The sequence below is a fragment of the Pseudomaricurvus albidus genome (assembly GCF_018863235.1).
In the GTDB taxonomy this organism is placed as follows: domain Bacteria; phylum Pseudomonadota; class Gammaproteobacteria; order Pseudomonadales; family Cellvibrionaceae; genus Pseudomaricurvus; species Pseudomaricurvus albidus.
Map to the genome: position 1 here is coordinate 342,148 of NZ_JAHKRS010000002.1, position 115,343 is coordinate 457,490.

Consider the following 115,343-nt stretch of genomic DNA (forward strand, 5'->3'; position numbering starts at 1 on the left):
GTCGCGGTCTATTTGTTATTCCGTTTCAGTTTCGGTGTGTTCGGCATTGAACTGACCGAATCCATTCTGCCGTTGCATGAGGTCTTTATCGGTCTGGGGTTGGCCGGTGTTTTTGCCGCCTCTCTGGTGGCGGTTTTCCAGCAAAATATCAAGCGGCTGTTTGCCTATTCCAGTGTGGCGCAAATTGGTTACATGATTGTCGGCTACGGATTGGACAGCGTCGCAGGCAGCATGGCAAGCCTGTTACATCTGTTTAATCACGCATTAATGAAAGCGTCGTTGTTTATGGCTCTGGCAGCGGTGGTTTATCGTTTGGGCAGTGTACAGCTCAAAGATCTGGCAGGATTGGCCAGTGTCATGCCCTGGACTGCCGCTGCCATTGTCATTGGCGGCCTGAGTCTGGTGGGTGTGCCTCTGACGGTAGGGTTTGTCAGTAAGTGGTATCTGGTCCTTGCCGCACTGGAACAGGATTTGTGGTGGGTGGCGTTGCTGCTGGTGGTTGGTTCGTTGCTGGCCATTGTGTACGTGTGGCGCATTGTGGAACAAATGTACTTTGCACCTTCAACATCGGGCGATCAGTCTGATGGAACTCGAGAGGCACCTATAGGATTGCTGACCGCTTTGTGGATTCTGGTTATCGCCAATATCTATTTTGGAATAGACACACGGTTGCCCGTGGGCGTTGCTGAGCTGGCTGCGGAACATATATTTGGGGGGCGGCTGTAATGGAACTCTCGACTCTGCTCCATGCGACCATGTTCCTGCCGCTGGTGGCGGTGGTCGGTATTCTTTTGTGTCGCCATCAGCCCAACATTCGTGACGGTATTTCATTGTTGGCCGGTGTCTTGGTGTTTGCCTGTGTGCTGGCTATTCATCGTCAGTTTATGTCTGGCGGAGACGTTGACATAACCTGGGTGGAAATACTTCCGGGTTTGAGTTTGAGCTTTTCTCTCGAGTCATTGGGCTTATTGTTTGCATTGATTGCAGGTTTCCTGTGGCCGGTGACGACGCTCTATGCCATCGGTTATATGCGTGGGCATCACGAAAAGAATCAAACACGATTTTATGTCTTCTTTGCCATTGCCATCGCCACGGTGTTTGCCATCGCGTTTTCGGCAAATCTTTTCACCCTGTTTGTCTTTTACGAAGTACTGACCCTCTGTACTTATCCTCTGGTCACCCATGCCGGAACCGACAAGGCGAAGCAGGGCGGACGGGTCTATCTCGGAATCTTGCTCAGCACATCGATTCTGATGTTCCTGCTGGCCATGATCACCACCTGGGCCATTGCCGGGACGTTGACCTTCACTTCCGGCGGAATCTTCCCGGAAGGCACGCCGGCGTGGTTGCTGTCGATACTGTTGGCGCTGTATGTATTCGGTATCGGCAAGGCGGCCATTATGCCGTTTCATCGATGGTTGCCCGCGGCGATGGTGGCACCGACTCCGGTCAGTGCCTTGCTGCATGCGGTGGCAGTGGTCAAGGCCGGTGTATTTACCTTGTTGAAAGTGTGTGTCTTTGTGTTCGGGCTGGAAGTGTTGCCCAGCCTGCCCGCCACACAATGGCTGATCTATCTGGCGGGCTTGACCATCGTGTTGGCATCGCTGGTCGCCATGCGAAAAGATAATCTGAAAGCCCGTCTGGCCTATTCCACGATAGGTCAGTTGGCGTACATCACCCTTGGCGCTCTGGTGGCAACTGAGCTCGCTATTGTCGGCAGTGCAATGCATATCGCCATGCATGCCTTTGGCAAGATCACTCTGTTCTTCTGCGCAGGCGCGATTATGGTGGCTTGTCATAAAACCGAAGTCAGTCAAATGGCGGGGCTGGGAAAGGCTATGCCGGTAACGATGACGGCTTTTCTGGTTGCCAGTGTCAGCATTATTGGTTTGCCTCCTGGCGGTGGCACCTGGAGTAAATGGTATTTGATCTGGGGCAGCCTGGAAGCCGGTCAGCAACTGATGGTGGTTGCCTTGCTGGTGAGCTCTCTTTTGAATATTGCCTATTTGTTACCGATTCCTCTGCAAGCTTTTTGGGGCAGTAGTGACACTAATGTGGAGAGCAGTTCGCAATTAAAAGAGGCACCGATGCCATCGTTGATTGCGTTGGTGGTAACAGCCTTTATGACTCTGGTGCTGTTTGTGTACCCGAACGGTGTTTATGATCTGGCGAACAGGATTAACGGTTGATGATGAATTCAGATTCCCCCGGTTTTTTTGATAAGCCTGCCAACGTCAAGCGGGTGCTGCGCGTGTTTTATGCATGCTGTGCCCTCTTGCTCATTATGGATGTGGTCATACATCGACATGTTGTTCATCCCTGGGAAACACTGATTGGCTTTTACCCCCTGTACGGGTTTTTGGGCTGTGTGGTGTTGGTGCTTCTCGCCAAGGTTATGCGCAAGGTATTAATGCGTGATGAAGACTTTTACGATCACCAGCCACGGGTAGTGGATTTGGTAACAGATAAAAAAGACGGTGCAGAATCGGAGGCTTCTGATGTGGATCGCTGAGCTGCCCTCATTTATTTACTTTTATCTGGGAGCGTTATTGCTGCCACTGCTGCGTGGCTGGGGTCGCAATCTTGTATTGTTGGCAATTCCGTTGGTAAGTGGCTTCTTTTTATGGCAATTGCCCGAGGGTGAGCATTGGCAAGTGACTCTGCTGGGATTTGAGCTGACGCCTTTTTACACCGACAGACTCAGCGTCCTGTTCGGCTATGTTTTTCATATAGCCGCATTTATTGCCATCGTGTATGCATTGCATGTGCGTGATCTGCTTCAGCAGGTTGCCAGCCTCATGTACGCCGGTAGCGCGCTTGGGGCTGTGTTCAGTGGCGATCTCATCAGTTTGTTTGTGTTCTGGGAGATGCTGGCTGTTACCTCGGTGTTTCTGGTCTTTGCCCGTCGAACGGAGAGAGCCTACCGGTCCGGAATGCGTTATCTGATGATTCAGGTCATGTCCGGGCTGCTGTTGTTAGTGGGAGTCATTCTGTATGTACAGGCCAGTGGCAGCTTGCGTTTTGATTTTATCGGTCTGGAGCATGTCGGAACGGCGGGGCTTGCCAGCTGGTTGATTTTTATCGCTATTGGAATCAAGTGTGCCTTCCCTTTTCTGCACACCTGGCTCACGGACGCTTATCCCGAATCGACCCCAACCGGTACGATCTTTCTGAGCGCCTTTACCACCAAAGTGGCCGTTTATGCTTTGGCGAGAGGTTACCCCGGCACCGAGCTGCTGATCTATATTGGCGCGGTCATGACGTGCTTTCCGATCTTTTACGCCGTTATTGAAAATGACTTGCGCAGGGTGCTGGCATACAGCCTGATCAACCAGGTGGGCTTTATGGTGGTCGGGATCGGCATAGGTACGGCCCTGGCGGTTAACGGTGCGGTGGCACACGCCTTTAACGATGTGATTTTTAAAGGCCTGTTGTTTATGTCTATGGGTGCTGTGCTGCATATGACCGGCAAGATCAATGGATCGGAATTGGGAGGGCTTTACAAGTCCATGCCGAAAACCACGATCCTTTGTATTGTGGGGGCTGCATCCATTTCGGCGTTTCCTCTGTTCAGCGGGTTTGTCAGTAAATCCATGGTCATGACTGCTGCCCTGAACAATGGTTATAACGTCATCTGGTTGATGTTGTTATTTGCTTCTGCGGGTGTGTTCCATCACGCGGGTATCAAGATCCCGTATTTCGCCTTTTTTGCCCATGATTCGGGTATTCGTACAAGCGAGCCGCCAACCAATATGTTGATTGCCATGACTATCGCTGCCGTGCTCTGTGTGGCAATCGGTGTCTACCCCGAGATGGTTTACTCCTTGCTGCCTCATGATGTCGATTACACGCCCTATGACACTACTCACGTGCTGGCGCAGCTGCAATTGCTGTTCTTTTCAGCGTTGGCGTTTGTATGGCTTAATCAACGGGGTTTGTACCCTCCAGAATTGCCGTCGGTAAATCTGGATGTGGAGTGGTTTTATCGTCGCCTGCTGCCGCGCCTGTTCGAATTCATCATGGGCCTTTTCTGGTCGTTGAACGAAGTGTTGCGTCAAACGATCAAGAGGTTTCTGTCGGCACTGGGCAATCACATCCATACCCATTCCGGGCCACAGGGAATTCTGGCCAAGACCTGGCCTACTGGACGCGTGGTGTTTTGGGTGGCGATGATTCTCGCGGCGTTTTTGATCTTAAGTCTCTATTGAATTATTTCTAAATAGCAGATCGCAATATGGACGTGCTGTTAGCCATGTTCAGTCTTCCATAGTTTCATGGCATTCCGTCAATAAAAGTATTTAATGATGCGAGCCAGCATGTTTTGACCTATATAACTACAACAGTCGATTGCAAGAAAATCGACTTCTCCATACGTTTACCATCAATGCCTCACTGGATGGTGTGTTGCATAACAGTGCCAATAACCTCTATTCCAGGCTGGATCGATTTAGGGAGAAAAGAATAATGATCAGAAAAACTCTGCCATTGGTCGCTGCAATCGCTATTGCCATGGCGCCCGTGGCTCACTCAGAAAATATGTTCAGCGGTAAAGCCAAGCCCAACAGTTTTTGGTGGCCTAACCAATTGGATTTAGGACCACTGCGTGATAACGATGAACGCTCCAGCCCCTACAGCGACGACTTCGACTATGCAGCAGCCTTTGCGACAGTTGATCTGAAAGAGCTGAAAGCGGATATCGAGAAAGTACTGACCACGTCACAGGATTGGTGGCCCGCCGACTGGGGTCATTATGGCGGGTTGATGATTCGAATGGCGTGGCACAGTGCAGGTACCTACCGTATCCACGATGGTCGCGGTGGAGCCGAGGGGGCTCAGCAGCGATTTGAACCGTTGGGTAGTTGGCCTGACAATGTCAGTCTCGATAAGGCTCGTCGATTATTGTGGCCTGTGAAGCAGAAATACGGACGCAATGTGTCCTGGGCCGATCTGATTATTTTGGCCGGTAATGTCTCTCTGGAATCCATGGGGTTCGAGACGTTGGGGTTTGCCGGCGGACGTGTAGATGACTGGGAAGCCGATCTGGTGTACTGGGGCCCGGAAACCAAAATGATGGGCAATGACAAACGCTTTGACAAAGATGGCAACCTCGAAAAACCCATAGCCGCACTGCATATGGGGCTTATTTATGTGAATCCTGAAGGCCGCAACGGCAATCTGGATCCTGTAATGGCAGCCGAAGATATTCGTAAATCCTTTTCTCGCATGGCAATGAATGATGAAGAAACGGTTGCTTTAATTGCCGGTGGTCACACCCTCGGTAAGGTACACGGCGGCAGTAAACCGGATTGCGTCGGACCGGAACCGGCTGCAGCTCCTACAGAACAGCAGGGACTCGGCTGGAAAAACAAATGCGGCAAAGGTCACTCGGAAGATACCATGACCAGTGGTTTGGAAGGGGCATGGACACAGACGCCGACCGCCTGGTCCATTCTCTATCTCGATAATCTGTTTCGTTTCGACTGGAAAAAGCACGAATCACCTGGCGGTGGCACGGTGTGGATTCCTACCGATGAATCGATGATGCAAAGTGTTCCCGACGCTCATGTTAAAGGCAAGCGCAATCCGCCCATTATGCTGACAACGGATCTGTCTCTGAAAGAAGATCCGGGGTTTCGGAAAATCGCCGAGCGATTCTGGAAAAACCCCAAAGAGTTCGACAAGGCTTTTGCCAAAGCCTGGTTCAAACTGACCCATCGCGACCTGGGGCCGCGTGCCCGTTATGTGGGAAGCGAAGTGCCTGAAGAAGTGTTCATCTGGCAGGATCCGGTTCCGGAAGGTAAAACCATCAGTGACCGTGAGGCTGGGAAACTCAAGTCCAGCATTCTCAAGTCGGGTTTAACGGTTCCCGAACTGGTACGCACTGCCTGGGCATCGGCGTCGACCTATCGCTATTCTGACATGCGCGGTGGCGCAAACGGCGCCCGCATCCGTCTTGCGCCACAAAAAGACTGGCCGGCCAACAATCCACAGGAACTGGCCAAGGTGCTGAAAAAACTGGATGAGATACGCCAGGATTCAGGCAGCAAGATTTCGATGGCTGATATGATTGTCCTGGGTGGCGCTGCTGCCATTGAAAAAGCCGCCAAAGACGCCGGTCATAAAGTCACGGTACCGTTTGTATCAGGACGTGGCGATGCGACTGCGGAAATGACCGATGCCGAAGCCTTCGACGTACTGGAGCCGAAAGCCGATGCTTTCCGTAACTACTACGCTGAAGGTGCCTATTATCCGCCCAAGGAAATGATGGTCGAGAAGGCTGACCTGCTGGCGTTAACCGCACCGGAAATGACCGCGCTGGTTGGTGGAATGCGTGTTCTGGGAGCCAATGCCGACGGCAGTAATCATGGTGTACTAACCGACAACCCCGGACAGCTGAGCAATGACTTCTTTGTCAATTTGCTCGATATGTCTACCGAGTGGAAGCCAGGTGCTGCCAAAGGTTTGTACGAAGGCCATGATCGCTCTTCTGGCAAACTGAAATGGACTGCGACATCTGTAGATCTGGTGTTTGGTTCCAATTCCGAATTGCGAGCGCTGTCTGAAGCCTATGCGGCTGAGGGCGGAGAAAAGATATTTATAGACGACTTTGTCAAAGCCTGGACTCAGGTCATGACTCAGGATCGATTTGATCTCTGATTCTCTGATCACCAGCCAGGTTACAGCCCTGTGTGATGAGCACCGGGCTGTTTTTTTGTTCTTGATGACTCTGTATAGTGACCTTGGTGTGTTTGATCGCTGTTGGCTTAACTGGTTTATAGAGCAGATCAGGTCTACTGGCCTTGTATTGTTTCTCTTAAGCGTTTGGTGAGCGCGGTTAACTGATGGATCAGTGTTTCATTTACCAGCATGCCTCGGTCAACATCAAAGTTTTCATTAAAACTGGGGACTGAGAGTGTGCCAATGACCGTGCCTGAGAAATAGGGTATTGCGTTTTCTGCCATCGTTAAAACTCTACCGCCACCCCCCTGACCTGGCGAGGTGGACAGCAATAACATGGGTTTGTTTTGATAGATGTTGCGATCCAGACGAGAACACCAATCCAGTATGTTTTTATAGGCTACGGTATAGTTGCCGTTGTGTTCAGCGAAACTGATCAACAGGGCATCGGCCTGTGCAATGGCATGAACAAACTGCTTGGCCAAATCCGGAATGCCGGATTCATGCTCCCGATCAATGGAGTAAATGGGCATTTCATAATCGTTGAGATCCAAATGCTCAATGTCGAAATCGGAGAACAGGCTTTCGGTGTAATTCAGTAATTTTCGGTTAATGGAGTGACGGCTGTTGCTCGCCGCAAAGGATAAAATTTTCATTGAGTCAACCCCTGTTCAATATCCGGAATTAAGACGGTAGTATGTTTGAATACAGTAAGTGTAGTCGTATGCTTCTGAGTTTGTCACAGCAGTCTGTATGTATGCTCTGGTGTCGTTCTTAGGTTTCTTGGTGCACCCGAATTCAAATCGGAGCATTCCTGCTACAGATTGACGGAGTTCGTTTTATGAAAGCAATACTGATTTTAGTGTGGGCCTGTTGGTCGTTGCAAGGACTGGCGGCTGACGCTAATTCTAATAGTGGTCATCCACACTATCGATTTGAAACGGTTGTCGAAGACATCGGTGTCCCGTGGGGGATGGTGTGGCTGGACAATGGCGATATGCTGGTCAGCAGTCGCAACGGCAAAATGCATCGGATTGATTCCGAAGGTAAGAAAACACTCATCAAGGGCGTACCCAAAGTACATGTTAACGGGCAGGGCGGCCTGCTGGATCTTGAACGACATCCCCAATACGACCTGAATGGATGGCTGTATCTCTCTTATTCCAGCCGGGACGGTGAAGGGAAGGGCAGCCATACGGCGATTATGCGAGCCAGGCTGGACGGCGATCGTCTGACTGACCAGCAGGTGATCTATAAAGCCGGGCCCAATACCACCAGTGGCCGCCATTACGGCAGTCGTATTGAATTTGATCGCGAAGGTTATCTGTACTTCTCCATCGGTGATCGCGGAGACCGGGATAATCTTCCGCAGGATCTGAGTCGCGATGGCGGTAAAATTTATCGTCTGACCGATTTGGGGCGTGTACCCAGTGATAATCCTTTTGTCGGCCAGGACGGTGCAAACCCTGCCATATATTCATTGGGCCATCGCAACCCTCAGGGCATGGCCATGCATCCTCTCAGTGGCGATATCTGGATTCACGAACACGGTCCGCGGGGCGGGGACGAAGTGAATCTGATCAAGGCCGGCGCCAACTATGGCTGGCCCATACTCAGCTACGGTATCAACTACAGTGGCAGTGAATTCGCTGAAGCGGAAACCCGCGAGGGTTACGAGTCGCCGGTACACTACTGGGATCCCTCCATCGCTCCGTCGGGCATGACGTTTGTCACCAGCCCTCGCTATCCGGAATGGCGCGGTGATTTGCTGGTTGGTTCGTTGAAGTTTCGTTACCTAGTGTTCTGCGAAGTGGCTGGCGACAGCATCATGTCCACTCGTATCATGTTTGAAGACATAGGTCGTGTGCGTACTTTGCGAGAGGGTCCGGATGGTTATCTCTATGTGGCGACAGAAGATAACGGTATTATCAGAATCGTTCCAAAAGACTAAAAGGTTTTCTATGCGTGCTGAGCCAGCATCCGTTGATTTCCTAAGGGATGTTTAAGAGGAAGGCGAAGGCCGCCTTCCTCCGAAGGTTAAAAGTTGTATCGTGCCTGAATTTCAAATGAACGCGGCGGATCGATTTGCATGTGGTAGGTTTCGGCAAAGCCAAGGCTGCCAAACGGCACGTCATTGCCCCAGGCCAGGACCTTTTCGTCGGTCAGGTTCTTGCCCAGCAAAGCCAGCATCCAGTGGCCGTCACTGGAATGCAAGGCCACGCGCGCATCCATTTTCCAATAGCTGCCAACACGCAGATTTTCATCCAGATCATTGGCTACCTCGTAATCGTCCATGAAGTTAGCTGTGGCATTGACTTGCAAATCCCAGAATTCTGTCAGGCTGCGGGTGTATTCTGCACTGAAACTGGCAGACCACTCAGGAGCAAACTGCAACGGGGCTCCGGATAAATCCTGACGACATGGACCATTTTCTGACCAGCTGGCTTCTTGTTCAGCGTTGCAGGCTGCGTTGGGAAAGCTGGTGTACTCTGCATCCAGATACGAAAACGCGGCGTTTACTGTAATGCTATCCGTCCAGGCAAATTCCAGATCCCCTTCAGCACCCTGTACCCGTGATTCCGACGCGTTGCCAACAACAAAACTGCTGTTGCCGTCGAAGGTGCTGACCTGCATGTTGTCATACTCGCTGTAAAATGCGGCGAGGTTCAGACGCAGGCGACGGTCGAGCAGATCGGCTTTCAAGCCGATTTCGAGGGATTCCACGGTCTCATCATCGAACTCTTCATTCTCGACACTGGCCAGACGGTTGCTTTCATCATAGCCGCCTCCCTTGTAACCATTGGACAGGTTGAGATAAGCCATCATGGATGAGTCGAAATCATACTGGAGGGCGATACTGCCGCTGGTGTGCTGTTCGGTACGGCGGTTATCAAAGTTGGGCGTGTTTTCGTCAAAGGTGAAGCATTTGATAAAACCCAGTGCATCCGAATAGACCTGACAGAGGAATGCGTCCGGTTCGGTGGGGTTTTGAAATTCACCCATAAATGTGGTGTTGGTCATGACTTTTTCATCGTAGGATTGTCGAATACCCACAATGGTGCGGAACTGTTCGCTGACATTCCAGGTGAATTCCGCAAACGCTGACCAGCTTTCCCCTTCCTGGGTGAAGGTATGGTTACTGGAACCATCCAGAGGTGGGATTGGCAAGCCCGCCGCGCCCAGGTTGCTTAAAGATATATCCACTTCCTCGTGGTGTTCGAGGTCAGTGTCTTGAAAAAAGAGACCGAACTTGTACTCCAGTGTCTGACCGGTTGGTGATAACAGAACGAACTCCTGGCTCAACTGTTTGTGTTCTTCACGGCGTGTCTGAGCGGTAATCTCCAGAGGACTGTAGTCGGCGTCTTTAAACAGTTCAAAGGAATAGTCTGTGTAGGCGGTGACCGAACGCAGCGTGTGGTCATCCAGTTGATAATCGATCGTGAGCTGGTAAATGTTGGAATCCGTCTCGTCGTACTCCCCTTGCCGGCTGCCAGGGCCCTGCAGGTTTGCCATGCTCCGCTCAAAGTTGAAGTCGGGATCAAAGTCCGGGTAAGCGGTGCGGTACAAACTGATCGCTGTGTCAGATGCCTTGCCTATCATTTGAGGGCGTCCCACCACATCAAACTCGCCTTTTTCAACCTTTAGCGTTAGAGACAGATCCGGGGTGGCGTGCCAAAGGAGTGAGCCGCGTGCGGCCCAGGTATCCATTTGCGGTCCATCTTCACCAATGTATGTGTTTTCGACGTAACCGTTATCTTCATAAGATTTTGCCACCAGACGACCAAATACCGTTTCGGACAATGGCCCGGTGATCATGCCAGTCAACTCACGCCCTTCCAGTTCGGTGTTGTAGTTGGCCTGTACATAACTTTCAAAGTTTTCTTTGGGGGTTGCCGTCGTGATGTTGATCGCACCGGCAATGGTGTTTTTTCCGAATAATGTTGATTGGGGGCCTTTCAGTACCTCGACCCGTTCAACATCCAGAAAGGCAAAGCGTGCGTTACGGCCGCGGCCGTAGTATACGTTGTCGATGAATGTCCCTACGGACTGTTCAAAACCAAAGTTGACCCCAGAGCCAATGCCGCGAATGAACACCTGATCGCCATCGGTTGCTTCGGTAATGTGCACCGCCGGCATATGGCTGGACATGTCGTCCAGTCCGACGATACCGCTCTGGCTCAGTTGCTCGCTGTTCATTACCGACATGGCAATGGGGATATCCTGCAGCCCTTGTTCCCGTTTGGTAGCGGTTACGATGACCTCTTCCAGTGTCTGGGCCTGAAGCTGGGGGGATAGAATTGTGGCGGCAAGGCAAAGTGATAATACCAGTGGCGATTGGGCGAAGGGTAAGTTTGAGGGTAAGGCTTTTGGGATGGTGTGTTGCTTTATCATTATTATGACCTCAATGGATATATGGCTAATCGCTGGATATAATTCCGGCCGATGATTTAACCGGTATGCGTTCTGAAACTGTAAACTCCGTCCTGAGAGGCATTGGGAGGGGCCAGTCCCAGCAGCGTTAGGCTAGCTTTCATCCACGAAGGGAAAAACAACATTTGTTGCTTATTGAACATTCTGTCGGGGGGGTGAAGAACTTTATTGCTCAACCGTGCTCTGCTGGAGAGAGATTATGCATAACCTGGGTGTTTATAATGACTGGATTTCGATGTTGCCTGTCGATGTGCAAGAAGAGGTCCGACGTCGTGGTCGTCGTATTGTTTTCCCTGCAGGCAAGACCGTTTACCGGCTTGGAGAGCAAGCCGAATCCACGTATCAAATCATCAGCGGTGAAATCAATATCAATATTTACGGCAAGGGTGATACCGAAATTCTGATGACGGCCCTTTATCCAAACGATTGCTTTGGCCTGATGTCCATGCTCGACGGTCTCCAACGCAGCAATACCGCGGTTGCGGTGACAGACTGCGAGCTATTTTGTCTCAGCGCTCCGGATTTCAAGGAGTTGTTTGAGCAGTATGGCGAGATCGCTCGCAGGATGTGCGCGCTGCTGAGTCGACGAACACGCTTTCTTATGTCAATGGTGAATGAAGTCACCATGTTGTCCCTGCGACAGCGAATCGGACGCTTGTTGTACCGCCTTGTCCCCATGCGAGGTACACGGGTGGATGATTCGGTGGAACTGCATGATGTCACTCACGAGCTGATTGCCAGTGTATTGGGATCCAGTCGTCAAAGTATTGGTCGGGAGATTCGTGCGTTAGAAAAAAATGGCTGGATCACTCTCCATTACCGAAAAATTACCATTCATAATGTGCAGGAATTCAAAGAAACGTTTTACACGTTGTTGTCCGAGGATGGGCAAGACGCCGACCATTTATTGATCTAAATGAACCTCGCCCAGCTTAAAATCACGTAATGGAAATAATTGTTGCAGTCATTACCGTGACTTCTTTGTAGATTGGCCGTTCTGAGATGCGTAGTGACGCATTAAATTAACAGACGGCAGGATCTAATAATGAAAAAACTCCATCGTTTTCACTCCTCTTACAGGCTGCAAGGTCTACTTAAGTGGTCGGCACCTGTGGCAATGAGCCTGGTTATGGCCTCTGCAGCTGTGCAGGCCGCTTCCCCTAAAAATTATTTACTGGTCGAAAGTGCGGACTCCCACGATGTACAGGTGGTGGATACCCAACTGCGTAAGGTTGTTAAAAACCTTCCCATTCAGGGGAATACCGATGACGTGATGGGCTCTCCGGATGGCAGCAAGTTTTATGTTTCGGTGCAGGGGATGTCCAACAGCCCGTTCGGGCATCAAGCCAATGAGTCGGGGATGGTCGTTGCTTACGACACAGACTCAAAAGAACAGCTGTGGTCACTGTCTATTGATGGCTCGCCACATCATCTGGCGGGTTCGCCCGATGGCAAGCGGCTCTACGTGCCTATGTATAACCGTAACTGGATTCTGGAGCTGGACGCGGAAAATGGCACCATCCTTTCCTGGTGGCCGTCCATTCTGGGGAATCATACCCTGGAGACATCACGGGATGGCAAGCGTCTGTTTGCCGGTAATATCATGACCGGGGCGGTGTATGTTTACGATACCAGTAACGGCAGTTTGCTGATGGCAATCGACAGCAAAGGGCAAGAGGGTATCCGTCCAATTGTCATTGATGACGACCGCAATTTGTTCTACATGCAGCTGTCAAAATTACACGGTTTTGAAGTCCGTAAGATTGATTCTGGCGAGTATGTGAAAACCATTAAGCTGCCTCCGCTGAAGAGTAAGCCCGGCAGCGGTGGTGCGCGCAACCCAGATGATCTGCAGGTGAACAAACTGCCGACGTCATTTCCATACACCTACAATCACGGTTTGGCCATGACGGCCGATGGCAAAACTCTGTTGGCTGTTGCCACCGTAGCCAATTATGTTGCCGTCTATTCGTTGCCCGACTACAAGCTCAAGGGAACCATCCCCGTAGGTGAAAACCCTAACTGGGTGGTGTGTGACGAAGAGGGACGTTTTGCCTATGTGTCCAATCCTGGTGATAACACGGTCTCTGTGATTGATTTGCACAAGCTGGAAGAAGTTGAACAGATTCCAGTGGGCACCGTACCGCGACGCATTGCGTTCAGTACTGAGTGATTGGCGATGCGCAGACGCGATCTGATCTTGGCAATGGGCGCACTGCCGCTCATTGCCAGTGATACACACAGTCAAACATCACGGCAATTTCGTGTGTCGATTGAAGGGCTATCTCCTGGTGGTGTCAAACGGGTTGTCGCACCCGGCCGGAAAATAGTTCACATCGTGCGTCGACCTCATGAGACCCAGAATGCAGCTGTCTGGGATACCAATGCAGAGTGGCTGGTGGTTTTGGCTTCCTGTACTCATCAGGGATGTGAGCCTCGCCCCGGTGTTCTGGCCGACGGCGGTTGGCGTTGCCTTTGCCACGGTTCGGAGTTTGACCTCGCGGGCCATGTGATTAAAGGACCGGCGACAGAGGATTTGATGAGATTGCCTTATTCTCTAAAGGAACAATGGATGACCATTCATTTTCATGATTGAACGCTCTGCCTTATGAGGTGGCGCACTATCACGAGAGTGTGGAGTGGTTCCATTAAATAAAACAAACCTGATTGCGTCCGCTATCTTTGCTTTGATACAAGGCAATATCTACACGTTTTAACAGGGTGTGGCGCTCATCGCCGGCTTTAAATAGCGCAGCACCAATGCTGGCGGTAAGTTGACGTTCGGGAATGATCGTGGAAGTTTCTATCGTGCGTCTTATGTGTTCAGCGGCCTCTAACAGAGTGTTCTGATCTTCTATGTCAGGAAAAATTACCGCAAATTCTTCACCGCCTATACGATAGGCATTGTTGCGAATTTGTGTGTTTTTCTTCAGCAGTTCACCGATGGAAATCAGTGCGCGGTCGCCGACACTATGGCCAAACTGATCGTTGATTGCTTTGAAGAAGTCAATGTCCAAAAAAATCAGGCCGTGCTGAGATTCGCTGTTGGATTTTAACAAATGAGCGAGATTGCTTTCAAAGCTGCGGCGATTATGCAGGTTGGTTAAGGGGTCTGTTCGGGATAAGCGTTTCAGTTCTTTCTCGGCGGTGATGTCGATCACGATACCGGTAAAACCTTGAATGGCACCATCGTATTCAATGGGAGTGTAAACTGCACGATAATAATGTGGGTTGCCATCTCGTTTGGTAAAGAACGATTCGTATTCGATGGTTTCTCCCTCAAGTGCTTTCTTGTAGCGTGGAAGATTAGACAAAAACCCTTCTTGGCCAATAACCTGTTCAATCGTTTTTCCAAGAGCTTCCTGTAAGGAAACTCCATGAACCTTGGAGAAAAAAGGGTTTACGTAGGTGTAGCGAAGGTCGCAATCCACAGAGAAACAAAGAATTGGAGCGGAGTCGGTCAGCTGTTTATAGGTTTGAATTCGATTCTGCATGTATCACCATTGGTTCTTTGTCGGCGGTTTTTATTCTCCAGTGTGGAGTTTTCGCCTTTGTTATTCTTGAACGGTATCACAGTTCCGATTTTATTGGCAGTAGATGTTTCTAGTTACAATCTCGATTGGCCGAATGTTGAGGGGCGGTTAAATCAATGAAAGCGGGGTGAGATTGTTGGTTGTTATGGTGTCAAGTGCATTGACTGTTTTTTTGTGTTTTTCGTTTTGCACATATCTACTTGCTGTTCGGCTTGTCACAAAAGATTAAATGCGGTGTCGTCGATTTGCAATGCCTGAGCCAAAGAATTGATATAAACCGTTGTAGTTCATCACTAAGTTTAGAATGCATGCCGCGGTTGATCAAATGGGCTCGCTTAATTACGAGAGAGGTCTTCTTTCTGGCAAATCAGAGGCTGCAGGAAGATGTGAGAGGTTGTTGGGTCGGACTGAAAGTTTTGATGCGGGCAAGCTGTAACGGAGGGTGATGTAATGAAAATTCATATCACCGAGACGTATCTGTTAGCGAGAAAGGCCGGTTGGTGTAATTGCACCGGCCTTTCTCTCCATCCTCTAAAAACGCAGATTGACGGAGGCGGTGGCAGTCGTGGGCGCACCGTAATAACCTTGACCCCAATACAAACTGGTTAAGTACTTCTCATTGGTGATGTTTTTCACGTTCAGGCTTACGTTGACCTGCTCCGTCAAGTCGTAACTGGCAAACAAATCAATCAAGGCATAACTGTCCTGTTGCACTTCAAAGCCGCTGTCGACCCGGGATGTGTCATCCTGCCACTTGAGGCTGGCGCCCACTTTCAGATCTGGCAGGCTTTGCAGGCGGTAGCTGGATGACAGGCGCAGGGTTTGGCTTGGTGTAAACAGTAAAACATTTTTGTCTTGTTGGTCATTCGCATCCATATCCAAATTGGTATAGCCGAGGCTCATTTCCAGACCTTCTGTCACCTGACCGGCCAGCTCAATCTCAAAGCCTTCACTGGAAATTCCGTCCGAAGCGATGTAATAGCTGGTGCCGGTTACTGGGCTGTTATCGGGGCCGGAAATCGCCAGGTTGGTTTGCTCGATATCAAAAGCCGCCAGGGTGAATAACAGCTTTCCATCAGCCAGTTGGGCTTTAATGCCGGCTTCATGGCTGCGGCCTTCCAGAGGATCCAGGCGGCTACCGTTAATATCTTCAGCAGTTTGTTGAGTGAAGATGTCGGTATAGCTGGAATAGAAAGAGACCGTGTCGGTGATGGAGTAGACAATGCCAGCGTATGGGGTAGTTACGCCAGAATATTTGGATTCCTTGGAGACGGAGTACGAACTTCCGGTGGTTTTCCAATCGCTGACACGAGCGCCTAGCAGGATTTTCAAATCGTCAGTGAGGTTCAGACGAGTAGCCGCGTAGATGGATTCTTGCTCATCCTTATAATCCGCGCCGCCACGCACTGAGCGACGAAGGTTCAGATCAACACCGCCACCGTTCCAGGTTCTGAAATCTTCAGGCAACGGTGGGAATGAGTCGTCGTAGTACGAGAAATTATCGACAGTGCTTTCGGACCAGCTGTACCCCAGTACCAGCTCGTGTTCGCGACCTGCCAGTTGGAAGGTACCGCTGGCATACAGGTCGAACAGATCCATGCCATTATCTTCCGTATAATCACTTCCGTAGGCCCGTCCTCCCAGGCCTGTAATCTTGTCGGGTGTGCCGAAGTAATACAGCATCTCGCTGTCTTCTTCGTGGTCAATATAGGTATAGGTTCCTTTTACTTCCCAGCCACTGTCAAACGTGTGTGCTATTTCTGCAAAGGCCTGTACTTCCGTGGAGTTCCAAAATGCCCAGTCCGGAGCGGTGCTGGTCGAGCGTTTGAAATCTGTTTGTGTCCCGTCGGTGTACAGCAGTGGAGCCGCTCCCCATAAAGGACTGTCTGCTTTATTTTCCTGCCAGGTGTAGCCTGCAGTAAACAAAGTGGAATCAGTCAAAGCGATATCGATAACGCCGTAAGCGACTTTCTTGTCGTGACCATAACGATCCAGATAGGAACCGTTGTCTTCAGTGGCAACTACCAGACGTCCACGGACCCGATCGCTGAGACGGCCCGAAACATCACCTTCCAAACGGTATTCATCGTAGGAGCCGGCACTGGCGCCCACTTGGCCGATGAACTCATCGGTAGGACGTTTGCGCACCATATTGATGGTTGCAGAAGGGTTTCCGGCACCGGCCATGAGCCCGTTGGGGCCGCGAACGACTTCCACGCGGTCGTAGACGTAGGTATCGATATCGCCGCTGATGTTGCCATCGGGGACTTGCAAGCCCATGCCGTCGTACTGAAAGTTGGTAATGTCAAAACCGCGGGCGGTGTAATAGATGCGATCTGTTTCCACCTCTTCGGCGTTGATACCGGTGGTGTTCATCAGCACATCATTCAGGCTGTTCAGATTAAAATCCTGGATCTGAGCCGCAGTGACTACCGAGACAGACTGAGGGGTTTCAAACGCAGACAGCCCAAACTTTGTGGCTGTGCTCATGGATTCCACAATATAGCTGCCTTGCAGGTCATGGCCGGTGACTTCGACCACTTCCAATGAACCTTGTCTGGAGGTTGAAGCCGTTTCGGCAGCATGACCGCCGGTGCTGATCAGGGCAATTGCCGCAGCCAGCAAGTGGCGGCGGTTGAATGAATTTGGCGATATTTTCATCAGTGATACTCCCAGGCAAAATCGGCAGCCCTCAATGTGCTGCTCGTCATTGGGAGGGTATGATATAGGAATGGGAATTATTATCAATATCGTTCACGAATTTGTGCCTGGTGGATCTTTTTGATGTCACTTATTGGTGTCTCAATGTTTATGGCTGGCGTCTAAACCTACCTGTTTTGAGTTTTGTTTAACCATTCGAGAGTGGCTGTGCCATCTGGTGGCACAGGTTGCCAGAACTGATTTCACTTCGTTTTTAACCTGTTTAGGCTTTTTCCATCGAGTGAGTGATTACTCCGATAGAAAACAGCAGTGAGTTTTCCTGTGAGTGGGTGTCTGTGTTGCAGCGGGCGCCATCGACTCAAGTAACTCAATCTGCATCAGAACAATAATGACGAGAGAGATAATGATGAACCCCATGAAACTTTTTTCACGTTTGGCCTGTGTCGGCTTGTTCGGTATGGCGGCTGCCAGTGTACAGGCTGAGACTCAGGTCGTTATGCTCGGTACAGGAACGCCAGTACCGGATGCCGATCATTCCGGCCCCGCTACTGCGGTAGTCTATAACGGTCAGGCCTATGTTTTCGATATTGGCCCCGGGGCCGTCCGCAGCGCCATCATTGCCGCGCAAAAGAAAGGCGTGGAGGCGTTATACCCGACAAAGATCAAACATCTTTTTCTGACTCACTTGCACAGTGACCATATCCTGGATTACCCGGAGCTGGCCTCTACCTACTGGTGGCGTCGCAGCGACAAGATCAGTGTCTGGGGACCAACGGGCCTGAACGAGATGACTCAGGGTTATTACGCCATGGTGAAGCGCGATACTGACCTGCGGGTGAACAGTCGCAGTCCGATCAAGGATCCTACCGGCTATCAGTACCTGACCCACGAGTACGCTCAGGGTGGCTGGACCGTCAAGGACGGAGATGTGACCATCGAGGCGTTTGACATCGAGCACGGCAAGATTACCCCCGCCTTCGGCTATCGTATAACGACCCCGGATAAAACCATTGTGATCTCCGGTGATACCTCGTACAGCGAGAAACTGGTAGAGATGGCTAAGGGCGCCGACATCCTGGTGCATGAAGTAATTTGCGATGAAGGTCTGGCTGGCTTGTCAGAGGGCTGGCAGGCATATCACTCCGCGGCGCACACCAGATCCAGTGTGCTGGGACGTATTGCCAACGAAACCAAACCCGGTCTGCTGGTTCTGACTCACGTATTGCACTATGGCGCGCCTCGCGAAAAGACCCTCGAAGAAGTCAAGGCGGTGTTCAACGGCAACGTCGTTCTGGCCGAAGATCTGGATATCTATTGATTCCTGCCTCGCCGCCTGTAGTTGAGTAGTGCATAGGTAGTTGAGCAGTACGCAGGTGGTTGAGCAGAGAACAGACTTCCACGATAACAATAAAGATGTATAAAGGTTGCCCAGATGAAATACCGTCATGAGTTATGCCTGGCTGTTGCGCTGTTATCAGTCTTGAGCTGCAAGGCGCAGGCCGACTCTTTTCACGAGGCCCTGATTGGTGGCAAGATCAGTGGTGAAGTTCGCAACACCTACGTCGGTGGCTCGCAGTCAGATGCAAGAAACGGAGCTGCAGCCCTTAATAATTCCAATGTGCTGGGTTCGGCCTTGTCGTTAACCTACGAAACCGGTGCCTATCAAGGCTTGAAGGCTGTAGTAGGTCTGCAGAGTGGCCACGATTGGGGAATGCAGGATGACGAGCAGGCTACCATCGCCGGTGGTGAGGACGACAGTCGCGTCTCGATCAGTTCGACCGATCTTCTGGTTGCCTACCTGGAGTATGCGGTTGATAAATCTCTGACCGATACCCGCGTGCGCATTGGCCGACAGAAAATCGTGACGCCATTGCTGATGAGCAGCGGTGAGTTTCCTATGCAGGATTCTTTCGACGCGGTTGTTATTGAAAATCATGATCTTCCCGGCACCCAGCTGCGGATGATGGCAGTGAATCGCTGGAACAAGCGTTACGGCGAAGACTCCAATGACACATTCGTTGAGGATGACCTGCAGTACCATAATCCTGTCTACTCTCTCTACCTGACCAACAACAGTATTTCCGGCCTTACCGTCGAAGCTCAATGGTTGTCGAACAGGAATGATGATCCAGTCGGTGACCCACCCGCAGCGGTGCGAACTGCCGACAAGTACGATAGCGGCTTTCTCGGGTTGACTTACAAGATTCCCGATTCCAGCTGGATCCTTGGAGCCAAGGCGTTAACGGCAAATTACGATAAGTTACCGGATACCGGTTATTGGGGCGTTAAGGCTCAAACCACGGTCAAAGGGGTGTTATTGCACCTGGGATACACATCGATGGATGATGATGGCAATTTCCCTGGCTCAATAGGGCATGTCCCCATGTTTCGCAGTTACAAAACCGGTTTTATCGATGAAATCTTTGCCGGCTTGGAAACCACCTCGCTGCGTGTCGGTTACGGATTTGGCCTTCCGGGAGCAAACTTTAATCTCATCTATTCCGGTTGGCGGCAAAGTGACAAAGGCATTGCCGTCAGCGGTCGGAATCTGGATGGTGGGTACGAGGCCGGCGTTGATCTTCAGTACCAATTCCAGCGTATTAAAGGTCTGAAAGGTCGTCTGCGCACTTCATATATGGATTTTGACCGTCCAGACGTGGACAAGGATGATTTCCTCTACACCCGTGTACTCCTGAACTATTCGTTCTAAAATGAAGGCGAGAGCAGGGGCTGGTTTCTGCCCCTGTATCTGAAACTAACCTTCAGGCGGAGTGGCCCGGCTGTGTCCGAATCCCCAACCAATCGTTCATTAGTGCGTGGCATTCAGCTGCTCAAACTGATCGATCGCCTGAACGGAGCCACGCTCAGTCAATTGGCCCGTGAAGCCGCACTTCCCAAATCCACCGTGCGCCGCTTGTTGCTGACGTTGCAGGAGCAACGACTGATTCGCAAAAGTCTGGCGGACGGTCTCTTTCGCACCAATATCTTTCTGCCACTGGAAACCGATAATGAATTGTCACCACTCAGCTGGCGGCTGTGTGAGGCCGCCATGCCGGTGATGGTGGAGCTGGTGGAAAAAGTCCGCTGGCCCTCTGATCTGTTTGTGCGTGAAGGTTGCAGTATGCGCATCGTCGAAAGCAATCGCGCCAATACACCCATTTCGCTCTACCGTGGTTATATCAACGTTAATGTCAAAATGCTTTACTCTGCCGCCGGGCGTACCTATCTGGCTTACTGCCCCGAAGCCGAGCGGCAGCAATTAATCGAAGAGACAAGGCATGATCGACCGCGAAATATGACCGACGCAGGCCTTGAACGGCTGCTCGAGCGTATCCGTCAGGCCGGCTACAGTACCCGTCATCCCGGATACACTGGTGAGACTCGACCCGATGATGGCCTGAACGCAATAGCCGTTCCGGTGATGCATGAGCAGCGAGTGCTAGGCTGTATCAATTTGATGTGCGTACGCGATTACATGACGGAAGAACAATTTGCAGAAAAGCATCTCTCCAGCCTTCAGGCTGCAGCGAAACAGATTGCACAACGCTATTCTCAGCCTGCCCACCAGTCCTGATGGGCTGCCGTGCTAAACACTGCGGAACGCATAGGTTTGGGCCCTTAGGGTTTGAAGCCGGCACTGCCTGCGACATGGCATCTCATAGTGAATAGGCTATATTGAGGTCGCGCCCGTCATTTATTCGTACTATCGCCCCTCATGATGTGTGGGGCTTGTCAGCCGTCAGAAAGGAACGTGCATGCCGACACCTCCCAAGCCCAACGATGAACCCACACCCAAGAAGGACGTTCAACAATTGCATCGCGATCCCTGGTTTATCTGGCTGCTGCCCATTGTGTTTTTGTTCTATTACAGCCTCAGCCACTTGGATCGCAGTGAGGTTAAAGTCATCCCCTACAGTGAGTTTATTCAGGCTCTGGGACAGGATCAGATCAAGAGCGTGGATATTCGAGGCTTGACCTTGAAGGGGAGTTATCAAGGTGGCGGTCAATCATCCCGATTCAGTACCCAATTGCCAGATTTTATTGGTGACGACTTTCTTAAACACCTTGAGAAACGCGCTGTCGAAATTCGTGTTCAGCCCAACCAGAATCCAGTCTGGGTGCAGTTGTTGGCGGGCTTTATTCCCTGGCTGATCATTATTGCGCTGTTTGTGCTTTTTTCCCGTTCGTTGCAATCGCGTATGGGCGGGGGAGTCCTGAACTTTTCCAAATCAAAAGCCCGGCGTTTCGAAAAAACCGAAGGTGGTCCAACCTATGACGATGTGGCCGGGCTTGAAGGGGCCAAGCGTGACCTGAGTGATATTATCGATTACATGAAGGATCCCCAGCGGTTCCAGGCTTTGGGGGCGCAAATTCCAAAAGGTGTATTGATGATGGGGGCGCCCGGTACCGGTAAAACTCTGCTGGCAAAGGCCACCGCAGCAGAGGCCGGAGTCCCTTTTTTTTCCATCACCGGTTCAGAATTTATCGAACTGTATGTGGGGGTGGGGGCCTCTCGGGTTCGTGACATGTTTCAGACGGCTCGCAAAGACGCACCCGCGCTGATTTTTATTGATGAAATTGACTCAGTCGGACGGGCACGGGGTACGGGGCTGGGGGGTGGTAACGACGAAAGAGAGCAAACCCTCAATCAGATCCTGGCAGAGATGGACGGCTTTGAGCCTGAAGATGTGGTGGTCGTTCTGGCGGCCACCAACCGACCGGACGTGCTTGACCCGGCACTGCTAAGACCGGGGCGTTTCGATCGCAAAGTGGTGCTGGATCTGCCCGACAAAGCAGCAAGAGTCAGTATCTTTAAGGTTCATACCCGCAAGACCCCGCTGGCCGAAGAGGTCGATCTGCAGGAGCTGGCCGCCATGAGTGTCGGCTTTTCCGGTGCAGACATTCACAATCTGGTTAACGAGGCCAGTTTGCGGGCAGCAAGAGATCGGCGCGCCGAAGTCACCCGCGAAGACTTTCAGATCGCCAGGGATAAAGTCCTTATGGGCGAAGAGCGTCCAAACCTGCTAAATCCGAATGAGCGCAGTCGCATAGCCTGTCACGAAGCCGGGCATGGATTGGTGACCTACTATTCCGAATATACCGATCCCCTGCAAAAGATCAGTATTGTTCCCAGAGGACGTGCGTTGGGCGTAACCGAACAGCGACCCAGCGAAGACCGCCACAACCTCGACGAGAGCTACCTGCGTGATCGGTTGCGTATCTTTATGGGTGGCCGCTGTGCCGAAAAATTGCTTTACAACACCGCCAGCTCAGGAGCCGCCGATGATTTGAAACAGGCCACCAAACTGGCGCGCCAAATGGTTGTTAACTGGGGAATGAGTTCTGCTATTGGGCCTCTGGGGTTTAGTGAAGGCGAAAACCACCCGTTTTTAGGACGTGAACTCACCGAGCCCAAGCCTTACAGCGAGGCTCTTGCCGAAAAGGTGGATGCAGAAGTACAGCGGCTGCTGATTAAAGCCGAACAGGAAGCCAGCAGTCTGTTGCAGCAGCACCGTTCACAGCTGGATACACTGATTGCCGCATTGCTGGAGCACGAGTCTTTGGAAAAAGATGCCATAGAACACTGTTTGAAATCGAATCGCTGATCGCGGGCGACAAAACAGTCAGCATTGCCATTAACGGGTTTCAATCATTTTTTTGCACAGCGGGCAGGCAACTTTATTGATAATGCACAAGTACATTCTTTGCCAGCTTGCAAAGCCTAACAGCAATGCAATCAGACGGAAATGATTGCGGAGGAGTTTGTAAATCCACAGCGCGCGCTGTTTTTGTTGAGCGCTTGTAACTCAGGATATTGATTCATACTTCAAGCTATCATCTTGCCCTCCCGAAATTTCTTTCCAACAGTGTGTTTCAGTCGGCATATACAGTGCATTAAGCGTTATATGTTGTTTTGAAAATTAATTTCAGTTTTGTTAAATCGTATTTTTACGAGTCTTTAAAACAGAATTTTAATTACCACATGCAAGCGTATTCTGCTGATTTCTTCATGGTGATCCAAACACTCAAGTCGTACGTACACTGGAAAATGAGCGGTTTTTCGACCATAGTTGCGTATGAGCTCAGATATACGCCTTCATTCACAGTCTATCCGCTCAGGGAGAGTAGCCCATGATACTAACAACGAATGGATGGGTTCGCCGTCTATTACTGACTTGTCTGCTGTTTACTTCAATACCTGCTTATGCTGCCACTGAGGCAGAGCTCCAAAAGCGCATTCAACAACTGCAAGCTGAATTGCAGGCCGCCAACACCGAACTGAAAGCCGTTCAGGCGCAAAATAAAACACTCACGGAATCCAATGCAAAGCTCAGCAAGGCTGATGCTCCCATTCAGATAGGTAATCTGAAAATAGGGGGCGCCATACGTGCCAATTACACGGTGGGTGACTATCCCGCCTCCGGCGGCGGTGGCGCCAGCCGTGCCTGGGAGGAGGATGGCAACTTCAATCTGGATACCTTCCGTGTCAATCTGGATTACAGCAATGGGCCTTACTCCGCCAAGCTCGAGTACCGGTGGTACAACGGCTATAACTTCCTGCACACCGGGTGGGTGGGTTATACCTTTGAGGATGACAGCCAGCTGCAGGTGGGGGTGAACCGTGTACCGTTTGGTCCCGGTGCTTACGGTGTGTCTCAAAGCTGGTTGTTTGATCAGCACTACTATCTTGGCCTCTCAGACGATATGGATCTGGGGGTCAAATACACCATGACATCGGGTAACTGGACCTGGGATATGGCCTACTACTTCAGTGATGAAGGACAGTACACCGGTGCCACTCGTGACAGCGCCCGTTATTCCTACGACATAGTCAATGAGTCTGGTGACGGCTACGAAGAGCGCAACCAGTTTAACCTGCGTGGCATCTACTCGCTGGCGGCCTCTGAGGGTGGCATGTCCACCGATCTGGGGTTCTCAGTGCAGGTGGGTGAGCTGGAAAGCGAAGGACCCCAGTCCGACGGCGATCACTACGCGGCTTCCGTGCACATGATCAATCAATGGGGCAATCTGAAACTGGCTTCTCAGGTGACCCGCTATGAGTACGACGTCGATGATGACCAGCCGTTGGGAACCGACACACTGGTGCAGTACGGCGCTTATGACTTTCCCAGTACTGCTGCGGCCGAAGGCTGGGTCCCTGCGATATCTCTTAGCTATACCTACGCCACCGACAATATTGACTGGCTGGATTACGTCGTGCCTTACATGGAGTACAGCTCTATCGTGAAGGATGAGAGCGACTTCAATGACAGTGAAATGTTTATTATCGGTTTGGCACTGGCGCGCAACGGCTGGTACATCTACAACGATCTCGCCTTTTCCAACGGTAACGAATTTGTCGGCGGTGATTCCGCTTTCGGTGACCGTCTGGGGGCGAACGCCGATGACGAGTGGATCACTCGCTACAACATCAATTTCGGTTATTACTTCTGATTTTGAATTCTTCTGCTGCCGGGCTTTTCCGAGCCCGGTGGTGGCATGGATTTCTGCATCTGTTAGGCTGGAATACTCAGTTAAACAACAGTCTGCAATATGACCTGACAAGTCGTCTGAAAAGCATTAATGATATTTACTCAAGGAGAACGCCGTGGACAACAAGCCCGATAACTCCGCTGACACCGAATCACTAGGTGTTCCTGCACCCGATGGTGCAGCCAATTTAATCGATACCGATTATCAGATCGGACAGGATAACTATCGAGCCAAGCATATGGGCATCACCATTGACATTCATGGTGCGGTGTTTATCTTCTCATCCATTGTGGTGATGGCTTTTGTATTTCTGTCACTGGCTTTGCCGGAACAGTCGACCAACCTCTTTGAGGCGGGCAAGAACTGGATCAATACCCACATGACGTGGTTCTTTATGTTCTCTGCCAATATTTTTGTGCTCGTTTGTCTGGGCTTGATTCTTTCACCACTCGGTCGTATTCGCATTGGCGGTGCAGATGCCAAACCAGATTTCTCCAGACCCTCCTGGTTTGCCATGTTATTTGCTGCCGGGATGGGGATCGGTCTCGTGTTCTATGGTGTGTCTGAGCCGCTTTCCCACTATGGTTCTTCCCTGGGAGGAGTTTCGGTCGGAGATGACGGTTTAAGAACCGACTGGGCACCACTGGGTGGTGCAGAAGGTGATCAAAAAGCCGCTTTGGATCTCGGCATGGCCGCTACCATTTATCACTGGGGGCTTCACCCCTGGGCCATCTATGCCATTGTGGCTCTGTCGTTGTCGATATTTTCCTTTAACAAGGGATTGCCACTGACGATTCGTTCTATTTTCTACCCCATCCTGGGCGAGAGAGTCTGGGGCTGGCCTGGCCATGTTATTGATATTCTGGCGGTGTTTGCCACGCTCTTTGGGCTTGCTACCTCTCTGGGAATTGGCGCACAACAGGCTGCTTCCGGTCTGGATCATCTATTTGGTATTGGGGATGGTGATATCACGCTGGTTCTGTTGATCACCGGCATCAGTGCCATTGCGATTATCTCCATTGTCGCCGGTGTAGAAAAAGGCGTTAAACGCTTATCTGAAATCAATATGCTATTGGCCTTCGCCCTGTTGTTGTTTGTGGTGTTTGTTGGACCCACCATGTTGATCGCCACAGGGTTTTTCAACAATCTCGCCAGTTACGTCACCGAGCTGCCGGCACTCGCCAATCCCTTTAATCGCGATGACGCCAACTTCAGTCAGGGGTGGACTACTTTTTACTGGGCCTGGTGGATCAGCTGGTCACCTTTTGTCGGCATGTTTATCGCCCGCGTCAGCCGCGGTCGAAGTGTGCGTGAGTTTTTGGTCTCGGTCTTGCTGATTCCATCCGTGGTTTCTGTCTTTTGGATGACGGCTTTTGGTACTACCGCCATTCACCAGTTGCAGCAAGGTTTTGAAGGGGCGGCAAACGCCGATCTGCCGCTGAAGCTGTTTATGATGCTGGAGCATCTGCCGCTGTCCGAAATCACTTCGTTTATCGGTATTGTGTTGGTGATCGTGTTCTTCGTAACTTCCTCGGATTCCGGTTCTCTGGTGATCGATACCATTACCGCCGGTGGCAAACTTGACGCCCCCAAACCCCAGCGTATTTTCTGGGGCGCGACAGAAGGTGCCATTGCCATTGCGTTGTTGTTGGGTGGTGGTCTTGGCGCGTTGCAAGCTGCTGCCATCTCTGCCGGTTTGCCGTTTACCGCCGTGCTGCTGGTGGGGTGCTATGCCATCATCCGCGGTTTGATGAGTGAGCCACGCCCCGTCGCGAAGAGTTAGGCATTAACCAAGACTCAACGTAAAACCCTCAATCCCACAACTGCCCAATCGGCGTTGTGGGATCATAATGTCTGGCCACCTGCGCCGAGAACAATTCCGCCGTGGCCATGGCATCCACCTTGGCGTGGTGTGAAGAATACACGGGTAAGCCATACCGCTGGCGACTGTCATTCAAGCGAATCGAGGCCGGTTGACCTCCGAATAACTGTTTGAGTCTCTGCTTCCAGCCGCGGCGTTCCCAGCGCGCCTCAATAGCCATGGTGTCCACCAGCGGAAACAGACAGCGTTCCCGCCACAACTGACGACAGGCCAGATCCAGAAAGGGTCTCTCGATCTCCCGATAATGAACCACCACCATTCGGCCGCGAAGCTGGTCGACCAGTTCGTTCAGGACTTTTTCCAGAGGAGGGGCCTGGTCCACCTGTGAGTGGGTTATTCGGTGAAAGGCGATCGACTCTTCTGTCAATGTCCGTGTCGGCTTGACCACCTGATAATATCCCTCGGCCGGTAAGATACCCTGTAGCGTAAAAGGCACCATGCCGATGCTCACAATCTCGTTACGCCGTGGATCCAGACCGGTGGTCTCAAAATCCAGCGCTACAAACGATACCCGTGACAAAGGAGTATCTGCTGCGGGCAGGGGTGTTTGATAAAAACGCTGCAATACCGGGTGGTTGCAGACGCTCGCCTGCTTCTCGTGGTAGCGTTGCCATTCATCAATAACGCTTTGCTGTGGTCGTTGTACAAACATTTATTGTGCCGAACCTGTGTAGCGAAAGCGCAAAAAGTTCTGAGCATTGCTTAACACCTGAAACGCTTCCTTCAGATTGTGTCGCTCAGTGTTGTCAATATTTTCAGGCTCGATGGCGTTGTCCACCGGCTGATCATTCTGCAATTCGAAAGCCTGATGACGCATGCGAACCTGGGAAATAAACTCCAGCGCATAACGCAGTTTATCCACTTGGCCGGCGGGTAAAATGTTGGCTTTATCAATATCCTGCAGGCGTTCAATACTGTTTTGTGCGCTCGAGCCTGCCGCCAATGCGTGTACGCGGATAACATCTGTCATGGGAGCCACGCCCCGGCTTTTGATGTTGATGATCTTGTGCTGGCGGCCATCGGTTTCCATCACAAAGGTCCGGAAAAACCCCAGTGGCGGTGTGCGGCTCAGGCAGTTGCGGGCCATGGCCGCGAGAAATTGAGGATTCTTGGGGGCCTGTTTGACGATGAGATCCTGCAAAATTTCCACAAATCGTTCTTCACCGTGCACCGCATCCAGGTCGAAAAAAATACAACTGTGTAACAAGCGCTTGGGATCCGGATCGGCGATCCAGGCTTCAAAATATTCTTTCCATTTCGACAGCGGCTGACGCCATTCATCATTGGTGGCCATGATGCCGCCCTTGCAATAGGCGTAACCGCAGGCATCCAGACCATCGCTGACTTTTTGCGCGAGGGTTTTGAAGTACTCGTCGTGCTGCGCAGGATCAAAGCTGTCATGCAGGACGATGGCATTGTCCTGATCGGTAATGACAGACTGTGCCTGACGGGCCAAAGAGCCATGAACCATAAAACAATAGGGTATCGGCGGAGGACCCAACTCATCTTCTGCCAGTTCAATGAGTCGTCGCATCAGGCTGCGACCAATGCTGGACATGGCATCGCCGATCATCTGCGAGGTAGAGCCGGCTTCCACAAGCCGGATAAACGCCGCTCTGATTTCCGGCACCAGACGGGACAGATCCCGCACCGAACTGCGGCTGAAAATATTGCTGACCAGATAAAGGCTGCTGTTGGTTTCATAGCGCACAATATCCGACAGGTGTATAACGCCCACTGGGCGACGTCGGTACAAAACCGGCAGCCGCTGGATGTGATTGCGCAACATGATCAGCATGGCTTCGTTGACCGACTCATCAAACTGAATGGTGATCAACGGTTGATTGTCGAGATCGCCCACCGGCATATCCGGCTTGATGCCAGCGGCCACGACCTGAATGCGCAGATCTTCATCCGTCACCATCCCCGCCAGTCGCCACAAGCGGCCCTCGTCATCCCGAAAGACGCCGTCGCTGTCCTCGTCATCGGCCGGTTCGATCAGCAAGACCGACGATACGGCGTTGTCTGTCATCAGGGCGGCGACTTCCTGTACCGACAGCGTGGTTTCCACCATCACAGGCAAGCGGTTGATCAGCTTGCGGACTCTTGTGGTCATCAGGTCATTTTCTTTCAGACTCTGATCGACGGTGCTTTTCAAACGTGAGCCGGACAGCTCGACAAAATCGGCAAAGTTGTCATCGTCACACAGACGCTCAAAAAAAGTATCGGGGATACGATAGAGCAACGTGTCTTCAATGGCCTTGACCGGAAAGCGAACCCGGCGCTGACGCAGCAGACCAAACTGCCCAAAGATGTCACCTTCTTCGAGGCGATTGTAGAGGTCGCCGTTGGAGTGATAGACCTCCACCGCACCACTGCGGATATAGGGCAGGGCGTGTATCGGCTGCCCCTGTTCCAGAATCATGGTGCCGGCCTTGAAATACGCAATCTCGACAGCTGCTGCGACGTCGTCCAGCAGCTCTGATGGCAGGCTGTCAAACGGTGGGAATTGATTCAGATGATCACGAATTTCCCGAATTTCTGCTTCCATGAGTGCCCCTGACCCCGTAGCAATAAAAAGATGAAACCCATGGTGGAAAACCGCCACAGGTCAGATTACCTACAGCTTAGGGGGCAGCCTGTAACTTGGCAATCGTATCGGCGAATGACGAAACAAAAATGCTGGGGGGGAGCTCTCTTAGAGATACTGTGCATGTGAGAAAAGGTGAAACTTTTGAGTTCGTCTAACGATCAATGAAAACACGGAACAGGACGGGGCAGAGAATCTTAAGAAAAACCAGGACAGAAACTTCAGTCACTTTCAGGGTCAAAGATACTGAACCCGTTCTTGCCCGCGTTCTTGGTCCTGTAGAGCGCGTGATCGGCGCAGTGAATCAGTGTATCAATGTCGCTGCCGTGTTCCGGTGCAAAGGCAATGCCGATACTGATATACACAGGGACCTGAATGTCGCCAAGGTCTATGGGTTGCTGATTCACCTCGATGATTTTCTCGGCCAGGTGGATGACATCATCTGGCAGGGTAAGAGCGTCCTGAACCAGAATGGCAAATTCATCGCCGCCCAGCCGCGCCACCTTGTCGGTTTTTCGGGTGGCTTTTGTCAGCCGGCGGGCAACTTCCACCAGAACCTTGTCGCCATTCAGGTGACCCAGACTGTCATTGATCTGCTTGAAGTTGTCCAGATCGATCATCATCAGCACCAGCGACTTGCCTGAGCGTTCCACCAGATCCAGAGCCGTTTCCGCTGCGCGTAAAAAAGCAAAGCGGTTGTCAATCTGGGTCACGGTATCCGTGAGCGCCAGCTCCCGATAGCGGGCTTCAATCTTCTTGCGTTCTGTGATGTCCAGAATCACGCCAACCAGGCCGGAGATGGCGTCGTCGATGGCATCAAAAGTCGCTTTGTGAAACATCACATCGCGAATGGAGTCGTCGGCATACTTTACCTTGGCCTCATAGATTTGTTCGCCTTCAGCCTCAAACAGGGCGCAATCCGCTTCGTGATAGACCTGTGCCAGTTCGGGATCGAACAGCTCAAACACGGTTTTACCCACCAGCTCGTCTCGTGAAAGACCAATATACTCCTCAAAAGCCTTGTTGCAGCCCAGATAGCGCCCATCCGTACTTTTAAAGAAAATAGGCGCAGGTACGGCATTGATGACTGCCTGCAGGACGGTTTTCTCGCTGCGAACGGATGGAAGGGCTTTAAAGTCCTGATAATCTGACATGCGGTGATACCGAAACGAGGTAGTTTGTGGTTTTGTGTGACAGTTTGAATATTTTATACGGCAGTATAAGGCAAAAGTTGAGATATTGTGGATCGGGTCATCCCGCTTCCGGTCGGGCCTCAAGTTCAAGTCAGTAGACTGGGCGCCTGCGTCATTTGTGCACTATGGTAAATTAAGCCGGCACAGCCTCGGAGATTGATTATCTGATATCGGCATAATGGGGCAAGTTGCCGAATACTGGCGATGCGCGAGTACCAGGAGCAGTGATTATGACCATCAGCGTTACTCCCACGAAAGGTGCCTGTGGCGCCTTTATTGACGGTCTTGACCTTCGGCAGCCGTTATCCCCCGATACCGTCGATGCGATCCGTCAGGCCTGGTTGCAGCATCATGTGGTGGTGTTTCGCGATCAGCAAATCGATGACGACGACCTTGAGCGCTTCAGCCGTTATTTCGGTGACTTTGCCGGTGATCCCTATATCGCTCCGATGGCCGGGCGCGAAAACGTGATTGAACTGCGTCGCGCGGCCGATGAAACCACGCCCATCTTTGCGGATGCCTGGCACACCGACTGGAGCTTTGGTGCCACGCCACCCGCGGCCACCGTACTCCACGGCATCACCATCCCGCCCCACGGCGGCAACACCGACTTTATCAATCAGCACGAGGTGCTGGCACAGATGCCCGCTGAGCTTCGTCAGCGGTTGCAGGGCAAGATGGCCCGGCACTCTGCACGTCTGGCCTATGCTCCGGACGGTATGTACGGCCAACAGGATAAAGACCGGGGTCGCGGCTTTACCATCCTCACCGATGAGAGTGCCTACAACGAGCAGCTCCACCCGCTGATTCGGCAGCACCCCGAAACCGGAGAGGAAGCCATCTTCGGCTGCTTTGGTTATATCGTTGGCATCGCGGATGTCAGTGCCGAAGAAGAGCAGCAACTGCTCACCGACCTCTACCAGTGGCAAACCCGGGAAGAGTTCCAATACCATCACCAGTGGCAACCCGGCATGCTGGTGATGTGGGACAACCGCTCAGTGCTGCACAAGGCCAATGGTGGTTACGAAGGTTACGAGCGGGTGCTGCACCGAACAGTGATTGCCTAGTGTTTGTGCCGTTTCTCGTTGAGACAGATATAATCCTGCAAACATTCATTCTGACAATCGTGTAGATATGGTGTGCTCGCGATAGCGAGAGTTGTTGTCTCGGCCAGGTTATTTTGATGGGGAACCACAGAGGTCCTTCGGATAACGGTTGAGGAGTTGTAAGTTCATTGTTTAAGGAAGTTTATTAATATGTCGGCAAAGAATGTCAGCACGTTTCGAAAGTATCATCGTCTTCTGGGATTTTTCCTGGCCGGAGTGATGATGATTTATGCCAGCAGTGGAGTGTTGCTGATTTTCCGTACGACCGATTTCCTGAAGTACGAACAGACCACAGAACAACAACTGGCCCCGGGTTTGTCGAAGGAGCAGCTGGGCAAGCAATTGCGTCTCAAAAACTTCCGCGTAAAGGAAGAGAGCAGTGAGTTTATTTTGTTTGAGCAGGGGCGTTATGCCAAAAACGACGGCACTGCCATCGTCACCGCAAAAAAGTATCCGCCAGCGGTTCAAAAGCTGGTGGACTTGCACAAAGCGACTCCCAATAGCCCGTTGTTCTTTATGAACGTCTTTTTCGGATTGGGCTTGTTGTTTCTGGCGGTGTCTTCCTTCTTCATGTTTTTGCGCAAGGCGCCTACCTATAAAACCGGGTTGAAGTTTGCGTTGGCAGGCTTTGTGGTGGCTGTGGTGATGGTGTTGACGGCATAACGCTTTTAAGGGGTTCTAAGCCGCGAGGCAGACGACCGAAAAGGAAGGGGGCGAAAGTTATCCCCCTCCTTTTAAGACTGTGGATTGTGATTCTTGAGTTCGTTATTGAATCAAGAAAAGAATATCTGAAACAGCCCAACCAATATAAAGGCCAGAGCGGCAATCAAGTGAGCCATCTTCATCGGTATTTTCCTCATTATATAATCACCGGCAAACACCACTGGTACATTGGCGAGCAGCATGCCTAACGTGGTGCCGATCGTCACCAGAATCACCGCATCAAATTGAGCGCCCAGCAGTACTGTGGCGACCTGAGTTTTATCGCCAATTTCCGCCAGGAAAAACAGAACCGTAGAAGCAGCGAAAGCGCCATACTTCTGCAGTGAAGACTCCTCGCTGTCATCTTTGTCAGGAACCAGCAGCCACAAACCCAGCAGAATAAAACTGCCTCCCAATAGCCGTTGCCCAAGGTCACTCTGAAGATATTATGCGATCCATACGCCCAGCCACGTCGATGCTGCGTGATTGATGAGGGTGGGCACTGGAATGCCAAGCACGATAGCCCACTTGTTGCGGAACTTGGTGGCAAGAAAGAGGGGGAGAAACTGAGTTTTGTCACCGATTTCGGCCAGCGCCACAGCAACAAGAGAGATAGAGAGAAGCTCCATATTAATACTCCGGTGGGATAGCGAAAACAAAAGGCAAACGTCAGCCTCCCACCATAGGAACTGTCATTTGCCTTAAGTCTTGCCAATACCGCGAACGGCACGAACCGACCATGAGCCATGTGGGCTCAAGTATGTTGACCGGCTCTCACCTGGAGAAGGCTACTCCCTTAAAGGAAGTGCGACACTAACGAAGTGATTGCGTAATCTCAAGTACAGCCGATGAATCACAAAAAGGTTCAGAGTAAGCGTAAGAGGTTTCTGTAGATCGATGGAGGCTATTAAATGGTCGGCATCGTGTTTCTGGTCCAAGGACGAGGAATTGTCAGTGTCCAATCACCCATGCGGCGTCGGTTGATTTGTATCCGGTGTTGGAATCGCTTATAGGAAGTCTAACGTGGGGAAAAATATCAGGCTCTTATTTGTCTGATTAAAAACTGATCGTCTTGGTTTGTCTTCGCACTAACAGTAGAGGCAATAGGAATTGATGAATTTATTACGTGAAGTAGAGCCCTCTATCTTGCTTTAGAATCTGTTGGTGTTATTATTTGTGACTTTTTTCACATTAATAATATGGGTAAAGGTGTTAGGGATGAAGTTGCGCGTTGTTTCCTCTTCTGGACAGATTAGCTATACCGAAATCAATGGGTCTCTTTCTGTGGTCGCAGAGCCCGGAGCAACTTATGCGGTTGTAGATGAAAATCTGCAGGTTGTTGATGATGTTGTCCTGACTCGTGATGGGGATGCATTAGCCGTTACAGTTGATGGCGAGGTCGTGGCACAGGTTGACGAGTTTTATGCAGAAAACAGTACCGCAGCTTTTGATACGGGTACTGTTGGTACTTCTGGTGAAACTGTAGTGATTACCCCTTCTGCGATTGCCGAAGGTGTTGTCTGGGAGGCTGCTGGCAGTTCATCCCTAAACACGGCGCTGCTGGGGTGGTTGGAGCTGCGGCGATTGCTGATAACCAGTCGGGAGGTGGTGGCGGTGGCTCAGAAACTGAAAGCCCTGCGCAGACCGCTGCCCCGACTCTGACCATCACCGATGACGTTGCAGGTACAGCTACCGGTGATGTGACCTATACCTTTACCTTTGATAAAGCTGTGACCGGTTTTGATACGAGCGATATCGTTGTAACCGGTGGTACCAAGGGCACCTTTACCGCAGTCAGTGACACCGAATATACGCTAGTCGTTACCCCTGACAGCAACAGTACGACAGACATCACAGTCGATGTGGCTGCAGATGTTGCAGACGCGTCTTCAGGCAAGGGTAATCTGGCTGCGACCCAGTCAGTACAGGCAGTCGATACGGTACTTCCTGCTGTCACTATTACAGATGATACTGCGGGTACGGCCACCGGCGATGTCACCTACACCTTTACTTTCGATGAGGCCGTCACCGGCTTCGCGGCGAGTGACATTACCGTCACCGGCGGAACCAAGGGCACTTTCACAGCGGTCAGTGCCACCGAATATACCCTAGTCGTTACCCCTGACAGCAACAGCACCACTAATATCACGGTTGATGTCGCAGCTGATGTGGCGACTGATGCGGCGGGTAATGGTAATACTGCGGCAAGCCAGTCAGTACAGGCAGTCGATACGGTACTTCCGGCTGTCACCATTACCGATGATACTGCAGGCACGGCCACTGGAGATGTCACCTACACCTTTACCTTCGATGAAGCCGTTACCGGCTTCGCGGCGAGCGACATTACGGTCACCGGCGGTACCAAGGGTGCCTTCTCCGCCGTCAGTGCCACTGAATATACGTTGGTTGTGACACCCGACAGCAACAGCATCACCAATATCACGGTTGATGTGGCAGTGGATGTGGCGACCGATGCGGCGGGCAATGGTAATACTGCGGCAAGCCAGTCAGTGCAGGTCGTCGATACGGTACTTCCGGCTGTCACTATTACCGATGATACTGCGGGAACGGCCACTGGCGATGTCACCTACACCTTTACCTTCGATGAGGCCGTCACTGGCTTCGCTGCGAGCGACATTGCGGTCACCGGCGGTACCAAGGGTACCTTCACCGCAGTCAGTGCCACCGAATATACCCTAGTCGTTACCCCCGACAGCAACAGCACCACCAATGTCACCGTTGATGTGGCCGCGGATGTGGCGACCGATGCGGCGGGCAATGGTAATACTGCGGCAACCCAGTCAGTACAGGCAGTCGATACGGTACTTCCTGCTGTCACTATTACAGATGATACTGCGGGTACGGCCACCGGCGATGTCACCTACACCTTTACCTTCGATGAGGCCGTCACCGGCTTCGCGGCGAGTGACATTGCGGTCACCGGCGGTACCAAGGGCACTTTCACTGCGGTCAGTGCCACCGAATATACCTTAGTCGTTACCCCCGACAGCAACAGCACCACCAATATCACCGTCGATGTGGCAGCGGATGTGGCGACCGATGCGGCGGGCAATGGTAATACCGCGGCTGCTCAGTCTGTCCAAGAGGTTGACACTACTCCTTCGGATACTGTCCCACCTAGTCTTACGATCACTGATGACACGGCAGGCACAGCCGATCAAAGTGTGACATTTACCTTTACGTTTGATGAAGACGTAACCGGTTTTGATGCTTCGGATATTACGGTCACCGGAGGCACCAAGAGTACTTTCACTGCAGTCAGCGCCAGCGAATATACCCTCGTGGTAACTCCTTTCAGTGACAGTACTGCAAACATAACCGTCGATGTGGCGGCTGATGTGGCGACCGATGGGGCTGGGAATGGCAATAATGCAGCAACCCAGGCTGTGCAGGCTGTTGATACGCCAACCTATGTGGTGTTCGATTTTGTGGATGGGGTCAGCTCTGATTACACCGCTGACGCAACACAGAATGCCTTTGTCGCCGGAGAGGACTATAGAATTTTCTTGCATGTCGATAGCCACGGAGGTTATCTGAATACCTCACCTCAAGGAGGCGCAGCTGCAGGTGCTAGCTGGAATAACTGGAGCGGTTGGGAAAATCTTGACAGTGGTGATCAAATTATTGTGGTGGGTACAGATGCTGCGACGGGCGTGATAGGTAATAACGGCAACCCTGTGACTTCGGTTGGGCTTTACTATCCTGGCGCGGTGGTGTGGAGGACTGATACGAATGTCACTGGGCCTGGTGGTGGTGCAGATTACCTCTTCTATGGTGGTTCGGTAGCCTTTGGTAGGCAGTATTCAACCATGTCGTCTTTCTATACGTTTGTTTCCGGTGGAAGCTATGGCAATGTAGGGTCGTTGGTTTCTCATGGTTATTTGCCGGTTTTCTCCGGTGCGACATTGACCTCTCAAGGTTTGGTCTAAGCGTATTAATGGGGGTGAGCTTTTCGCCCCCTTCACATTTTCATCTCTCAGAGCAATAAATCTAATTGCAGATTGGTCAGGTTAAGGCGATGAAGTATTTACAGGAATGTCGCCAGCTGGCCGACCGACAGCAGTATGAGCTTTTGCGTCACAACGCTGAGCACTATTTTCATGAAACTGGTGATGGGGCTTTGCTGGCCTTGTTGGCCATGGCCTGTGCCCACTTGGGCGATCGGGATGGTGCTGAACGTGCACTGATAGAATTGCACGACAATCGTGTTGTGCTCGATCTCGCCGGTCATGTGGATCTGGCTGCTGCCCAGTTGCTCACTGGCCGGCTGCAGCTGGCCAGTGAGCGCTTGGAAATGGTGCTTAACGAGCAGCCGGATAATGCGCTGGCGCTGGCGAGACTGGCGTTTTGCCGGATGCATAATGGCGACTTGGAACAGGCTCGGATCCTCTATCAGCGGTCAGTCGAACTCCATCCCCACCGGTTGCCGGCCTGGGTGTCGCTGACCAAACTGTATCTCTTAGCACATCAGCCCGAGCATGCTGAACAGACTTTGCAGCAAGCCATGATGTGGCTGGAACAATTGCGCCCGCAGTTACCTGATTCCGTGGTGCAGATTCAGCAGGTGCAGCTGCAAAATTTGCAGTTGGAAGTCTGGGTTGCCTGCGATCAGCTGGCGACAGCCGAGGCCTGGCTGGAACGGCAGCAGGGAGTCGTTCAGGAAGAGGATTGGGTTGCGTGTGTCACAACTTTCAGTCAGATCTTGTCGGGGGTTGATCGTCACGATACCGCTGAAGAGGCGTTGCGTAATGCACTGAAAGTCTATCCGAAAAACCTGTCTCTGATCACAGCGGTGGTTGAGCTGCTGCAGCTGGCAGGAAGAACTCAGCAGGCCATCGTGTTGTTGCGTCGGGGTATTGCACTGATCCGACAGGGCGAGGCCGGTGGGCCGGAGATGGAGGTTGTGTTCTGGGCTCGGATGTCGACCATTTGTTTGCATCAGCGGCATAAGCAGGCTCGCAAGGCAGCAGAAAAAGCCTGTGAGCTTGCAACCGGTTTGGAACGTAGTGACAACCTGCCCGAACTGCGGGTCTGGCAGATACAGGCGCAGGCCAAAAATGCTCAGGCGCAAGTCGAAAGCCAGGCGCAGAACTACGATGTATCAGAACGTTTGTTTAAGGAACTGCTGGAGCAGAATCCATGGTTCCTGCCATCGCTGCAGGGGCTTGGCCAGCAGTATATGCAACTCGGCCGTATTGACGAAGCCGTTGAACTGTTTAACAGGATCAGAGAGATTGATCCGACGAAAGGCTTTTCCGCACTGATCAGCGCACGCCAGTTCCCGGAAGATGAACAGACACTTGAGCGGATAGAAAAGGCGGCGCGTCTGCCGAGTCTTGAGGGCTCGATGGCGTCGGGAGTGCTGTTCCAGTTGGCCAGTGCCAGGGAAAAGCGCAAGGATTACGATCGGGCATTTACATTGGCCGCTGATGCCAATAACGGCTCCAAAAAGTTTTTGCAATACGACCCCGAGGCTCACCGTCAGCGTTGTGCCCGTATTCGTCATGCTTTTTCGCGCGAGTTATTCGAGGCCCGACAGGGCTGCGGTTACCGGGGGGAGGATGAGTCCCTGCCGGTCTTTGTGTTGGGCATGCCTCGTTCCGGAACCACTCTGGTAGAGCAAATACTCGGCAGTCACAGTGAAATATTTGGTGCCGGTGAACTCGGTGTTATCCCCCAGCGTATTGCGGGTTTGGATCGCTGGGAGCGTCATGTGGGGTCGGGCCGACAGTACCCTGATTGCGTAGATGATCTAACTCCACCGGTAACGCAGGGAATTGCCCGCGGCATTCTCGAAGAGCTGAAAGGTCTGGCAAGTAATGATAAGTCGGGAGCCCGGTTTATTGTTGACAAGTTGCCGCACAATTTCGAAAACATTGGTCTGATCAAGTTTTTATTTCCTAAGGCGAAGATCATCTCCGTGCGCCGCGATCCGCGGGATATTGCGCTGTCCAACTATTTTACCGACTATCAGGCCAAACATGGCGGGATGGGCTTTGCGTATGACATGGAGTGGATAGGTCAACAGCTCGCAGATCACAACTTGTTGATGCATCACTGGATGAAAGTTTTTCCTGGTGAGCTGCTGGAAATACAGTACGAAGACCTTATCGAGAATACGGAATTCCAGACTCGACGAATGCTGAAGTACATCGGTGTTGAATGGGAGCCACAGGTGCTCAGCTTCAATGAGCTTGACCGGCCGGTCAAGACCGCGTCGGTGTGGCAAGTACGACAACCCATATACAAAACCTCCACGGCAAAGTGGGAGCGTTACAAGTCACATCTTGCTCAATTGATTAAAGGGACCAATGCCAAAATTGAGTGGGAGCCCATCGAGATGGAGCGCTTTCCGGTACCAGGAATGTTTACGGGAGGCGTCGCTCTGTATAAGGAGGAGCGACTCGATGAAGCCGAGTACGAGTTTAAAAAAGTCCTGCATCATTTCCCGGAGCACGGTGGCGCCCATTTTATGGTGGGGCTGATTTACGTGCGCAAGGGTCACTTAAAAGACGGCATTGCGATGATGGAAAAGGGGTTGGCCGTGTGTCCCTGGAATCGCAACTGGCGCAAGGACCTGATCCAGGCCTGTGAAATGGCGGGTGATACACAGCGGGTGAGTGAACTGACCCGAGTGCCATCCTCCACTGACACACCTGATCTGGAAGCGGCCAATGAAGGCGAAAGACAATACAGTACGTCGGTGAATGCAGCGACCGACGCCTGTCACGAACACTAAAGAGACATTATGAGAACACAGAATACGAATAAACTGCTTCAGCGCTTGGGTACTTCTGCTCTGGTTTGGTTTGCCTGCGGGTTGATCAGTCTGCCGACGCACGCGGGAGATGACTTTACTGCTGCCCTGCAATCGGCTTTGACCCTCAACCCGGCGATCAGGGGGAAGATTGCTGAGGTGGAAGCACAGGATTTCAATCTGCAGTCGGCCAAGTCAAAACGCCTGCCGTCTCTCAGTACAGAAATTAACGATGTGGATGATAACTACCAGAAGGGTATTTTCCGGGCCGATCAGCCGCTGTGGACCTTTGGTAAAATTACTTCCGGTATTGCCCTGGCGGAATCTGAAGCCCAGAGTGAGCGATATGCCCTGTTGCAGGTGCAGCGCACGCTGATAGAAAGAACGGCACTGGCTTATGTGGATGTGTTGGGGCTACGTAAGCAGCTTGAGATTTCACAAGAGAATATCCGTGAACACGAAGCACTCAAGGAGCATATTGAACGCCGGTTCGCCGGTAAGTTGGCATCTGAGGCGGATGTGATTTTAGGTGAGTCGCGCTTGATTCTGGCGCGCTCACAATACATGCAGATTGAGTCGGAACTGCGTAAAGCATTGGTGACCTTGCACGCACTCACGGTCAGGAATGTACCCGCAGTTGCCGATGTGCCGGAGCGGTGGTTCCAGGTGCCAGAGGGTGGGCGCGAACTGGAGCGGATGATTCAATCCAGTGCTGATGTGCAGTACAAGCTGTCCCGGATACAGGATGCCAAACTGCAGATTGACAAGGATAAGTCGGATCTGATGCCTGACATCAAGCTGCGTGCCGAATACGATTTTCTGGATGATCCATTAGACGGATCCGACAGCAACCGGATTGGTCTGGTGTTGACCAGCAGCGTTGAAGGCTTGGGTCAGGTGATAAGCGGTCAGGTTCGAGCCAGTCGTTCTCGTTATCAGGCTGCAGTTGAAGATATGTCGGTTACACGTATTGAAGTGCAGCGGCAGCTCGACTCCCTGGTCAGCGACGAGAAATTTCTGGTCAATGTTATCGCCTCCAAGCAGGAGGCCGTGGCGGCCGTGAAAAAGACGCTGGAGTCCTACTTCAGGCAGTATAAGTCCGGTTACAAATCCTGGATTGATGTATTGAATATCCAGCGAGAACTGACTGAGCAGCGACTTGACTTGCAGAGGGTCATGGTTAGTTACGAGCAGACCCGCTTGCAGCTATCAAACCTGAGTGGTGGTCTTGATAACGCAGCAGGTATCGTGCGATGAACACCGCCTTACCGCCTGAAGTCGACATCGACGAATCTGCCGAGTCTCTGCCCGGTGTTTTGTTGCAACAGATTTTTTCCGACCTGAATATTTCGGTGGAAACCGGTGCGTTAAAGAGTTCGCTTCACAAAACGGTAGCCGCGGGATTGCTCAATGACCCGCTCGCACAACTGAGGTTTGTGATAAAAGACCTACAGCTGAAAAATGTGGCGATGGCAAGGTTGCGCTGGGCGCGTTTTGATTTACGTCGTCTGCCGGCGCTGGTGGTATTCCGGCAGAAGTGGTATCTGGTGAAGCCCGGTAATGACCCGGACCATGTACTGGTTACCGACAGTGACCTGAATCAAACGATGCAGCATATAGACAGTTTTGTCGGTGGAGAGGTGATCTGGCTCCGACGGCGTGAGGCGGAGCCGGTGTCGGCCAGGCTTTTTACCAACAATCCCGCTGGCGATATGGTGCGCAAGGCGCTCTTCCGCGAAAAACGCTGGATTTTTGATGTGGTGTTGGCCACGCTGATCGTGAATCTGTTGGCAATTTGCACCTCGATTTTTGCAATGCAGACCTACGACCGCGTCGTGCCGACGCTGGCTTACGCGACTTTGACTACGCTGGTCGTTGGCATGTTCATTGTTGTGGCGTTGGACTGGCTGCTCAAAGTCATACGCGCGAAAATACTGGATCAAGTTTCCTGCGAGGTGGATAAGGCACTTTCCCAGCAGGTGTTTGACCACGTTATGCACTTGCAGCTCGACAAGCGTCCCCGAAGCCTCGGTACTCTCTCAGCACAAGTGACCGGGCTCGATTCCGTCAGGCAGTTTTTAAGTTCGGCGGTGATCTTCTCGCTGGTCGACTTCCCCTTTGCCCTGCTGTTTATTGTCTTTATCTATATCCTCGGTGGGCCAGTCGCACTAGTGTACATGACCCTTTTCCCGTTGGTTATTGTGATGGGTTGGCTGACCCAAAAAAAATTGAAACGACTGTCGCGCGAGCAGATGATTCGCAGCAATGAGCGGCAGGGGGTGTTGGTTGACTGCTTGCGGGGTACGGAAACCATCCGTTCTGCCAACGCCAACTGGCGCTTTTCCGAGATCTGGCAGAGCATCACAGAAACCCTGAACCGTTACAGTTTGCAGCAAAAAACCATCAACAGTTTGTCCATGACAACCACCGGGAGCCTGTCGACGGTTGCCTACGTCAGTGCCATTGTTGTGGGTGTCACACAAATTGAAGCCGGTAGTCTGACGATGGGCGGCCTGATTGCCTGCAGTATTCTCGGTGGCCGGGTGATCGGGCCTGTTGCTCGTGTTGCACAGCAATTGGCGCAATGGCAGCAGGTGGAACAGGCGTTGTACATGGTCAATCAGGTTTTGAACATCAAGACCGAGCGATCAGACGAGCAAAATCTGGTGTTTCCCAATAAGGCTCCTGATTCAATCAGTCTCGAAGAGGTCCGCTTCAGTTATGGTGAGTCACCGATTGTCCAGCTGAATATTCCGCAGCTCAACTTCAAGGCTGGCGAGCGGGTAGCCCTGTTTGGTCCCATTGGTTCTGGTAAATCAACACTGCTCAAGGTCATTGCCGGTTTGTACAGACCAACTGAAGGACGTGTGAAAATTGGCGGTGTTGACCTGTGGGAACTGGACCCGGCGAAATTATCCGAATCGGTATCTTACCTGCCTCAGAATGTCAGTCTGTTCAAAGGGACTCTTCGTAGTAACCTGGCCTTGTCGGGCGCTGTTTCGGATGATCATCTGGTTGAGGTGGCGGCAAAGCTGGGTGTTAATCGGATTGCCGAGAGCAGCCCGCAGCACATGAACATGGAAATCTTCGAAGGCGGTGATGGTCTTTCAGAGGGGCAGCGACAACTAGTGGGACTGGCGCGGGTGTTTCTGGCCCGCCCAAAGATCTGGCTGCTGGATGAGCCTACCGCATCACTGGATCAGATGACCGAAACTCAGGTGATTGAAGCAATAAGCGAGCACGTCGGTGAGAAGGATATTCTGCTGGTTTCTACTCACCGGCCGATGATTGCCAATAAGCTCGCTAACCGGATATTGCTTGTTCAGCAGGGTAAGGTCGTCGAAGACGGCAAGCCCAATGTGATTTTGCCCCGCCTGCTGGGTGGCAGGCAGCCTGTACGGCATATGAATCAAGGAGCTCCTTATAAAGGGCCAGGTAATATCGATGTCATTTAGCACACTGTTCAACCGGGTATTCACTGATCGTTTATCGAGCAGCTATGGTTATTCTTCGGTTATTCTTGTGATTGGTGGAGGCCTGATTGTTCTGAGCATCTGGGCAATGGTTTTTCGCATCGATCAGGTGGCCCGAGCTTCCGGGGAGGTTATCGCCAGTTCGCGGGTACAGGTGATTCAGTCTGTCGATGGAGGCGTTATTTCCGAACTGCTGGTGCGCGAGGGTGATCGGGTGCAGAAGGGGCAGGTCATTGCCCAACTGGATCAGGTGCGTATTGGTGCGGCGGTCAAAGAGATCGAAGCTCGACTGTCGGCACTGAAGGCCAAGGCGATACGTCTACGTGCCGAAGTCACCGAATCGGATCAGCTGATTTTTCCGGACGATGTCAAAGCCTACCCAGAGCAGGTTACAGTGGAAACGGCGTTATTTAACCAGCGCCGGGCCGGTTATATTGAAGAGCAGAAAATATTTGCTCAGGCGGTGAATATTGCCAAAGAAGAAGTGGGCTTGATTTCTCACCTGACCCGCGCTGGCGATGCCAACCGGACCGAAATGATTCGTGCCAAGCGCACCCTCAATGATGCCGAAGCCAAACTCGCCGATCACCGCAACCGCTATTTTGAGCAGGCGCGGATCGAGCTGACCAAGACCGAGGATGAGATTGCCCAGAACGAACAAATATTGACCCAGCGTCGCCAGCAGCTGGAGGACAGTGTTTTTGTTGCAAGTCGTGCAGGGATTGTGAAAAACATCAGCGTCACTACCGTCGGCGGTGTACTGCGAGCAGGGGATGAGCTGATGCAGATCGTCCCCTTGGACGACGACTTGATAATGGAGGCCAAAGTCAGTCCGGTTGATGTATCTATGGTGCGAGTGGGGCAGCAGGCCAATATCCGCTTCGATCCATTCGACTACACCATTTTTGGCAGTGTAGAAGGCAGGGTGACCTACGTCAGTGCAGATACCCTGAAAAATGATACTGCCAAAGGGGAAGAAATTTTCTATCGTGTCCATATCGCAGTGAGTACCAACCCGGTGACCACAACTTCTGGTAATCTGCTGGAGATTCTACCGGGCATGACAGCACAAGTGGACATCCGCTCCGGTGATCGCACACTGATGGATTACCTGCTTAAACCTCTCAGAAGGACTTTGTCCGAGTCATTTGGCGAACGCTAGACGCTTTTTCTATCAGCTTCTCTCCATTCAGTTCCCTTCTCAGCGAGCAGGGAGCTGCTGAACACATTCCATCAAGCCAGCCTGCCATTCTGCCCAAGCACAATAGTCACTCTTCAGAGCGCAGTGTTGTTCAAACGCTCGAGACTGGGTCTTGGATTGGGAATGTTGGAACTCTGGTGCAGGAACACCGAGCTAAAACACTCGGCATCGAGTGTCAGAGTGTCGATCACGGTATCCGGATATGCGGCATCGGCTGCTGGAGCGAGGACGTCGGGTCTTTTTGCGAGGATAACGGGTCTTTTTTTGAAGATGTCGGGGGTCTGTAAAGGAACATCGAGTTGTTTTTCTCCGTGATCGACCTTTGGATACCCGAGAACGGTGATCTGAGTGTCGACATCGGAGATTCGGACAGGCCGATTGGGTGTTTCAGGAGGGCGGTCGGGTGTTATATCTCCGACACCGGCCTTCGGGTATCCGGCATCGGGGATAAACAATAGGAGATCGATGATTAAAAACAGGCAAGCGGGGGTGAGGTATGGGCTAGCCTATTCAGCGTATAGGATGGGGGGTATCAACAATGGGGGAGGGGGATACGACGTATCCCCCTCGGGGTATCGGACTACCCCCTGCTTATGATGTTACAGACCTTCGACTACTTCGCTGGGGGTTGATGAGCGGGGGGCGCTGGGAAAGCGTTTTGCCAGGTCGTCGCGAATAGTTTTGGCATCCGGCAGACCAGAATCGGCGGCCATTTTGACACTGCGATAGAGGATCAATGCTGCCTGATAAGCCTCACTGCCCGCCAGCAGCAGAGTGTCGTCCAAATTTGCCAGCAGCGGCTGTAACTCCCGCTGCATGGCTTGCAGAATATCCACGTTTTTCAGATCTTCTTCAAACAATTCCATGCTCAAAAAGCCGGGTACGATGCTTGGGTACTTCACCCCGTACTCCCGCGCCTTGGTCACAAAGTCCACCGTGCGGGCGCCCATCTTCGGCAACCCGCGGCGTTCATCACTGGACAGGCTCTTCAGGTGGGGTTGCAACGTCGCCCGCAGAGCCGCAATCGCATCCTTAACGATTGTCAGCTCATCGTTGGAGAGAGTCAGTTGATATTGGTTGGCTTGGGCCATGATGGATATCCTTATCGTTTGTTTTTAATGAGAAGTAAACAGGTGGTGGGGATGGTACGTAGGGGGTACATTTGCTACAAATAAATTGGTATCTGCCCCAGATTATTCATTATGGTCTTACCCTATGGAACATAAAACCTCACTCAGTTATCACTTCAAACATTCACACATCTGGTTTGATATGGCGCTGCTGGGGGGGCGTGGTTGCAGCCTATGTACCACAGATTAAGACTGTGCCATTAATTACCTCGATCATGACAGCGAGGGCATTGAATCCCGACAACATAGATTTGGTGGCGATGCGTTGAAACTAAGTTCTTTTTCAGAAAGATTTTATAATTTTATATTATGGTTATGGCGCCTGCTCAGACGCCATATTGGATTTTTCGAACCATAAAAATGGTTAGTCGATAATTGGTTGACTAAGCTAGTCTTCGTACATTTCTATGATTTCTTTTTCATATTTTTCCAGTACCGACTGGCGTTTTAATTTCATGGTGTTAGTGAGGTATCCGCTCTCTAAAGTGAATTCATTGTATAGAATGTGATGTTTTTTTATTTGCTCAACGCGAGACAACTTCTCATTAACATTCTTTACATGGGAGGAGATTTTGCTTTCTATGTTTATTTTGTGTTGATCTGAATTTTCATCGTTAGACAATTCAGTCTTATCTATGTTTAGATCTAAAATCGCAGTGAGGTATTTTCTGCCGTCTCCAATAACTACAGCGTAATTTACAAGATCAGACTCACACAGGTAGTTCTCGATTTTGGTAGGGGTAATATTCTTTCCGCCAGAAGTAATAATAATGTCTTTCTTTCTGCCGGTTACCCAGAGATGTCCATCTTCGTCCAGGCGTCCTAAATCTCCTGAGCGCAGCCAACCATCTTTAAAGGTTTGTTTGGTTAATTCGGGTTCTTTGAAATAGCCAGGAGAAACATTGTTTCCATGCACAAGGATCTCTCCATCATCAGCTATCTTTATCTTTACAAGTGGAAAGGGTTTGCCGCAGGAACCAGCTTTAAATTCGCTGTTAGTGGCAAGGCTGGTGGTGCCGTAGCCCTCTGACTGCCCATATACCTGTAACAATCTAAGTCCGATAGAGGAGAAGAAATTTTCTATTTCTGGGCGGCTCGGAGCTCCGCCGGTGATGGATATAACAACCCGTTCGAGACCTAGTGAAGTTAATAACGGTGTAATTACTAGATGTTGAGCTAGCTTGTGTTTAAGCCGTAAAATTGACGATATGCCAGTTTTATCCTGGGCAGTTCGGTTGAATTGACTTCCTGTCTTTATGGCCCAGTTAAATATATTTTTCTTCAACCTCGGCCAATCGTTAACTTGATCTTTTACCCCTTCGAAAATTTTCTCCCATATTCTTGGAACGCCCATCCACATGGTAGGATGGACTTGTTTGACGGCATCCATGATTCGCGCCATGTCGGATACTATATAAACGCTTCTTCCTTCCAGAAGTGGGGTGAACATGCTGGTAACTCGTTCAGCTACATGAGACAGGGGTAAGTAACTGCAGGATATTTTTTCGTTGTTCTGCCACTCAGGCTTCAGGCGTAGATAAACATTTTTGCAAGCCGCGACGGTGTTTTGGTGGGTTAACATCACTGCTTTTGGTTGGCCTGTCGTTCCGGATGTATAAATGAATGCTGCCACAGTAGAGGGCTGGATGGATTGGCGTGCATTATCTAGGATAGCGGAGGGCAAGTTGTCGTTGTTGGCGATAAAATTAACTTGTGATTTTATCAGGTCGGATTCATCGACGGTTCCAGTTTGAATGACTATGGATTCTAAACTGGGAGTGTCCTCAATGATGGGAAGAATCCGATCAAGATACGAACTATTTTCTGAAAATAGAATTTTTGCAGAAGAATGCTTAATAATGTAGCGTATTTGATCACTGCTACTGGTTTCGTAGATCGGCACAGAGACAAGGCCTGCGGTCATAATGCCCATGTCAGAGATAAACCAGTCTAGGCTGTTTCGACCGATGATTGCTACTTTGTCTCCTTGATTGAGTCCTTTTCCAAGTAAAGCTTTTGCGACAGCATCAATTCTATTGCTGTACTCTTTCCAGGAAATATTTTTCCAATGGTCATTTACAGAGTAGTACAGGGCTGTATTGTCAGGCGTGGTATTCACTCTATCAGTGAGGAGGTCGTATATTGTTCTGGCCTCTGATGAGGTTGCCAATGGTGCATTCATGAAGGCAGATCTCTCCACATTTGGATGATTATTTAGGTTGCTATATAAGCGAAAGTCAAGGTGATTTCGAAGATAGGGTGTTAGATATCAGCTGAGATTAATGATAAAACACCCTTTTTTAAAGCGATTACTTCTGTTTACTTCGGTTTTCGGAACTTGGGGAGTGTGATTTCTTCTGTGACTTTGTCAAACACGACTTCGACTTCCATGTCACATTTAATCTCGTCGAAATCAGTCTCGATTATGTTGGTCATCATTTTGTACCCCTCGTCCATTTCTACGATCGCCAAAACATATGGTGTATCTTCGGAAAATTCTGAAGGAGCTGCTGCATGAGTGATCGTGAAAGTGAATAGTCTTCCTTTTCCCTTAGATTGTTTCCATTCTATGTTGTGGCTCAAACACCCTGGGCAAATGCTCTGAGGAAAGAAAATTACCTGACCACAGTCTAAGCATTGTTGATAAAGTAATTTCCCACTCCTACAACCATCGTAAAATACTTTGCTTGTGGGGGTTATCAGTGGAAGCGGTTTCTTGTAATTGCTCATCGTTACACCTCTGTTCCTAATACACCAACGTGCATATCCATACCAACACCGCCAGTTGCCGTTTCAACAGCGTATTTTATGTTCGGTACTTGTCGATCACCGGCTTTTCCCATGACCTGACGTGCTGCCTCTACGAGAATAGCGATCCCTCCGCCTGCGCCTGTATGCCCTTGCGCCATCATGGCACCATTGGTTGAGCAGGGCAGTTTTCCTCCGGGCGCAATATTGCCGTCTTCGACAAACTTACCCGCGGTTCCAGGCTTGCAAATTCCTAGTATCTCTAAGGATATCAGTATGAATACAGGGAAAGCGTCGTAAATTTGGGCCACATCAATATCTTTTGGGGTGATCCCGGCCATTGCGTAAGCTTCTTCTGCTGCAGGTCGCCACGCGCTAACCAGATCGCTAGGTTGCTGGGTAGTGGTGAAATTTGTGCACTTTGAGCCCATACCTAGAATATAGGCTGGCTGATCTGTAAGGTCGCGAGCACGCTCCGGTGAAGTGACAATGTATGCGGCAGCTCCATCTGCAAGAACATTCATCATCCTTTTTCTGACGGGTGTAGAAATCATGGGGGATTCGAGAATTTCGTCTACCGTTCGAGGCGTTCTCATCATTGCATTGGGGTTTAGAGCTGCCCACTTGCGCAATGACTCGACGACGGCGGCAATCTGACGTTCGGTAGCGCCAGTATCATGCATGTAGCGTTGTTGCATCATGCCTCCCAGACCAAGTTGACTCCAACCATAAGGCGTTTCATACTCGGGGCTTACAGATACTTTTGAAAAAGTGCTTATCGCAGTTTCCAGGTCGAGCTGTGTTCCCATCTGATCGCAGTGAACAACGAGTACAGCTTTCGACAAACCCGTAGCCACAAGTGCCGATGCAACTTTCAAAGAGCTGGCTGAACTGGAACCACCGGACATGACCTGGAAGTTACTTTTGGCATGACTGCCTAGGCCTAGTGCTTCGATCATCTGAGAACAAACAATATTGCCATTGTTGATTGAATTACTTACAACACCAATTGGAATGACGGTATCGATTTCGCTTTTATTTATATTGGCATCCTTAATGGCCATCTCCGCAACTGTCAAAGCTGCATCCGCGAAGGTTCTTTCGGGGTAGTGTCCGGTTGGGACCTCTCCGATACCTACAATAGCAGCTTTACCTCTCATATCCATCATGTGCATACTCTCTCTTGTTAAGGAAGTTCATGCGCCCGTAAAGTGATATACGAGCTTATCAAGTAGTCGTACAAGGGTTTAATTCGCTTATCGATCCGTTAGCATGCGGCCGATAATAGTCCGCTGCATCTGTGAAGTTCCTCCTCCAATGGTGCCCATTTTACTCATCCATAGATTGCGTCCAATTGAGTACTCCTTCATACAGCCGTTCCCACCAAATATTTGAACGGCTTTTTGTGAGCTCCGTTCTGCAGCTTCGGTAATGAAGGTTTTGGCAATCGCCGCATCCATTGATATGTCTTTTCCTTGATCTTTTTTCCAGGCCAGTTTGTAAGTGAGCAAAAGTGCAGCTTCAAGATCCATTTTCATTTCAGACAACATGGCTTGTACGAGCTGGAAATTACAAATTGGTTGGCCGAACTGTAATCGGTTCTTGGAATATTCGATGCTATCCTTGAGGTTGGAAGCCAACATTCCAACGTATGGAGCGAAGGCTAGTCGTTCCCATGAGAGTGCCTGCAACATGTATTGAAATCCTTTGCGTTCTTCGCCAAGTAAATTCTTTGCAGGAATTCTGCAGTTGTCGAAGAAGACCTCTCCGGTTGGCCAGCTATCGGCTTCCCGCTTTTTTAACGGTTTTCCTGTAACTAATCCTTGAAAATTCCTCTCAACGATAAACATGGTCAAGCCGTTAGCTCTGGCGCCTTTATCAACTGTGGCTACAACAACAAACACGTCTGCGATTGGGGCATTTGAAATGAAAGTCTTGCTACCATTTAGTATATAGTGGTCGCCGTCACGCACTGCGTGAGTAGAAAGGCTGGTTGCATCTGACCCGGCGCCAGGCTCTGTCAAGGCTAGCGCGCCGATGAGGTCGCCTGACGCCATGCGCGGTAGGTATTCATTTTTCTGTTCTGGGTTTCCGAGATCTGCAATTGGCATAGATGCAAGAAGCATATGAGTTGCCCATAGGCCAGTCAGAGAAAAATCTTTACCAGCTTCAGCAAGCGCAATTAGGGCGGTGACAGCATCAACTGCGGATGCACCACCACCTCCGTATTGTGTAGGAATAACTAATCCGGGGAGTCCGTATTCGCATAGTTTTTTCCACGCTTCAGGGCAGAACTCTCCCCGTTCTTCACGCTGATCTACACCAGGAGCAATTTCTTTTTGTGCAAATCGTTTTACAGCATCTTCGAAAGCGCGCTGCTCATCATTTAGTTGAAAATCCACTTTAATTCTCCTGCAAGGTGAGTTCTATATCGGCTTCGCCTGCGAGTACGCGTCTGCCGTCTTGAGTTATTACAGAAAGGTCAAAGCTCAGAAGTGATCGGCTGTTGTGGATTTCTTTACTTTTTAATGCCGCATGACAGCTAAGTTCATCGTTTGGCCAGACTGTGTCAATGAATCGAATTTTGTAGCGTTTGACGGAGGTAGGGCCTGCCCAGTCTGTGAGAACTTTGGTCAAGAATCCGCCGTGAAGTAATCCCATTGCAAATATTGATGGAAGTCCAACAGATTTTGCGAACTCTTCATCGTGATGTAGAGGATTAAAATCCCCTCCCGCTCCAGCGTATTTAACAATATCTGTTCTGCTTATGGTTGTCTTATAATTTGGAAGTTCATCGCCGATTTCCAAATCATTGGGGTTAGGTAAATTTTTCATCAGTTTTCTCTAGGATTTCTCAATGAACAGATTTGTAAATATCAAAACTTTCTCATTATCTTTATCAAAGTACTCGTAGATGATTTCTACGAGGGTCATGGTTTTTCCGGAATTCTGACTTTTCTCAAAAATTTTTCCTACTTTCATAACGGCTTTAAGAGATTCATTAGAAAAAACAGGTCTCTTGTATTCGAATGTTGCCTCACCGTGAACGCTGGTCTTTTCATTCATTCCCAAAAGTTTCATTGAATCCATGACGGCATCTTTCATTTTTATATGGAAGGGAAATGTAACGGGGAAGGTTATTGGCATTACGGTGCTTGGGTAACCGCAGGATATGGCATGAGCCTCATCCGTGTACAATGGGTCTGGATTTTTTAGCGCGAGCGAAAACTCTTTGACCTTGGTGGCTACGATTGGAAAATCAAACTCCGCGATGATTTTTCCAGACATGCTTTTGTCAATCATTGAAATCTCCGGATTACTTCCGTGCACAGTAGAACCGTTACTTAGTAACTGAAGGGCACTTTAATAACGGTGTCTGACGAATCGTTTTTGAAGCTGTAACTGTTATTTGTTGTTGATGTTTTTTGGTCCAGATAGAAAAAAACCTACAAACAACAATGCGATAAGAAGGAAATTTAACCACCAAGGAGAGGGGGCTCCTGTTGTGGATGCGAGATAAGCTGCTCCACCAAACATCGGTATGTAGCAGGTTAGACCTATAGTAAGGATGGCCCAGCGCGCCCAGTTTTCACCTTTTTTCAAGGGAACTAACGTGATAAATAGAATGCTAATCCCTGTGATTAGCACAGCATCGCCGGTGCCTTTCATAAGTATGAACAGAAGCAGCTTGGCTCCAGGAGCTATGGAGTCGATATCAACACCAATGACGGCTTTATGGTAGTCAGTTAATTCCGTTGCTGCCAAATACAATACACCTACTAAAAGGCTAACTGCTGCAACGATTAAATTAAGCGTCATTGAGATTTTTAGTTTTGTGTTCATGTAGAAGACACCTATATAGAATTAGCTGTTTGCACTGCTTGCAGGACAAACCGATAAGCTCATCGGGCTGCCCTGTCATTGATAAGCTTTGGATCTTATTTCATGCCTTTTCGTCGATCACGAAGCGATTCAATCCCTTCTTTTTCAACTATTTCGTCAATTTTCTCGTCAAGGTGTTTCTCTCCAGAACACATATAGGCGTACATTTCCTGTGAAAAGCCACCATCAAGGTCATCAACCAAGCGTTGTTTCCAGGGGCGCCTAACGATTTGAGTTGTCATACGACGAACAATTCGCGGCTTTTCCATAATGCTTTCGGCAATTTCCCAGGCTCTGTCCATCAGCTTGTCTTTGGGGAGTACTTCATTGACTAGACCGTATTCAAGGGCTTTCTGGGCATCAATCTGTTCGTTCATCATCATCGCGTATGCGGCGCGCTTCACACCAAGCAGCTCAATCATTGCGCTGTGTATGCCGTCGCCTGGAACCATTCCAAGGGAAAAGTGTGGGTCCATGATGACGGTGTTTTCCGAGCATATTGTCAGGTCGCACATCATTGCGAGCTCTGTGTGCGCGCCGGGGCCAGGCATAACGCCAATAGTTGGGAATTCTATGTCGTTAACCAGGCTAATCAGCATATGGCGGCCATCAAATACACCGTAGTCGTAGCTGTATTTTGCAGGCTCTGCTTCGATACGAGCGAAGCTTTCGTCGTCGAAACCTGCAATCCACGTGTCACCTTTGGTTGTGAATATCAGGACTTCGTTCTTGGGGTCAGAGCCGATAGTTCGGAAAACCTGCCAAATTGCACGGTGTAGCTCCATGCTCCATTGCACATCTCCTCCTAGAGTATGCATTTCAAGCATCAAGATTCCGTTTTTGCGCTCCATATTGAAATGCTCTTTGAACATTTCCTTGTAATCTTCAAATTCCGGAGTAGGGACTAAGCTGGTTAGCGCCATTGCCATTTCCTCATATTATCTTTTTAAATAAAGAACAGTGTTCTGTAAATATATTGTTAAATATACATTAAATATTAATTATTTAACCGAACAGTGTTCATGCTATATCTTGAGAAACTGTCTTGTCAATAACCGTAGTTCAGATTTTGCGGGCATGATTGAGGAGGTTCTATTGATTGGTGGAGATGGTTGTGCGCGAGCCGCTTGTGCTGAGCGGTCGAAGAGTTGTGATGGAGAGTGATTAAGGCCGTGCGTGGGATGGCTGCGGGGCAGGAATGAATAAATCTTAGGGGGGGTATGGATAGGTGGGTGTTTGGGCCGCTCTGTTCGGCGGCCGCAGTGTGTAATGGTGAGTGCTTAGGGATTTATCCGGCGTAGCCGCGTATTAGGGCGATAAATACCGAGCGATTGGATTCTGCAAAGTTAGCTTTAAAGTCCGCAAGGTGGACGGCGTGCAAGTGTGCCATTCCGTGTGCTGTAGACCATAAGCCGTAGACCACATTAATTTGTTCCTGTTCGGAGTTGGCACATATCAGTTTAGCTTCAGCTGCGGCTTTCACATTGCGGAGGAACACGGCCAGGCCCGAGCCTTCGGGAATGGAAGATTCATGGGAGCTGCGAGGAGAGGGTAATACGCTGAATATCAGTAAGAAATCCTCTCGATTTTTGGCGGCATAGTCTATGTAGGCTTCGCAGCCGACGACTAATCGCTCTATCGGGTCATCAACGTTTTGTGTTGCACGATTAAGGTGTTTGCCAAGGTTGTTCCAGGCATCGTCTGCTAGTGCGGTTCGGATAGCCTCTTTGTTCTTGAAGTGTTCGTACAGGCCTGAGGGGCTGAAGCCTGATGCTTTTGCTACGGCTCTTAAGGAGAAGGCGTCGTGGCCTTTTTCATGAAGAATTGCTCGGGCTGCGCCGAGTATTCGAGCTTTTTTAATGGCCGCCTTGGAGTCCGACTTGGTGCTGTCAATTCCATATAAGATGCGGTGTTTTAGAGAGTTGGAAGCTTCTGCCAAGGTGGGCCTCATCGTGGTGATTCCATAGAGTACGGCGTTTCACGTTCTATAATTGGATTGCTGAGATGCAACCCGTGCGCAGGCTGGTGTTGGCCGTTGTTCAGTTTTTGGGATTGTGCATGTGAGTTTACCGAACGCAGTACGATTCTAACAATTCTTATCTGCAAGTCAATCTTGGTCTTTTGGGGCTAAAAATCAATCTACCCCTTAGCTTTTTGTGGTTTTTGCTCGCTTTTCGATGCTTTCAGCATTTAAGAGTGCTCCTCTAAAGTGAACGGCGTTCGAATAGATCTGCTTGGTTTTGATGTTCTTTTGCATTTAAAACGTTCTATTGAGAGTAAGGCTTACTAACTATTTGGCTTAATTTAGGGGTGTTCTGCTTTTTTCAGTTTATATGTTTTGTTGTTTTGAGCTTGACTGGATCTGTAGTGTCTAGCTAGAATCCGAACAGTGTACGGTTTATGGGTTGTGGTTTTGATGGTTGAGGCCACAATTTTTGGCATTGCTCGTTTGGAGAAGCTTTTCCGGCACGGTCAGTGAGAGGTGTTGTTTTTGAGGCTTGGTCGGGGTGGAAGGACATTTCGAGTCGATGCGCCAAAAGACTAAATACCTAATAATAAATAACGGGAGAAAGCTCGATGAATTATAAGTTCGTCAATACACCTAAGGCGGTACTGTCCGCAGCTATTGTTGGTTTGGTTTCAAGTGGAGGTGTGTGTGCTGCACCCTCTGTGCTTGAAGAGATTATCGTTACTGCACAGAAGCGTGACCAATCACTTCAGGATGTTCCGTTAAGTGTGTCGGTTTTGTCCGAGGAGATGATAAGTACCTACAGCCTTCAAAGTGTTGAAGATCTGAAAACGATCGTTCCAGCGTTAAATATCTTTTCTGCTGCTAGTCCAGCGCAATCCTCAATCAGTATTCGAGGCGCGGGAACTGGTGCTTCGGATCCGACACTGGAACCTTCGGTTGGTATATTCGTCGATGACATTTTCATGCCGCGTAGTATCTTTGGTTTGTCTGATCTGCTTGATATTGAGCAGGTTGAGGTTCTGCTTGGTCCACAAGGAACACTGTACGGGAAAAACACCAATTCAGGAGTAGTATCTTTGCGTACGCGTAGACCCACTGATGAGTTCGAAGGCTGGCTGGAGATGTCTTTAGGTGATTACGGCCTCCAAGATACTAAGGCTTCCGTTTCAGGGCCGATTATTGAGGGCTTGAAGTATCGCATCTCTGCTAGGAATCATCGTCGCGATGGTGTCATGGAAAACGAGGCAACAGGTTCTGATTTAAATCAGATTGATAAGCAGGCATATCGCGGGCAGTTGCTTTGGGACGGGGCTGATAATTACAGCGTTCTGGCTACAGCGTATTACAGCTTGGCAGATAGCCGGGCAAACTCTGGAGACGGATTTACTGATCCGGATGGAGCCTACGGGCAGGTGCTGAGTGGAGCGATTTTTCCTAGTATTTCCTCGCCCCTAAACCTTAACAGCGATGACCGGCGTGTGTACCAGAATGACATGACGGACTCTCGGGTTGAGGTCTCTGGTGGATCGCTTGTTATTAGTTACGACTTGGCTGATGTCGAGTTGAAATCCGTAACTGGATACCAGCAGTGGGAGCAGGTGTCTGAACGTGATTCTGGCCAAAGTTTGTTGGATATTTTGAATCTGAGTAATGAAGTTGAAGAGAGCTCCTTCAGCCAGGAGTTGCGTTTGACCTCGACTGGCGGTGAGGCGTTAGACTGGGTAGCAGGTGTATTCTATTTTAATAATGACCTCACGCGTGGATCTTTGAGTGCTGATCGTCCTTACGCGACCATAGGTGACGGTTATGCCGGTACCTTGCTTGGTAGGCTCTTTATCCCTGGTAGTAAGGCTTTTTGGCAGTCAGACTTTTCTGGAGAATCTATCTCTGCGTTTGGTCAGGGCACCTACAGCCTTACTGAAAATCTTGATCTGACTGCAGGTCTGAGATATTCGGAAGAAAAAAAGGATTTTACCGTAGATACTCGTGTTGAGGGAGGCGGATTGTTGGGCGCTTTGTTCGGAGCAGATGCTCAGAGTAATAGTCTTGACGAAGAAAGTGTGACTGGCATGGTGAGCTTGTCTTATCGGCTGGACGATGGATTGATGACTTATGCCACCATTGCTACTGGTGAAAAATCAGGTGGCTTCAATGCAGCGTTTAACAATACTCCGCCTGAGAGTCGTGAGTATGCAAGTGAAAAAACTACAAATTATGAGGTTGGAATTAAAGCCAGTTCACTGCTGGATGGACGTGCACGCCTGAATTTGGCCTACTTCTATACGGAGTATAAGGACTTTCAGGCGACTACCTTCAATGATGAAACCAGTTCCTTCCTCACTGGTAATGCAGGAAGGCAGGTCACGCAAGGTGTTGATCTTGATGCGGCCTTGGCATTGTCCGACGGTTTGACGCTTACTGCGCGGCTTCAGTATCTTGATGCGCGCTACCGAGACTATAAAGACGCCAATTGTCACCCGGAGGCTAAAGCACCGCATGGACCCAGTGGGTGTGATGTTTCAGATAAGCGGATGACATTTGCGCCAAATTGGGCTGGATCTATTGCTTTGGATTACACCCAATATTGGGCCGGGGGCGAGTTTTATGGTCATGTCGATGTGAGTTTCAAAACCAAGTACGCAGCCGACGCAATTTTTGCACCCTATGCTGAAGATGAAAGCTACGAAATGCTGAATATGAAGCTCGGATGGCGTACGGATGAGTGGGATGTCAGCTTTTGGGGCAAAAACATCACCGATGAAACCTACGGTGTGACGTACAACCCGACCGTGGTTGATTCTCTAACGGCAACTGCCGCTAATGCGATCAACGGTGTGCTTGGCTCTCCAGTACTTCCCGCGAATGCAGGCAACTCCCATTTTCGGTGGTTAAATGATCCTGCAACTTATGGTGTCACCGTTCGATACACTTATTAAGGCCTTTTGAGCTAGCGGCAGCATCCATACGGGTATCAATTTTTAATGTGCTCGTATGCGATGCTTTCCGTATTTTATATGAATCCCTCTTGGTTGGGCTGTTTTTATATCGAGTTTCAGTTTTTTCATTTTTCGAAATATAGCAGGTTATGTGATAGGAATTGTAAATATGTTTCAAGGTAATGGTTTAAATCGCCGTGGCCTGCTCCGTGGTGCGTTAGCTACTGGTGTTACAGGGATTGCATTCTCGAAAGCAATCATGGCAGATGATGCGAATCTCTCGCATGTGCACTGCGTGGAACCAGGTTTGAATAAAGTCAGCAAGTTAAAGAAGATTCTACATGTTGGCGTATTTACCGATGATCTGGATAGAGCCTTGGTGAAATATTCTGCGCTGGGTATGTCCTGTTCTGTAATTGTCGAGAGTGAAAAGATGGGTGTCAAAATTGCTCTCTTGACCGCCGGAAGCAGTGCGTTGGAAGTGGTACAAATTACTAAGCCAACACAAGCCAATGACGCTTTGGCGAAGGTTGTCCTCGGACAAGAAGGAGTCATTAACCATGTTTGTTTTGAAGTTGATGATTTGGCTGAAAGTATCAGTGAGTTTGAAGGGAGTGGCGCCAAACTGGTCGAAGGTTGCCCGACAGCGGGTGTTCAGGGAAATATCGCCTTTTTTTACCCAGAAACAACAGAGGGTGTGTTAATAGAGTTGTGTCAGCTCTCAAACCTGCCAGAAGCTGCACCTTAGTGTCTTATTCTATCAGACTTTTTAGGTTGGTTAGCCAACCAAGCTGCTCGTACCTGATTGCTTGTCAGCACTGTTTAGATCTAGCTATCGTCGGCAGAATCATGGCGTTACGTAAAGATAAATTTTGACATGATTGTTACCTGCTAAAGGTTAAAGGTGTCTAGTATCCGTTGTTTGATTTTTTAGGCGGAGGAAAAGCCTGTAACCGTTTTTGATAGGCGGCTCTCCATCGTCTGCTTTCGGCCTGCATTGCAGGCCTTTTTTTTAGTATTTATAGCGTGCTATACCTCTACGTATAACATTGCCGCCCACCTAGCAGATCCCCTGTTTGTCGAATCATTCTTGGTTTCAACATCGTTGGAGTGATAGTTGCCAGACAGGATGTTAACGAAATAAATCCGACAGTCCCTCTCGGCAGTGTTTAAATACTATGCTGCAATCCCGGTTTAGGGTCAGATTATACGACCCCACGAAGCGTGCAGCTCCCAGGATAAAGTATGATGTGTCCTTTGGGGCCGGCTTTGAGTAGCACCTCTCTACAAGCTCAGAATTCAGGGCGAACGGCTGGTTGGCCGGCATGCTGAATGACCATTGGAGTTTGGCGATTTACTTCTGGAGGTACATAATCTGTCATTGTTAAAGTGTATTTTCCCCAATTATTCATCCACGTTTGAGCGCACAAATCTTGGCCTTACCCTATGGAACATAAAACCCCACTCAGTTATCACTTCAAACATTCACACATCTGGTTTGATATGGCGTTGCTGGCGGTGTTGTTCGTGGTGGCGGCCTATGTCCCGCTGCTGAAGATCGTACCTTTGATCGCCAGCCTGGAGCTGTTCAGCTTTTTTTGTTTTCACCTGATGGCCAAGCGCAGCCGGTTTCAGTTGCAGGGTTTTTTGGGCGGGTTTATTTCCAGCACGGCGGTGTTTATACAGACACTGAATGACAGCAAGTTTGCTGCTGCCAGTGATCGCGATCTGCTGCTGACGTTGTTGTTTGCCTTGTGCGCGATGCTGCTGGAATGCGTGTTCATTATCTTTTTTCTCTCTGATCAGTTGGCCTTTGTCTTTTATGTGCCTTTCCTCACACAGTTGCTGTGCATTGTAGCTGCCATTGTGTATCTGAATAAAAGTGACTTTATGGATGCTTCACCAGACAAAGCGTCTGAAGCGGAGATGGATATCGAGTTACTGAATGACCATCCGATCATTTGGAAAAACGTCGTCAAGTTTTCAGCAATCATTTTAGTGCTTATCTACGGTATGCAGGTCATTGGGAAAGTCTTTGATAATGGCTTCGGGCTTTCAATACTCATCAGCACCTTGCTGGTTTCACTGTTTGAAGCCCATGCCATTCTCGCTTCGATCATGACAGAGTGGTCGTTGAACCCAGACAAAATTGATCTGATGACGATCTTTTTTGTCATTCTTCTGGGTAACACCATCAGCAAATCGTTTCTTGTGTTTAAAGGTAAAAACCTTAGGCGGAAAGGGATTTTTGTGGCGGTGCTTTTTGGGAGTTTGGTAGTTAGTGTTGGGATGACGCTATTGTTCTTGTGGTTAATGACATAACAATCAATGGGGTCAAATAAACATTATCTCATTTCAATCACGACTTAGCCTACAAAAGGGATGGAAAGGGATTAACTTTCATTCAATCCTTTTTCCTGTCCAGAGAGATCAAAGCGCAAAAGTTTTTACAACCCCAAAAACAAAAAAAGCCACCGCAAGGGTGGCTTTTTATGGCTTTGTCTGGTGGTGGGACGGGACGCGGGTTCAGTTCCCTAACTCGCAACCGAACAAGTCCATTAAATACCTATGATTATCTATCGATATTTATGCCCCTAACCAGCCCTAATTAGCTTGATTTGATCCGTAGTTTTGAGCGTTCATGGTGGTTACCAAATAGTCCAACACAGGAGTTTTTATGACGGTAATACACATGAATCAGAGGCAGCTGGCGAATCGCTGGGGCGTGAGTGAAGCGACTTTAGAGCGGTGGCGTTCCGAGGGGATTGGCCCCAGGTATTTGAAACTACAGGGGCGAGTTATGTATCGGGAGAAAGATATTGAGGCCTATGAAGCCAACTGCTTGAGGCAGTCTACATCAGAGAGCTATCACGGGCCTTAATTGAGGTGACATGCTTTAATTCTGCCTAATAGCATGTTCGGCTAAACCTTCAATGATTCCGCATTGGTCAATTGTATTAGGCCTTTCGCAGCGATGCCGCAAAGCACTTAATTCAAGGTGGAGCTTTTTGAGCTCTTCGATACGCGATTCCACAAGGTTAAGTTGGGTATCAATCATGTTGTTCACTTCATCACAGTTGGATTCAGGTGAGCTTTGAAGCTGAATAAGCTGCTTAATTTCTTTCAGGGCTAAATCCAGAGAGCGGCAATGCTTGATAAACAGAAGTTTTTCAAGCGTGTGACTATCATAAAGACGAAAATTACCCTCTGAGCGTGAAGGGGCCGAAATGAGCCCTTCCCTTTCGTAATATCGAATTGTTTGGACAGAGCAACCACTTGATTTAGCTAATTCGCCAATTTTCACTATTACGCCCTTGACTCTATAGTTACTATAGAGTCTATACTGCACTCACTGAATGAGACAAGTGTTTTAAGCCCCTGTGAAATTACGTGCCATTACATATCTACTACTCTTGCTGATGACGTTTCAGTCAGCGGCAGGTATAGCTGATATTCACACGGCGCATCAATCAGGGTTGGAACACCTTACTTTTGAAGATCATCAGCACTCAGCAGATGAGCATCATACGGACTCCATGGAGCAATCCGACAACGGGGAGCGTGATTGCCACCATTGTTGTCATTGTCACGGCCATTCCACGCCAGCCATCATTATCACGATTGACCGCATATTCATGGCGAAAAGCTCCTCCCTAATTCCAGATTATTCTGACAAAACCATTCCCGACACTTTCGAAACTTTTCTGCGCCCTCCGATCGCTAAGTCCTAAGCACTGTTTTTTGCCCGCATAAGCGGAAAGCACGACTTAATTTAGGACCTATCCATGCGAATTACCCTAATTCTCAGGTGTAAATATACCTGTCTGTGGCTTGCGTTTTTACTTTGCAGCACGGCGACATCAGCAATAGCTGAAAGCGTTGAGTCCACACTCACATTAAAAAAAGCGCTTGCATCAACGCTTGCGCGGAACCCGCAGCTGTACCAATACCGTTTTACAATAGAAGCATTGAATGCCCAAGAGCAAACCAGCGCCTTGCGCCCCGCATTAGCCCTTGAGCTGGAGGTCGAAAACTTTGTTGGTTCAGGTGCTCATAAAGGTTTTGATGCGGCTGAAACCACCCTGGCACTGTCTTCTGTGATCGAGCTTGGCGGAAAACGTCAGGCTCGTATGAGCTATTCGAATGCTCGAATCAACCAGGCCGAGTGGGGACAAAAAGCTGCGACTCTCGATACGCTGGGCAAGCTCACCGAAGTGTTTATCGAAGGATTGGCAACGCAGGCCAACCTTCAGTTGGCAGAAGAATCCTTAGCCTTGTCACAATCGATTCTTCAAACCGTTAAAACACGATCGGAACGAGGTGCGGCACCGGAAGCAGAGGTAATGAGCGCGCAAGCAGCACTGATTCGTGCGGAAATTCGCGTTGCGTCTTTGCAGGCGAAGCTTGAACGGCAAAAAGTACTACTCGCTCGATTTTGGGGTGAAACAACACCGCGCTTTCATTCCTTAACGGGCAGCCTGTTTGATTTCGGCTCCAGCTCAAGCTTTGATCAACTTTACGCTCGCGCTCTAACTTCACCAGCTCTTCAAGTACTGGCAAGTGAAGCGCGTATTCGGGACGCCGAAATTACGATGGCCCGCGCCAGCGGTCGCAGCGATTTAAGCTGGCGGGCAGGCATCAAACGTTTTGAAGAAACAGGCGATTCCGCATTCACTGCAGGTATTTCAGTCCCGTTATTTTCTGGCAAACGTAATAAAGGAGACGTCAAAGCGGCCTTAGCCAACCGTAACGCCGTGGATTACGCCCAACAGGATTTGCGCCTCGCATTACACGCGCGACTTTTTGAAGCGTGGTCGCTCAGAAAGCAAAGTATCGCAGCGGCCACCCTTACTCAAAATACCGCAATACCTGCTTTGGAAAAAGCGCTCAAACTCACTCGTGAAGGCTTTGAGAGTGGGCGTTATCGCTACCTCGATTTGATAGCTGCCCAGGAAGAATTACTCGCGAGCAAACAGGCGCTCATTGACGCCGCCACAACAGCGTTAATCAGTCAGGCCTTGATTGAAAAACTGACCGCCGAGCCACTGGAATCAAAAAGCGCGCTTTCGATTGATACAACACTCGAATCGTCTCAGCGCTAAGCCCAATTCAGGATTATTTCTATGAACAATTTAAAAAATCAATATTTAAAAAAATGGATGCCTATGCTGATGATTTCCTTAGTGGGGCTTCCGTTAACCAGCTTCAGCGCTGGAGGCCACGACCACCACGATCATGGAGGGCATCAAGAGGCGTCTCACGAAGAAGAGAAAGGCCCAAATGGTGGGAAACTTCTTCACGATGGCGATATCGAGGTTGAACTTGCTATTTTTGAAAGCGGTATTCCGCCCGAATATCGCGCCTGGATTTCGCACGACGGCCACCCCGCTAAAGATCCAGAACTCACTGTCACGCTCACTCGCCTAGGTGGCCAAAAGGATACCTTTACTTTTCGCCAGCAAAATAATTACTGGCTCGGCGAAGGCGTCGTCACTGAGCCTCACTCATTCGATGTTACGGTGAATCTTCGTGTAGGTGGAAAAGATTACCAATGGCAATGGGAGTCGCACGAAGGCCGCGTTGAAATATCTGATGAGATGGCAGCCAACGTTGGTATTACAACCGAAGCTGCAGGTGCCGGACGCATAGAACGCCATGTACAAGTCTATGGTCGTCTGGTAACACCTCCAGAACAAACAGTAGAGCTTCGAGCCCGCTTTCCAGGTCTTGTTACACGTGTTGACGCTAACGTTGGCGACAAAGTCGAGAAGGGCGATGTATTGGCCGTCATTGAATCCAATGAAAGCTTGCGCACTTATGAACTGCGAGCACCTATGGCCGGTGTCGTCCAGGCGCGCTCAGTCAACACCGGAGAAATAACAACCAATGCGTCTTTATTTTCTTTAACCAACGATAAAACTTTGTGGGCAGAGTTTAAAGTTTTCCCTGGGCAACGTGCTCAAGTTAAGCCCGGTCAGAATGTGCATATTGAGCACAACAACCACATGCACGAAAGTCAGCTCACGCATATCACAAGCTCTCCAGGTGGTGCGCCCTTTGTGTTCGCTCGGGCGGCATTAAGCAACAAAGAAGGTGGTATGGCACCCGGTGATTTAGTGACTGGCAAGGTTGCTGTGGAAACAGTCGAGGCTCCATTAGTGGTCGACAATCGAGCCTTACAGGACTTTCGCGATTGGAAGGTGGTATTTATCAAGATTGGCGACACCTATGAAATTCGCCCTCTGGAACTAGGCCGCAGCGACGGTCGCTATACAGAAGTTTTGGAGGGGCTGAATGCTGGTGATCACTACGTTGTGGAGAACAGCTATTTAATCAAAGCCGATATTGAAAAATCCGGCGCATCACACGACCACTAAGGGGGAACACCATGATTAATGCAATCGTACGTACCTCCATCGAGAGGCGTTACCTCGTAATGAGCCTGATGCTGGCCCTGATTGGCGCCGGGATCTGGAGTTACCAACACCTACCCATCGACGCCGTGCCCGACATTACCAATGTGCAGGTGCAGATCAATACCGAAGCGCCAGGTTATTCACCCTTGGAGGCAGAGCAACGGATCACCTTCCCAGTAGAAACCGCGCTCTATGGCTTGCCTTCACTTGACTATACCCGCTCTTTATCACGCTACGGGCTCTCACAGGTAACCGTGGTGTTCAAAGAAGGCACCGACATCTACCACGCTCGTAACCTGATTGACGAACGATTGTCCACCATAAAAGGCACATTACCACCGGGGCTGGAACCGGAAATGGGGCCCATCGCCACAGGCTTAGGGGAAATCTTCGTCTATACCGTCGAAGCGATGCCCGGTGCGACGCAGGAAAATGGGGAACCGCTTGATGCCATGGCACTTCGGGAAGTTCAAGATTGGATTATCAAACCGCAGTTAGCCCAAGTGCCTGGTGTAGTGGAAATCAACACTATCGGCGGTTACGACAAGCAGTATCACGTACTTCCTGACCCTCAGCGCCTGCTGCAAATGGGTGTTACGCTGGATGACGTGGCCTCCGCACTGCGCCAGAATAATAACAATCGCGGTGCGGGGTATATCGAGCGCAATGGGCAACAGTTATTGGTGCGTTCACCCGGCCAATTAGCTTCAATCACGGACATTGAGAATGTTGTGGTCGGCCTAATGGGTTCTGCACCTATCACCATTAAAGATGTGGCAGACGTCGCCATCGGCAAAGAACTGCGTACTGGCGCGGCCACACGCGATGGACGCGAAACCGTTATGGGTACAGCCATGATGCTGGTTGGAGAAAACCCACGCATAGTGGCACAGGAACTGGCGCAAAAACTGGAAGAGATCAAAGCCTCTTTACCCGATGACATCAAGGTTGAGATTGTCTACGACAGAACCACCTTGGTGGATAAGACCATCGCCACCGTACAAAAAAATCTCGTTGAAGGCGCCTTGCTGGTGATCGTGGTGCTGTTTTTGTTACTCGGTAATATCCGCGCGGCATTGATTACTGCCGCTGTGATTCCACTGTCTATGTTGGCAACACTGACCGGAATGGTGCGTACTGGTGTCTCGGCTAATTTAATGAGCTTGGGGGCCCTGGATTTTGGCTTGATTGTAGATGGCGCTGTCATCATTGTCGAAAACTGCACTCGACGTCTATCAGAATCCCAACAACAAAACGGCAAACCGTTGGCGCTGCGCGAGCGGCTGCATTTGGTTTATAAAGCGACGGGTGAAGTCATCCGACCCAGTTTGTTCGGCGTGGCGATCATCACAGTGGTGTATATCCCGATATTTACGCTGACCGGCGTAGAAGGAAAAATGTTTCATCCCATGGCGGCCACCGTGGTGATGGCCCTGATTTCCGCCATGGTGTTATCGCTAACCTTTGTGCCTGCCGCTGTCGCCTTGTTCATGAGCGGCAAAATTAGAGAAAAAGAGAGCCGTGTCATTGTCGCCAGTAAATCCCTTTATCGCCCGGTACTTGAGGCGGCTTTTCGATTCCGCTGGCTGGTCGTGTCCGGCGCATCAGCATTGGTTGTTCTATGTATTGGGTTGCTAACAACACTGGGGTCAGAATTTATCCCCCAGCTGGATGAAGGCGATATCGCGCTCCACGCACTTCGTATTCCCGGTACCGGCTTAGAGCAGTCCGTACAGATGCAAGAGATTCTTGAGCAGCGCTTAAAAGAGTTTCCTGAGGTCGACAAAGTGTACGCAAAAATCGGTACGCCTGAAGTAGCAACCGATCCCATGCCACCAAGCGTCGCAGACAATTTTGTTATCCTAAAACCCCGTAGTGAATGGCCCGATACGAATCGCTCAAAAGCCGATTTGGTGGCCTCTATGGAAGCGGCGGTTAGGCAGTTGCCGGGCAATAATTATGAATTTACGCAGCCCATTCAAATGCGCTTTAACGAGTTAATTTCGGGCGTACGCACAGATCTCGGCATCAAGGTCTTTGGCGACGACCTAGATCAGCTTGTCGCCACGGCTAACGAGATACTGGAGGTTGTCGAAGGCATTGAAGGTGCAGCGGATGCCCGTGTTGAACAAGTCACCGGCTTACCCATGCTTTCCATTGTCCCTAAGCGCATAACTCTGGCCCGTTACGGCTTGAACTTGGATGACCTTCAAAATTTTGTGGCGGCTGGCATTGGTGGTGAAGATGCAGGATTGATTTATGAAGGCGACCGGCGCTTTAAGCTCGTTGTGCGGCTTCCCGAGACCTTACGCACCGACATCGACAGCCTGGCATTCCTTCCCATACCACTACCCAGTGGCGAATTTGTACCCTTGAGTGAGGTTGCAGACATGGAATTGAAACCGGCACCGGCTCAAATCAGTCGCGAAAATGGTAAGCGCCGAGTAGTGGTTACAGCCAACGTCCGCGATCGCGACCTTGGAAGTTTTGTTGACGAGGTCAAACAGAAAATGGGCAAACAGATAAATATGCCCAGCGGATACTGGCTAGATTATGGCGGGACGTTTGAACAAATGGAATCAGCCAGCGAGCGTTTAGCGATTGTTGTGCCAGTGACGCTTCTAATCATCATTGGATTACTTGTCATGGCCTTTGGCTCATTGAAGGATTCGTTGATCATTTTCACTGGTGTACCGCTAGCTTTGACGGGCGGCGTGTTGGCGCTTTGGTTAAGGGACATGCCACTGTCGATTTCGGCTGGCGTGGGTTTTATCGCCCTGTCGGGTGTGGCAGTTCTTAACGGCTTGGTTATGGTGGCATTTATTAGAGACTTGTGGCACGAAACCGGTGATTTGGCCAACTCGGTTATTGATGGAGCGCTCATTAGACTGCGCCCTGTGTTGATGACAGCACTTGTCGCTAGCCTCGGTTTTGTGCCCATGGCGTTGAACACAGGCACCGGAGCCGAAGTGCAGCGGCCACTCGCGACAGTTGTTATTGGGGGGGTCATTTCCTCAACAATTTTGACACTGCTAGTGCTACCCGTACTGTATCAATGGGTACATAAAAGAAACAAAGAACCTTAAGGAGAAGCCCCTCTTCATTTGGGAGGGGTAAAAATTATGAATCAGTTGATTATTTATTTTTTGCTTGTTTATTTTGTTTTGTTTTTTGGCGTTGCTGTTATCTGGAGGAATTATGCCGTCGCGAAAAGTACCGGGATTAATGCTTTTAAACTGAACAAAAAAACAGGGCCGGAATCAATCACGGGGTTGTATTTTAAGTTCCTACCACTGCTCTCGGTTTTAGTCTTTATTATTTATGCTTGGCTACCAAATTCATATGCGTTACTGGGCCCAATCAAATTACTCACCAACAACTTCGTTCAATATGCAGGGATGGGGGTAATGACGATTGCACTTGTTTGGGTGGTGGCGGCACAAGCTCAGATGGGGGTATCCTGGCGAATAGGTATCGACCACGATCAAAAAACGGAGTTTGTTCAAAGAGGGTTGTTTAAATATTCAAGGAATCCGATATTTGTTGGTGTAATTGTAATATCCCTCGGTTATTTTTTGCTCCTACCAAATCCGATTACATTTACAATTCTGGCTCTTGATGTCGCCTTGATTCAAATACAGGTGGCGCTGGAGGAAAACTTTTTAACAGAACAACATGGCAAGCAGTACATCGATTACTGTCAGCAAGTAAGGCGCTGGTTGTAATGATGTATTATTAATTCGGAATAGCATTAAACAGATTTACCAACTTGAGCTGATCAACCCGGCTCACCGGTGTTTTGCCGATATTAGGATTGCCGACGACTACTGCCAGTGATTGTGCTCTCGATATAGCTACATTAATGCGGTGCTTATCGAAGAGGAAATCCAGTCCTCGGGGTGATTTACTGGCGTCGCTGGCACACATGCTCAAGAACACAATTGGGGCCTCTTGGCCTTGGAACTTGTCGACACTGCCCACTTTGGCTTGCTCGCCTAGCGCAGCGCGAAGTTTACTGACTTGATGGTTGTACGGGGCGACAAACAAGATGTCGTTCCAGTTGATGGGTCTAGTGACGTGTATGGGTGCACTTATGTTGTGAGCGGATGGATCAGAGAGGATGATGTCCAGAGTTGATTGTCCAGCACGCTCTCTACCTGTGAAATACGTGCTTCTAATCAGACTAGCTTTTCCCCTGAGCTCATAGGCACCGCACCAATCAAGCCTACAAAAAAGTAGGCACTCGATAGGTTATTCAGGCTTAAGGAACCGCAGTCGATTAGCATTAGAAACCACCGTCACCGAAGAAAAAGCCATTGCAAGTCCCGCAACAACAGGATTTAAAAGCAACCCAAATATCGGATAAAATACTCCGGCCGCTACTGGGATACCCAGCGTATTGTAAATAAATGCGCCCAGCATATTTTGCTTTATATTTTTCAAAATAGCCTTGCTAACCGAAATTGCATCTACTAAGCCATGAAGAGAACCTCGCATCAATGTGATATCTGCACTCTCAATGGCAACATCCGTCCCCGTACCAATTGCAAATCCAACATCAGCTGAGGCTAACGCTGGCGCATCATTGATTCCGTCGCCCACCATGCCGACAATTTCACCTGATGCTTGCAAGTTTTTAACAGTATTGGCTTTTTCTTCTGGAAGTACTTCCGCAATAAAATCTTTAATACCCACCTTGCATGCAACCGCTTTGGCGGTCAACTGATTATCTCCCGTTAGCATCACCGGTTTGATACCCAGTTTTTTAAGCCTCTGTATCGCTGAAATGGAATCTTCTTTAATCGGATCAGATACCGCGATTATTCCTGCAAGCTTGTTGTCTACGGCAAGAAACATTGGCGTTTTGGCCTCTGAAGCAAGATTAGAGGCAAGCTCATGAAAATCTGGAGCACCTTCAATTTGAAGGGATATATTATTTTCCTTCATGAGTGCTAGGTTTCCTAGAAATACTTTTTTTCTGTCTACTGTTGCCTCTACGCCTTTACCAGATACAGCGTTAAAGTCATGAGCATCAATCGTTAAAATGCCACGATCTTTAGCGCATTCAATAATTGCTTGAGCTAGTGGATGCTCGGATCGAAGCTCGATACTCGCCGCAAAAACTAATAGTTCATCCTCCTGAAACTGATTGGAGGTAATAATTTCTGTTACTTTAGGTGCACCTACCGTAATAGTCCCGGTTTTGTCGAGCACCATCGTCGTAATTTTTGATGTGGTTTGAAGTGCTTCACCGTTACGGATTAGCACGCCATACTCTGCCGCTTTACCGACACCTACCATAATTGACATAGGCGTCGCTAACCCAAGCGCACATGGGCAAGCAATAATGAGTACAGTTGTTGCTGCCACAAGTGCATAGGCATACGAAGGCGACGGCCCCCAGGTTAGCCAGGCAACTGCGCTCAAAAAAGCAATGACAACGACTGAGGGAACAAAATAAGCAGATATCGTATCCGCTATTCGCCCAATAGGTGGCTTGGCGTTTTGTGCTTGCTTGACCAAGCTGATAATGTTGGAAAGTGCTGTATGCTCGCCAACGGCCGTCGCCTTTATAACGATCGACCCCGTTTTATTTATACTACCTGCCGAAACAGAATCACCCAACTTTTTTTCAACAGGGATGGGTTCACCCGTCAACATGGACTCATCAATTGAGGTCGAGCCTTCAATTACATCAGCGTCAACGGGAATTTTTTCACCGGGGCGAACACGAATGAAGTGGCCAAGTTCGACTGCAGAAATTGCAACATCAACTTCTTCACCTTCTAATATTCGCCTTGCGGTTTTGGGTTGTAGTCCAATGAGTCTTTTAAGTGCTTCACTGGTTCGCCCACGAGCTTTTACTTCGAGAGCTAGCCCCAAATTGATTAACCCAATAATCATGGAGCTTGCTTCAAAGTATATGTGGCGAGCGAGTTCGGGAATGAGTGAGGGTACAAGAACAACAACCATTGAATATATCCACGCTGCGCCTGTACCCAGCGCAATAAGCGTGTCCATAGTAGCAGCTTTATTGAGCAAAGAGCGCCAAGCACCAATGTAAAAACGACCGCCCGCTACGTACATGGTCGCAAAGGTTAACAAGCCGACGATTAACCATGATACTTGCTCCTGTGAGGAGCTGACTGTCATCGAACCGCCAGCCAAACCATAAAGCATAAGGGGGATTCCTAGCCCTAGGGCTAACCACATATCGCGCATCAACCGCTTATAGTAGGTTTGATCTGACTTTTCCCTGTCTTGTTGCGCTTGGTCGAGGTTATTCGCTCTGGTCACTTGAGCCGTATAGCCAATCTCTTCGATTGCACGAATGAGTTGCTCTGAAGTAGCACCACCTTCCACGGCAACTGTTCGCTCAGCAAAGTTCATTTGCGCTTTAGTAACACCTGAAACACTGCTTAGTGCAGATTCGATTTTACTAATACAACTCGCACAGCCTGCACCGCCAATCTGCAATTCAGTAGAATGCTTAGAAGACAGATGACTACTCATGAGAAACCCCTTTCAGCTGCCAAGCGAGCATGAAAATTTGATTAATCTTCGTTAATAAACGTTGGTATATCACCTCTCTATCAGGTGTACAGCAAGTCACATGCATGCTGCCGATAATACCGCCGGAGTTCTCGACAAATTCAATCAGACGATCAGCATACGAGTCGTCCTCAGAGGGCTGGCTTACCATTTGGTATGAGCTTAACAAAGCCTGCATGCTCTCGCTTTTGTTTTGCTGACAGCAAGTCGCACTTAGTCTTCCAATATCGCTCCCTGTTGACTCGAGCAGTAATAGCAACTTGTCCTGTACTGAACCTTCTTTATTAATTTCATGCGACATACGACCTCCGAGCCAAGTGAGTAATTAGGCATAGTTAAACATTGGAGTTGACTCTAGAGTCAAGATCTTATCGACTTAGTTCTCAGGCCCTAGTTTCTAGTGTTTTTTGGATTTCTCCTGCGCATTAAAGCTATCAATAATCGGACACTCGGACTCGCCGCTACGAACACACTGTTCAATCAGCTCTTTCATCTCGTCTCGCAAGGCTATTAAGCCTTCTATACGTTCTGAGAGCTCTGACACCTTAACTTCAGCAAGGCTTCGAACTTTAGGCTTTGCGTCTATGGGCGCCGCTCTAAACTTGAGTAATTGAGCGATCTCGTCAAGGCTAAAACCCGAGTGTTGGGCATTGCGTATGAAGCGCACCTGTTCAACATTATTCTGGTCGTAACTACGGTACCCGCTGCTACTTCGTTTTACACCGTTTAGTAAACCTATTTTTTCGTAGTATCGCAGTGTGTCGACTGTGACATCAGCTTTCTTGGCGAGATCTCCGATTTTCATGTAACGCCCTGACCGATCACAAATTTCGGTCGCTCATCTTAAAAACATGATTCATTCCAGCTTCAAAATGTCCTGGAATGTTACAGGCAGCCATTACAGTGTCGAGTTTCCCAAATACCCAAGTTAGAGTTTTTGTCTCTCCCGGCAGAACAGTAATTGTATTTCCATCAACGTGCTTCATATCGGGGTGTTTTCGCATCTTCTTTCGATGTTGTTTATGCTCATTTTCAGTACCAATAGAAAACTCATGGGGTATTTTTCCCAAATTACGCACAACGAAATGTACAGTTTCTCCCATTTTAATATTGGGTTCATTTTCGAACTTGAATTGCATAGAATCCAAGAGATCTACCTTTATCGTTTTATCAATTGCATTGATATCACCGGGTTTTCCTGCAGGGCTTTCATGGTGGTTAGCATGATGATTGTGATTATGTGTTCCTTCAGCGAAAACTGAGGCAGGGAAAACCATTAGCAAAAAATAAAATATCTTGTTCATATTAAATACCTTTAGAGTCAGTTGTTTGCCATTTTGTGCTTAAAAATCAGGAAATAAACTGCCGGTAAAACAAGGAGAGTTAAAACCAAAGCGCTGATCATTCCTCCGACCATTGGTGCTGCTAAGCGTTGCATGACCTCTGAACCTGTTCCATCACCATACATAATCGGGAGCAGTCCGACGATAGTTGCACCCGTTGTCATTAGCACTGGACGAACACGTAAAACGGCCCCATCTAAAACGGCTTGCTTAAAGACAGGCAATGAAAGAGGCGCCGAATTTTTTTGGCTAGATTTAGCTTGTTCTACGGCTTGATTGAGATATACCAGCATGATCACGCCAATTTCTACGGCGACACCCGCTAGTGCAATGAGACCAACGCCCACAGCGATCGAGAAATTAAATTTCAATAAATACATAAGCCAGACACTCCCAACTATAGCCAGGGGTAAGGTGCCCATGATGATGGCGACTTCTGTAAAACTTCTGAAATTCAGATAAAGAAGTACCACAATAATGGCAAGTGTTAGTGGAATAACATAAGTCAATTTTGCTTTTGCACGCTCCATATATTCGTATTGCCCAGACCAATTTATGGAGTATCCTGCAGGGAGCTCCAATTTGGCGTCGACAACGCTCCTTGCTCGCTCAACGTAGCTGCCGACATCCACGCCATCAATGTCAATAAACGTCCAGCCATTAATTCGAGCATTTTCACTCTTAATTCCCGGAGGACCATCGACGATATCAATCGTTGCCACATCGCCAAGTGCAATGCGTTCGCCGCGAGGAGTAACGATGGGTAAAAGAGCGAGTTGCTTTGGAGAGTTTCGGTACGCTTGAGGGTAGCGAATATTAACAGGATAGCGTTCAAGGCCCTCCACAGTTTGTGTCACGTTCATTCCACCAATGGCAGAAGCAATGACTTGCTGAACATCGGCGATATTGAGACCAAATCGCGCAGCCTTTTCACGCTGAATATCAATATCGAGATATCGGCCACCGGCAACGCGTTCCGAGTACACTGATGCAGTACCGTCAACGTCACTCAAAATAGTTTCTAGTTGCTGACCGATAGACTGGATAACGCTTAAGTCTGGGCCTGCGACTTTAATTCCTACCGGTGTTTTAATCCCTGTTGCAAGCATGTCGATTCGGGTTTTAATCGGCATCACCCAAGCATTGGTAACTCCGGGTAATTTTACTAGGTTATCGAACTCTTTCTTTAATGACTCCGTCGTGACACCTTCACGCCACTGATCCCGAGGTTTCAGCTGAATAAAGGTTTCAATCATTGTTAAGGGGGCCGGGTCAGTCGCCGTCTCCGCGCGACCGATTTTTCCGAATACGTTTTCTACTTCTGGAACCGTGGCAATAAGTTTGTCGGTTTGTTGTAATAGCTCTCTTGCTTTACCAATCGAAATACCAGGATAAGTAGTCGGCATATACATCAAGTCGCCCTCATCAAGCGGCGGGATAAATTCGCTACCAATTTTTTGCATGGGCCAAAGTGTGCTCAGTAAGATTAACACCGAACCCAATACGGTGGTCTTGGGGAATTTTAAGACTGCTCTTAAAATTGGCGTGTAGGCTTTGATTAAGCCACGATTAATGGGATTGCGATTTTCAGGTAAAACTTTCCCTCGAATAAAATACCCCATTAGCACAGGCACCAAGGTCACTGCTAACGCAGCAGATGCGGCCATCGCATAGGTCTTGGTAAACGCCAGTGGGCTGAACATTCTCCCTTCTTGCGCTTCAAGCGTGAATACAGGTACAAAGCTCACGGTGATAATCAGCAAGCTAAAGAATAGTGCTGGGCCAACTTCTGTTGCCGACTTACTAACTATTCGCCATCGATTCTCTGGAGTTAGCGGTGTGCGCTCCATGTGTTTGTGCATGTTTTCTATCATTACAATGGCACCATCGATCATTGCACCGATCGCAATGGCAATCCCACCTAAGGACATAATGTTCGCGTTAATGCCTTGAAAGTACATAACAACGAATGCCGTTAATATCCCAATAGGCAGACTAACAATCGCTACAAGCGACGAACGCACATGAAACAAGAAAATAATGCAGACCAGTGCGACGACGACAAACTCTTCAAAGAGCTTTTCCCAAAGGTTACTGATCGCATTTTGTATGAGACCTGAGCGATCATAGACGGTGACAATTTCAACACCTTCGGGCAGCCCTTTTTTCAGGGCTTCTAATTTTTCTTTTACGCCATCTATGGTCGTTTGAGCATTTTCACCGAAGCGCATCACGACGATGCCGCCAACGGTTTCGCCCTGGCCATTCAGTTCAGCAATGCCCCGTCGCATTTGCGGCCCCAATTGAATATCGGCGATATCTTTGAGGAGCAACGGAGTTCCGGTCGGGTTCACCTTGAGTGGAATATTGGCCAAGTCATTTTTATTTTGTAGGTAACCCGAGGCGCGCACCATATACTCGGCCTCAGCCATTTCTATGACTGACGCACCCACTTCCTGGTTCGCGCGTTTAATCGCCATCTGTACATGAGCAAGGGGAATATTAAATGCTCGTAGCTTTTCTGGATTCACCGTTACCTGATATTGCTTGACCATGCCGCCCACAGCGGCAACTTCAGATACGCCGGGAACAGTTTGCAATTCGTATTTTAAAAACCAATCTTGCAAGCTACGCAATTGGCTGATGTCGTGCTTGCCTGATTTGTCCGTAAGTGCATAAATATAAACCCACCCGACACCTGTAGCATCAGGCCCAAGTTGAGGTTTGGCCGATTCAGGCAATGTCGGTGCAACTTGGCTTAGGTATTCCAATACACGGCTACGTGCCCAGTACAAATCCGTTTTTTCATCAAAAATCACATAAACATACGAGTCGCCAAAAAACGAAAAACCTCGAACAGTAACTGCGCCGGGAACGGACAACATAGCCGTAGTGAGTGGATACGTAACTTGATCTTCAACAACTTGCGGTGCTTGCCCTGGGTAGGATGTTTTGATAATGACTTGAACATCACTAAGATCTGGGATGGCATCCACAGGTGTTCGTTGAACAGAGAATAAACCCAGTCCAACTAAAATAGCCGTAGAAAGTAAAACGAAAAAGCGATTACCTATGGACCAACGAATAATGGAGGCGATCATCAGTGGTGATCCTCCATATTGTGATGCTGATGGCCTTCCATGCTATGACCTTGGTGCCCCCCAGGACTATTTTGTGTATCGATGATTGGAAGATCATCAGGTTTAATAATTCGAGTGATAACAAAGTCATCGTCACGTATTTCGAACTCGAACGTAAACTCATGCCCCTTAGAAAATTCAATCGGAGTAAGCGAATCATCAAGCAAGAAATCCATCGTAGCGGCTGGGCGATTCCATTTTTCGATGGGCCCACGCGTGATATTGATAACACCTTGTTCACCATCAAAGTTATTGACGACACCGTCCACAATCGCCGATTGAGTTTCATCTTGAGACTCAGCCATCCCCATAATATGGATGCCAATAATTTCATAGAGACCATCATCGCCCATCTTGATTTGCATATGTAATTCGGTGTTAGCCTTTAAGCTATCAAAATCAACATCGTCATCAACACTGAAGTTCATTGTCATGGCCATCATGCCCCATTCGTCGATAGCTTCGTGGCTGACCCTAACTTGTCGTTTGTCGGTGATCTGTTCATCAATGACTGCAGACACCCATACAGATTCCGCCATATCGTCTTCTGCAGTCATGCGTTTAAAGTCTGATGTTTTACTCGATTCTGAATCGAGCAAAAATTGTGCGGAAGAAACAATACGTTCGCCTTCACTTAGCCCTTCAAGCACTTCGATTGAGTTTTGATTTTCTCGTCCTATTTTTACCTCTACAGACTTAAAACTACCTTCGCCTAGTGCGAGCACCACACGATCCTGATTGCCAGTTCGGATAAGGCTTTCGCGAGGGATGAGTAACAACGCTTCTTCGGATTCAGAGTGAATAACAACTTGGGCAAACATATTGGGCAGTAGCAGCTTTTCGGGGTTATCAAACTGCAGCCGCAACCGAATAGTTCGAGTAAGGCTATCCAAAGTTGGGTAAACGTAATCCACTTCACCTTCCCATGTTTTTCCCGGAAGGTAATCTAAGGTCATTAATACAGAAGCACCTTTTTTGACGAGTGCCGCTTGACGTTCGAATACTTCGGCTTCCACCCACACATTGTCGAGCGCACCAATGCTAAACAAGGTTGTACCTGGTTGAACGTAGAACCCCTCCCTGATATTTAGATTGTCCACCACACCATCTTGTGGAGAGAAAAACGTTATCGATTGTTCCACCGTCTTACTTTTCTTAATTTTTTGAACAAATGAAGAAGGAATTTTTAGCGCCTCTAAACGATCTTGCGCGGCCTTTATAAGACGTAAGTTATTTCTGTTTAGCGCTAGAATAAGCTCCTCTTGAGCATTAACCAGCTCAGGGGAGTAAAGGGAGTAGAGAGGTTGGTTTTTTTTGACTGGATCACCAGAGGCTTTGACATACAGCTTATCAACCCATCCAGACACTCGGGGATGAATGTGTATGAGATTATTTTCGTTATACTTAACGTAACCTACGGTGAGAATTTCCTCTTTTAACTTTTTACTTTCAACACTGACTGTTCGTACACCAAGATTATTGATTACAGTGGGGTCGATAGTGATTGTTCCGGGCCCTGCATCATTTGCAGATTTGTTTTCTGCATATACTGGGATCAATTCCATGCCCATTGGCGATAAGCCAGGTTCATCCCTACGGTAATTAGGGTCCATAGGGGCTACCCAATAGAGGGGCTCTTTTTTTGCACTGGCCACTGGGGCTGAACCTGATGTTTCACTGCCAATGAAATACATTAATACACCAGCTATGAGTGCGCTTGAAATAGCCGCAACAAGTGTTGCGGGCCTGAAAAGCTCTGATTTGTTCATGTTTTCTCCTGTCGTTACATTTTTAAAATGCAACGCTTTTGGATTCTTTGTTCGGTTGAGTGCCCGCGTGAAAATAATTGAGCTGAGCGATGTTTTTTTGCATGTCGATCTCAACATGCAAGGCCTCTATACGTGCGTTGAGCTCCGCAATGCGAGCGCGGACGACTTCAGCAAAATCACCGTCATCATTCGTGTAGGCTGATAGGGACGCTTCTGCCTGCTCTGCCATTTCGCGCAATAATCGTGTATCAAATAGGGACTTTCGCTCAACGAGGCGAAGATACGTGGCTTCTGCCGTGTCGTAGCCCGATTTCAACTGGCGCAACACTAAGACACGCTCTGTTTTCACTGCTTCTAACTCAGCATTCGCAGATTGAACCTTTTTATCCTGGCGCTTACCGGTAAATAGCGGAACATCAAAGCTGACGCCCACCGAAAAGAAATCCGAGCGATCATCGCCCATCGGGGTTTGATCTCGGTAACCGTAACTCGCATTCACACCCCATTGAGGCTTATAGCTTTGCTTGGCCAGCCGGACGCCCGAATCAAAGGCCTTAATCTTACTGTCGATTCGCTTCACTTTAGGGTGGCGATTGAGGCTTTCAGTAAGCAGACGAAGCTTTACGGCGAGATCAGGCGTTTCAATTAAATCTGGTGCACTGAGTGATATACGACCTTCCAGCGAGGAAATATTGGAAAGAGAAATACTGGGGTTCCCCAACCATTCACCTAGGCGTGCGAGCGACATATCCCTTTGCTGACGCAGACGAGCTAAACGATCGTCAAGGCGTGTCAACTCTAACTGTGCGCGCACCAGATCCTGCTGACGCGTTTTACCCGCTGCGGTGGTATAACTCGACTGTGCAACATCCACGAGGTGCTCAAAAAGCCCCCGATCACGTTCGATCAATTGGATCGTTTGCTCGCTTCTATACGCATCCAACCATAACTGCGCCACCGTGACGGCCACATTGGCATTGCGATCAGCCCTAGCATAGGGTTGCATTTCGCTGAGTTTTTGCAACTTTTCGCGCTTTAGCGATAGCGTCTTACCTCGCGGAAACATCTGGCTAACCCCCACTTTAAATTGGGTCATGCCCTCCTGAGAAAAATCAAAGGTATCCACAGGAAGGTTGGCTACGCCAAGGCTAACTGACGGGTCGGGAAGGGAACCACTCTCGATGCTTAAGGCCTCAAGGCTTTCTTGGCGCTTAACGCTTCCCAATAGCCAAGGATCTTGTTGCTGTGCCACTTTAACGGCCCGCTCCAAGGTATAACTTTCTGCATGGGCGAAGCTCGCTGAAAAAGCGATAACCGAGACGCATAAAAGTGGCCTCCAAAGTTCACGATCAAAACGCATTAATATTGCTCCTCTGAACTGGAGACGGCAGCAAAAGGCTCGGTGCTACCGTCTGCTCTGACCAATAGAATGTCGTAGGGAGAAAAACGACCTCCCATTTCCATACCTGGGCTACCTGCCGGCATACCTGGGACTGCAAGACCAATGGCACCTTTAGGTGGGTTAGCCAGGAATTGGGCGATGTATTTTGATGGAATATGGCCTTCAAAAAAGAAACCGTCAGGACTCACGCCCGTGTGGCAAGATTGCAGCTCAGGATGAATATTGAGCTTCTTTTTGATGGCGTTTAGTGAACGGTGATCGATGACTTTGGTGTCAAACCCATTTTCATCGAGGTGTTTGACCCAATCACCGCAGCACCCGCACGTTGGCGTTTTGTGGACCTCAAGAACAAGATTATCAGCCGTCTGTGAGGATGACGTCAATAATGAATCTGTTGGCGTCGATTTTGAGCAAGCTACAAGCGTCAAAACAGCGAAAGCCACGGCACTCAAATTGAGTATTTTAGGTAAAATAGTTTTCAAGAGGATATCCTCAAATTCTGTGCAAGCCCACTAGGCTGCAAAACAATTTATTGAGGATCAATGATCCTCGGCTAGTCTTTCGAAGCTGGGAATAACGCCAAAATTTAGGCGCAACTATCCCGTATTAGCCGAGAATTGGGGGACGATAGAGGGAGCTATTTCTGTTGAGAGGGGCTTGATTTACAGCAACTTGTGCTAAATGTGATGATCGCATCAGATTTGGTAAAGTTACAGTGTTGAGTAATGCGCTGGTTGCATGACAACCCATCATCGAGCAATCGCCATCACAGCAAGAGTCTGATACTTGTACAGATTGAGGAGAGGCAGCGTTTGAGTCCATATGATTGCTATCACCGTGGCAATCAGACACAACAACTCTCACATCGGGGTTAGATGCACCAAGCATCATCGAGGCATGAGCACTAACGACCATCGCCTGGCCAAGCATGGCTATGACTAGCAGGCAAACCCAGGCTCGAGATTGCTTTGATGTGCGATAGTTTCTCATCTATTTGGACAAATAATCATTTCAACGTACTTTAAGATACCACTTACTCGTGAAAGTTCAATTGGCTTTCATATTATATTCGCAGGCCCATCGTACTCAAGCGCGCTTGAAGGAGCATTCGCGCCCAACAAACCACTCGAAATACCACATTGAAAAACGCTGGTTAATTCCCCGCCACAGCCTCTAAATTTTCCCGTTGCTCACTCCACAGCTTTGGCGGATTGACAGCTAGATCAAATAAAGTCAAATTTGAGGGGAGGTTGTCGTCCAGAATGGCTTCTACGATATCCGGTGCAAGGGTCGTCAGGTTGACCATTCGGCTGACGTAGCTGTTGTCGATGCCTTCTTTCTCGGCAATTTCCCTAAGTGATTTAACTTGGCCAGTTTCCAGCATAGCAAGCCAGCAATGACCTCTGGCCAATGCGAGTTGCAGGGGCGTAGGATCTGTGTCCCATGGTCTGGGGTCATGGGTTTTGCCATCAGGTAAGGTAATCAGTTGTCGTCCACTTCTGCGTTTTAGGCTGATGGGGACTGATATGCTGAGTTTTCCATTACTGGCTTCGAATACACTTGGATCGCCAGATTGGCTCATTTCAATTTTAAATCCGCTCCCCTTGCTCATGCGACAACCTCCTGCTTAGCTGAGTCTGTAATCTCTAGCGCGAGGCGTTCAACACCATTTTCCCAAAGCCTGATATCAATATTGTCGGGCTTAACAATGATCTTCTCGACCAACAGTTTGATAATCCGAGATTGTTCGTCGGGGAATAGTTGCTCCCAGACATTATCGATCTTATTGAGTGCGACAGTGACCTGAGCTTCATCAATTTCGTGGTCCTGCTGATTGGCAATCGATGCTACCTGTTGAGTAATGGGCGGTGCTTTGAGGATCCCTCTGATTTGCTCGACTACGGCCGACTCCAATTCAGCGGCGGGTATTCTCGGTAAGCCTGAGGCGCCAGAATATTCTTTGGTATCGCGGGTGCTAATGTAATAGCGGTATCGCCTGCCACTTTTCTTTTTGGTTGAGCTCCATGTTGTAAGCGCTCGACCATCTTCTGCGAAGACCATCCCCTTGAGAAGAAATGGGATCTTTGCGCGGGTGTAGTTGCCGCGTTTGTGTCCATTGATTGATAGTATTGAGTGAACGTCATCCCAAAGCTTATGATCAATGATGGCGTCGTGCTTGCCTTCGTACCATTGGTCTTTGTGCCTAAGCTCACCGAGGTAGGTGCGGTTATGAAGTAGCTTATAGATAAGACCTCTATCAATTGGTTTTCCGGGCCGAAATCGACCGTCCTGAGTGGTCCAGGATTTACTGGTGGCACCTTCCAGTCTCAGCTCTTTATACAGTAGCGTTGTTGAGCCGATTTCAGTAAAGCGCTGGAAGACTTGTTGCACCAACTTGGCTTCTTTAGGATTAATCACAAGGCAGCGATCCTTTACATCGTAACCAAGAGGTGGGATTCCTCCCATCCATAAACCTTTCTTCTTACTGGCGGTGATCTTATCGCGGATCCTTTCGCCGGTGACTTCTCTTTCAAACTGGGCGAAAGACAGCAGAATATTCAGCATCAGCCTGCCCATTGAGTTGGTGGTGTTAAATTGCTGGGTGACCGAGACGAATGATGTGTTATGGCGTTCGAAGACCTCAATCATTTTGGAGAAGTCGGTAAGGCTTCGTGTAAGTCGGTCAATTTTGTAAACAACAACTACATCGATTTTGTCATCCTGAATGTCCTTAAGTAGACGTTTCATTGCCGGGCGATCCATATTGCCACCGGAGTATGCGGGATCGTCGTAGTCATCCTCGACCGGTATCCAGCCTTCAGCACGCTGGCTGGCAATGTAGGCATGACCCGCATCGCGTTGTGCATCGATGGAGTTGTAATCTTGGTCCAGTCCTTCATCTGTTGATTTGCGTGTATAGACTGCGCAGCGAAGTCGTTTCTTGATTTGCTCTGACATTACTTGTTACCTCGCTTCGTTTTCTTGTCGTACATTGCTTTCCTCAAACCAAAGAACAGTGGTCCTGACCACCTAGTGCCGGTAATTTCCCTAGCGATAACTGAAAGGCTTTTATAAATCCGGCCTTCAAACTCGAACTGACCATCATGGGTGACAGTGACCTTGTGCTCTTTATCTTGGTAAATCCGGCTTAATACTGTGCCGAGAATGGGCTGAGGGTAACGATCACGAAGTGGCTTTTTGCCAGTGTTGATGATGGCATTGATGCGGCGATCGTTTTTCTCTGCAAGGTTTTGATGCGTTCGCCTAAACTCGACTTCTTGTAGTCGGTATGCCAAACGCTTTTCTAAAAATGACCGAATATGAGTTGGTGGCTCTTTACGGTACAGCTGACGCCATAAGGATTTAATCTCGTCCATACTCATCTCCGATAGTTGCGCTATCTGTGCAACGGCCGAAGTGGATGGTTCGAATATGATATCTGAGCTCATTTTGCCTCCGAAGTGTTGGTGTTCTCTGGTTCACCATGAACGCTTCGGTAGCCAGACATAGCAAGTGAAATGTCGCTATCTGAGTCCAATAATTGCGCTTTATTTAGGGTTGGCTCTCTCAGCCGAATTAGGCCGTTAGCTATGATATGAGCGACTTCCTGTATGCGCTTTTCAGGAGCCATTCGCTTGGGAGATAAAGGGTTTGTTTGCTGCATTTGCTTACCACTCTGAATGTCCAAAACACTGTTGAACATTTTGTTTTTAGAGCGGCGAAATGGCCATCAGGTAAATTAGGGCTGCTGCGGGTTCACTTGGGTTGCAGATAAAGTTCTACAAAATTATCGGTGTAATTTCTTCGAGGATGGAAGCTCTTAGCTTGCTTACGTCCTTTCCATCAAGGTTTTTATCTTGCTCGATTTTATCAAGATATTGATGGATTGAATCGACAAGGCTTGGCGATGTGATCAGCGCATTATAATCATTAATCAACGGTTCAAAGTGTTTGAAACTTTTCTCTCGGAATAGCTTCTGATACTCATCAATCATTGAGCCCTTAGCTTCATGGCCGGTAAATGGATCCAGCATCTTTGGCATGTAAACGATATTCCAAGGAGCTGTAAAAGCGAATACGTTTTTAGTTCTGCCAAAAATATGCGAGATCTGATAGTTCTGAATTGGCTCGTGTTTGCTGCTTTTAGTCTTTGAGTATCCTGTCAGATCACGGATCAATTTTGTCGGCTGGGCGTTGTTCGTTGGGTCAACGGTAACCTGATTATTTTTGAGTACGTCAGCATAGAATGCTTGAAACAAATGAGTGCCATTCGAATTGCGACCAAAGCCGCGAATGAATACTTGCTGATTGCTATGAACTCTATTTTTCAATTCCTTCCAGGCGGATTCTGCTTTATCTAAAGGCGCGTAGATAGTTTCACTAAGGCCAAATTCGAAAAACTGATCTTTCGATATGTAGCCTTGTGAGAAAAAGCGTTCGTAGGAGTCTCGCATAATCGTTAGTAAGGGTTTTGCCCGTTGTTAATAAAGTTGGTATACGAATCAGTGAGCAACTCATCATCTTCATTGAAATCATCTGGGTCACTGTATCTACCCGCATCATCAAGTATCAATATGGTTAATGTCTTGCCGTATTCTTCTGAGTAGATGCTGTGTTCAATAACTCCTTCATTGGGAAACCAAATTCCCGGACCATGCTTAACACCATTTCTTGCTTCTGTTGAATACTGCTCTTGTGCTGCTAATGAGAACTCGGGTACTTCAACACAATCTTGCTTTGTCGCGAAGTAACGGCCAGAACGAAAAGCACTGTTACTTGATTTTGACCAATGCATAAAGCCTTCTTCTGATAGCAGGCCGATGGCGCGCTTCTTCGTGAAGTCGAGCCATTTCAAGACAGCCGCTGTGAGTGATACGCCATAGCGGTCGGCGCAATGCTGCATTAAATCGATACTGAACTTTTGACCGTCAGCCTGTGCTCGAAAATCATTGTTAGGCATTAATAGGTTGGCAGCAAAGGCATTAGCTTCTGCTTCGATGTCGATACCTTGCTGGTTTTCATCCAGCATGTCTTTTTCGCCGCACTGAAATTTGGTTTTGCTTAGAGATTGTCGGTGGACCATGTAGTGGCCCAACTCATGGGCCTTAGTGAAATTAGTGCGGCCAGGGTGAACCACATCCGTATTGTAAAAGATGGCCCACTCATCTTTGCTGTCATGCTTCACCAGCATGCCATCAACCGAATTGCCCATGCTGCAGCCATTAACGGCAGTGATTGGGTCTTGGCTGAAAGATGGCGTGAGCTCTTTCGCCACCATTTCAACGTCTACCGGGAAGCGAATATGCGTTGGAAGCGCAGTGTCGAGAATATGAGTAATGCGGTTAGCTTCCTTTTGCGGGAACTTCTTTTCAGACACTACTTCTTGCTCCAAGAATCAATCATCTCCATTATTTTTTCTTTGTCTCTAGACTCTAGCTGGCCGAACTTTCGAAAAAGAACCTCTTTCTCCAGGTCATCCGTCATTTCTGTCTGGGCATCATCAATTAGGTAATCGGTGGTTACATCCAGTTCTTTTGCAATGGCGGCTAATTTTTCAGCAGATGGACGTTTCACGCCTTTATTCTCGATCTCCCAGATGTAGCTTTTACCTGAGCCTATCTTCTCCGCAAGTTGTTCTAATGTAAGGCCTTTTTGTTTGCGGAGCTCTTTAATCTTGGCCCCTAATACGTTGGCCACGGCAGTGCCTCCTCAGTGAATGGTGTAAAAAGTTCATTATAGACTTACTTTTTTTACTTGAAAAGAAATATAAGCGCCCATATTATATAAGTTCGCTATCTTGAACTTTCTGTAATTGAGTACCGAGAGTTTGCCGTTTATCACTTATATTGAGGAATTGTGCCTATGCCAATCGTTCGCAACTTTGTTAACCATGCTTCATCTCAGGGGCTGAAATCATACTTTTCTGCCAATGACGGTTTTGACCAGGTGGACTGGTCAAAAGAGCAGCCTGAGGTAGCCAGCAAGGTTATCGAGCTGTTTGACCACCAGCCTGCTGATGTACAGATCAAAATCACGCTTGATCTTGAAAGAATCAAGCACATGACAGACGAGGTGGGACAAGCTGCATTATTAAGCACATTCCCTGACGCCAGTGAGCTTCTTAAGCATGAGACTGCGGCCGAGAGAAGCCTATGGGTGTTTCAGACTCATCGCGACAAGTTCCGGCAGGCGGAAGATATTCGATATGCGGACCAATATCGCCATGGCCAGAAGTGGACCGGTTATCAAGTAGAAGCATCGTTGCCGCTGCATAACGACCAAGTATCGATGGACACATTTAAGTCCAAGATTAAGGAGCTGTTCGGCCTGGGAGAAAAGGTGAAGATTGAAATATTTGACCGTGTTCAGCCTGATGAAGATGGTAACGACATCAACGTTGTACAGGTCATGATTTACCAAGAAGGGTTGCCTGACTCATACCTTGAGTTCAAAGGTGACGAAGATATTGTCTCTCGAATTCGCCGCCCGGTTTCTGAGCATGCCATCACTTACTCATCTGACACCGGTACTATCGAGGTTGTCGCAGCCAAGCAAGAGCGCCGGGATACCATTGCAAAAGCATTCACGGAAGATCTACTTAAGCAGCCAGTGACAGCAGACAAGGTTCCACTGCGTCGATTTGACCTGATGCCGCTTATGGAAAATAAGCCACTAGATTGGGATGTGGAGGATGGCATTGAGTCCGTTCAATTGGTACTGATGAAAATTAAAGATCTCGCTGGGGATGGCAGAGTGCAAATTGAAGTGCCAGCTAAAAGCAATATTGCTCTCCATGAATACGCACGAGAACATTTTGGTGAACAAAACCCCTTATCTACCGGTGGATTTGCACCGGTGCAGGCCAAGATCAATATCCGCTTCCACCCTGAAAATGGACATGGGCGCGGTAAGGTTCTGCCTGTGAAAATCTCAATGCCAAATGGTTGTGACTTGAGAAGCAGGACTGACAAGGAGCGATTGATTGGTGAAAAGTACCTCAAGCAATGGGGATTACTTGAAGAGGTTCAAGAATGAGTGTCACAGGGACTTTGAGCAGAGGCGCGCTTGCGCTTCTGCTTAGAATAACTGGTACGCCAAAACAAGAAGTTGATGCTGAAGATTTATCAATTAATGCCGATTTCAAAGAGCTGATAAACGCCAGAATGGTTCACCCTCTGCAAAACTCTGCGACGTCATTAAATGTTGATGATCAAGACTATGAATTATTACCCTGCCCACGTGGTTCTGGGTTTCGTTACTTCTCTTCGGGTGCTGGTTGGGTGAATGTACCCACGACCTCAATAGGTAGATACCAAGTAAGTAGCAACCGTTTTTTGCAGTTCGTTCAGCAGTGGCTCGATATATCGCCTCATCAACCAGTAACGGAATTGGCTGGTGATATTTTGTGGGATCTTGGGGATATATGGCTCGGAAAAAGCCGTGTCGCGGTATTGTTTTGCAGGAGGGCCTATTTGGCTCAAACTATATCAACAGTGAAGCTAGCATTCGGTTCATTTGCGCGTCGTCGCTCAGCTGTGATCTTAACTGATAGAGCTATATCTCAAAATGGGCCGCCAATCCCAGGTGAACCACTATGCATAGCCATTCATGATCTGCTGTTGCCTGACCAGCAATGTATTTCGACTATCGATACAGATTTGCTGGCAGAGCTCCTAGGCTATGGGCGCTCCCATCAAGCTAATCGCCCCCCAACATGGTGCTCTGAAGATGGAGGGGAGCTGGTCGTAAATGGTGAGCAATATATATTCACTGGTCTTACTCATAAACGAATTATTCGCCAGCTATTTGAAGCTTGGGAGTCTGGCCAAGAAAAGCTGCGCACAGCTGCTGTATTGGAAAACGCAGAATCTAAAGCAAGCGCGTTTTCTCAGGCTTTTAGCGGTTGTAAGACAGAGTGGAAGAATGTGGTCGGCTATGGAAATGGGAATTGTTGGCTGAAGACTGAATAGAAATGCCTGCCACGATTAATGTGAGTAATTTTTGAGAAGCCGCTGCCATTCTCATATCGCTACTTGCTCCTTATGAGCTGACCACGATGGGTGCTTGCGCGGGCCCACAAGCTTTATTGCTTGCCTCATATTTAGTGACCAAGGGGCGTATGCTTGGTCCGGGTATCATAATAGCTAAAGCCAATGATCGGCAAGTTCTTGGACGCTCGAAATAGCTTCGTCCCATTTTGCGGGAGATGGGTGATATACGAGAGGGCCAATAAATTGATTGTACCGCTCTTGGTGATGAGCTTCGTCAATTAATAATGAGAGCCCATATCGAAGCTCAGAGTTTGCATTGTTTACGAATTCTTTGTGTTGATTTCCAAACTGACTTTTGTCGATTTCAATAACTTGTTCAACCATTGGCTTTAAGGTGGAAGGTGATGTCATTGATTCGTATATGAGGTGTAGATCATAAACATGCCGAATTAATGTTTTATCGTCCGGTCTGGAGTTATCCCGAGCATGTGATGCGATCCTGCGAAGGAGTGAAACGAATTTTTCACTGGCAGTCGAGTGCACAGTGACACAAGCAATGCTTTGAACTTCTCCCGGCTCTTTAAGCGTACTTGCATAAAGCGAGCTCAAGGAAAGCTCTACTGGATCTTCAAGTAAGTCAGACTCTGTTAGGTCCAATTGCAAATGCGGTCTGAGTGCTTCCAGGGTGTCATGATCTCTGGGGTATTCAATCAAAAATTGTTGATACTTACCTTCATTCCGTTTTTTAGGATCTGCGGCAAGCTTGAAGATACCAGAGTCAGAAATGATATTCAGAATGAGCTGATGAATATCGCGTCGCAATTGTCGCTGCTGATTTTTGGATTGCGCCAGAGTATCTGCATTGGGGATCATTTTAATGTCGATATCTTCCGACATTCTGAAGGTGTTTTGATGTGCTTTGGCTAAACAAGTCCCGCCTGAAAAAACAAGTTGAAAGCCTTCTGGTGTGAGCTGTGATATTTCTTTTAATAGCTGCGTAGCCCAATAGTCTTTTTCAACAATGGCCGGGCTGCTTATGCCCAGCGCATCAGCAATATCCAGAAAAAGGGAAGAGTCGATTGTGCTCATTAAGCTCGAGCCATTTGAAGCTCGAACTTCTCTGTACCTATGCGGCGATTGAAGCGTTCAAAAATAATAACTTCAGCATTTGCAGGGATTTGAGTCGAGCCTGATTGGTAATCCAGAACCGACCTAGAGGGCTCCCATTTTACGCCTAGCCGAGAAAGCGCTTCTTCTGCTACTTGAGTGAAGCCACCCTTGGCAGACAGCATGGGTTTGCCAGTAATTCTGTTCGGTCGAGCCTTGGCATAAAGACCATAACCAACCTTAACAAGAACACCATCTGAGGTGAGTTGGCGTAATGCTCGACCAACTTGGTCATACCCTGCCAGCTTCTCAAAGTCTGAGCGCAGAAATACCTCGCGATTCGAGCGCGATATCTTTGTGGCGACCTTTGATTTAAGTGACAAGCGTTTCATGCCGGTTAACTCTCTATTGAGAACGATTCCTATAAAACTTAGCAGGGTTTGCCTGCAAAGTCAATCAAAAATACGACAGTTGCTGGTCTTTATTGGTTCTATAACACACTGATATATATAGCTTATATCTAATTTAGTGTCGTATTTTTGTATGCAATTATAGGGGGTGGTGAGCGAGTGATTAAATCTAAACTCCTACCTAACTTCCCCCTAAACGGCTCCTAACCTACCCAAGCACATCATTACCTCACGTTTTCGCAATAACCATCAGGAGTGCAACGTGAGTGTAAATCATATGAACCAACGGCAATTAGCCAACCGCTGGGGCGTCAGCGAAGCCACATTGGAGCGCTGGCGCTCTGAAGGCATCGGCCCCGTTTTTCTCAAACTACAAGGTCGCGTGATGTACCGCCTCGAAGATGTCGAGGCTTATGAACACGACTGTCTTCGCAAGAGTACCTCTGAACGTGTAGCTGGAGGTGACGCATGAGCCTTTCTTTAGAGCAAGCACAAGCAATGAGTATCGGCGATTTAGCAGGTGTAAGTGCTGCTGAATTGATGCGTGTTCAGGCTGAAGCCGCCAACTACCTGCGCAATGCCAAAGACCTTAAAGACTGGATCGATGGCGCTATCGCCATGAAGTACGAGCCAAAAGTCCGCGAGCTAAGAACTCAACTTGGCAAAGACACCGGGATTATCAATTTCGATGACGAAGGTGTGCGTGTCACTTCAGACCTGCCCAAGAAACCGGTCTGGGATCAAGCGCAGCTATCCGAAATCGCTCAGCGAATTGCTGCCAGCGGTGACAACCCAGCTGAGTTCTTGGACATCACCTACAAGGTTGCCGAGCGCAAATACACCGCTTGGCCAGAAAACCTTCGCACCGTTTTTGAACCTGCTCGGACATTAAAAACCGGCAAACCCACTTTTCGCCTCAGCCTTTTACAGGAGTAATAAGCATGACGATTTTAAACGAAGAAACCAACTTCTTAGAGGCCCTGCGCAAAAGCAGTTTTTCACTAGAGAGTCTGCCGGATGCTATTGCGATCCCCGCAGTATCAGATGACGACGAGGCCGAAAGCAAACCGCTAATTCTTGCCACTGTCGACGATATCGCATTTGCACAGCAAGGCTTGAACAAAGAGCTCAGTCGAATCGTTCAGGAAATGGAGTCGCTGCGTCGAGTTCACGATATGGCTCGTGGACTTGGCGCTAAAGGCGCTGATTATGCGCTTGAGTTTCTGCGCGAACATGGGGAGGTGAAGTAATGGCCTTTCCAATTATCACTGCCGATCAAAGGTTGGCGGAAAAGCGAGGTATTAAAGGCTGCATTCTTGGACCTTCAGGTATCGGTAAAACTAGCCTGTTGTGGACAGTCGAAGCTGACAAGACTCTGTTCTTCGATTTAGAAGCGGGTGACTTGGCTGTTGAGGGCTGGACGGGCGATGCGATTCGGCCCCGTACCTGGCAGGAGTGTCGAGATTTCGCGGTATTTATTGGCGGCCCTAATCCCGCGCTTCGTGATGAGCAACCTTATAGCCAAGCCCACTATGACGCCGTATGTGAAAAGTTTGGTGATCCCATCAGCTTAGATAAATACGACACCGTCTTTATCGACTCCATTACGGTTGCAGGTCGTTTGTGTCTGCAGTGGTGCAAAGGCCAGCCCCAAGCATTCAGTGAGCGAAGTGGAAAGCCAGATACGCGAGGCGCATATGGTCTGCATGGCCAAGAGATGATTGCGTGGCTGACTCATCTTCAGCATACCCGCAATAAGAACATTTGGTTTGTCGGCATTCTCGACGAGAAGATCGACGACTTCAATCGCAAGGTATTTGCTCCACAAATTGATGGCTCAAAAACAGCGCTTGAGTTGCCCGGCATTGTCGATCAAGTCATCACGCTTGCAGAGATCCAAAGCGATGATGGTCAGCGTTATCGCGCCTTCATTAACCACACTCTTAATCCCTATGGCTATCCCGCCAAAGACCGCAGTGGGCGTCTTGATGTTATTGAAGAACCCCACCTCGGTCGACTGATGACCAAAATTCATGGGCCAGTGACACCTGCCTCTGATCGCCTGAGCTTTGCTCGCCCAGCACTTATCGAAACCCAAACCAATACTGAAGAAGGAGTCCAATAATGACGACTTGGAATGATTTTAACTCGGCAGAAGACCAAAACAATTTTGACGTAATCCCAAAAGGCACGCTGGTAAAAGTGCGCATGACTATTCGCCCAGGGGGATATGACGATGCGTCACAGGGTTGGACGGGCGGATATGCAACGCAAAGCATGACGACAGGCTCTGTCTATCTGAACTGCGAGTTCGTTGTGCTTGATGGTCCGTACGCCAAACGCAAGATGTGGAGTCTTATCGGTTTACACAGCCCTAAAGGACCTGAGTGGGCAAACATGGGTAGAGCGTTTGTTAAAGGGATTTTGAATTCCTCACGTGGTCTTCATCCGCAAGATAACTCGCCACAAGCTCAACAGGCTCGACGTATTCAGGGCTTTGCTGATCTGGATGGTATCGAGTTTGTTGCAAAGGTCGAGATGGACAAAGACCAGAACGGTGATGATAAGAATGTAATTAGAACTGCTATCACGCCAGACCACAAAGACTACGCAGCAGTGTCAGGCAACACGGTTCAAGCTGCCGCTTCAACGCAGCCAGCTTCTTCATCACAAGCATCTGCTAGTGCTCCGACTGGTCGTCCCAGTTGGGCACAATAAGGAGGTCGACTCATGTTGTTACGACCTCGTCAAAAACTGTTTGTTGAGCGCAGTCTAACTGCGCTTGATAAACACCAAAACACTCTGGGGGTGGCGCCTACGGGCGCCGGTAAGACGATCATGTTGTCCGGCGTCACCGGCCAGTGGCTAGAAAATGAAGATGCCAAAGCTTGTGTGCTTGCTCACCGTGATGAGCTCACAACGCAAAATGCTGCCAAGTTTAGTCGTGTTAATCCGAGTATCTCGACTTCGATTTATGACGCAAAAGAAAAGTCGTGGAACGGTCAAACGACCTTCGCCATGGTACAAACCTTGGGGCGCGAATCGAACTTAAAGAAGATGCCCAAACTTGATCTCCTGGTTATCGATGAAGCGCATCATGCGGCGGCACCGACCTATCGTCGCATCATTGATAGCGTTCGTGATCGCAATCCTGATGTGGCAATTTTTGGTGTTACGGCTACTCCCAACCGGGGGGATAACAAAGCATTGCGCCCTGTATTCAGTAACGTGAGTGATCAAATCACCTTGGCTGAACTCATTCAATCAGGGCACTTGGTTCCACCCAGAACCTATGTAGTCGATGTGGGGACTCAAGGAGAGCTGTCACAAGTCAAACGTACTGCTGATGATTTCGACATGGCGGCTGTCGACGCGATTATGAACAAAGCGCCTATCACCGAAGCTGTGATTCGTCACTGGAAAGACAAGGCTCATGATCGTCCCACCGTAGTGTTTTGTTCGACCGTCCAGCACGCCAAGAATGTAGCGGAAGCCTTTTCAGCATCAGGTATCAGTGCGGAAGTTATTCATGGCGAATTATCAAGTGAGGCGAGAAAGGCAGCGCTTTCTCGCTTTGAATCCGGTGAGTCTCAGGTTGTTGTCAATGTTGCGGTGCTCACCGAAGGCTGGGATTTCCCTCCAACCAGTTGTGTTGTTCTACTACGGCCAAGTTCTTATAAGTCGACGCTAATTCAAATGATTGGGCGCGGTCTTCGAACCGTCGACCCCAACGAACATCCGGGCGTTGTGAAAAGTGATTGTGTGGTGCTCGACTTCGGCACAAGTACCATGCTTCACGGTTCATTAGAGCAGGATGTAAACCTGGATGGGCACGAGGGCCAAGGCGAAGCGCCACAAAAAGAATGTCCGGAATGCGGTGCGATGGTACCTGCAGCCGCGAAGGAGTGTTCTCTTTGCGGTCATGTTTGGGAACGAACAGTAAGCGATGGGAAAGTTGATCTCACGGACTTTGTGATGTCTGAAATTGATCTTCTTAAACGTTCATCCTTTCGTTGGTGCGATTTGTTTGGTGATGATGCCGCATTGATGGCGACTGGTTTCGAGGCGTGGGCAGGTGTGTTCTTTCTCGCAGGTCACTGGTTTGGAATGGGCGGTGGTAAAAAACTGCCTGCGAGATTACTCGCCATGGGTGAGCGAACGGTTTGCCTGGCCGCCGCTGATGACTGGCTAAACGAACATGAAACCGAAGATGCTGCCAGCAAATCCCGCAAGTGGTTAAACCAAGCTGCGACCGCTCAACAACTTCGATATCTACCTGCTGCGTATCGCCAGGACTTTGGTTTAACGCGCTATCAGGCTTCCTGCCTCTTGGCCTTTCAGTTTAACAAGCGTGATATCCAGTCTCGTATTTTCAACAAAGTCGAAGGCAAGGAGGCTGCTTAATGTGCATTACCGATGCTTTATTTGCCACAAACCGCCTCGAGGCTTTTGCTGGCTTGAACCAAACCGCAATCAATCCAGCGACAGTCGGCGCGCTAGCTTTAAACGTTTCTGCTCCAAGCAGTGCCAAGACATTCATTACCAGTTGCATCGGAAGGGAGTGGCCATGAACAGAACTGATTTAGAGCAAAAAGCCGCTGAGTCCGTCTTGGCCCCGCTTGCTGATTATGTAATGGCTGTAGGTATGGACAAAGGACTGGGCGATTACAGCAAAACAGAAATTGTTGGTTTGGTGGACACAGTGCTTGAGTCCTATCACCAGACTTTGCAAGAGCTGTACAAAGACGAGGTGCCTTTCTGATGTTGGATTTTAATCATCGACCAACCTTGTCGGAACAGATCAGTGAACGCATCGACGTAGCATTACAGCAAGAACAGCAGTCACAGGTACCGAGAAATTATCTTGGTGCTTCAAGACTTGGAGTGTCTTGCGATCGTGCTTTGCAGTTTGAGTTCACACATACACCTGTCGACGAAGGTAGAACATTTACTGGACGTACTCTTAGAATTTTTGCGGCGGGTCATGTCTTTGAAGAACTCGCTATCGATTGGTTGCGTAAAGCAGGCTTTGATTTGTATACGGAAACATCCACCGGTGGCCAGTTCGGTTTTTCTGCAGTGAATGGCCGTTTGCGTGGACACGTGGATGGCGTGCTTGCCGGAGGACCTGAATCAATTGGCGAAGGCTTTCCTGCTTTGTGGGAGTGTAAATCACTGAATGCAAAGTCATGGAAGGACACGGTCAAACGTGGTGTGACTCTTTCTAAACCGGTCTATGCGGCACAGATAGCGTTGTATCAGGCCTACATGGAAGAACAGATTCCTGGCATTGCTTCCAATCCCGCCTTGTTCACTGCCATCAATAAAGATACCGCCGAATTGTACTTCGAGTGGGTTCCTTTTAACGGTGAGTTGGCTCAGCGGGCATCCGATCGAGGTGTGCGTGTCATTCAGGCGACTGATGCAGGAGAACTTCTACCCAGAATCAGTAAAGACCCTGCCCATTACGAGTGTAAGTTTTGCTCTTGGCAGGATCGCTGTTGGCGAGGAGGTGCGCAATGAACAGCAGCACCGATAAAGTGATCTGGCTCGATTTTAACGACGCACCTGAGCAGGGTGAATCAACAAAACCCAAGCATGATGCCCGAGAGCTCAAACAACGATTAATCGATTCGTTAGATGCTGTCTTGACCTATCTGTTTCCTGCAGGAAAGCATCGAGGCAAGCAGTTCATTGTAGGCGATCTGGAAGGCAATCCCGGTAAAAGTTTAGTCGTTGAACTTGCAGGCTCTCGTGCAGGTATGTGGATGGATTTTGCTACCGGAGAAGGTGGTGACATCTTTGATGCCTGGGCACGTGTTAATGGTTTTGATACCGCCAGCCAATTTCCTGAGCTGGTGGATTCTGTCGCTCAATGGTTAGGCGTGTCTGTTGATCAATCAAGGCCATTGTCCGCGACTTATGAGAAAGCCAATAAGCCCACAATGCCTGCTCGACAGGTACCTACCGATGATCTAGGGCCAGCAACTGGAAAATGGGATTATCGTGATAGCCAAGGTCAGCTAATTGCCTGCGTATATCGATACGATACCGAGTCGGGCAAAGAGTTCAGACCGTGGGATGTGCGATCACGCTCAATGAAAGCACCGGATCCAAGACCGCTCTACAACCTGCCTCAAATCTTAAGCGCCAATCAAGTGGTACTGGTCGAAGGCGAAAAGGCTGCGGACGCACTCATTCGCTTAGGATTGGTGGCAACCACTGCCATGAATGGCGCTAATGCTCCAATAGCGAAAACGGATTGGTCGCCACTGAAAGATAAACACGTTTTAGTCTGGCCTGACAATGATGATGCGGGTTCTGAGTATGCCAGAAAAGCATCGGAAGCGATCGCATGCGGTGGTGCCGCTTCTGTGGCGGTTTTGCATATTCCGGGTGATAAATCCGTTAAGTGGGACGCCTATGATGCAGTCGATGAAGGCATGGATGTGTGGGCTTTCGTTCAGTCGGCACCGAGAACCATTGTTAAAGATGCCGAGCCGATACCGCTGCATTCATTGGGTGAGTTGTTAGCCGATACCTCGCCGATGCCAGACGATTTGATTGCACCGAGGGTCTTAACGCCCGGCGGCATGATTGTATTTGGTGGCGCGCCTAAGGTGGGGAAAAGTGATTTTCTGTTGTCTTGGTTAACACATATGGCGGCAGGCGAGCCCTTTCTTGAGCTCACGCCCTCAAGGCCATTGCGGGTGTTTTACCTGCAAGCCGAGGTTCAGTATCACTACTTGCGTGAGCGGATCCAGTCCATGGGTTTACCAGAAGCAGTAAGTCGCCAAGCTGCCAATAACCTTTTGGTCACACCTCAGCTTCGTTTAGTGCTCAATGATCAGGGTGTTGAGCAAGTGATTGAGGCACTGCAGCGGGCTGCGTCTCAAGGTGGTGTCGACATTCTGGTAATTGACCCTATTCGCAATGTGTTCGACGGTGGCCCTGAAGGCAATAGCGAAAACGACAACAACGCGATGTTGTTTTTCTTGCGTGAGCGAGTTGAGCAATTGCGTGATGCGGTCAATCCCGATGCGGGAATCATCCTTGCTCACCACACCAAGAAAATCAGTAAAAAACAGGTCGAGGAAGATCCATTTCTAGCCTTGTCAGGTGCAGGCAGTTTGCGTGGTTACTACACCACCGGCATGTTGCTGTATCGACCTGATGAAATGCTGACGGATCGCACTTTGGTGTTCGAGCTGCGCAATGGACCTGGTTTACCTGCCAAGCGGGTAGATAAAAGTCAGGGGCGTTGGATTGAATTGGATCCTCACAGTGATCGTTTGGTAAATCAAGACTATGGCGCCAAGCTCGATGCGGAGCGACAACGCAAGCGAGATGTCATTGTACAAATGATCTTTGATGAAGCGTCGCAAGGCCGAGTTTACACCTCGAATCAGTTTGCAGAATCGTTCGAAGGCCAAGCTGGACTCGGTGCGAACCGGACCATCAATGAGCGCATTGCTGTCCATGCCACAAAAGGCGATATCAAGTTCTTCCGTAATCCGGAGGACTACAACTTACCAGCGCTGACCCGAAGCAAGTACGGCTACCTCTGTGTTGAGGGTATGACGGTTCCCGCAGGGGAAACCATTGATACCGATACCGGTGAAGTCAAACAGTCTCACTTGTTGGTTAAACCCACCCATTACAAATGTGCTCAAACCGGTGCGGTGCTCCCCGTCGAGAATCCGGATGTTTGGGTGTACCAGGAGGAAATAAGCCATGAATCATGATCAAAATAAGGCCTCGAACATGACCGTTTGCAGTCTGCAATCTGAACCAGTTTGCTGCAATCTGCAAACTACCCGCAAACTGGACGTCAGCAATAACAAGGCATCCAGCCAGATTGCAGATTGCGGAGTCCAGATTGCGGATACCCCCTGCAAACTGAACGCAACCCCAGATAATTCAAGGGTTTCAGAGACAAATCCAGATTGCACGCAACCCCCCTCTCTCTACGAGAGAGGAGAGTCCCCTAAAGGGGAGGCTCTCCATCTCGGTGAGAAAGAGAGTATCAACCGAACATTACCTGTAGTGCTGTGCTTGGATTTGGGCACAATAACTGGATGGGCAATTCATTCCAAACAAGGCGTGATCACCAGCGGCACCATCAGTTTTAAAAATGATCGCTGGCAAGGTGGCGGTATGCGCTTTTTGAAGTTCAACCGTTTCTTGATTGAGCTAAACGAAAATGCTGGGCCTATCAGCATGGTGTTTTTTGAGGAGGTACGTCGCCATATGGGTGTTGATGCGGCTCACGCTTACGGTGGTTTTATGGCGCATCTGACTGCTTGGTGTGAGCAAAAAAATATTGCCTACGAGGGTGTTCCGGTTGGAACCATCAAGCGGCACGCAACTGGCAAAGGTAATGCAAATAAAACCATGATGATTGAGTCCGCAAAAGCGCGAGGCCACCTGCCAGCGGATGATAACGAAGCCGATGCATTGGCATTGGTTTATTGGGCTCTTGACCAACGAATAGGAGAGCAATCATGAATAACTTCACGCCAGAATACATTGCTCTCCGATTTGAGGAGTGTGTATCAACGCTGCGTAAATTGCCTGGTGAGCGAAGCTTGGGTTACGTGAGCTATTGGCCAGAGATCAGATACGATCGGAGAGAGCTCGCCAGACAAGAAGTTCAGCCGATTCGTTTACGTCCAACGCCAGACCAAATCACCCGCATGGAGGAAACGCTGTCATGGATAACGTATGTCAATCATGGTGAAAGAAATCTGATTTGGTTACGAGCCTATCGAACGCCATGGCGAGTGATCTCACGTGAGACTGGGTTTCCAAGAACGTCGGCACAGCGTTATTGGCAAGGGGCGTTAATAAAAATTGCGGAGCGGCTCGCGCAAGAGCAAAGACCTGCGTGCTAATGCCAAAACCCCCAGTGGGACAAAACCCGGTTTTTAGGCGAGAATACTTGCTAATCTCACGAGTGAACTGCACACAAGCCACGGCTACCACACCGTGGCTTTGCTATTTCTGGCCCCGGAAAAAAATGGGTCCTTCCTGGCCATCGAATCGATGCGGGTCGCAAGGCCGCCGCATTTCGCTAGCGACAGCCCGTTAAACCGGGTTCGCAGGTTCGCAGTTCGCACTGCAATTTCCAAGGTAATCTAATGCAACTTAACACTGTCGAATCGGTGGAGCACTGGTCGCTTCAACGACTCATTCCCTATGCCAAAAATGCGAGGACGCATGACGATACACAGGTATCGCAAATAGCGGGTTCGATAGCAGAGTTTGGCTTTGTGAATCCGATTTTGGTCGGTGATGACAACGTCATTATCGCAGGCCATGGTCGCTTGATGGCGGCCCAGCAACTTGGTTTAGACACCGTCCCAGTGATTGTTTTACATCACTTGACCGAAGCACAACGTCGCGCATTGGTGATCGCAGATAACAAGATTGCTGAAAACGCTGGATGGAATGATGAGCTTCTCAAGCTAGAACTTGAAGAACTCGGCGATCTGGGTTTTGACCTTGATCTCATTGGCTTCTCTGAAGAGGAGCTGGATGAGCTTTTGGGTAACGACGAACAGTCTGGTGAAAGCGATGAGGATGAAATTCCCGAGGTGGAAGATGAGCCTGTAAGCCGACATGGTGATGTGTGGGTTTTGGGTGACCATCGATTGTTATGTGGGGATTCGACTAGCAAACAGGATTTAGAAAAATTAATGAGCGGTGAGCTTGCCGATATGGCGTTCACCGATCCACCTTATAACGTTGATTACGGCAACAACGCTAAAGACAAAATGCGCGGTAAAGATCGGCGCATTATGAATGACAATCTGGGTGATGATTTTTATAAGTTTCTTAAAGATGCGCTCACGAATCTTTTGAGTGTGACTAAAGGAGCGTGCTACATCGCTATGTCGTCCAGTGAATTAGACACGCTTCAAAAAGCATTTCGGGATGCAGGCGGCAAGTGGTCGACATTTATCGTATGGGCTAAGAACACCTTTACGCTCGGTCGATCCGATTATCAGCGTCAGTATGAACCGATTTTGTATGGTTGGCGCGAAGGCAACGACCACTTTTGGTGTGGGGCTCGTGATCAGGGAGACGTTTGGTTTTTTAACAAACCCGTTAAAAATGATTTGCACCCAACAATGAAACCGGTGGAGTTAGTTGAGCGTGCGCTTCGCAATTCCAGTAAGAGCCGAGACATTGTGCTCGATCTTTTTGGTGGATCTGGAAGCACATTGATTGCTTGTGAAAAAACAGGTCGCGCAGCACGCTTGATCGAACTGGATCCCAAGTATGTGGATGTCATCGTCAGGCGCTGGCAGGACTACTCTGGCGAGCAGGCTATCCGTGAAAGTGATGAGCTTTCCTTTGATGAGGTTGCCCTATCAATGCAAACAGAATCGGTTGCGAATTAAAGCTTAATGGTGTGCCATTCGCTTTGTTTAAATAGGTACAGGTATTCGGCATCACATGCTTTGGCCAGTGCAAATAGCTCTGACTCGCTTCGAGTGGTTCTTGGCTGGGTTTGCTCCCAGGCATCGCCACGATCTCGGTGGTAAGCACAGACTGTTTCTCCCTGTACGTAGGAAATGTCGCCCAGCGCAATCAGGCTTTCGGCGTGGGACTCACTATTGTGATATTGCCGAAGCGTTGGCCCAACACCATTACCTGAATCATAGCCATCGTGATGGCAATAAATTGATTGGTAATTGATATCGTCTTTAGACATCGCAATAAAGCAGCGGGTGCTCATTGGTCACCTCCTTGCACGCGATATCGGCGTTGTTGGCCATCATCTTTGTATGAGGTGATCGTCATGCCCAATCGTTTTTTAACTGTGTTTGAAAAGACACCTCGAACGGTGTGCTTTTGCCAGCCAGTTTCAGTACAAATTTCTTCAATGCTGGCGCCTTCTGGGCGCTGCATTAGTGCAATCATACGTGACTGTTTAGTGCCTTCTCGCAGGGTGATGGTTTTGTTGGTTCCTGATTTTGAAGGTGCTTCTAAGCCTATGGCGTCAAAGCCATTTTCATTGATGGTGTAGCTATCGCCATTTTGGGTAATGAGCTCCCGAGTTAGAAGCCCTTGGATGACTCTGGGTTTAATGCCTGCATTGATATTGCTTGGTAGCGGCTCGAGGTTTCCATCTGGCCGCTTACTCGCGGCTTGTAAAATGGCGGCTTGGGTATCAGTTAATTTGCTCATAGTGCGCTCCTTATTCGGCATGTTCGCCTTCTTTAAAGGCTGAATCGGTAATTTGTTTGAGGAGTTCGGCGTAGTGCCCCAGATCGCCCACGTGCCCCCAGTTGATTTCGTCGGGGTGAGCGTTGAAGTGGTCATCGCTGAGTGCCTGAAGGCGCTCAAGCGCGTTATCAATTTCGGCTTTTCGGGCTAAAAAAGCGTCTAATGCGTTTTGTTTGTGGGCCATTTTGTTGTCTCCAAATGCTGTTCTGTTAAGCACATGAACGCTTCATTCAGCGGCCTTATCAACTCATTTCTGCTTATTAACTCGATTAAAAACAACAGGTTAAAACATGGGTGTATCACTGCGGGCTTATGCCAAACATCGAGGGGTATCTGATACTGCAGTGCGGAAAGCGATTAAGTCTGGCCGTATCCAAGCGGAATCTGATGGCACGATTGATATCGATAAAGTCGACAAGCAATGGGATCGCAACACGGATCGCGCCCAGCAACGCAAATCATCGGGTGCAACCAAAGCAGTCCCAAAAGCGGCACTGGACGCGGTCGCAGATACCCTAAGTGAAAGTGGCAATACCGGTGGTGGCACTACCTATATGCAAGCCAGAACTGCCAATGAAGTGCTGAAGGCACAAACTAATCGAATCAAATTACAGCAGCTTAAAAAAGAGTTGGTCGATCGTGCCAAGGCGATAGCGCATGTCTTTCGGATGGCTCGATCTGAGCGAGATGCTTGGCTAAGTTGGCCAGCAAGGGTTTCGGCTCAAATGGCTGCAGAGTTGGAGGTTGACCCGCACAAGATGCATGTCATGTTGGAGTCCTATGTCAGACAGCACCTATCCGAGCTTAGCGACATCCAGCCCAAGGTCGATTGATTCTGAGTTTTATGAAGGCGCTCTAGAGTTAGAAAAAGCTTGGAAAGAAGGCATCAAGCCTGATCCGATGCTGCTTGTTTCTCAATGGGCTGATGAGTATCGGGTACTTTCGCCAAAGTCTGCTGCGGAGCCTGGCCGATGGCGAACTCAGCGAACGCCATATCTACAAGAAATAATGGATTGCTTGTCCGTTTCGTCTCCGGTCCAGCGCGTTGTATTTATGAAAGGTGCTCAGGTTGGAGGCACCGAAGCCGGTAACAATTGGATTGGCTATGTTATTCATATGGCACCCGGTCCGATGATGGCTGTTTCTCCAACCGTTGAGATGGCCAAACGTAATTCACGCCAGCGTATTGATCCGCAACTTGAAGATGTGCCGGAGCTCCGGGCGCGTGTTGCCCCAGCGCGAAGCAGAGATTCAGGTAACACGGTGCTCTCAAAAGAGTTTCCGGGCGGCGTACTGGTTATGACAGGTGCGAATAGCGCGGTTGGTCTGCGCTCTATGCCTGCGCGTTATCTGTTTATGGATGAGGTAGATGGTTATCCGGGAGACGTTGAAGGTGAAGGCGATCCCATTTTGCTGGCAGAACGCCGAAGTGCGACGTTTGCGCGCCGACGAAAAATACTGCTTGTGAGCACGCCGACCATTAAAAGCACATCGCGTATCCAGCGAGAATTTGAAAGCTCAGATCAACGCTATTTCTATGTGCCTTGCCCTTCTTGCGGACATGCTCAACCTTTGAGGTTTTCGCAATTACGATGGGAAGAAGGTAAACCAGAAACAGCGCAGTATTGCTGTGAGTCCTGTGAAGCTCTGATTGCTGAGCATCAAAAGACAGAGATGTTGAACCAAGGATTTTGGCAAGCCACTGCCGAGGGCGATGGTTATACACAAGGCTATCACTTGTCTTCGCTATACAGCCCTGTAGGTTGGTTTTCTTGGGAAGATGCCGCACGTGTGTTTGAAAGTGCACAACAAAATCCGGATTTGATGAAAGGCTTTGTGAATACGGTTCTTGGCGAATCTTACGAAGAAGAGTTTGAGGCGCCTGAGTGGGAACGCTTATACGAGCGTCGAGAATCGTATAGCGTAGGAGTAGTGCCGGAGGGTGGCTTGTTCCTGACTGCGGGGGTCGATGTTCAGCGGGATAGATTGGAATGCGAGGTTGTTGCTTGGGGGCGCAATAAAGAATCTTGGTCAGTTGACTATTTGGTGTTGGACGGTGATACCGCACAACCTGAAGTCTGGAAAAAACTGGATAAGGTTCTTTCAAAAGACTGGCCGCACGCACTGGGTTCGACCTTACCAATACGAGTTATGTGCGTCGATTCAGGTTATGCCACACAAGATGTGTATGGCTGGGTGCGTCAGTATCCTCAGGCAGTATGGGGTGGCGCTGGTGCGAGAGCATCACAGCCGAGAACTGTCGTCGCCATTAAGGGGCGCGATACTGAAACCGCACTAATCCTCAATGTGTCAAAAGCCGATACCGGTGGCAAACGTCGGGGATTGAGAGTTTGGAATGTCAGTGGTCCGGTTGCCAAAGTAGAGCTTTATCGCTGGTTGAAGCTGCCGAGGCTTACTGATGAAGAGCTTGCTACAGGTGAAAGTTTCGCACCGGGTACCTGCCACTTTCCCCAGTATGGTGAGGAGTACTTTAAACAACTGACCGCTGAGCGCCGCATTATTCGAATGCACAAAGGGTTTCCAAAAGCGACTTGGGAAAAAGATCCGGCTCGAAATAACGAAGCATTGGACTGCCGAGTTTATGCGCGTGCTGCAGCGAGCATATATGGGTTGGACAGGTTTAAAGAGGTGCAGTGGAAGCGTTTTGATAATGCACTGGGCGAAACAAAGCAAAGCCCAGCAGTTGAGCATGAGACTGCCCAGCCAACGAAGCTAAAAGCCATTAACTCTTTTCGTCAACGAGCCTCTGTTGTGGCAGATGACCCTTATCTTTAACGAGGGTAGGAAAATAAAACCATGAGTGATTTATCCACATTGCGTCAGCGTTTAGTTGAGGCAGAAAGTGCGCTTCACCGGTTGATGATCGGTGAGCTAGAAGTGACCGTGTCAGTGGGTGGATACGGAGCAACGACATATGCGCAATCAGATATCAACAAACTCAATGCGTATATCGCGAAACTCAAAACAGAGATCGCTGCAAAGGAGCGACGCCCGAGGCGCGGACCTTTATTCATGCGATTTTAAAACTAGAAAAACCTGAGTTACCCAAATAACTCGAGCTAATTGAGGCGCTATGAGCAATCAAATGATCTTAGGGCCTGATGGCTTGCCGCTTGCCGCAGATACGGCCCATAGAGGCGCGTCACTTTCGGCACGAGAGTTATCCAGCTGGCGTCCCATGGCTGGATCGCCAGATGCAGACTTGCTTGATGAACTGTCCACACTGGTTTCACGCTCTCGCGATTTAGCGAGAAACCATGGTGTCGCCGCTGGGGCAATCCAAACGCTAGTGGACAATGTCGTAGGTACTGGCCTGCGCCTATCGGCATTACCTGACTACAAAGCGCTGGGCAAAGATAAAGACTGGGCCGACAGCTGGTCGAGAAAGACGGAGGCTTTGTGGCGCAGCTGGGCTGAAACGACAGATTGTGATGCGTCGAGAAATCTTACCTTTAACGGGTTGACCACGCAGATGTTTCGCTCTGGTCTTATCAATGGCGAAGCACTTGCCTTGCCTCTTTGGCTTCCACAACGAAACCAGACTTTCGCAACGACGATTCAATTAGTCGAGTCAGATCGTTTAGGGAATCCGAATGACCGGCTAAATGACAGAAAAATACGCGGAGGCATCGAGGTCGATGTTTATGGTGCTCCCTTAGCCTACTGGATAGCGAAAACTCATCCGGGCGATCAGTTGCTTGGTGTTGCTAGTCATAGTCAGGAGTTTGAACGAATTCCTGCAAGGACACGATTTGGTCGACAACGCGTTATCCATGTACACGACAAAGAGCGTACCGGGCAGAATCGAGGAAAACCGATTTTTACCAGCATCATGCCGCTTTTTAAGATGCTCGACCATTACGAGCGCTCCGAAATGCAGGCGGCAGTTGTGAATGCCATGATCGCTGCATTTATTGAAACCCCTTTAGATGGTGAGTCAATCAGCGAAATGTTTGGTGGTTCCGCAGAGGACTACATGGCTGCTCGTAATGAGTGGCAAGTTAAGCTTCAAGGTGGTGCTGTCATTCCAATATTTCCGGGAGATAAAGTGGCGCCATTCACACCGAGTCGTCCGAACTCGGCTTACAGCAGTTTTGTTGAAAATATCCTGAGGCATATTGGAACGGGTTTAAATTTGCCCTTCGAATTGCTGATGAAGGATTTCTCAAAAACGAATTATTCGTCAGCTCGTGCAGCACTCATGGAAGCTTGGCGGTATTTCATCGGCCGACGTCATTGGCTGGCAACTTATTGGGCGAAGCCCGTTTACGAGCTATGGCTTGAGGAAGCAATCAACAAAGGCTTGATCGAAGCACCAGGCTTTTACCAAAACAAAGCTTTGTGGTGTCGATGTAAATGGATTGGTCCTGGTCGGGGTTGGATCGACCCTGTTAAAGAAGCCAAAGCATCAAAAATTCGCTTGGAAACCGGCCTTTCGACGCTGGAAGATGAATGCGCTACCCAAGGTTTAGATTGGGAAGAAGTGCTCGAGCAACGAGCAAGGGAACAAGCCAAGATGCGAGAGCTGGGTTTAAACACGGAGACGTCTCAATACGTTTCTCCAACTGCAGAGGATAGTCAATGACAAAATTGCAGGATAGAAATTTTGCACAGCCGAAGGCTGCCCGTCAGGGTGCGGCACAGGGAGGTGCTGCATGAAGTTTTGGAATCATGCAGCCGGTGAACCCTGGGCCATTACCGAGACTGCTCTTAATAACATATTAACGATTGCTTCACGCCAAAACGAATCTATCGAGGCGGTTTCTGCGAAGCTTGGGCGGGAGTTAGATAATACTTATGTTACCGAGGTTCGAGACGGAGTCGCTGTTATTCCAGTTGTTGGCCCGCTGTTTCGATATGCAAACTTGTTCACCGCGATCAGTGGTGCTTCGAGCTATGAGGTTATGGCTAAGGATTTTAATTCAGCCCTAGAAAATCCCGATGTGCATAGCGTTGTTTTAGATATCGACTCGCCGGGAGGCGAAGTCAATGGCTGTGCTGAATTTGCCAACATGATCTATGAGTCGAGAGGTACGAAACCCATCATCGCTTATGCATCGGGTGATGCTGCGTCGGGTGCTTACTGGATAGCCTCAGCCTGCGATCAAATCATTGCTTCTGAAACTTCATTACTCGGCTCCATTGGCGTTGTCGCTGTGTATCGAGACAGTAACGACCAGAATGTACTTGAAATTGTGTCATCACAAAGCCCATACAAGCGCTTAGATCCGAACAGCGATGACGGTAAATCCCGGCTCCAATCTCGTATTGATGACTTGGCATCAGTCTTTATTGATTCGATAGCGAAACATCGTGGTGTGGATCCACCCACCGTTTTAAAAGAGTTTGGTGGTGGTGATGTCTTTGTCGGCAAAAACGCCATCCGTTCAGGGCTCGCCGACGATGTAGGAAGTCTTGAAAACATTATTCAACAGCAAATCAACAACCAGAACCCCGCCAAGTCGCGGGGTTCTTCTTTTCTAGCACTTGAGGACAGCATGATGACTGACAAAACCCGCAAGACTGAGGATGCTGAGAGCCATACCCTCAGTCTGGAAACATTAAAAGCAAACTACCCGCAATTGGTAGAAGCCATTCAAAGCGAAACCGTTGCTTCAACCCAACAACAGGCTGCACAGCAAGGCATTCAGCAGGAACGTGAGCGTATTGGCGCGATTGTCTCATCGGAGGCGGCTAAAGGCAGAGAGCAATTGGCTCAGCACTTAGCATTCTCTACGGACATGACGGTCGATATGGCCTTGGCCACGCTGAACGCGTCACCGGTCAAAACCGAGGCGCCTTCTACGGCGACGAATACGGGTTTTGAGCAAGTCATGGCAACGGTTAACAACCCTGCGATCGAACCTGATGCTCCTGAACAAGAAAGAGATGATGCAGAAGCAGTCGCCAAGCGCATCGCCCAATTTTCAAATGGAGGCGCCGTATGAATTTGCCCGGAATAGCTGAAGGATTTACGGACCAAGGAAGTCTGACTCACGATAGCCTCATCGCCGGTGAGTTTCCTCGTATCGCGCGTGTCGTCACTATCACCGGTGGAGCAACATTGCCTGCAGGATCAGTGCTCGGCCGAGTAGCGGCATCAGGTGCTTATGCCCTGAGTGACGCTGGTGAAAATGATGGATCAGAAGAGCCGGATGCAATTTTGGCTCACGATACTGATGCGTCATTGGGTGATGTTCAGGCTCACGTTTACCTTGCCGGTGAGTTTAATGCAGATGCATTGACGATCGGTCCCGGACATTCACCCGCATCGGTCTCGATTGCCTTTCGAGAGCGATCAATTTTTCTTCGCAACAATCAAGCTTAACTAGCAATAGGATTCTTTCATGGATATTTTTTCTACTCACGTGCTCAATCGTGTGGTTGAGCATTTGGATCGTCCAGCATCCTTTTTGCTGGATACCTTCTTCGCATCAATTCAAACAGAAGACAGTGAAGAAATTCATTTTGATATTGATAAATCAAAACCCCGTCTGGTGCCTTTTGTTTCGCCTTTGGTTGAAGGCAAAGTGGTTGCCACTGAAGGGTTTGAAACGCGTAGCTTTAAACCGGCCTATGTAAAAGATAAACGTCGCTTTGATCCTAATGCTCCGTTGAAGCGCCAAATTGGCGAAACCATTGGCGGTAATTTGAAGGCGATGGATCGTCGCGAAGCGGCGTTGAATCGCTCGCTGACTAATCAGGTTGAAAACCTCACTCGCCGAGAGGAGGTTATGGCAGCTGAGGCGTTAAGAACGGGCAAGATTACTGTAACAGGCGAAGACTACCCAACGCAGGTGATCGATTTTCAGCGTGACCCAGCTTTGACACAAGCACTAACAGGCGCGACTCGCTGGGGAGAAACCGGCGTTAAAGTACTCGATGATATTGAGGACTGGGCGGGTCTGGTACAGATTAAATCTGGTGCTGCAGCCCGAACGGTTGTCATGGACCCTTTAGCTTGGCGTGTCTTCAAGGCCGATCCGAAGGTGGAGCGACTATTAGAACTGCGCCGAGGCACATCAAACACTTTGGTCATCGATCCTATCTTACGAGGCCAGGCTAACGATAAAGCGCGATACGTTGGTTCGGTGGGTGACTTTGATTTCTGGGTCTACAACGACTCCTACGTTGACGATGCTGGTGTAGCTCGCAATATGCTGCCTGAGTACACGGTACTGTTGGCCAGTCAGGGATTGCTCGAAGGCACACGTTGTTACGGGGTGATTCAGGATGAAAAAGCTAACTATCGCGCCAGCCGATACTTTACTAAGTCGTGGCTGGAAGAAGACCCTGCGGTACGTTGGCTCTTGATGCAATCCGCACCGTTGATTGTGCCTTACCGTCCTAATGCTACCTTCTGTGCAACTGTTCGATAGGTGCCCCCATGAAGATAACAACAACTGTTACCTTGCGCACCGGTGAACCCGGTGCCTATGAATTTGTTTATCCAGGGGAGTCTATCAATCTAAGTCGTGAAGAAGCGGAGACACTCATTCAGCGAGGCTTCGCGGCCGATGATAAAGCCTGCTCCTCTAAGGATGAAACGGGCAAGGCGCATCACCTGGTTGATGCAATCTTAGATGCGATTGATGACCTCAAGCCTAATGATTTTGGTAAAGATGGTAAGCCAGCAGTAAAAGCGATCGAGGACATCATTGGTCAAAGCATCAGTGCTTCTGATCGCGATAAAGCTTGGGATGAATATCAAGCGCTGACCAATGATGGATAGTCAGTCTCGATTTCGACGAGCCATTGATAGTCAATTTAATCACCTAGGCAGAGATGCCACTTATACCCAATCAAACAGCCAGTCTCTGTCGGTAAGAGTTATTGCTCGCCGCCCCGAGCAGCTGTTTGAGTTGGGAGATGGTCATATGCATGCCGAACAACCACAACTGGAATTTCGTGTGTCTGAAGTAAGCTCACCCAGTCGAGGTGATGAAATTGAAATTGATGGACGGGTTTATCGAATAGAAGCCGAACCGCGCTTGGATCTTCATCAACTGGTTTGGGTGGCTCCAGCATTACCCATTTATGACTAAGTCAGGAGGCGTTCATGCTGGCAGTTAATATTGTAACAACGCCAGACTTGGCGTCATGGCAGCTAGCGCTAACGGCGACCGAGCAGCAGGTGAATACCGCAGCAGTGCGCGCTTTGAATAAAACCGCTCGCTGGGCAAGGTCACACCTTGCAAGTATCACGGCGAAAAAATCCAATGTAAAAGTTGGGTTGGTGAGAAACAGTTTATCTGTGGTTCGCGCCAGACCATCCAAACCCTCGATTGTTGTGGGGCTGAACCAAAAGGCTGGTGTGATTAAAGCGCACAAGTTGGGATCAGCGCGTCAGAATGCTTCTGGCGTCAGGGTTGCTAAGCGCCAATTTGATCATGCGTTTCTCGCGCAAATGCCAAATGGGCACCAAGGTGTATTTCGTCGGCGCTCGAAGTCTCGGTTACCCATTCAAGAGGTTCAAATTGTCATCACCGGACGATTGCGTGATGAGATGGAATCGCTATCCGAGCGGGGCTTGATGGATAACTTCGAGCGTATCTTTGAACGAGAGCTCAATTATTTATTACGGGTAGCATGATGGATAAGGTTAAAACGCTATTCGATGCACTACAGGAAGGCTTTGCTGACATAGCTGGCGTTGCTCACTGCAGTGCGTTTCCAAAAAGACGAGATGATATTCGACTTCCGGCTGTGTTGATTGATCTCGTAGAAATTGAGCCCGGCCGTGATCCTGGTACCGGTGAACTTGCGTTAACCACTCACTGGGAGGCGCGAATACTATTTTCAGATCAGGAGCCGCAATGGCATGGTTGGGCTTTAGTACAGCAAGCGATGTCTTGGCTTTATAACCATCATTGGTCGGAAATAAACATTGGCCGCGCCAATATAAAACAAGCGACGCCTGATCATTTTTCGCCTGAACTACAAGGACATTCGATCTGGCTTTTGGAGTGGACGCATGCGGTTCGTGTTGGTGACAACCTCTGGAATGGCGAGGATGCAATTCCGTCGATAATCAATGTCGGCTGGGGTGATGGTTCCTACAGTGATTTTGGAGCAGCAGATGAACCTAGCATTTGAGGTTACTGAGCTACATCGTCGACTTGCAAACATGGTGTTACTAGCAAAGGTTATCGAGGCTGACTATAGCGGCTCAATCCCCAAGGTGAAGGTTGTTGTGGGTGAGATTACTAGTGCATGGTTGCCCATGATGGTGAACCGAGCGGGAAATGATCGAAGCTGGTGGCCGCTGGAAATTGGTGAGCAAGTTGTTGTGTTATCGCCCAGCGGTGAACTAACGCAAGGCGTGGTTCTTGGATCGATCAATCAGCAAAGCATACCAGCTAACGGCAATTCAACAGACAACCATCGCATAACTTACAGTGATGGTGCAGTGATCGAATACGATCGTAAAGCACACCACTTAAAAGCGGTGTTACCCAGTGGCGCACGCACCCAATTAATTTCAGAGGGCGGTGTGGAAATTGTTGGTGATGTTTTGGTGAAGGGAAATATTACTGCCACTCAAGATATCAAAGACCATACTCGCTCAATGCAGGCAGACCGGGATATCTATAACGCACACACGCATAGCGGTATTAAATCTGGTCCCGGCTCAACAGCACCACCCAACCAATCACAGTAAATCTTATGAATGGCATGAATCGAAGCACTGGGCACTCACTGTCTGGTGTAGATCACTTACGCCAGTCGATTGTGGATATCTTAACGACGCCGATTGGTTCAAGAGTTATGCGTCGTGACTATGGCTCACGTTTGTATGACTTAGTTGACGCACCTGTTAATCGAGCGCTCCTTGTGGAGATTTACTCTGCGGTCGCTGAATCTTTGCTGCGGTGGGAGCCACGCTTTGAACTTACCCGTGTGCAGGTCGAATCGATATCGCCGGGCAAAATACAGCTGGCCGTTGAAGGAAACTACCTTCCTGAGAATCAGAAAATGCGCTTGGAGGGGCTGATGTTATGACGTATAGGACATACAAATTTCGCGGGAGCCATGGAGGGCAAGAGCGATGAGTGGATTCAGTGCGATTGATTTAGCAGAACTTGCATCGCCAGACATTATTGAGCCATTAAGCTTTGAGCAAATTCTGCAAGAGATGCTAGATGACTTAATCAGACGAGACGCTTCTTTTAACGCATTTTTAGAAAGTGATCCCGTTTACAAAATATTAGAAGTGGCTGCATACAGAGAGATGCTGATCAGAGCGAGAATTAACGACTCTGCTCATGGCGTCATGCTGGCCTATGCAATCGGCTCGGACCTCGACAACTTAGCGGCTTTTTTCGGCGTGACACGCCAATTGATCAGTCCAGGCGATCCAGATGCGATACCGCCGGTTAAGCCAACTTATGAGAGCGATGACCGACTTAGAAAACGTGTCCAACTCAGTTTAGAAGGACATAGTACGGCTGGTCCAATAGGCAGTTATGTTTACCATGCTCTTGCGGCAAGCCCCCAGGTAAAAGATGTGGATGTCGACAGTCCATCTCCCGGAAAGGTCGATGTCACAGTGCTGTCCACGCAAGGCAAAGGCGTGCCCTCAAATGCGCTGCTGGATGAGGTTTTTCAGACTTTAAACGCTGACGAAGTTCGGCCTTTGACAGACGAGCTAACAGTCAAAGCCTGCCGAATCATAAACTATGACGTGCATGCAAAACTGTATTTATACGAAGGCCCCGATGCAGAAGTCGTGAAAGAAGCCTCGGTGAGTGCAGTGAATGATTATGTTCGCAACCATCACCTGCTCGGTAACGACATCACTTTATCTGGGCTATACGCTGCATTGCATCAGCCAGGTGTACAGCGTGTTGAGCTCATCACGCCGACACAGACTATTCAGGTGGCCAATCAAGAAGCGGCGTGGTGTCGATCGATTGAGGTGGCACTGGGAGGCGTGGATGAATGAGACTCTATTGCCTTTCAACGCAACGCAAACTGAGCAAGATCTTTCGCTGGTAATACTGCGAAGCAGCAATTTGCCAGTCAATATCAACCATTTATGGGATCCGTTTCGCTGCCCTGAAAACTTACTGCCTTGGCTAGCATGGTCGCTGTCCGTCGACAATTGGAATAGCACATGGCCAACGCCGGTAAAGCGACAACAAATCGCCAATAGCATCGAAATTCATCGCCGCAAAGGCACTGTGTCAGCGGTGAAAAAAGCGATGGCCGTGTTCGGTGTTCAAGTTGAGTTAAGCGAATGGTTCGAGACAAAAAGCACACCGCATACTTTCTCGGTGATGGCTTGGGCTGGCGACAACTTCCGTGACGATCACGAACCGGTGTTGACCGAAGCCTATTACGATGCATTAAAGCGAGCGATTGATTACTCCAAGCCAGTCCGAAGTCATTACGATTTTAAAGTTGGTGTTTTGTTTGGTGGCGATTTTGGTATTGGCGTAGTTCAACAATCCCTCGCAATAAAACGGGTAGATGGCGAGTTCATTTACCTGGGAGCCGGACTAGATGGTGATCTCAATATTGGAGGCGTTAATCAAGGCCATTCGGTTACTAGAATTAGTATGGAGCTGTAATGAGTTCAGCATTTAAACCCGTTATTACACAAGCAGGCATCACAGCCGTGTTTAACGCGACAAACTCGGGGCTCGAAGCCAACATCGTATCGGTTGCTTTGGGTGATCTGGGTTGGGAACCGTCTGCGAGTGCGACAAAGTTAAAGCGGGAAAAGCGCCGTGTTCCTGTTGGCAATGGTGATCAGATATCACCTAACCAAATCCACATAACGGCGATTGAGGATGGTACTCAAGCTGGATATTGGGTGCGAGAAGTTGGCTTCTACCTGGAAGATGGAACGCTATTGGCGATTTGGAGTCATCCAACTCAACCGCTTGCGTATAAAGCGCCGGGTGTCGATTTACTATTAGCCTTTGATATTGTGCTAAGCGCGTTACCAGCCAACAGTATTAATGTGATCGGTAATGGAACGGTAAACCTTGCACCGGCCACCACGACCAAGCTAGGTGTGGTTCGATTTTCAACGGACAGTGAAGCAACCGCTGGTAGCATCAATAACGAAGTTGTCACGCCACGCGGTGTGCGGTTACATGGAGACGCTCGGTATGCTCGAAAATCTCACCAGCACCCTTGGAGTGAGATCGATGGAAAACCGTCAGCTTTTCCACCTTCATCGCACCGGCATACCTGGTCTCAGATTGATAGCAAGCCGAAGACGTATCCACCCTCGTCGCACAATCATGACGACCGCTATTTGCGTTTAGTTAATGCACCCAGAGCAGTCTATGTCGATGTGAGGTCTACGGGGAATACCTCAACCGCCAGTACGGCGCTTAATTGGGCATTGGCGATTCATCCCAGCAGCGGTTTTAGAGATAACGACCACATTCAGGTTCGCTATAAAAATCGCTATGTGCGAGGTACAGGAAATGGCAGTGCCTGGTGGACCGATGAATACACAACCACATTTGTTAGAGCAGGCGCATGGCGAGCGATTGCCACAAGCACCAATGGTTTTTGGGGGTAATACATGAACGTCATAGTCGTATTTAATAAATTCACTGACGAATATATCGGTATTACTTATGCCACTGATGACATGAAGTTGGATGAGGCTGCCTGCTGCGATGTTCACTTCAAGTACAAAACGGTCGACATGGATCCAGAAACTGAGGTGTGGCAAGGCAATTTTGCCGATGGTGCTGTAGTCCCTTTAGGGCAGCAAAAAACAGTCATTACTGAAACGGAATTAGACGCCGATTGTCAGGATAAAATCTTTCGAGAGTACCGTTACTATCATCAGCTGACCGTGGTTTATGGCGTGCTCGACAAACTTATCGAAGCTTCAACGATTGATGAGTCATTGCTGAGCGAGTATCGCTCGATGCGACAATATATTGATTCAATTGTGTCGAATAACGAGCGATACAAGCTGGCATATGCCGCTCAAGACGGATATGAGTATCGAGATAAAGCTAAGGAGCGTGAGGTATTGAACGCCCAGCTTGAGGGCGGCTTACATGAGGTTCTGGGCCGTGAAGCGCACCCAGGAACACCGCAATGATTTCTCGATGCCAGCACCTCGAGTCAAATGTGGCAGCCAACATCAGGGCTCAATTAAGCGCGCTTGATACCGCCTATTGGCGTGATCGCAGAAGCCATAAACCGAATGTTGGTCTTAGTGGAGAGGTTGGTCACTACTTCTCTTGTGGCCGTGAATCTGTCCCTCAGGAAATACGTCAGTTAATTGATGACACTGCGCCTAATTTTTTTGGCTATGACTTGGAAGACTGGGTTGTAAACAAAACACCTACGCAAGGCGGTATGCCTCCGCACATCGATAATGAAGGGTATTTGGCGGTTGCATTGTTGTGCTTACAGTCGGGCAGCGGTTGCTTTGAGTGGTATCACGGGAATGACTTAAGTAAGCCAGAACAAATTCCTGATGAAGCTGGGCAAGTTATTCGTTTTGATCAGGTCGACTTAATCCACGCAGTGCCTCCAGCGCATTCCGAACGATACGTCATCGTCTTTCTTTACAGGTAAACCCATGCATCAAACATTCACATCACTGCTCAGTCATGAGCAGTGCGGACAGCTATTGTCTGCAGCTCAGGAAAACATCGGTTTGTTTAAAGCAAGCCAAGGCGTATTGCGGCGAATGGGAGCCAGCGGCAATGACGTGCTTTCCGAATACCAGTTTCTCAAATACTGGCACATGCCGGATTCACTTAAATCTATGGTGGATGCTTCGCTTCCAGCCGAGCTTCGAAAAAATGCCAATGAAGCCTGGTTACTCCACTTTCCCAAAGGGGGGCAATTAGATCGCTATCTAGCAGCCAAACCATTATTTAACTGCCTATCCATACCGCTTAACGATGGCGGTGTATTTGAATTGTGGGATTCAGGCAAAGCCGAAGCGCTAACCAACAAGGCCGGAGATGCTTACTTCTTTTCTTTGGCCAACGAACATCAAGTACCTATCACTCAGCAGGATGACTGGTACCTATGTTTCCTATTTTTACATCATATTGAGGTGAAGCCAAATGCCTGAACAATTTCTCCATGGTGTGGAAGTCGTTGAAATCGACTCTGGCCCACGCCCAATAAAAACGGTTCGCTCATCCGTCATTGGTTTGATCGGCACAGCGCCCGATGCAGATGAAGAGCGATTCCCTTATCACACGCCTATTTTAATTGCGGGTAAACGCAGTGAAGCGGCTGGTTTGGGACGAGCTGGAACCTTGCCTGCAGCCATTGACGATATCTTCGATCAAACGGGAGCGATGATCGTTCTGATCCGTGTGCCGGACTGGTTTGGTGAAGATGAGGAATGGCCCTCGCTCATCGAAGAAGAGGGTCCTCGTTTGGCAATGGCAGGCCCTTGGTTTCCAAACATCGGCCAGGTCATCGGAGGCATTGATGATGAAACCGGTCAGTATCTTGGTATCCAGGCATTCCTCGCTGCCGAAAGCGAAGTGCATGTCACGCCCCGTATTTTGATCGCGCCTGAGTTTAGTCATCACCCAGCCGTAGCCAATGAACTTCTTTCTGTTGCTGAGCGGCTGCGGGCGGTTGTGATTGCTGATGGACCGAATTACAACGATGAAGAAGCCATCGAATACCGACAAATGTTTGGTAGCCCAAGACTGTATCTAATTGACCCTTGGGTTCGCGTTTGGGATGCCGCAGACAACGTCGAAGTCGTGCGCCCAGCCAGTGCACGAGTAGCAGGGTTGATTGCTAAATCAGATGCAGAGCGCGGCTTTTGGTGGTCACCGTCTAATCGTGAAATTCGCGGTTTGATGGGTACTGCTCGAAGTGTTGATTTTGCATTGGGTGATGTCAATGCACGCGCCAATTTCCTAAATGAAAATGAAGTGGCCACCATTATCCAGAAAGATGGATTTCGACTTTGGGGTAATCGCAGTTGTAGCGCTGATCCGAAGTGGGCTTTTTTAAGTGTTCGACGAACCGCCGACATGATCAATGAATCGTTACTGCGAGCGCATATGTGGGCGGTGGATCGAAATATCACTAAGACCTATATCGATGATGTGCTCGAAGGTGTGAACGCTTATTTGCGTTATTTGCAAACAGTGGGTGCGATTATTAACGGTCGTGCATGGGCTGATCCGGAGTTAAATACGCCTGATCAAATTTCCCAAGGCAAGGTGTATATCGACTTTGATTTTACGCCGCCTTATCCAGCCGAGCACATTAGCTTTCGAAGCCATTTGGTCAATGACTATCTGGTTGAAGTACTGCCTGATGCCGCCTAAAGGAGCAACGTATGCTTGATGATATTTTAAAAAACATGGCGCTCTTTGTGGATGGGCGTGGCTATGCTGGCAATGTTGAAGAACTGACATTACCGAAGCTCGCGCTTAAAACTGAAGAGTTTAGAAACGGTGGTATGGATGCACCCATTGAAGTCGAGATGGGGATGGAGAAGCTTGAGAGTGAATTTACGCTCACTCGCTTTGATAAAAACATACTCAAGTTATTCGGTCTAGCGCCCGGCCAACTGACACCATTGACTATTCGTGGCGCTGTGGTTTCCGATGACGGGACGCAATCGCCAGTAGTCGTAAACCTGCAAGGCATCGTCCGAGAAATGGATCCTGGTAATTGGAAGCCAGGAGACAAAGCCACGCTCAAAGTCAGTTTGTCTTTGCGTTACTACAAGCTGACACACGGTGGCGATGTTCTCCATGAAATCGATATTCCCAATATGGTTCGCACCATCGGTGGGGTTGATCAACTGGCTGCTACGCGCAGCGCACTAGGTTTATAAGAGGCCGCTATGACTGCAACGTACTATGTAATTAAACCCACTACGCATGCCCGAAAGAAAGTCACGCTAGGTGATCAGCTTTCTCTGACCGAGTCGCAAGCAAGGCCGCTTCGCAATGGTGGTTTTATCACTCCAGATAAAGCCGCTGCCGACCGGATTGCTGAACTGGTAAAAGAAAATACCGAGTTAAAGGCCAGCCAGCCGACAGAGACTACCGAAACAACCAAAGACAGCGAGGCTGAAAAAGCATGAGCAAGGTAAAAATTGAATTAACGCACTCGATAGAAATCGATGGTGCGAAGGTTGGAGTTATTCAACTGCGCAGGCCAAAGGTTCGAGACATGCTCAGTGTTGAAAAAAGCGTGGATAACGATGCTGAAAAAGAAATCCAGCTCTTTGCCAATCTAAGTGAGTTATCGCCCGATAATTTGTTGGAGTTGGACATGGCCGATTACGCGAAACTGCAAAAGGCCTATCAGGATTTTTTGTCTTAAGCCCTCGCGATGCTCGTAGAGCTGTGATCGCCTTGGCTAGCCATACCGGCTGGCAATTATCTGAACTGTTAGAGCTTGATGGCCATGAATTAATGGCCTGGCTTGACGTTTTGCCTAAACGGCCCTAATCCCAAGATTCTAATGGTGTTAGTGCCAGTTTGTCTTTAAGGAGTGTCTTAATGGCTAACTCGTCATTTAAGTTGGCACTTCAAATTGGTGCCTCCATTGGCCAGAGTTTTCGGACATCTGTTCGTGGTTCGCAAGTTCAGCTAAACCAGTTAGGCGCCTCTATTAATCGACTGAAGAATCAACAGAGTGCGATTCGTAAAGTCGAATTGGGCGAAGCTAATGTGGGTAAGGCGCGAGTTGCTTACGAAGCAGCTAGCCGAGAACTATCTCGTTTGCGTCGTGAGGTGGCCTCAACCGAGCAACCGTCAAAACAACTGACGCAATCTTTTGAAGCAGCTAAGCAAAAAACACAACGTTTGTCTGCAGAACTGGCCAAGCAGCGTGACCGACTTCAGCGTAGTCGACGAGAGCTTCAACAAGCTGGTGTGAATACGCGAGAGCTGTCGCGTGAAAACACTCGCCTTGGTGCATCACTCGATCGCTTAAGTCAGAAGTATCGCAGGTTGAATCAAGCCATGCAGGCTCAAGAAGCCAACAAGTCGCGTCGAGCGGATTTGCGTGGACAGCTATTCGATGTGGTTGCCTTAGGTGCCAGTGTTGCAGCACCGGTGAGTATTGCAGTGAACTTTGAGCAATCCATCGCAAGATTGGGAGCCATTACTCGATCTAGCGATGAGTCTCTAAAAAGCCTAGAGCAGACTGCACGAAGCTTGGGTGAGACAACCCAGTTCTCAGCTTCTGAGGCGGCGTCGGCCATGACATTCTTGGGGATGGCAGGCTTCAATACCAACCAGATTGTTGCAGCTACGCCTGGCATGTTGAACCTTGCTCAAGCCGCAGGCAGCGAATTGGCCGATACGGCGGATATTGCCTCCAATATTTTGAGCGGCTTTTCTCTTCAAGCCCAGGATATGAATCGTGTGGGTGATGTATTGGCGGCGACTTTTACTACGTCGAACACTACCTTGCAGATGCTGGGTGATACCCTGAAGTATGCAGCACCAGTTGCCAGTAGCGCAGGTGCCAGCATCGAAGAAGTTGCCGCGATGGCAGGTTTGCTTGGCAATGTGGGCATCCAAGGCAGTATGGCGGGTACTGCATTAAGGGCTGCGTTCCTTAGGTTATCGGCTCCA

At 49.2% G+C, this 115,343-nt stretch carries 111 protein-coding genes (2 of these 111 only partly in view); 70 read left to right on the plus strand and 41 right to left on the minus strand.

Annotated features, from left to right (window positions below; genetic code table 11):
- The 5 genes from KOI40_RS04940 to katG all read left to right on the plus strand — a co-directional run.
- On the plus strand, nucleotides 1-726 hold the 3' end of the coding sequence (locus KOI40_RS04940; protein WP_216096346.1) for a monovalent cation/H+ antiporter subunit D family protein. 759 nt of this gene lie to the left of the window's left edge; 726 of the gene's 1,485 nt are visible here — the last part of the coding sequence; the start codon falls outside the window, past its left edge; it ends in the stop codon at nucleotides 724-726.
- Nucleotides 726-2,189: a proton-conducting transporter transmembrane domain-containing protein gene (locus tag KOI40_RS04945; protein ID WP_216096347.1), complete on the plus strand. Its 1,464-nt coding sequence runs from the start codon at nucleotides 726-728 to the stop codon at nucleotides 2,187-2,189. The genes KOI40_RS04940 and KOI40_RS04945 overlap by 1 nt, the downstream gene beginning before the upstream one ends.
- A complete protein-coding gene (locus KOI40_RS04950; protein WP_216096348.1) occupies nucleotides 2,189-2,512 on the plus strand; it encodes a hypothetical protein in 324 nt (107 codons plus the stop codon). The genes KOI40_RS04945 and KOI40_RS04950 overlap by 1 nt, the downstream gene beginning before the upstream one ends.
- Nucleotides 2,499-4,208 (plus strand): Na(+)/H(+) antiporter subunit D, encoded by a 1,710-nt coding sequence (locus KOI40_RS04955; RefSeq protein WP_216096349.1) that lies wholly within the window; start codon nucleotides 2,499-2,501, stop codon nucleotides 4,206-4,208. Before KOI40_RS04950 ends, KOI40_RS04955 begins: the two co-directional genes overlap by 14 nt.
- A gap of 256 nt (nucleotides 4,209-4,464) precedes the next feature.
- A complete protein-coding gene (gene katG / locus KOI40_RS04960) occupies nucleotides 4,465-6,657 on the plus strand; it encodes a catalase/peroxidase HPI (protein WP_216096350.1) in 2,193 nt (730 codons plus the stop codon).
- A gap of 134 nt (nucleotides 6,658-6,791) precedes the next feature.
- Here katG and KOI40_RS04965 read toward each other — a convergent pair whose 3' ends face one another.
- Nucleotides 6,792-7,334: an NADPH-dependent FMN reductase gene (locus KOI40_RS04965; RefSeq protein ID WP_216096351.1), complete on the minus strand. Its 543-nt coding sequence runs from the start codon at nucleotides 7,332-7,334 to the stop codon at nucleotides 6,792-6,794.
- A 185-nt stretch (nucleotides 7,335-7,519) separates the two neighbouring features.
- Between KOI40_RS04965 and KOI40_RS04970 the strand changes: the two genes are divergently transcribed.
- A complete protein-coding gene (locus KOI40_RS04970; protein ID WP_216096352.1) occupies nucleotides 7,520-8,629 on the plus strand; it encodes a PQQ-dependent sugar dehydrogenase in 1,110 nt (369 codons plus the stop codon).
- An 86-nt stretch (nucleotides 8,630-8,715) separates the two neighbouring features.
- On the opposite strand, the gene KOI40_RS04975 is transcribed toward KOI40_RS04970, so the two are convergent.
- Nucleotides 8,716-11,070 carry a TonB-dependent receptor gene (locus tag KOI40_RS04975; RefSeq protein ID WP_216096353.1) on the minus strand — a complete coding sequence of 785 codons (2,355 nt, stop codon included), beginning with the start codon at nucleotides 11,068-11,070 and terminating at the stop codon, nucleotides 8,716-8,718.
- Nucleotides 11,071-11,308: 238 nt separating this feature from the next.
- Between KOI40_RS04975 and KOI40_RS04980 the strand changes: the two genes are divergently transcribed.
- The 3 genes from KOI40_RS04980 to KOI40_RS04990 all read left to right on the plus strand — a co-directional run bounded on the left by KOI40_RS04980 (nucleotide 11,309) and on the right by KOI40_RS04990 (nucleotide 13,705).
- Nucleotides 11,309-12,025 carry a Crp/Fnr family transcriptional regulator gene (locus tag KOI40_RS04980; protein ID WP_216096354.1) on the plus strand — a complete coding sequence of 239 codons (717 nt, stop codon included), beginning with the start codon at nucleotides 11,309-11,311 and terminating at the stop codon, nucleotides 12,023-12,025.
- Between the two features lie 213 nt (nucleotides 12,026-12,238).
- The gene (locus KOI40_RS04985; protein WP_216096355.1) at nucleotides 12,239-13,282 is read left to right on the plus strand and encodes a YncE family protein; all 1,044 of its coding nucleotides are present in this window, start codon (nucleotides 12,239-12,241) and stop codon (nucleotides 13,280-13,282) included.
- Nucleotides 13,283-13,288: 6 nt separating this feature from the next.
- Entirely contained in the window at nucleotides 13,289-13,705 is a 417-nt protein-coding gene (locus KOI40_RS04990; protein ID WP_216096356.1) for a QcrA and Rieske domain-containing protein, read from the plus strand.
- A gap of 52 nt (nucleotides 13,706-13,757) precedes the next feature.
- Here the strand turns inward: KOI40_RS04990 and KOI40_RS04995 are convergent, their stop codons facing one another.
- Both KOI40_RS04995 and KOI40_RS05000 read right to left on the minus strand, forming a co-directional pair.
- Nucleotides 13,758-14,603 carry a sensor domain-containing diguanylate cyclase gene (locus tag KOI40_RS04995; RefSeq protein ID WP_216096357.1) on the minus strand — a complete coding sequence of 282 codons (846 nt, stop codon included), beginning with the start codon at nucleotides 14,601-14,603 and terminating at the stop codon, nucleotides 13,758-13,760.
- 570 nt (nucleotides 14,604-15,173) lie between these two features.
- Nucleotides 15,174-17,303 (minus strand): TonB-dependent siderophore receptor, encoded by a 2,130-nt coding sequence (locus KOI40_RS05000; RefSeq protein ID WP_216096358.1) that lies wholly within the window; start codon nucleotides 17,301-17,303, stop codon nucleotides 15,174-15,176.
- Nucleotides 17,304-17,718: 415 nt separating this feature from the next.
- Here KOI40_RS05000 and KOI40_RS05005 point away from each other — a divergent pair, with 415 nt between their 5' ends.
- The 6 genes from KOI40_RS05005 to KOI40_RS05030 all read left to right on the plus strand — a co-directional run bounded on the left by KOI40_RS05005 (nucleotide 17,719) and on the right by KOI40_RS05030 (nucleotide 26,580).
- Nucleotides 17,719-18,621 (plus strand): MBL fold metallo-hydrolase, encoded by a 903-nt coding sequence (locus KOI40_RS05005; RefSeq protein WP_216096359.1) that lies wholly within the window; start codon nucleotides 17,719-17,721, stop codon nucleotides 18,619-18,621.
- Nucleotides 18,622-18,735: 114 nt separating this feature from the next.
- The gene (locus tag KOI40_RS05010) at nucleotides 18,736-20,013 is read left to right on the plus strand and encodes an OprD family outer membrane porin (RefSeq protein WP_216096360.1); all 1,278 of its coding nucleotides are present in this window, start codon (nucleotides 18,736-18,738) and stop codon (nucleotides 20,011-20,013) included.
- 72 nt (nucleotides 20,014-20,085) lie between these two features.
- The gene (locus KOI40_RS05015; protein ID WP_216096361.1) at nucleotides 20,086-20,877 is read left to right on the plus strand and encodes an IclR family transcriptional regulator domain-containing protein; all 792 of its coding nucleotides are present in this window, start codon (nucleotides 20,086-20,088) and stop codon (nucleotides 20,875-20,877) included.
- A 181-nt stretch (nucleotides 20,878-21,058) separates the two neighbouring features.
- Nucleotides 21,059-22,909: an ATP-dependent zinc metalloprotease FtsH gene (gene ftsH / locus KOI40_RS05020; RefSeq protein ID WP_216096362.1), complete on the plus strand. Its 1,851-nt coding sequence runs from the start codon at nucleotides 21,059-21,061 to the stop codon at nucleotides 22,907-22,909.
- Nucleotides 22,910-23,435: 526 nt separating this feature from the next.
- Entirely contained in the window at nucleotides 23,436-24,758 is a 1,323-nt protein-coding gene (locus KOI40_RS05025; RefSeq protein WP_216096363.1) for an OmpH family outer membrane protein, read from the plus strand.
- 154 nt (nucleotides 24,759-24,912) lie between these two features.
- Nucleotides 24,913-26,580, plus strand: a complete 1,668-nt coding sequence (locus tag KOI40_RS05030; protein WP_369413151.1) for a BCCT family transporter — start codon at nucleotides 24,913-24,915, stop codon at nucleotides 26,578-26,580.
- Between the two features lie 28 nt (nucleotides 26,581-26,608).
- Here the strand turns inward: KOI40_RS05030 and KOI40_RS05035 are convergent, their stop codons facing one another.
- The 3 genes from KOI40_RS05035 to KOI40_RS05045 all read right to left on the minus strand — a co-directional run bounded on the left by KOI40_RS05035 (nucleotide 26,609) and on the right by KOI40_RS05045 (nucleotide 30,423).
- Nucleotides 26,609-27,331: a 3'-5' exonuclease gene (locus tag KOI40_RS05035; RefSeq protein WP_216096364.1), complete on the minus strand. Its 723-nt coding sequence runs from the start codon at nucleotides 27,329-27,331 to the stop codon at nucleotides 26,609-26,611.
- Nucleotides 27,332-29,230, minus strand: coding sequence for a DUF294 nucleotidyltransferase-like domain-containing protein (locus tag KOI40_RS05040; RefSeq protein WP_216096365.1), 1,899 nt, complete (start codon nucleotides 29,228-29,230; stop codon nucleotides 27,332-27,334). It abuts the gene before it with no gap.
- 260 nt (nucleotides 29,231-29,490) lie between these two features.
- Entirely contained in the window at nucleotides 29,491-30,423 is a 933-nt protein-coding gene (locus tag KOI40_RS05045; protein WP_216096366.1) for a GGDEF domain-containing protein, read from the minus strand.
- Nucleotides 30,424-30,692: 269 nt separating this feature from the next.
- Here KOI40_RS05045 and KOI40_RS05050 point away from each other — a divergent pair, with 269 nt between their 5' ends.
- Complete coding sequence (locus tag KOI40_RS05050; RefSeq protein ID WP_216096367.1) at nucleotides 30,693-31,529, plus strand: TauD/TfdA dioxygenase family protein; 837 nt, start codon at nucleotides 30,693-30,695, stop codon at nucleotides 31,527-31,529.
- 189 nt (nucleotides 31,530-31,718) lie between these two features.
- On the plus strand, nucleotides 31,719-32,231 hold the full coding sequence (locus KOI40_RS05055) for a PepSY domain-containing protein (protein ID WP_216096368.1): 513 nt from the start codon (nucleotides 31,719-31,721) through the stop codon (nucleotides 32,229-32,231).
- Between the two features lie 110 nt (nucleotides 32,232-32,341).
- Here the strand turns inward: KOI40_RS05055 and KOI40_RS18725 are convergent, their stop codons facing one another.
- Together KOI40_RS18725 and KOI40_RS18730 are read right to left on the minus strand one after the other, a co-directional pair.
- The gene (locus KOI40_RS18725) at nucleotides 32,342-32,686 is read right to left on the minus strand and encodes a TMEM165/GDT1 family protein (protein WP_304504169.1); all 345 of its coding nucleotides are present in this window, start codon (nucleotides 32,684-32,686) and stop codon (nucleotides 32,342-32,344) included.
- Between the two features lie 30 nt (nucleotides 32,687-32,716).
- Entirely contained in the window at nucleotides 32,717-32,899 is a 183-nt protein-coding gene (locus tag KOI40_RS18730) for a TMEM165/GDT1 family protein (RefSeq protein WP_304504170.1), read from the minus strand.
- Nucleotides 32,900-33,488: 589 nt separating this feature from the next.
- Here KOI40_RS18730 and KOI40_RS05065 point away from each other — a divergent pair.
- The 6 genes from KOI40_RS05065 (at nucleotide 33,489) to KOI40_RS05090 (ending at nucleotide 43,683) form a co-directional block, all read left to right on the plus strand.
- A complete protein-coding gene (locus KOI40_RS05065; protein ID WP_216096369.1) occupies nucleotides 33,489-33,932 on the plus strand; it encodes a hypothetical protein in 444 nt (147 codons plus the stop codon).
- The gene (locus KOI40_RS05070) at nucleotides 33,836-36,220 is read left to right on the plus strand and encodes a beta strand repeat-containing protein (RefSeq protein ID WP_216096370.1); all 2,385 of its coding nucleotides are present in this window, start codon (nucleotides 33,836-33,838) and stop codon (nucleotides 36,218-36,220) included. The genes KOI40_RS05065 and KOI40_RS05070 overlap by 97 nt, the downstream gene beginning before the upstream one ends.
- A gap of 89 nt (nucleotides 36,221-36,309) precedes the next feature.
- Nucleotides 36,310-39,030, plus strand: a complete 2,721-nt coding sequence (locus KOI40_RS05075; RefSeq protein WP_216096371.1) for a sulfotransferase — start codon at nucleotides 36,310-36,312, stop codon at nucleotides 39,028-39,030.
- A 9-nt stretch (nucleotides 39,031-39,039) separates the two neighbouring features.
- Nucleotides 39,040-40,305 carry a TolC family protein gene (locus KOI40_RS05080; RefSeq protein WP_216096372.1) on the plus strand — a complete coding sequence of 422 codons (1,266 nt, stop codon included), beginning with the start codon at nucleotides 39,040-39,042 and terminating at the stop codon, nucleotides 40,303-40,305.
- The gene (locus tag KOI40_RS05085) at nucleotides 40,302-42,503 is read left to right on the plus strand and encodes an ATP-binding cassette domain-containing protein (protein ID WP_216096373.1); all 2,202 of its coding nucleotides are present in this window, start codon (nucleotides 40,302-40,304) and stop codon (nucleotides 42,501-42,503) included. Before KOI40_RS05080 ends, KOI40_RS05085 begins: the two co-directional genes overlap by 4 nt.
- Nucleotides 42,493-43,683 carry a beta-barrel domain-containing protein gene (locus tag KOI40_RS05090; protein WP_216096374.1) on the plus strand — a complete coding sequence of 397 codons (1,191 nt, stop codon included), beginning with the start codon at nucleotides 42,493-42,495 and terminating at the stop codon, nucleotides 43,681-43,683. The genes KOI40_RS05085 and KOI40_RS05090 overlap by 11 nt, the downstream gene beginning before the upstream one ends.
- Before the next feature lie 113 nt (nucleotides 43,684-43,796).
- On the opposite strand, the gene KOI40_RS05095 is transcribed toward KOI40_RS05090, so the two are convergent.
- The 11 genes from KOI40_RS05095 to KOI40_RS05145 all read right to left on the minus strand — a co-directional run bounded on the left by KOI40_RS05095 (nucleotide 43,797) and on the right by KOI40_RS05145 (nucleotide 53,421).
- Complete coding sequence (locus tag KOI40_RS05095; protein ID WP_216096375.1) at nucleotides 43,797-44,177, minus strand: hypothetical protein; 381 nt, start codon at nucleotides 44,175-44,177, stop codon at nucleotides 43,797-43,799.
- Between the two features lie 144 nt (nucleotides 44,178-44,321).
- Entirely contained in the window at nucleotides 44,322-44,813 is a 492-nt protein-coding gene (locus KOI40_RS05100; protein ID WP_216096376.1) for a hypothetical protein, read from the minus strand.
- A gap of 427 nt (nucleotides 44,814-45,240) precedes the next feature.
- Nucleotides 45,241-47,034, minus strand: a complete 1,794-nt coding sequence (locus KOI40_RS05105; RefSeq protein WP_216096377.1) for an AMP-dependent synthetase/ligase — start codon at nucleotides 47,032-47,034, stop codon at nucleotides 45,241-45,243.
- 137 nt (nucleotides 47,035-47,171) lie between these two features.
- On the minus strand, nucleotides 47,172-47,582 hold the full coding sequence (locus tag KOI40_RS05110) for a Zn-ribbon domain-containing OB-fold protein (RefSeq protein WP_216096378.1): 411 nt from the start codon (nucleotides 47,580-47,582) through the stop codon (nucleotides 47,172-47,174).
- Between the two features lie 2 nt (nucleotides 47,583-47,584).
- Nucleotides 47,585-48,775: a thiolase family protein gene (locus tag KOI40_RS05115; protein WP_216096379.1), complete on the minus strand. Its 1,191-nt coding sequence runs from the start codon at nucleotides 48,773-48,775 to the stop codon at nucleotides 47,585-47,587.
- Between the two features lie 81 nt (nucleotides 48,776-48,856).
- Nucleotides 48,857-50,002, minus strand: coding sequence for an acyl-CoA dehydrogenase family protein (locus tag KOI40_RS05120; RefSeq protein WP_216096380.1), 1,146 nt, complete (start codon nucleotides 50,000-50,002; stop codon nucleotides 48,857-48,859).
- A gap of 1 nt (nucleotide 50,003) precedes the next feature.
- A complete protein-coding gene (locus KOI40_RS05125) occupies nucleotides 50,004-50,435 on the minus strand; it encodes a MaoC/PaaZ C-terminal domain-containing protein (RefSeq protein WP_216096381.1) in 432 nt (143 codons plus the stop codon).
- Between the two features lie 9 nt (nucleotides 50,436-50,444).
- On the minus strand, nucleotides 50,445-50,903 hold the full coding sequence (locus KOI40_RS05130) for an FAS1-like dehydratase domain-containing protein (RefSeq protein WP_216096382.1): 459 nt from the start codon (nucleotides 50,901-50,903) through the stop codon (nucleotides 50,445-50,447).
- Nucleotides 50,904-51,005: 102 nt separating this feature from the next.
- On the minus strand, nucleotides 51,006-51,443 hold the full coding sequence (locus tag KOI40_RS05135) for a hypothetical protein (RefSeq protein WP_216096383.1): 438 nt from the start codon (nucleotides 51,441-51,443) through the stop codon (nucleotides 51,006-51,008).
- Between the two features lie 95 nt (nucleotides 51,444-51,538).
- On the minus strand, nucleotides 51,539-52,405 hold the full coding sequence (locus KOI40_RS05140) for an enoyl-CoA hydratase/isomerase family protein (protein WP_216096384.1): 867 nt from the start codon (nucleotides 52,403-52,405) through the stop codon (nucleotides 51,539-51,541).
- 365 nt (nucleotides 52,406-52,770) lie between these two features.
- The gene (locus tag KOI40_RS05145) at nucleotides 52,771-53,421 is read right to left on the minus strand and encodes a TetR/AcrR family transcriptional regulator (RefSeq protein WP_216096385.1); all 651 of its coding nucleotides are present in this window, start codon (nucleotides 53,419-53,421) and stop codon (nucleotides 52,771-52,773) included.
- A 638-nt stretch (nucleotides 53,422-54,059) separates the two neighbouring features.
- Between KOI40_RS05145 and KOI40_RS05150 the strand changes: the two genes are divergently transcribed.
- The 4 genes from KOI40_RS05150 to KOI40_RS05165 all read left to right on the plus strand — a co-directional run bounded on the left by KOI40_RS05150 (nucleotide 54,060) and on the right by KOI40_RS05165 (nucleotide 59,271).
- Nucleotides 54,060-56,390 carry a TonB-dependent receptor gene (locus tag KOI40_RS05150; RefSeq protein ID WP_216096386.1) on the plus strand — a complete coding sequence of 777 codons (2,331 nt, stop codon included), beginning with the start codon at nucleotides 54,060-54,062 and terminating at the stop codon, nucleotides 56,388-56,390.
- A gap of 169 nt (nucleotides 56,391-56,559) precedes the next feature.
- The gene (locus KOI40_RS05155) at nucleotides 56,560-57,138 is read left to right on the plus strand and encodes a VOC family protein (RefSeq protein ID WP_216096387.1); all 579 of its coding nucleotides are present in this window, start codon (nucleotides 56,560-56,562) and stop codon (nucleotides 57,136-57,138) included.
- Nucleotides 57,139-57,836: 698 nt separating this feature from the next.
- Nucleotides 57,837-58,712: a DUF4010 domain-containing protein gene (locus tag KOI40_RS05160; protein WP_216096388.1), complete on the plus strand. Its 876-nt coding sequence runs from the start codon at nucleotides 57,837-57,839 to the stop codon at nucleotides 58,710-58,712.
- 355 nt (nucleotides 58,713-59,067) lie between these two features.
- Nucleotides 59,068-59,271, plus strand: a complete 204-nt coding sequence (locus KOI40_RS05165; RefSeq protein ID WP_216096389.1) for a helix-turn-helix transcriptional regulator — start codon at nucleotides 59,068-59,070, stop codon at nucleotides 59,269-59,271.
- Between the two features lie 15 nt (nucleotides 59,272-59,286).
- Here the strand turns inward: KOI40_RS05165 and cadR are convergent, their stop codons facing one another.
- Entirely contained in the window at nucleotides 59,287-59,694 is a 408-nt protein-coding gene (gene cadR / locus KOI40_RS05170; RefSeq protein ID WP_216096390.1) for a Cd(II)/Pb(II)-responsive transcriptional regulator, read from the minus strand.
- Nucleotides 59,695-59,770: 76 nt separating this feature from the next.
- Between cadR and KOI40_RS05175 the strand changes: the two genes are divergently transcribed.
- Genes KOI40_RS05175 through KOI40_RS05195 form a run of 5 tightly spaced genes read left to right on the plus strand, consistent with a single transcriptional unit; the run spans nucleotide 59,771 to nucleotide 66,531 of the window.
- Nucleotides 59,771-60,121, plus strand: coding sequence for a hypothetical protein (locus KOI40_RS05175; protein ID WP_216096391.1), 351 nt, complete (start codon nucleotides 59,771-59,773; stop codon nucleotides 60,119-60,121).
- A 54-nt stretch (nucleotides 60,122-60,175) separates the two neighbouring features.
- Nucleotides 60,176-61,492, plus strand: a complete 1,317-nt coding sequence (locus KOI40_RS05180; RefSeq protein WP_216096392.1) for a TolC family protein — start codon at nucleotides 60,176-60,178, stop codon at nucleotides 61,490-61,492.
- 21 nt (nucleotides 61,493-61,513) lie between these two features.
- The gene (locus KOI40_RS05185) at nucleotides 61,514-62,767 is read left to right on the plus strand and encodes an efflux RND transporter periplasmic adaptor subunit (protein ID WP_233710014.1); all 1,254 of its coding nucleotides are present in this window, start codon (nucleotides 61,514-61,516) and stop codon (nucleotides 62,765-62,767) included.
- 11 nt (nucleotides 62,768-62,778) lie between these two features.
- Nucleotides 62,779-65,892: an efflux RND transporter permease subunit gene (locus KOI40_RS05190; protein WP_216096393.1), complete on the plus strand. Its 3,114-nt coding sequence runs from the start codon at nucleotides 62,779-62,781 to the stop codon at nucleotides 65,890-65,892.
- Nucleotides 65,893-65,928: 36 nt separating this feature from the next.
- The gene (locus KOI40_RS05195; protein ID WP_216096394.1) at nucleotides 65,929-66,531 is read left to right on the plus strand and encodes a methyltransferase family protein; all 603 of its coding nucleotides are present in this window, start codon (nucleotides 65,929-65,931) and stop codon (nucleotides 66,529-66,531) included.
- Nucleotides 66,532-66,541: 10 nt separating this feature from the next.
- On the opposite strand, the gene KOI40_RS05200 is transcribed toward KOI40_RS05195, so the two are convergent.
- The 15 genes from KOI40_RS05200 to KOI40_RS05270 form a co-directional block, all read right to left on the minus strand.
- Nucleotides 66,542-66,853, minus strand: coding sequence for a C-terminal helicase domain-containing protein (locus tag KOI40_RS05200; protein ID WP_216096395.1), 312 nt, complete (start codon nucleotides 66,851-66,853; stop codon nucleotides 66,542-66,544).
- Nucleotides 66,854-67,057: 204 nt separating this feature from the next.
- Nucleotides 67,058-69,319, minus strand: a complete 2,262-nt coding sequence (locus KOI40_RS05205; protein WP_216096396.1) for a heavy metal translocating P-type ATPase — start codon at nucleotides 69,317-69,319, stop codon at nucleotides 67,058-67,060.
- Nucleotides 69,312-69,659, minus strand: a complete 348-nt coding sequence (locus KOI40_RS05210) for a hypothetical protein (protein WP_216096397.1) — start codon at nucleotides 69,657-69,659, stop codon at nucleotides 69,312-69,314. Before KOI40_RS05210 ends, KOI40_RS05205 begins: the two co-directional genes overlap by 8 nt.
- Nucleotides 69,660-69,755: 96 nt before the next feature.
- Nucleotides 69,756-70,163 carry a heavy metal-responsive transcriptional regulator gene (locus KOI40_RS05215; RefSeq protein ID WP_216096398.1) on the minus strand — a complete coding sequence of 136 codons (408 nt, stop codon included), beginning with the start codon at nucleotides 70,161-70,163 and terminating at the stop codon, nucleotides 69,756-69,758.
- A gap of 16 nt (nucleotides 70,164-70,179) precedes the next feature.
- A complete protein-coding gene (locus KOI40_RS05220) occupies nucleotides 70,180-70,662 on the minus strand; it encodes a cupredoxin domain-containing protein (RefSeq protein WP_216096399.1) in 483 nt (160 codons plus the stop codon).
- Nucleotides 70,663-70,679: 17 nt separating this feature from the next.
- Nucleotides 70,680-73,802, minus strand: a complete 3,123-nt coding sequence (locus tag KOI40_RS05225) for an efflux RND transporter permease subunit (protein ID WP_216096400.1) — start codon at nucleotides 73,800-73,802, stop codon at nucleotides 70,680-70,682.
- Entirely contained in the window at nucleotides 73,802-75,610 is a 1,809-nt protein-coding gene (locus KOI40_RS05230; protein ID WP_216096401.1) for an efflux RND transporter periplasmic adaptor subunit, read from the minus strand. Before KOI40_RS05230 ends, KOI40_RS05225 begins: the two co-directional genes overlap by 1 nt.
- Before the next feature lie 22 nt (nucleotides 75,611-75,632).
- Entirely contained in the window at nucleotides 75,633-76,970 is a 1,338-nt protein-coding gene (locus tag KOI40_RS05235; RefSeq protein ID WP_216096402.1) for a TolC family protein, read from the minus strand.
- Complete coding sequence (locus KOI40_RS05240; protein WP_233710015.1) at nucleotides 76,970-77,494, minus strand: DUF411 domain-containing protein; 525 nt, start codon at nucleotides 77,492-77,494, stop codon at nucleotides 76,970-76,972. The genes KOI40_RS05235 and KOI40_RS05240 overlap by 1 nt, the downstream gene beginning before the upstream one ends.
- Before the next feature lie 671 nt (nucleotides 77,495-78,165).
- On the minus strand, nucleotides 78,166-78,624 hold the full coding sequence (locus tag KOI40_RS05245) for a LacI family transcriptional regulator (protein ID WP_216096403.1): 459 nt from the start codon (nucleotides 78,622-78,624) through the stop codon (nucleotides 78,166-78,168).
- Nucleotides 78,621-79,970, minus strand: a complete 1,350-nt coding sequence (locus tag KOI40_RS05250) for a recombinase family protein (protein WP_216096404.1) — start codon at nucleotides 79,968-79,970, stop codon at nucleotides 78,621-78,623. Before KOI40_RS05250 ends, KOI40_RS05245 begins: the two co-directional genes overlap by 4 nt.
- The gene (locus KOI40_RS05255) at nucleotides 79,970-80,461 is read right to left on the minus strand and encodes a DUF2924 domain-containing protein (RefSeq protein ID WP_255568232.1); all 492 of its coding nucleotides are present in this window, start codon (nucleotides 80,459-80,461) and stop codon (nucleotides 79,970-79,972) included. Before KOI40_RS05255 ends, KOI40_RS05250 begins: the two co-directional genes overlap by 1 nt.
- A 330-nt stretch (nucleotides 80,462-80,791) precedes the next feature.
- A complete protein-coding gene (locus KOI40_RS05260; RefSeq protein WP_216096406.1) occupies nucleotides 80,792-81,466 on the minus strand; it encodes a PM1201 family protein in 675 nt (224 codons plus the stop codon).
- Nucleotides 81,467-81,471: 5 nt separating this feature from the next.
- Nucleotides 81,472-82,404, minus strand: coding sequence for an ImmA/IrrE family metallo-endopeptidase (locus KOI40_RS05265; protein ID WP_216096407.1), 933 nt, complete (start codon nucleotides 82,402-82,404; stop codon nucleotides 81,472-81,474).
- Complete coding sequence (locus KOI40_RS05270; RefSeq protein ID WP_216096408.1) at nucleotides 82,389-82,709, minus strand: helix-turn-helix domain-containing protein; 321 nt, start codon at nucleotides 82,707-82,709, stop codon at nucleotides 82,389-82,391. The genes KOI40_RS05265 and KOI40_RS05270 overlap by 16 nt, the downstream gene beginning before the upstream one ends.
- A 165-nt stretch (nucleotides 82,710-82,874) precedes the next feature.
- Here KOI40_RS05270 and KOI40_RS05275 point away from each other — a divergent pair, with 165 nt between their 5' ends.
- Both KOI40_RS05275 and KOI40_RS05280 read left to right on the plus strand, forming a co-directional pair.
- Entirely contained in the window at nucleotides 82,875-84,047 is a 1,173-nt protein-coding gene (locus KOI40_RS05275) for an SPFH domain-containing protein (protein ID WP_216096409.1), read from the plus strand.
- Nucleotides 84,044-84,982, plus strand: coding sequence for a hypothetical protein (locus tag KOI40_RS05280; protein ID WP_216096410.1), 939 nt, complete (start codon nucleotides 84,044-84,046; stop codon nucleotides 84,980-84,982). The genes KOI40_RS05275 and KOI40_RS05280 overlap by 4 nt, the downstream gene beginning before the upstream one ends.
- Before the next feature lie 174 nt (nucleotides 84,983-85,156).
- Here the strand turns inward: KOI40_RS05280 and KOI40_RS05285 are convergent, their stop codons facing one another.
- Both KOI40_RS05285 and KOI40_RS05290 read right to left on the minus strand, forming a co-directional pair.
- Nucleotides 85,157-86,092 carry a nucleotidyl transferase AbiEii/AbiGii toxin family protein gene (locus KOI40_RS05285; protein WP_216096411.1) on the minus strand — a complete coding sequence of 312 codons (936 nt, stop codon included), beginning with the start codon at nucleotides 86,090-86,092 and terminating at the stop codon, nucleotides 85,157-85,159.
- Nucleotides 86,092-86,502 carry a conjugal transfer protein gene (locus KOI40_RS05290; protein WP_216096412.1) on the minus strand — a complete coding sequence of 137 codons (411 nt, stop codon included), beginning with the start codon at nucleotides 86,500-86,502 and terminating at the stop codon, nucleotides 86,092-86,094. The genes KOI40_RS05285 and KOI40_RS05290 overlap by 1 nt, the downstream gene beginning before the upstream one ends.
- 280 nt (nucleotides 86,503-86,782) lie before the next feature.
- Between KOI40_RS05290 and KOI40_RS05295 the strand changes: the two genes are divergently transcribed.
- The 12 genes from KOI40_RS05295 (at nucleotide 86,783) to KOI40_RS05345 (ending at nucleotide 96,926) form a co-directional block, all read left to right on the plus strand.
- A complete protein-coding gene (locus tag KOI40_RS05295; protein WP_068642664.1) occupies nucleotides 86,783-86,992 on the plus strand; it encodes a helix-turn-helix transcriptional regulator in 210 nt (69 codons plus the stop codon).
- Nucleotides 86,989-87,456: a hypothetical protein gene (locus KOI40_RS05300; RefSeq protein ID WP_216096413.1), complete on the plus strand. Its 468-nt coding sequence runs from the start codon at nucleotides 86,989-86,991 to the stop codon at nucleotides 87,454-87,456. The genes KOI40_RS05295 and KOI40_RS05300 overlap by 4 nt, the downstream gene beginning before the upstream one ends.
- Nucleotides 87,457-87,461: 5 nt before the next feature.
- Entirely contained in the window at nucleotides 87,462-87,770 is a 309-nt protein-coding gene (locus tag KOI40_RS05305; RefSeq protein WP_216096414.1) for a hypothetical protein, read from the plus strand.
- The gene (locus tag KOI40_RS05310; protein ID WP_216096415.1) at nucleotides 87,770-88,645 is read left to right on the plus strand and encodes an ATP-binding protein; all 876 of its coding nucleotides are present in this window, start codon (nucleotides 87,770-87,772) and stop codon (nucleotides 88,643-88,645) included. Before KOI40_RS05305 ends, KOI40_RS05310 begins: the two co-directional genes overlap by 1 nt.
- Complete coding sequence (locus KOI40_RS05315; RefSeq protein ID WP_216096416.1) at nucleotides 88,645-89,238, plus strand: hypothetical protein; 594 nt, start codon at nucleotides 88,645-88,647, stop codon at nucleotides 89,236-89,238. The genes KOI40_RS05310 and KOI40_RS05315 overlap by 1 nt, the downstream gene beginning before the upstream one ends.
- A 12-nt stretch (nucleotides 89,239-89,250) precedes the next feature.
- A complete protein-coding gene (locus tag KOI40_RS05320; protein WP_216096417.1) occupies nucleotides 89,251-90,924 on the plus strand; it encodes a DEAD/DEAH box helicase in 1,674 nt (557 codons plus the stop codon).
- 163 nt (nucleotides 90,925-91,087) lie between these two features.
- Nucleotides 91,088-91,282 carry a DUF6511 domain-containing protein gene (locus tag KOI40_RS05325; RefSeq protein ID WP_078462520.1) on the plus strand — a complete coding sequence of 65 codons (195 nt, stop codon included), beginning with the start codon at nucleotides 91,088-91,090 and terminating at the stop codon, nucleotides 91,280-91,282.
- Entirely contained in the window at nucleotides 91,282-92,043 is a 762-nt protein-coding gene (locus KOI40_RS05330; RefSeq protein WP_216096418.1) for a hypothetical protein, read from the plus strand. The genes KOI40_RS05325 and KOI40_RS05330 overlap by 1 nt, the downstream gene beginning before the upstream one ends.
- Complete coding sequence (locus KOI40_RS05335; RefSeq protein ID WP_216096419.1) at nucleotides 92,040-94,265, plus strand: AAA family ATPase; 2,226 nt, start codon at nucleotides 92,040-92,042, stop codon at nucleotides 94,263-94,265. The genes KOI40_RS05330 and KOI40_RS05335 overlap by 4 nt, the downstream gene beginning before the upstream one ends.
- Complete coding sequence (locus KOI40_RS18355; RefSeq protein ID WP_233710016.1) at nucleotides 94,255-95,028, plus strand: crossover junction endodeoxyribonuclease RuvC; 774 nt, start codon at nucleotides 94,255-94,257, stop codon at nucleotides 95,026-95,028. The genes KOI40_RS05335 and KOI40_RS18355 overlap by 11 nt, the downstream gene beginning before the upstream one ends.
- The gene (locus tag KOI40_RS18835) at nucleotides 95,025-95,414 is read left to right on the plus strand and encodes a DUF6362 family protein (RefSeq protein ID WP_369413152.1); all 390 of its coding nucleotides are present in this window, start codon (nucleotides 95,025-95,027) and stop codon (nucleotides 95,412-95,414) included. The genes KOI40_RS18355 and KOI40_RS18835 overlap by 4 nt, the downstream gene beginning before the upstream one ends.
- A gap of 246 nt (nucleotides 95,415-95,660) precedes the next feature.
- Nucleotides 95,661-96,926 (plus strand): site-specific DNA-methyltransferase, encoded by a 1,266-nt coding sequence (locus KOI40_RS05345; protein WP_216096420.1) that lies wholly within the window; start codon nucleotides 95,661-95,663, stop codon nucleotides 96,924-96,926.
- On the opposite strand, the gene KOI40_RS05350 is transcribed toward KOI40_RS05345, so the two are convergent.
- The 3 genes from KOI40_RS05350 to KOI40_RS05360 are packed head-to-tail and all read right to left on the minus strand — an operon-like array spanning nucleotide 96,923 to nucleotide 97,939.
- Nucleotides 96,923-97,264, minus strand: a complete 342-nt coding sequence (locus tag KOI40_RS05350; RefSeq protein ID WP_216096421.1) for a hypothetical protein — start codon at nucleotides 97,262-97,264, stop codon at nucleotides 96,923-96,925. The two genes, KOI40_RS05345 and KOI40_RS05350, sit on opposite strands and share 4 nt — an antisense overlap.
- Nucleotides 97,261-97,716, minus strand: a complete 456-nt coding sequence (locus KOI40_RS05355; protein WP_216096422.1) for a DUF3489 domain-containing protein — start codon at nucleotides 97,714-97,716, stop codon at nucleotides 97,261-97,263. The genes KOI40_RS05350 and KOI40_RS05355 overlap by 4 nt, the downstream gene beginning before the upstream one ends.
- A 10-nt stretch (nucleotides 97,717-97,726) precedes the next feature.
- Entirely contained in the window at nucleotides 97,727-97,939 is a 213-nt protein-coding gene (locus KOI40_RS05360) for a hypothetical protein (RefSeq protein WP_068642688.1), read from the minus strand.
- Nucleotides 97,940-98,045: 106 nt separating this feature from the next.
- On the opposite strand from KOI40_RS05360, the gene KOI40_RS05365 reads away from it, so the two are divergent.
- From KOI40_RS05365 to KOI40_RS05480, 24 genes are all read left to right on the plus strand, one after another.
- Complete coding sequence (locus KOI40_RS05365; protein WP_078453312.1) at nucleotides 98,046-98,588, plus strand: elements of external origin; 543 nt, start codon at nucleotides 98,046-98,048, stop codon at nucleotides 98,586-98,588.
- Nucleotides 98,536-100,551 (plus strand): phage terminase large subunit family protein, encoded by a 2,016-nt coding sequence (locus KOI40_RS05370; protein ID WP_216096423.1) that lies wholly within the window; start codon nucleotides 98,536-98,538, stop codon nucleotides 100,549-100,551. Before KOI40_RS05365 ends, KOI40_RS05370 begins: the two co-directional genes overlap by 53 nt.
- Nucleotides 100,552-100,572: 21 nt before the next feature.
- A complete protein-coding gene (gpW, locus tag KOI40_RS05375; protein ID WP_068642692.1) occupies nucleotides 100,573-100,800 on the plus strand; it encodes a gpW family head-tail joining protein in 228 nt (75 codons plus the stop codon).
- 49 nt (nucleotides 100,801-100,849) lie between these two features.
- The gene (locus tag KOI40_RS05380; protein WP_216096424.1) at nucleotides 100,850-102,361 is read left to right on the plus strand and encodes a phage portal protein; all 1,512 of its coding nucleotides are present in this window, start codon (nucleotides 100,850-100,852) and stop codon (nucleotides 102,359-102,361) included.
- A gap of 70 nt (nucleotides 102,362-102,431) precedes the next feature.
- Nucleotides 102,432-103,724 carry a S49 family peptidase gene (locus KOI40_RS05385; protein ID WP_216096425.1) on the plus strand — a complete coding sequence of 431 codons (1,293 nt, stop codon included), beginning with the start codon at nucleotides 102,432-102,434 and terminating at the stop codon, nucleotides 103,722-103,724.
- Entirely contained in the window at nucleotides 103,721-104,104 is a 384-nt protein-coding gene (locus tag KOI40_RS05390; RefSeq protein WP_216096426.1) for a head decoration protein, read from the plus strand. Before KOI40_RS05385 ends, KOI40_RS05390 begins: the two co-directional genes overlap by 4 nt.
- 19 nt (nucleotides 104,105-104,123) lie before the next feature.
- Nucleotides 104,124-105,155: a major capsid protein gene (locus tag KOI40_RS05395; protein ID WP_068642700.1), complete on the plus strand. Its 1,032-nt coding sequence runs from the start codon at nucleotides 104,124-104,126 to the stop codon at nucleotides 105,153-105,155.
- 8 nt (nucleotides 105,156-105,163) lie between these two features.
- The gene (locus KOI40_RS05400) at nucleotides 105,164-105,508 is read left to right on the plus strand and encodes a hypothetical protein (RefSeq protein ID WP_216096427.1); all 345 of its coding nucleotides are present in this window, start codon (nucleotides 105,164-105,166) and stop codon (nucleotides 105,506-105,508) included.
- Complete coding sequence (locus KOI40_RS05405; protein ID WP_082907160.1) at nucleotides 105,498-105,821, plus strand: head-tail joining protein; 324 nt, start codon at nucleotides 105,498-105,500, stop codon at nucleotides 105,819-105,821. Before KOI40_RS05400 ends, KOI40_RS05405 begins: the two co-directional genes overlap by 11 nt.
- Before the next feature lie 14 nt (nucleotides 105,822-105,835).
- Complete coding sequence (locus KOI40_RS05410; RefSeq protein WP_216096428.1) at nucleotides 105,836-106,369, plus strand: phage tail protein; 534 nt, start codon at nucleotides 105,836-105,838, stop codon at nucleotides 106,367-106,369.
- Nucleotides 106,369-106,872: a hypothetical protein gene (locus KOI40_RS05415; RefSeq protein ID WP_216096429.1), complete on the plus strand. Its 504-nt coding sequence runs from the start codon at nucleotides 106,369-106,371 to the stop codon at nucleotides 106,870-106,872. Before KOI40_RS05410 ends, KOI40_RS05415 begins: the two co-directional genes overlap by 1 nt.
- Nucleotides 106,856-107,437, plus strand: a complete 582-nt coding sequence (locus tag KOI40_RS05420) for a phage baseplate assembly protein V (protein WP_216096430.1) — start codon at nucleotides 106,856-106,858, stop codon at nucleotides 107,435-107,437. Before KOI40_RS05415 ends, KOI40_RS05420 begins: the two co-directional genes overlap by 17 nt.
- A gap of 5 nt (nucleotides 107,438-107,442) precedes the next feature.
- Nucleotides 107,443-107,778, plus strand: a complete 336-nt coding sequence (locus tag KOI40_RS05425) for a GPW/gp25 family protein (RefSeq protein ID WP_216096431.1) — start codon at nucleotides 107,443-107,445, stop codon at nucleotides 107,776-107,778.
- Nucleotides 107,779-107,824: 46 nt separating this feature from the next.
- The gene (locus KOI40_RS05430) at nucleotides 107,825-108,721 is read left to right on the plus strand and encodes a baseplate assembly protein (RefSeq protein WP_216096432.1); all 897 of its coding nucleotides are present in this window, start codon (nucleotides 107,825-107,827) and stop codon (nucleotides 108,719-108,721) included.
- Nucleotides 108,714-109,349, plus strand: a complete 636-nt coding sequence (locus tag KOI40_RS05435) for a phage tail protein I (protein WP_216096433.1) — start codon at nucleotides 108,714-108,716, stop codon at nucleotides 109,347-109,349. The genes KOI40_RS05430 and KOI40_RS05435 overlap by 8 nt, the downstream gene beginning before the upstream one ends.
- Complete coding sequence (locus KOI40_RS05440) at nucleotides 109,349-110,317, plus strand: phage tail-collar fiber domain-containing protein (RefSeq protein WP_216096434.1); 969 nt, start codon at nucleotides 109,349-109,351, stop codon at nucleotides 110,315-110,317. Before KOI40_RS05435 ends, KOI40_RS05440 begins: the two co-directional genes overlap by 1 nt.
- Before the next feature lie 3 nt (nucleotides 110,318-110,320).
- Nucleotides 110,321-110,854 (plus strand): hypothetical protein, encoded by a 534-nt coding sequence (locus KOI40_RS05445; protein ID WP_216096435.1) that lies wholly within the window; start codon nucleotides 110,321-110,323, stop codon nucleotides 110,852-110,854.
- A 29-nt stretch (nucleotides 110,855-110,883) separates the two neighbouring features.
- Nucleotides 110,884-111,336 (plus strand): hypothetical protein, encoded by a 453-nt coding sequence (locus KOI40_RS05450; protein WP_216096436.1) that lies wholly within the window; start codon nucleotides 110,884-110,886, stop codon nucleotides 111,334-111,336.
- Between the two features lie 4 nt (nucleotides 111,337-111,340).
- The gene (locus tag KOI40_RS05455; protein ID WP_216096437.1) at nucleotides 111,341-111,844 is read left to right on the plus strand and encodes a hypothetical protein; all 504 of its coding nucleotides are present in this window, start codon (nucleotides 111,341-111,343) and stop codon (nucleotides 111,842-111,844) included.
- Nucleotides 111,837-113,072 (plus strand): phage tail sheath C-terminal domain-containing protein, encoded by a 1,236-nt coding sequence (locus KOI40_RS05460; protein ID WP_216096438.1) that lies wholly within the window; start codon nucleotides 111,837-111,839, stop codon nucleotides 113,070-113,072. The genes KOI40_RS05455 and KOI40_RS05460 overlap by 8 nt, the downstream gene beginning before the upstream one ends.
- An 11-nt stretch (nucleotides 113,073-113,083) precedes the next feature.
- Entirely contained in the window at nucleotides 113,084-113,587 is a 504-nt protein-coding gene (locus tag KOI40_RS05465) for a phage major tail tube protein (protein WP_216096439.1), read from the plus strand.
- Between the two features lie 9 nt (nucleotides 113,588-113,596).
- Nucleotides 113,597-113,839, plus strand: coding sequence for a hypothetical protein (locus KOI40_RS05470; protein WP_142943206.1), 243 nt, complete (start codon nucleotides 113,597-113,599; stop codon nucleotides 113,837-113,839).
- Nucleotides 113,836-114,081 carry a phage tail assembly protein gene (locus KOI40_RS05475; RefSeq protein ID WP_068642731.1) on the plus strand — a complete coding sequence of 82 codons (246 nt, stop codon included), beginning with the start codon at nucleotides 113,836-113,838 and terminating at the stop codon, nucleotides 114,079-114,081. The genes KOI40_RS05470 and KOI40_RS05475 overlap by 4 nt, the downstream gene beginning before the upstream one ends.
- A 179-nt stretch (nucleotides 114,082-114,260) precedes the next feature.
- A protein-coding gene (locus tag KOI40_RS05480) for a phage tail tape measure protein (RefSeq protein WP_216096440.1) crosses the window boundary here: on the plus strand, nucleotides 114,261-115,343 show its beginning. Its footprint extends 1,233 nt past the window's final position; 1,083 of the gene's 2,316 nt are visible here — the first part of the coding sequence; its start codon is at nucleotides 114,261-114,263; its stop codon lies off the right edge, out of view.

Excerpts from the sequence above, each read along its gene's own strand:
- KOI40_RS04945 (WP_216096347.1), top strand. The coding sequence starts at position 726 with ATGGAACTCTCGACTCTGCTCCATGCGACCATGTTCCTGCCGCTGGTG.
- KOI40_RS04950 (WP_216096348.1), top strand. The coding sequence starts at position 2,189 with ATGATGAATTCAGATTCCCCCGGTTTTTTTGATAAGCCTGCCAACGTC.
- KOI40_RS04955 (WP_216096349.1), top strand. The coding sequence starts at position 2,499 with ATGTGGATCGCTGAGCTGCCCTCATTTATTTACTTTTATCTGGGAGCG.
- katG (WP_216096350.1), top strand. The coding sequence starts at position 4,465 with ATGATCAGAAAAACTCTGCCATTGGTCGCTGCAATCGCTATTGCCATG.
- KOI40_RS04965 (WP_216096351.1), bottom strand. The coding sequence starts at position 7,334 with ATGAAAATTTTATCCTTTGCGGCGAGCAACAGCCGTCACTCCATTAAC.
- KOI40_RS04970 (WP_216096352.1), top strand. The coding sequence starts at position 7,520 with ATGAAAGCAATACTGATTTTAGTGTGGGCCTGTTGGTCGTTGCAAGGA.
- KOI40_RS04975 (WP_216096353.1), bottom strand. The coding sequence starts at position 11,070 with ATGATAAAGCAACACACCATCCCAAAAGCCTTACCCTCAAACTTACCC.
- KOI40_RS04980 (WP_216096354.1), top strand. The coding sequence starts at position 11,309 with ATGCATAACCTGGGTGTTTATAATGACTGGATTTCGATGTTGCCTGTC.
- KOI40_RS04985 (WP_216096355.1), top strand. The coding sequence starts at position 12,239 with ATGGCCTCTGCAGCTGTGCAGGCCGCTTCCCCTAAAAATTATTTACTG.
- KOI40_RS04990 (WP_216096356.1), top strand. The coding sequence starts at position 13,289 with ATGCGCAGACGCGATCTGATCTTGGCAATGGGCGCACTGCCGCTCATT.
- KOI40_RS04995 (WP_216096357.1), bottom strand. The coding sequence starts at position 14,603 with ATGCAGAATCGAATTCAAACCTATAAACAGCTGACCGACTCCGCTCCA.
- KOI40_RS05000 (WP_216096358.1), bottom strand. The coding sequence starts at position 17,303 with ATGAAAATATCGCCAAATTCATTCAACCGCCGCCACTTGCTGGCTGCG.
- KOI40_RS05005 (WP_216096359.1), top strand. The coding sequence starts at position 17,719 with ATGAAACTTTTTTCACGTTTGGCCTGTGTCGGCTTGTTCGGTATGGCG.
- KOI40_RS05010 (WP_216096360.1), top strand. The coding sequence starts at position 18,736 with ATGAAATACCGTCATGAGTTATGCCTGGCTGTTGCGCTGTTATCAGTC.
- ftsH (WP_216096362.1), top strand. The coding sequence starts at position 21,059 with ATGCCGACACCTCCCAAGCCCAACGATGAACCCACACCCAAGAAGGAC.
- KOI40_RS05025 (WP_216096363.1), top strand. The coding sequence starts at position 23,436 with ATGATACTAACAACGAATGGATGGGTTCGCCGTCTATTACTGACTTGT.
- KOI40_RS05035 (WP_216096364.1), bottom strand. The coding sequence starts at position 27,331 with ATGTTTGTACAACGACCACAGCAAAGCGTTATTGATGAATGGCAACGC.
- KOI40_RS05040 (WP_216096365.1), bottom strand. The coding sequence starts at position 29,230 with ATGGAAGCAGAAATTCGGGAAATTCGTGATCATCTGAATCAATTCCCA.
- KOI40_RS05045 (WP_216096366.1), bottom strand. The coding sequence starts at position 30,423 with ATGTCAGATTATCAGGACTTTAAAGCCCTTCCATCCGTTCGCAGCGAG.
- KOI40_RS05050 (WP_216096367.1), top strand. The coding sequence starts at position 30,693 with ATGACCATCAGCGTTACTCCCACGAAAGGTGCCTGTGGCGCCTTTATT.
- KOI40_RS05055 (WP_216096368.1), top strand. The coding sequence starts at position 31,719 with ATGTCGGCAAAGAATGTCAGCACGTTTCGAAAGTATCATCGTCTTCTG.
- KOI40_RS18730 (WP_304504170.1), bottom strand. The coding sequence starts at position 32,899 with ATGGAGCTTCTCTCTATCTCTCTTGTTGCTGTGGCGCTGGCCGAAATC.
- KOI40_RS05065 (WP_216096369.1), top strand. The coding sequence starts at position 33,489 with ATGAAGTTGCGCGTTGTTTCCTCTTCTGGACAGATTAGCTATACCGAA.
- KOI40_RS05075 (WP_216096371.1), top strand. The coding sequence starts at position 36,310 with ATGAAGTATTTACAGGAATGTCGCCAGCTGGCCGACCGACAGCAGTAT.
- KOI40_RS05080 (WP_216096372.1), top strand. The coding sequence starts at position 39,040 with ATGAGAACACAGAATACGAATAAACTGCTTCAGCGCTTGGGTACTTCT.
- KOI40_RS05085 (WP_216096373.1), top strand. The coding sequence starts at position 40,302 with ATGAACACCGCCTTACCGCCTGAAGTCGACATCGACGAATCTGCCGAG.
- KOI40_RS05090 (WP_216096374.1), top strand. The coding sequence starts at position 42,493 with ATGTCATTTAGCACACTGTTCAACCGGGTATTCACTGATCGTTTATCG.
- KOI40_RS05100 (WP_216096376.1), bottom strand. The coding sequence starts at position 44,813 with ATGGCCCAAGCCAACCAATATCAACTGACTCTCTCCAACGATGAGCTG.
- KOI40_RS05105 (WP_216096377.1), bottom strand. The coding sequence starts at position 47,034 with ATGAATGCACCATTGGCAACCTCATCAGAGGCCAGAACAATATACGAC.
- KOI40_RS05110 (WP_216096378.1), bottom strand. The coding sequence starts at position 47,582 with ATGAGCAATTACAAGAAACCGCTTCCACTGATAACCCCCACAAGCAAA.
- KOI40_RS05115 (WP_216096379.1), bottom strand. The coding sequence starts at position 48,775 with ATGCACATGATGGATATGAGAGGTAAAGCTGCTATTGTAGGTATCGGA.
- KOI40_RS05125 (WP_216096381.1), bottom strand. The coding sequence starts at position 50,435 with ATGAAAAATTTACCTAACCCCAATGATTTGGAAATCGGCGATGAACTT.
- KOI40_RS05130 (WP_216096382.1), bottom strand. The coding sequence starts at position 50,903 with ATGATTGACAAAAGCATGTCTGGAAAAATCATCGCGGAGTTTGATTTT.
- KOI40_RS05135 (WP_216096383.1), bottom strand. The coding sequence starts at position 51,443 with ATGAACACAAAACTAAAAATCTCAATGACGCTTAATTTAATCGTTGCA.
- KOI40_RS05140 (WP_216096384.1), bottom strand. The coding sequence starts at position 52,405 with ATGGCGCTAACCAGCTTAGTCCCTACTCCGGAATTTGAAGATTACAAG.
- KOI40_RS05150 (WP_216096386.1), top strand. The coding sequence starts at position 54,060 with ATGAATTATAAGTTCGTCAATACACCTAAGGCGGTACTGTCCGCAGCT.
- KOI40_RS05155 (WP_216096387.1), top strand. The coding sequence starts at position 56,560 with ATGTTTCAAGGTAATGGTTTAAATCGCCGTGGCCTGCTCCGTGGTGCG.
- KOI40_RS05160 (WP_216096388.1), top strand. The coding sequence starts at position 57,837 with ATGGAACATAAAACCCCACTCAGTTATCACTTCAAACATTCACACATC.
- KOI40_RS05165 (WP_216096389.1), top strand. The coding sequence starts at position 59,068 with ATGACGGTAATACACATGAATCAGAGGCAGCTGGCGAATCGCTGGGGC.
- KOI40_RS05180 (WP_216096392.1), top strand. The coding sequence starts at position 60,176 with ATGCGAATTACCCTAATTCTCAGGTGTAAATATACCTGTCTGTGGCTT.
- KOI40_RS05185 (WP_233710014.1), top strand. The coding sequence starts at position 61,514 with ATGAACAATTTAAAAAATCAATATTTAAAAAAATGGATGCCTATGCTG.
- KOI40_RS05190 (WP_216096393.1), top strand. The coding sequence starts at position 62,779 with ATGATTAATGCAATCGTACGTACCTCCATCGAGAGGCGTTACCTCGTA.
- KOI40_RS05195 (WP_216096394.1), top strand. The coding sequence starts at position 65,929 with ATGAATCAGTTGATTATTTATTTTTTGCTTGTTTATTTTGTTTTGTTT.
- KOI40_RS05205 (WP_216096396.1), bottom strand. The coding sequence starts at position 69,319 with ATGAGTAGTCATCTGTCTTCTAAGCATTCTACTGAATTGCAGATTGGC.
- KOI40_RS05210 (WP_216096397.1), bottom strand. The coding sequence starts at position 69,659 with ATGTCGCATGAAATTAATAAAGAAGGTTCAGTACAGGACAAGTTGCTA.
- KOI40_RS05215 (WP_216096398.1), bottom strand. The coding sequence starts at position 70,163 with ATGAAAATCGGAGATCTCGCCAAGAAAGCTGATGTCACAGTCGACACA.
- KOI40_RS05220 (WP_216096399.1), bottom strand. The coding sequence starts at position 70,662 with ATGAACAAGATATTTTATTTTTTGCTAATGGTTTTCCCTGCCTCAGTT.
- KOI40_RS05225 (WP_216096400.1), bottom strand. The coding sequence starts at position 73,802 with ATGATCGCCTCCATTATTCGTTGGTCCATAGGTAATCGCTTTTTCGTT.
- KOI40_RS05230 (WP_216096401.1), bottom strand. The coding sequence starts at position 75,610 with ATGAACAAATCAGAGCTTTTCAGGCCCGCAACACTTGTTGCGGCTATT.
- KOI40_RS05235 (WP_216096402.1), bottom strand. The coding sequence starts at position 76,970 with ATGCGTTTTGATCGTGAACTTTGGAGGCCACTTTTATGCGTCTCGGTT.
- KOI40_RS05245 (WP_216096403.1), bottom strand. The coding sequence starts at position 78,624 with ATGAGCAAGGGGAGCGGATTTAAAATTGAAATGAGCCAATCTGGCGAT.
- KOI40_RS05250 (WP_216096404.1), bottom strand. The coding sequence starts at position 79,970 with ATGTCAGAGCAAATCAAGAAACGACTTCGCTGCGCAGTCTATACACGC.
- KOI40_RS05255 (WP_255568232.1), bottom strand. The coding sequence starts at position 80,461 with ATGAGCTCAGATATCATATTCGAACCATCCACTTCGGCCGTTGCACAG.
- KOI40_RS05260 (WP_216096406.1), bottom strand. The coding sequence starts at position 81,466 with ATGCGAGACTCCTACGAACGCTTTTTCTCACAAGGCTACATATCGAAA.
- KOI40_RS05275 (WP_216096409.1), top strand. The coding sequence starts at position 82,875 with ATGCCAATCGTTCGCAACTTTGTTAACCATGCTTCATCTCAGGGGCTG.
- KOI40_RS05280 (WP_216096410.1), top strand. The coding sequence starts at position 84,044 with ATGAGTGTCACAGGGACTTTGAGCAGAGGCGCGCTTGCGCTTCTGCTT.
- KOI40_RS05285 (WP_216096411.1), bottom strand. The coding sequence starts at position 86,092 with ATGAGCACAATCGACTCTTCCCTTTTTCTGGATATTGCTGATGCGCTG.
- KOI40_RS05290 (WP_216096412.1), bottom strand. The coding sequence starts at position 86,502 with ATGAAACGCTTGTCACTTAAATCAAAGGTCGCCACAAAGATATCGCGC.
- KOI40_RS05300 (WP_216096413.1), top strand. The coding sequence starts at position 86,989 with ATGAGCCTTTCTTTAGAGCAAGCACAAGCAATGAGTATCGGCGATTTA.
- KOI40_RS05305 (WP_216096414.1), top strand. The coding sequence starts at position 87,462 with ATGACGATTTTAAACGAAGAAACCAACTTCTTAGAGGCCCTGCGCAAA.
- KOI40_RS05310 (WP_216096415.1), top strand. The coding sequence starts at position 87,770 with ATGGCCTTTCCAATTATCACTGCCGATCAAAGGTTGGCGGAAAAGCGA.
- KOI40_RS05315 (WP_216096416.1), top strand. The coding sequence starts at position 88,645 with ATGACGACTTGGAATGATTTTAACTCGGCAGAAGACCAAAACAATTTT.
- KOI40_RS05320 (WP_216096417.1), top strand. The coding sequence starts at position 89,251 with ATGTTGTTACGACCTCGTCAAAAACTGTTTGTTGAGCGCAGTCTAACT.
- KOI40_RS05325 (WP_078462520.1), top strand. The coding sequence starts at position 91,088 with ATGAACAGAACTGATTTAGAGCAAAAAGCCGCTGAGTCCGTCTTGGCC.
- KOI40_RS05330 (WP_216096418.1), top strand. The coding sequence starts at position 91,282 with ATGTTGGATTTTAATCATCGACCAACCTTGTCGGAACAGATCAGTGAA.
- KOI40_RS05335 (WP_216096419.1), top strand. The coding sequence starts at position 92,040 with ATGAACAGCAGCACCGATAAAGTGATCTGGCTCGATTTTAACGACGCA.
- KOI40_RS18355 (WP_233710016.1), top strand. The coding sequence starts at position 94,255 with ATGAATCATGATCAAAATAAGGCCTCGAACATGACCGTTTGCAGTCTG.
- KOI40_RS18835 (WP_369413152.1), top strand. The coding sequence starts at position 95,025 with ATGAATAACTTCACGCCAGAATACATTGCTCTCCGATTTGAGGAGTGT.
- KOI40_RS05345 (WP_216096420.1), top strand. The coding sequence starts at position 95,661 with ATGCAACTTAACACTGTCGAATCGGTGGAGCACTGGTCGCTTCAACGA.
- KOI40_RS05350 (WP_216096421.1), bottom strand. The coding sequence starts at position 97,264 with ATGAGCACCCGCTGCTTTATTGCGATGTCTAAAGACGATATCAATTAC.
- KOI40_RS05355 (WP_216096422.1), bottom strand. The coding sequence starts at position 97,716 with ATGAGCAAATTAACTGATACCCAAGCCGCCATTTTACAAGCCGCGAGT.
- KOI40_RS05360 (WP_068642688.1), bottom strand. The coding sequence starts at position 97,939 with ATGGCCCACAAACAAAACGCATTAGACGCTTTTTTAGCCCGAAAAGCC.
- KOI40_RS05365 (WP_078453312.1), top strand. The coding sequence starts at position 98,046 with ATGGGTGTATCACTGCGGGCTTATGCCAAACATCGAGGGGTATCTGAT.
- KOI40_RS05370 (WP_216096423.1), top strand. The coding sequence starts at position 98,536 with ATGTCAGACAGCACCTATCCGAGCTTAGCGACATCCAGCCCAAGGTCG.
- gpW (WP_068642692.1), top strand. The coding sequence starts at position 100,573 with ATGAGTGATTTATCCACATTGCGTCAGCGTTTAGTTGAGGCAGAAAGT.
- KOI40_RS05380 (WP_216096424.1), top strand. The coding sequence starts at position 100,850 with ATGAGCAATCAAATGATCTTAGGGCCTGATGGCTTGCCGCTTGCCGCA.
- KOI40_RS05385 (WP_216096425.1), top strand. The coding sequence starts at position 102,432 with ATGAAGTTTTGGAATCATGCAGCCGGTGAACCCTGGGCCATTACCGAG.
- KOI40_RS05390 (WP_216096426.1), top strand. The coding sequence starts at position 103,721 with ATGAATTTGCCCGGAATAGCTGAAGGATTTACGGACCAAGGAAGTCTG.
- KOI40_RS05395 (WP_068642700.1), top strand. The coding sequence starts at position 104,124 with ATGGATATTTTTTCTACTCACGTGCTCAATCGTGTGGTTGAGCATTTG.
- KOI40_RS05400 (WP_216096427.1), top strand. The coding sequence starts at position 105,164 with ATGAAGATAACAACAACTGTTACCTTGCGCACCGGTGAACCCGGTGCC.
- KOI40_RS05405 (WP_082907160.1), top strand. The coding sequence starts at position 105,498 with ATGATGGATAGTCAGTCTCGATTTCGACGAGCCATTGATAGTCAATTT.
- KOI40_RS05410 (WP_216096428.1), top strand. The coding sequence starts at position 105,836 with ATGCTGGCAGTTAATATTGTAACAACGCCAGACTTGGCGTCATGGCAG.
- KOI40_RS05415 (WP_216096429.1), top strand. The coding sequence starts at position 106,369 with ATGGATAAGGTTAAAACGCTATTCGATGCACTACAGGAAGGCTTTGCT.
- KOI40_RS05420 (WP_216096430.1), top strand. The coding sequence starts at position 106,856 with ATGAACCTAGCATTTGAGGTTACTGAGCTACATCGTCGACTTGCAAAC.
- KOI40_RS05425 (WP_216096431.1), top strand. The coding sequence starts at position 107,443 with ATGAATGGCATGAATCGAAGCACTGGGCACTCACTGTCTGGTGTAGAT.
- KOI40_RS05430 (WP_216096432.1), top strand. The coding sequence starts at position 107,825 with ATGAGTGGATTCAGTGCGATTGATTTAGCAGAACTTGCATCGCCAGAC.
- KOI40_RS05435 (WP_216096433.1), top strand. The coding sequence starts at position 108,714 with ATGAATGAGACTCTATTGCCTTTCAACGCAACGCAAACTGAGCAAGAT.
- KOI40_RS05440 (WP_216096434.1), top strand. The coding sequence starts at position 109,349 with ATGAGTTCAGCATTTAAACCCGTTATTACACAAGCAGGCATCACAGCC.
- KOI40_RS05445 (WP_216096435.1), top strand. The coding sequence starts at position 110,321 with ATGAACGTCATAGTCGTATTTAATAAATTCACTGACGAATATATCGGT.
- KOI40_RS05455 (WP_216096437.1), top strand. The coding sequence starts at position 111,341 with ATGCATCAAACATTCACATCACTGCTCAGTCATGAGCAGTGCGGACAG.
- KOI40_RS05460 (WP_216096438.1), top strand. The coding sequence starts at position 111,837 with ATGCCTGAACAATTTCTCCATGGTGTGGAAGTCGTTGAAATCGACTCT.
- KOI40_RS05465 (WP_216096439.1), top strand. The coding sequence starts at position 113,084 with ATGCTTGATGATATTTTAAAAAACATGGCGCTCTTTGTGGATGGGCGT.
- KOI40_RS05470 (WP_142943206.1), top strand. The coding sequence starts at position 113,597 with ATGACTGCAACGTACTATGTAATTAAACCCACTACGCATGCCCGAAAG.
- KOI40_RS05475 (WP_068642731.1), top strand. The coding sequence starts at position 113,836 with ATGAGCAAGGTAAAAATTGAATTAACGCACTCGATAGAAATCGATGGT.